Annotated in this window: 94 protein-coding genes, 2 tRNA genes and 2 pseudogenes (2 of these 98 running past the window's edge); 28 read left to right on the top strand and 70 right to left on the bottom strand. The window is 64.4% G+C overall.

Translation table 11 applies throughout. The features are described from left to right. Positions 1-456, top strand: partial view of a peptidylprolyl isomerase gene (locus BDD21_RS12615; RefSeq protein WP_120799903.1) — the 3' portion only. The gene continues 426 nt to the left of window position 1, outside the view; only the last 456 of its 882 coding nucleotides appear in the window; its start codon lies beyond the left edge, outside the window; it ends in the stop codon at positions 454-456. A 260-nt stretch (positions 457-716) separates the two neighbouring features. Further along, positions 717-938 carry a hypothetical protein gene (locus BDD21_RS12610; RefSeq protein ID WP_120797463.1) on the top strand — a complete coding sequence of 74 codons (222 nt, stop codon included), beginning with the start codon at positions 717-719 and terminating at the stop codon, positions 936-938. Between the two features lie 253 nt (positions 939-1,191). Here BDD21_RS12610 and BDD21_RS12605 read toward each other — a convergent pair whose 3' ends face one another. After that, the gene (locus BDD21_RS12605; RefSeq protein ID WP_120797462.1) at positions 1,192-1,821 is read right to left on the bottom strand and encodes a cytochrome c3 family protein; all 630 of its coding nucleotides are present in this window, start codon (positions 1,819-1,821) and stop codon (positions 1,192-1,194) included. Next, positions 1,821-3,242 (bottom strand): multiheme c-type cytochrome, encoded by a 1,422-nt coding sequence (locus tag BDD21_RS12600; RefSeq protein WP_245969571.1) that lies wholly within the window; start codon positions 3,240-3,242, stop codon positions 1,821-1,823. The genes BDD21_RS12605 and BDD21_RS12600 overlap by 1 nt, the downstream gene beginning before the upstream one ends. Positions 3,243-3,778: 536 nt before the next feature. On the opposite strand from BDD21_RS12600, the gene BDD21_RS12595 reads away from it, so the two are divergent. Continuing rightward, positions 3,779-5,089, top strand: coding sequence for a cytochrome c family protein (locus BDD21_RS12595; protein WP_120797460.1), 1,311 nt, complete (start codon positions 3,779-3,781; stop codon positions 5,087-5,089). Between the two features lie 187 nt (positions 5,090-5,276). Here BDD21_RS12595 and BDD21_RS12590 read toward each other — a convergent pair whose 3' ends face one another. From BDD21_RS12590 to smc, 5 genes are all read right to left on the bottom strand, one after another. Beyond that, on the bottom strand, positions 5,277-6,107 hold the full coding sequence (locus tag BDD21_RS12590; RefSeq protein ID WP_120797459.1) for a carbonic anhydrase: 831 nt from the start codon (positions 6,105-6,107) through the stop codon (positions 5,277-5,279). Positions 6,108-6,111: 4 nt separating this feature from the next. Next, positions 6,112-6,384, bottom strand: a complete 273-nt coding sequence (locus BDD21_RS12585; protein ID WP_120797458.1) for a segregation and condensation protein A — start codon at positions 6,382-6,384, stop codon at positions 6,112-6,114. A 183-nt stretch (positions 6,385-6,567) separates the two neighbouring features. Beyond that, on the bottom strand, positions 6,568-8,838 hold the full coding sequence (gene ligA / locus BDD21_RS12580) for an NAD-dependent DNA ligase LigA (RefSeq protein ID WP_120797457.1): 2,271 nt from the start codon (positions 8,836-8,838) through the stop codon (positions 6,568-6,570). After that, positions 8,814-9,584, bottom strand: coding sequence for a cell division protein ZipA (locus BDD21_RS12575; RefSeq protein ID WP_120797456.1), 771 nt, complete (start codon positions 9,582-9,584; stop codon positions 8,814-8,816). Before BDD21_RS12575 ends, ligA begins: the two co-directional genes overlap by 25 nt. A 146-nt stretch (positions 9,585-9,730) precedes the next feature. Beyond that, positions 9,731-13,264, bottom strand: a complete 3,534-nt coding sequence (gene smc, locus BDD21_RS12570) for a chromosome segregation protein SMC (protein ID WP_120797455.1) — start codon at positions 13,262-13,264, stop codon at positions 9,731-9,733. 204 nt (positions 13,265-13,468) lie between these two features. Between smc and BDD21_RS12565 the strand changes: the two genes are divergently transcribed. The 3 genes from BDD21_RS12565 to ubiD all read left to right on the top strand — a co-directional run bounded on the left by BDD21_RS12565 (position 13,469) and on the right by ubiD (position 18,086). After that, positions 13,469-14,083, top strand: coding sequence for a CNP1-like family protein (locus BDD21_RS12565; RefSeq protein ID WP_245969570.1), 615 nt, complete (start codon positions 13,469-13,471; stop codon positions 14,081-14,083). A gap of 205 nt (positions 14,084-14,288) precedes the next feature. Continuing rightward, positions 14,289-16,322 (top strand): oligopeptidase A, encoded by a 2,034-nt coding sequence (prlC, locus tag BDD21_RS12560; protein WP_120797454.1) that lies wholly within the window; start codon positions 14,289-14,291, stop codon positions 16,320-16,322. A gap of 252 nt (positions 16,323-16,574) precedes the next feature. Beyond that, complete coding sequence (ubiD, locus tag BDD21_RS12555; RefSeq protein ID WP_120797453.1) at positions 16,575-18,086, top strand: 4-hydroxy-3-polyprenylbenzoate decarboxylase; 1,512 nt, start codon at positions 16,575-16,577, stop codon at positions 18,084-18,086. A 69-nt stretch (positions 18,087-18,155) separates the two neighbouring features. Here ubiD and BDD21_RS12550 read toward each other — a convergent pair whose 3' ends face one another. The 4 genes from BDD21_RS12550 to BDD21_RS12535 all read right to left on the bottom strand — a co-directional run bounded on the left by BDD21_RS12550 (position 18,156) and on the right by BDD21_RS12535 (position 20,619). Next, positions 18,156-18,437 carry an RNA recognition motif domain-containing protein gene (locus BDD21_RS12550; RefSeq protein WP_120797452.1) on the bottom strand — a complete coding sequence of 94 codons (282 nt, stop codon included), beginning with the start codon at positions 18,435-18,437 and terminating at the stop codon, positions 18,156-18,158. Between the two features lie 415 nt (positions 18,438-18,852). Then, on the bottom strand, positions 18,853-19,086 hold the full coding sequence (locus BDD21_RS12545; RefSeq protein WP_120797451.1) for a glycine zipper family protein: 234 nt from the start codon (positions 19,084-19,086) through the stop codon (positions 18,853-18,855). Positions 19,087-19,148: 62 nt separating this feature from the next. Then, entirely contained in the window at positions 19,149-19,559 is a 411-nt protein-coding gene (locus BDD21_RS12540) for a Rap1a/Tai family immunity protein (RefSeq protein WP_120797450.1), read from the bottom strand. Between the two features lie 196 nt (positions 19,560-19,755). Next, complete coding sequence (locus tag BDD21_RS12535) at positions 19,756-20,619, bottom strand: SDR family oxidoreductase (RefSeq protein WP_120797449.1); 864 nt, start codon at positions 20,617-20,619, stop codon at positions 19,756-19,758. Between the two features lie 250 nt (positions 20,620-20,869). Between BDD21_RS12535 and BDD21_RS12530 the strand changes: the two genes are divergently transcribed. The 6 genes from BDD21_RS12530 (at position 20,870) to BDD21_RS12505 (ending at position 32,143) form a co-directional block, all read left to right on the top strand. After that, positions 20,870-21,907 (top strand): CDP-6-deoxy-delta-3,4-glucoseen reductase, encoded by a 1,038-nt coding sequence (locus BDD21_RS12530; protein WP_120797448.1) that lies wholly within the window; start codon positions 20,870-20,872, stop codon positions 21,905-21,907. 74 nt (positions 21,908-21,981) lie between these two features. Further along, the gene (locus tag BDD21_RS12525; RefSeq protein ID WP_120799901.1) at positions 21,982-22,602 is read left to right on the top strand and encodes a hypothetical protein; all 621 of its coding nucleotides are present in this window, start codon (positions 21,982-21,984) and stop codon (positions 22,600-22,602) included. Positions 22,603-22,785: 183 nt separating this feature from the next. Beyond that, positions 22,786-24,828 carry a TonB-dependent receptor plug domain-containing protein gene (locus tag BDD21_RS12520; RefSeq protein WP_245969568.1) on the top strand — a complete coding sequence of 681 codons (2,043 nt, stop codon included), beginning with the start codon at positions 22,786-22,788 and terminating at the stop codon, positions 24,826-24,828. Between the two features lie 14 nt (positions 24,829-24,842). Beyond that, the gene (locus BDD21_RS12515) at positions 24,843-25,418 is read left to right on the top strand and encodes a hypothetical protein (RefSeq protein WP_120797446.1); all 576 of its coding nucleotides are present in this window, start codon (positions 24,843-24,845) and stop codon (positions 25,416-25,418) included. Between the two features lie 6 nt (positions 25,419-25,424). Further along, positions 25,425-26,981 (top strand): GGDEF domain-containing protein, encoded by a 1,557-nt coding sequence (locus BDD21_RS12510; RefSeq protein WP_245969567.1) that lies wholly within the window; start codon positions 25,425-25,427, stop codon positions 26,979-26,981. Next, a complete protein-coding gene (locus BDD21_RS12505) occupies positions 26,978-32,143 on the top strand; it encodes a response regulator (RefSeq protein WP_245969565.1) in 5,166 nt (1,721 codons plus the stop codon). The genes BDD21_RS12510 and BDD21_RS12505 overlap by 4 nt, the downstream gene beginning before the upstream one ends. Positions 32,144-32,335: 192 nt before the next feature. Here the strand turns inward: BDD21_RS12505 and BDD21_RS12500 are convergent, their stop codons facing one another. The 4 genes from BDD21_RS12500 to BDD21_RS12485 all read right to left on the bottom strand — a co-directional run bounded on the left by BDD21_RS12500 (position 32,336) and on the right by BDD21_RS12485 (position 35,599). Next, positions 32,336-33,127, bottom strand: coding sequence for a uroporphyrinogen-III synthase (locus BDD21_RS12500; RefSeq protein WP_120797444.1), 792 nt, complete (start codon positions 33,125-33,127; stop codon positions 32,336-32,338). Beyond that, a complete protein-coding gene (hemC, locus tag BDD21_RS12495) occupies positions 33,127-34,053 on the bottom strand; it encodes a hydroxymethylbilane synthase (RefSeq protein WP_120797443.1) in 927 nt (308 codons plus the stop codon). Before hemC ends, BDD21_RS12500 begins: the two co-directional genes overlap by 1 nt. Before the next feature lie 332 nt (positions 34,054-34,385). Next, a complete protein-coding gene (locus tag BDD21_RS12490; RefSeq protein ID WP_245969564.1) occupies positions 34,386-35,216 on the bottom strand; it encodes an NRDE family protein in 831 nt (276 codons plus the stop codon). Between the two features lie 164 nt (positions 35,217-35,380). After that, on the bottom strand, positions 35,381-35,599 hold the full coding sequence (locus tag BDD21_RS12485; RefSeq protein ID WP_120797442.1) for a hypothetical protein: 219 nt from the start codon (positions 35,597-35,599) through the stop codon (positions 35,381-35,383). Positions 35,600-35,783: 184 nt separating this feature from the next. Between BDD21_RS12485 and BDD21_RS12480 the strand changes: the two genes are divergently transcribed. The 3 genes from BDD21_RS12480 (at position 35,784) to BDD21_RS12470 (ending at position 40,572) form a co-directional block, all read left to right on the top strand. Next, positions 35,784-38,642 carry a 2-oxoglutarate dehydrogenase E1 component gene (locus BDD21_RS12480; RefSeq protein ID WP_120797441.1) on the top strand — a complete coding sequence of 953 codons (2,859 nt, stop codon included), beginning with the start codon at positions 35,784-35,786 and terminating at the stop codon, positions 38,640-38,642. Then, entirely contained in the window at positions 38,639-39,910 is a 1,272-nt protein-coding gene (odhB, locus tag BDD21_RS12475; protein ID WP_120797440.1) for a 2-oxoglutarate dehydrogenase complex dihydrolipoyllysine-residue succinyltransferase, read from the top strand. Before BDD21_RS12480 ends, odhB begins: the two co-directional genes overlap by 4 nt. Positions 39,911-40,098: 188 nt before the next feature. Further along, positions 40,099-40,572 carry a DUF29 domain-containing protein gene (locus BDD21_RS12470; RefSeq protein ID WP_120797439.1) on the top strand — a complete coding sequence of 158 codons (474 nt, stop codon included), beginning with the start codon at positions 40,099-40,101 and terminating at the stop codon, positions 40,570-40,572. Between the two features lie 54 nt (positions 40,573-40,626). Here the strand turns inward: BDD21_RS12470 and BDD21_RS12465 are convergent, their stop codons facing one another. The 7 genes and pseudogenes from BDD21_RS12465 to gloB all read right to left on the bottom strand — a co-directional run bounded on the left by BDD21_RS12465 (position 40,627) and on the right by gloB (position 49,219). After that, the gene (locus tag BDD21_RS12465; RefSeq protein ID WP_120797438.1) at positions 40,627-41,250 is read right to left on the bottom strand and encodes a flavin prenyltransferase UbiX; all 624 of its coding nucleotides are present in this window, start codon (positions 41,248-41,250) and stop codon (positions 40,627-40,629) included. A gap of 195 nt (positions 41,251-41,445) precedes the next feature. Further along, positions 41,446-42,804, bottom strand: coding sequence for a UDP-N-acetylmuramate:L-alanyl-gamma-D-glutamyl-meso-diaminopimelate ligase (mpl, locus tag BDD21_RS12460; RefSeq protein WP_120797437.1), 1,359 nt, complete (start codon positions 42,802-42,804; stop codon positions 41,446-41,448). Positions 42,805-42,964: 160 nt separating this feature from the next. After that, on the bottom strand, positions 42,965-43,486 hold the full coding sequence (locus tag BDD21_RS12455) for a hypothetical protein (protein WP_342769623.1): 522 nt from the start codon (positions 43,484-43,486) through the stop codon (positions 42,965-42,967). A 66-nt stretch (positions 43,487-43,552) separates the two neighbouring features. Then, on the bottom strand, positions 43,553-45,076 hold the full coding sequence (lnt, locus tag BDD21_RS12450; RefSeq protein ID WP_120797436.1) for an apolipoprotein N-acyltransferase: 1,524 nt from the start codon (positions 45,074-45,076) through the stop codon (positions 43,553-43,555). 36 nt (positions 45,077-45,112) lie between these two features. Next, a pseudogene (locus BDD21_RS28605) lies at positions 45,113-46,905 on the bottom strand (EAL domain-containing protein). Positions 46,906-47,448: 543 nt separating this feature from the next. Then, positions 47,449-48,309 carry a PstS family phosphate ABC transporter substrate-binding protein gene (locus tag BDD21_RS12435; protein ID WP_170164746.1) on the bottom strand — a complete coding sequence of 287 codons (861 nt, stop codon included), beginning with the start codon at positions 48,307-48,309 and terminating at the stop codon, positions 47,449-47,451. A 133-nt stretch (positions 48,310-48,442) separates the two neighbouring features. Next, positions 48,443-49,219: a hydroxyacylglutathione hydrolase gene (gene gloB / locus BDD21_RS12430; protein WP_120797432.1), complete on the bottom strand. Its 777-nt coding sequence runs from the start codon at positions 49,217-49,219 to the stop codon at positions 48,443-48,445. A gap of 337 nt (positions 49,220-49,556) precedes the next feature. On the opposite strand from gloB, the gene BDD21_RS12425 reads away from it, so the two are divergent. The 3 genes from BDD21_RS12425 (at position 49,557) to BDD21_RS12415 (ending at position 53,453) form a co-directional block, all read left to right on the top strand. Beyond that, positions 49,557-50,573, top strand: a complete 1,017-nt coding sequence (locus BDD21_RS12425) for a hypothetical protein (RefSeq protein ID WP_211335042.1) — start codon at positions 49,557-49,559, stop codon at positions 50,571-50,573. Positions 50,574-50,940: 367 nt separating this feature from the next. Continuing rightward, positions 50,941-52,041 (top strand): AAA family ATPase, encoded by a 1,101-nt coding sequence (locus BDD21_RS12420; protein ID WP_120797431.1) that lies wholly within the window; start codon positions 50,941-50,943, stop codon positions 52,039-52,041. A 53-nt stretch (positions 52,042-52,094) separates the two neighbouring features. Then, positions 52,095-53,453, top strand: coding sequence for a vWA domain-containing protein (locus tag BDD21_RS12415; RefSeq protein ID WP_120797430.1), 1,359 nt, complete (start codon positions 52,095-52,097; stop codon positions 53,451-53,453). Positions 53,454-53,616: 163 nt separating this feature from the next. On the opposite strand, the gene BDD21_RS12410 is transcribed toward BDD21_RS12415, so the two are convergent. The 11 genes from BDD21_RS12410 to BDD21_RS12360 all read right to left on the bottom strand — a co-directional run bounded on the left by BDD21_RS12410 (position 53,617) and on the right by BDD21_RS12360 (position 65,096). Beyond that, the gene (locus BDD21_RS12410; protein WP_120797429.1) at positions 53,617-53,976 is read right to left on the bottom strand and encodes a sulfur globule family protein; all 360 of its coding nucleotides are present in this window, start codon (positions 53,974-53,976) and stop codon (positions 53,617-53,619) included. A 141-nt stretch (positions 53,977-54,117) separates the two neighbouring features. Then, on the bottom strand, positions 54,118-54,684 hold the full coding sequence (locus tag BDD21_RS12405; RefSeq protein ID WP_120797428.1) for a protein disulfide oxidoreductase: 567 nt from the start codon (positions 54,682-54,684) through the stop codon (positions 54,118-54,120). Next, positions 54,674-56,905, bottom strand: coding sequence for a peptidoglycan-binding protein (locus BDD21_RS12400; protein WP_120797427.1), 2,232 nt, complete (start codon positions 56,903-56,905; stop codon positions 54,674-54,676). Before BDD21_RS12400 ends, BDD21_RS12405 begins: the two co-directional genes overlap by 11 nt. Before the next feature lie 213 nt (positions 56,906-57,118). After that, entirely contained in the window at positions 57,119-58,462 is a 1,344-nt protein-coding gene (locus tag BDD21_RS12395; RefSeq protein WP_245969563.1) for an MgtC/SapB family protein, read from the bottom strand. 43 nt (positions 58,463-58,505) lie between these two features. Next, entirely contained in the window at positions 58,506-59,555 is a 1,050-nt protein-coding gene (gene truD / locus BDD21_RS12390; RefSeq protein ID WP_120797426.1) for a tRNA pseudouridine(13) synthase TruD, read from the bottom strand. A gap of 1 nt (position 59,556) precedes the next feature. Next, entirely contained in the window at positions 59,557-60,030 is a 474-nt protein-coding gene (gene ispF / locus BDD21_RS12385) for a 2-C-methyl-D-erythritol 2,4-cyclodiphosphate synthase (protein WP_120797425.1), read from the bottom strand. A gap of 101 nt (positions 60,031-60,131) precedes the next feature. Beyond that, positions 60,132-60,842 (bottom strand): 2-C-methyl-D-erythritol 4-phosphate cytidylyltransferase, encoded by a 711-nt coding sequence (gene ispD, locus BDD21_RS12380; RefSeq protein WP_120797424.1) that lies wholly within the window; start codon positions 60,840-60,842, stop codon positions 60,132-60,134. After that, positions 60,839-61,147, bottom strand: coding sequence for a cell division protein FtsB (ftsB, locus tag BDD21_RS12375; protein ID WP_120799897.1), 309 nt, complete (start codon positions 61,145-61,147; stop codon positions 60,839-60,841). Before ftsB ends, ispD begins: the two co-directional genes overlap by 4 nt. Before the next feature lie 61 nt (positions 61,148-61,208). After that, on the bottom strand, positions 61,209-62,486 hold the full coding sequence (gene eno / locus BDD21_RS12370) for a phosphopyruvate hydratase (protein ID WP_120797423.1): 1,278 nt from the start codon (positions 62,484-62,486) through the stop codon (positions 61,209-61,211). 133 nt (positions 62,487-62,619) lie between these two features. After that, positions 62,620-63,456: a 3-deoxy-8-phosphooctulonate synthase gene (gene kdsA / locus BDD21_RS12365; RefSeq protein ID WP_211335041.1), complete on the bottom strand. Its 837-nt coding sequence runs from the start codon at positions 63,454-63,456 to the stop codon at positions 62,620-62,622. Continuing rightward, on the bottom strand, positions 63,453-65,096 hold the full coding sequence (locus BDD21_RS12360) for a CTP synthase (protein WP_211335040.1): 1,644 nt from the start codon (positions 65,094-65,096) through the stop codon (positions 63,453-63,455). The genes kdsA and BDD21_RS12360 overlap by 4 nt, the downstream gene beginning before the upstream one ends. A 325-nt stretch (positions 65,097-65,421) precedes the next feature. On the opposite strand from BDD21_RS12360, the gene BDD21_RS12355 reads away from it, so the two are divergent. Both BDD21_RS12355 and fnr read left to right on the top strand, forming a co-directional pair. Next, complete coding sequence (locus tag BDD21_RS12355; RefSeq protein ID WP_120797422.1) at positions 65,422-65,823, top strand: sulfur globule family protein; 402 nt, start codon at positions 65,422-65,424, stop codon at positions 65,821-65,823. Positions 65,824-65,983: 160 nt separating this feature from the next. Next, positions 65,984-66,742, top strand: a complete 759-nt coding sequence (gene fnr / locus BDD21_RS12350; RefSeq protein ID WP_120797421.1) for a fumarate/nitrate reduction transcriptional regulator Fnr — start codon at positions 65,984-65,986, stop codon at positions 66,740-66,742. Positions 66,743-66,828: 86 nt separating this feature from the next. Here the strand turns inward: fnr and dnaQ are convergent, their stop codons facing one another. From dnaQ to BDD21_RS12335, 3 genes are all read right to left on the bottom strand, one after another. Next, complete coding sequence (gene dnaQ / locus BDD21_RS12345) at positions 66,829-67,551, bottom strand: DNA polymerase III subunit epsilon (protein WP_120797420.1); 723 nt, start codon at positions 67,549-67,551, stop codon at positions 66,829-66,831. Positions 67,552-67,725: 174 nt separating this feature from the next. After that, positions 67,726-68,172 (bottom strand): ribonuclease HI, encoded by a 447-nt coding sequence (gene rnhA, locus BDD21_RS12340; RefSeq protein WP_120797419.1) that lies wholly within the window; start codon positions 68,170-68,172, stop codon positions 67,726-67,728. After that, positions 68,165-68,923 (bottom strand): class I SAM-dependent methyltransferase, encoded by a 759-nt coding sequence (locus BDD21_RS12335; protein WP_120797418.1) that lies wholly within the window; start codon positions 68,921-68,923, stop codon positions 68,165-68,167. The genes rnhA and BDD21_RS12335 overlap by 8 nt, the downstream gene beginning before the upstream one ends. A gap of 179 nt (positions 68,924-69,102) precedes the next feature. Between BDD21_RS12335 and BDD21_RS12330 the strand changes: the two genes are divergently transcribed. The 5 genes from BDD21_RS12330 to mobA all read left to right on the top strand — a co-directional run bounded on the left by BDD21_RS12330 (position 69,103) and on the right by mobA (position 72,641). Further along, the gene (locus BDD21_RS12330) at positions 69,103-70,524 is read left to right on the top strand and encodes a transglycosylase SLT domain-containing protein (RefSeq protein ID WP_120797417.1); all 1,422 of its coding nucleotides are present in this window, start codon (positions 69,103-69,105) and stop codon (positions 70,522-70,524) included. A 78-nt stretch (positions 70,525-70,602) separates the two neighbouring features. After that, the gene (locus BDD21_RS12325; protein ID WP_120797416.1) at positions 70,603-70,974 is read left to right on the top strand and encodes a DUF2237 family protein; all 372 of its coding nucleotides are present in this window, start codon (positions 70,603-70,605) and stop codon (positions 70,972-70,974) included. 85 nt (positions 70,975-71,059) lie between these two features. Next, on the top strand, positions 71,060-71,548 hold the full coding sequence (locus tag BDD21_RS12320) for a L,D-transpeptidase family protein (protein WP_120799894.1): 489 nt from the start codon (positions 71,060-71,062) through the stop codon (positions 71,546-71,548). After that, a complete protein-coding gene (locus tag BDD21_RS12315; protein WP_120797415.1) occupies positions 71,545-71,973 on the top strand; it encodes a phosphate-starvation-inducible protein PsiE in 429 nt (142 codons plus the stop codon). The genes BDD21_RS12320 and BDD21_RS12315 overlap by 4 nt, the downstream gene beginning before the upstream one ends. A gap of 53 nt (positions 71,974-72,026) precedes the next feature. Continuing rightward, entirely contained in the window at positions 72,027-72,641 is a 615-nt protein-coding gene (gene mobA, locus BDD21_RS12310; protein ID WP_120797414.1) for a molybdenum cofactor guanylyltransferase MobA, read from the top strand. A gap of 195 nt (positions 72,642-72,836) precedes the next feature. On the opposite strand, the gene BDD21_RS12305 is transcribed toward mobA, so the two are convergent. From BDD21_RS12305 to BDD21_RS12280, 6 genes are all read right to left on the bottom strand, one after another. Then, the gene (locus BDD21_RS12305) at positions 72,837-73,049 is read right to left on the bottom strand and encodes a cold-shock protein (RefSeq protein WP_007193172.1); all 213 of its coding nucleotides are present in this window, start codon (positions 73,047-73,049) and stop codon (positions 72,837-72,839) included. A 600-nt stretch (positions 73,050-73,649) separates the two neighbouring features. After that, on the bottom strand, positions 73,650-74,993 hold the full coding sequence (locus BDD21_RS12300) for an EAL domain-containing protein (RefSeq protein WP_120797413.1): 1,344 nt from the start codon (positions 74,991-74,993) through the stop codon (positions 73,650-73,652). Positions 74,994-75,083: 90 nt separating this feature from the next. Then, positions 75,084-77,114: an ABC transporter ATP-binding protein gene (locus tag BDD21_RS12295; protein WP_120799893.1), complete on the bottom strand. Its 2,031-nt coding sequence runs from the start codon at positions 77,112-77,114 to the stop codon at positions 75,084-75,086. A 90-nt stretch (positions 77,115-77,204) separates the two neighbouring features. Next, a complete protein-coding gene (locus BDD21_RS12290; RefSeq protein WP_120797412.1) occupies positions 77,205-78,623 on the bottom strand; it encodes an ABC transporter permease in 1,419 nt (472 codons plus the stop codon). Further along, positions 78,620-79,600: an ABC transporter permease gene (locus BDD21_RS12285; protein ID WP_120797411.1), complete on the bottom strand. Its 981-nt coding sequence runs from the start codon at positions 79,598-79,600 to the stop codon at positions 78,620-78,622. The genes BDD21_RS12290 and BDD21_RS12285 overlap by 4 nt, the downstream gene beginning before the upstream one ends. After that, complete coding sequence (locus BDD21_RS12280) at positions 79,597-81,771, bottom strand: ABC transporter substrate-binding protein (RefSeq protein ID WP_120797410.1); 2,175 nt, start codon at positions 81,769-81,771, stop codon at positions 79,597-79,599. Before BDD21_RS12280 ends, BDD21_RS12285 begins: the two co-directional genes overlap by 4 nt. 269 nt (positions 81,772-82,040) lie before the next feature. On the opposite strand from BDD21_RS12280, the gene BDD21_RS12275 reads away from it, so the two are divergent. Beyond that, positions 82,041-82,817: an enoyl-ACP reductase FabI gene (locus tag BDD21_RS12275; RefSeq protein WP_120797409.1), complete on the top strand. Its 777-nt coding sequence runs from the start codon at positions 82,041-82,043 to the stop codon at positions 82,815-82,817. A 94-nt stretch (positions 82,818-82,911) separates the two neighbouring features. Here BDD21_RS12275 and BDD21_RS12270 read toward each other — a convergent pair whose 3' ends face one another. The 16 genes from BDD21_RS12270 to htpG form a co-directional block, all read right to left on the bottom strand. Further along, entirely contained in the window at positions 82,912-84,834 is a 1,923-nt protein-coding gene (locus BDD21_RS12270; protein ID WP_120797408.1) for a SurA N-terminal domain-containing protein, read from the bottom strand. A gap of 89 nt (positions 84,835-84,923) precedes the next feature. After that, positions 84,924-85,000 (bottom strand) — tRNA-Asp (locus tag BDD21_RS12265). A 40-nt stretch (positions 85,001-85,040) separates the two neighbouring features. Beyond that, positions 85,041-85,116, bottom strand: a tRNA-Val gene (locus BDD21_RS12260). Between the two features lie 13 nt (positions 85,117-85,129). Further along, positions 85,130-85,402, bottom strand: coding sequence for an HU family DNA-binding protein (locus BDD21_RS12255; protein WP_093027006.1), 273 nt, complete (start codon positions 85,400-85,402; stop codon positions 85,130-85,132). Positions 85,403-85,637: 235 nt separating this feature from the next. Next, complete coding sequence (gene lon / locus BDD21_RS12250; RefSeq protein WP_120797407.1) at positions 85,638-88,097, bottom strand: endopeptidase La; 2,460 nt, start codon at positions 88,095-88,097, stop codon at positions 85,638-85,640. 194 nt (positions 88,098-88,291) lie between these two features. Next, complete coding sequence (gene clpX, locus BDD21_RS12245) at positions 88,292-89,566, bottom strand: ATP-dependent Clp protease ATP-binding subunit ClpX (RefSeq protein WP_120797406.1); 1,275 nt, start codon at positions 89,564-89,566, stop codon at positions 88,292-88,294. A gap of 202 nt (positions 89,567-89,768) precedes the next feature. After that, entirely contained in the window at positions 89,769-90,413 is a 645-nt protein-coding gene (gene clpP / locus BDD21_RS12240) for an ATP-dependent Clp endopeptidase proteolytic subunit ClpP (protein ID WP_120797405.1), read from the bottom strand. A 124-nt stretch (positions 90,414-90,537) separates the two neighbouring features. Further along, positions 90,538-91,842: a trigger factor gene (tig, locus tag BDD21_RS12235; RefSeq protein ID WP_425470242.1), complete on the bottom strand. Its 1,305-nt coding sequence runs from the start codon at positions 91,840-91,842 to the stop codon at positions 90,538-90,540. A gap of 170 nt (positions 91,843-92,012) precedes the next feature. After that, a complete protein-coding gene (locus BDD21_RS12230) occupies positions 92,013-93,587 on the bottom strand; it encodes an AMP-binding protein (RefSeq protein ID WP_170164745.1) in 1,575 nt (524 codons plus the stop codon). 11 nt (positions 93,588-93,598) lie between these two features. Then, positions 93,599-94,984 (bottom strand): oxygen-independent coproporphyrinogen III oxidase, encoded by a 1,386-nt coding sequence (hemN, locus tag BDD21_RS12225; RefSeq protein WP_120797404.1) that lies wholly within the window; start codon positions 94,982-94,984, stop codon positions 93,599-93,601. 202 nt (positions 94,985-95,186) lie between these two features. Beyond that, positions 95,187-96,113, bottom strand: coding sequence for a 50S ribosomal protein L3 N(5)-glutamine methyltransferase (gene prmB, locus BDD21_RS12215; protein ID WP_120797403.1), 927 nt, complete (start codon positions 96,111-96,113; stop codon positions 95,187-95,189). 139 nt (positions 96,114-96,252) lie between these two features. Continuing rightward, positions 96,253-96,723, bottom strand: a complete 471-nt coding sequence (locus BDD21_RS12210; RefSeq protein WP_120797402.1) for an Rrf2 family transcriptional regulator — start codon at positions 96,721-96,723, stop codon at positions 96,253-96,255. A gap of 195 nt (positions 96,724-96,918) precedes the next feature. After that, positions 96,919-97,422: a DUF1249 domain-containing protein gene (locus BDD21_RS12205; protein WP_120799890.1), complete on the bottom strand. Its 504-nt coding sequence runs from the start codon at positions 97,420-97,422 to the stop codon at positions 96,919-96,921. A 38-nt stretch (positions 97,423-97,460) separates the two neighbouring features. Beyond that, on the bottom strand, positions 97,461-97,844 hold the full coding sequence (gene trxA / locus BDD21_RS12200; protein WP_120797401.1) for a thioredoxin: 384 nt from the start codon (positions 97,842-97,844) through the stop codon (positions 97,461-97,463). Positions 97,845-98,036: 192 nt separating this feature from the next. Further along, entirely contained in the window at positions 98,037-98,696 is a 660-nt protein-coding gene (gene adk, locus BDD21_RS12195) for an adenylate kinase (RefSeq protein ID WP_120797400.1), read from the bottom strand. Positions 98,697-98,895: 199 nt separating this feature from the next. Beyond that, positions 98,896-100,815 (bottom strand): molecular chaperone HtpG, encoded by a 1,920-nt coding sequence (gene htpG / locus BDD21_RS12190; RefSeq protein ID WP_120797399.1) that lies wholly within the window; start codon positions 100,813-100,815, stop codon positions 98,896-98,898. Between the two features lie 302 nt (positions 100,816-101,117). Here htpG and BDD21_RS12185 point away from each other — a divergent pair, with 302 nt between their 5' ends. Both BDD21_RS12185 and BDD21_RS12180 read left to right on the top strand, forming a co-directional pair. Further along, positions 101,118-102,752 carry an alpha-D-glucose phosphate-specific phosphoglucomutase gene (locus BDD21_RS12185; RefSeq protein WP_120797398.1) on the top strand — a complete coding sequence of 545 codons (1,635 nt, stop codon included), beginning with the start codon at positions 101,118-101,120 and terminating at the stop codon, positions 102,750-102,752. A 112-nt stretch (positions 102,753-102,864) separates the two neighbouring features. Beyond that, positions 102,865-103,426 (top strand): annotated as a pseudogene (locus BDD21_RS12180) (gamma carbonic anhydrase family protein). Between the two features lie 182 nt (positions 103,427-103,608). Here BDD21_RS12180 and ccoS read toward each other — a convergent pair. From ccoS to BDD21_RS12125, 12 genes are all read right to left on the bottom strand, one after another. Further along, entirely contained in the window at positions 103,609-103,842 is a 234-nt protein-coding gene (ccoS, locus tag BDD21_RS12175) for a cbb3-type cytochrome oxidase assembly protein CcoS (RefSeq protein ID WP_120797397.1), read from the bottom strand. A gap of 127 nt (positions 103,843-103,969) precedes the next feature. Further along, positions 103,970-106,492, bottom strand: coding sequence for a heavy metal translocating P-type ATPase (locus tag BDD21_RS12170; RefSeq protein WP_245969561.1), 2,523 nt, complete (start codon positions 106,490-106,492; stop codon positions 103,970-103,972). 37 nt (positions 106,493-106,529) lie between these two features. Next, the gene (locus BDD21_RS12165) at positions 106,530-107,054 is read right to left on the bottom strand and encodes a FixH family protein (protein ID WP_120797396.1); all 525 of its coding nucleotides are present in this window, start codon (positions 107,052-107,054) and stop codon (positions 106,530-106,532) included. A 59-nt stretch (positions 107,055-107,113) separates the two neighbouring features. Further along, positions 107,114-108,544 carry a cytochrome c oxidase accessory protein CcoG gene (gene ccoG, locus BDD21_RS12160; protein WP_120797395.1) on the bottom strand — a complete coding sequence of 477 codons (1,431 nt, stop codon included), beginning with the start codon at positions 108,542-108,544 and terminating at the stop codon, positions 107,114-107,116. A gap of 402 nt (positions 108,545-108,946) precedes the next feature. Beyond that, positions 108,947-109,093, bottom strand: a complete 147-nt coding sequence (locus BDD21_RS27810; protein ID WP_170164744.1) for a hypothetical protein — start codon at positions 109,091-109,093, stop codon at positions 108,947-108,949. Between the two features lie 71 nt (positions 109,094-109,164). Further along, on the bottom strand, positions 109,165-110,079 hold the full coding sequence (gene ccoP, locus BDD21_RS12155; protein ID WP_120797394.1) for a cytochrome-c oxidase, cbb3-type subunit III: 915 nt from the start codon (positions 110,077-110,079) through the stop codon (positions 109,165-109,167). Then, the gene (locus BDD21_RS12150) at positions 110,066-110,281 is read right to left on the bottom strand and encodes a cbb3-type cytochrome c oxidase subunit 3 (protein ID WP_120797393.1); all 216 of its coding nucleotides are present in this window, start codon (positions 110,279-110,281) and stop codon (positions 110,066-110,068) included. Before BDD21_RS12150 ends, ccoP begins: the two co-directional genes overlap by 14 nt. Beyond that, the gene (gene ccoO / locus BDD21_RS12145) at positions 110,274-111,020 is read right to left on the bottom strand and encodes a cytochrome-c oxidase, cbb3-type subunit II (protein WP_120797392.1); all 747 of its coding nucleotides are present in this window, start codon (positions 111,018-111,020) and stop codon (positions 110,274-110,276) included. Before ccoO ends, BDD21_RS12150 begins: the two co-directional genes overlap by 8 nt. A gap of 17 nt (positions 111,021-111,037) precedes the next feature. Next, positions 111,038-112,471, bottom strand: coding sequence for a cytochrome-c oxidase, cbb3-type subunit I (gene ccoN, locus BDD21_RS12140; RefSeq protein ID WP_093026963.1), 1,434 nt, complete (start codon positions 112,469-112,471; stop codon positions 111,038-111,040). A gap of 227 nt (positions 112,472-112,698) precedes the next feature. Beyond that, positions 112,699-113,733: an RNA polymerase sigma factor RpoS gene (gene rpoS, locus BDD21_RS12135; RefSeq protein WP_120797391.1), complete on the bottom strand. Its 1,035-nt coding sequence runs from the start codon at positions 113,731-113,733 to the stop codon at positions 112,699-112,701. 30 nt (positions 113,734-113,763) lie between these two features. After that, positions 113,764-114,537, bottom strand: a complete 774-nt coding sequence (locus BDD21_RS12130) for a peptidoglycan DD-metalloendopeptidase family protein (protein WP_120799888.1) — start codon at positions 114,535-114,537, stop codon at positions 113,764-113,766. Positions 114,538-114,765: 228 nt separating this feature from the next. Beyond that, positions 114,766-115,343: the 3' portion of a protein-L-isoaspartate(D-aspartate) O-methyltransferase gene (locus BDD21_RS12125; protein WP_245969912.1), read on the bottom strand. It continues 55 nt past the right edge of the window; the window shows 578 of its 633 coding nt (coding positions 56-633); the start codon falls outside the window, past its right edge; the stop codon is at positions 114,766-114,768.

Here is a 115,343-nt window from a genome sequence, read left to right as displayed (position 1 = left end):
CAGACCGAGTACAAGGCGCGCCACATCCTCGTCAAGGACGAGGAAGAGGCGAAGAAGATGATCGAGGAACTCGAAGGCGGTGCCGATTTCGGCGATCTCGCACGCGAGCACTCGCTTGGCCCGACCGGCAAGAACGGCGGCGAGCTCGAGTGGTTCGACGCCAATCAGATGGTGGCGCCCTTCTCCGAGGCGGTCGCTGCGATGGAGGTCGGTACCTACACAAAAACACCCGTGCAGACCCAGTTCGGATGGCACGTGATCGAGCTGCAGGACTCCCGCAAGGCCGAGCCCCCGAGCTTCGAGGATGCCAAGCAGCAGCTCACGGCCCTGCTCAAGCGCCAACAACTCTCGGCAAAGCTGGCCGAGATGCGTGACGGCGCCATGGTGGAACTCAACGAAGAAGTCGTGAAGCTCAAGCCGACCGACGAGAGCGCGGCTGAAGGGGCCGCCGAGTAACGCCTCAGGCGCTTTTCGGCCACAAGCATCCCGACTGCGCGTGGCAGCACGACCTGTAGGGGCGAGCGCATTCGCCCCTACAGCCATCACGGTTATCCCTCCGCCGGCTCGAACGTCGGCGCATACTCGACTATTTCACTGCAACGACACGGAAAATGACGCGGATGCGACCGGAATCACGGTTCGCTGTCACCCACGGCATTGCGTTCCTGCGCTTTTGTATTAGAATTTGCTTATGTAATGAATGACGGAGAGATCCTATGATCTCCTGCACCACGTTGCGCTCGACCGTTGTCTTGTCCGCCGGACTGCTCCTGTCCGGCATCCTGCTGCTCGGACTCGCGCAGAGCGCCGCTCTACCCGTGCCGACCGCCCATCTCGCCCTGCTCGCGGTTCTCGGCGGTGCCGTGACGTTGGGCTTCGCCTTCGCGCTCGCGGTCTCACCCTGGTCACGACACTATTTCGACAACTGCGAGCACTGAACCTAAACCGCGTCCTGAGCGAAATGCTCATTTTCGAGTGAGCTCGACGTTTGGTGCATCCACGGCCCTTCGCGGGGACGCGGTTTAAGGTGATTTCCGGAAAAGGATCTACCGGCAGAGGGGCAACCAGGAAACGTGGTTGAAGGCTCCAGTCGTTGTCGTTGTCGTGTTCGTCCGGAATCCGATTACGATTGCGACAACGACAACGATTACGACAAATTCTGCGAGTGTTTGCTCGAGACTTCTCGCGGACTCAGTGCGCACTCATCAGCTGCTCGGCCGTTCCCGGCTCCAGCCCGAACTCCTCTTCGACCATCCGGTTCCATGCGTCGCGTTTGAAGGTGCTCTCGTCGGGCACCTTGCGATGCACCAGGTTGTAGTGGCAGTCGATACAGGACTTGCCGTCCGTCTCCTCGCGATGGATCGCCGCCGTATCCGCACGCTTGCCCTGGATCGCATCCTGCGTATGACAGCGCTTGCAGGTCGCCGAGTCGCGGGCTTGAAACCATCTGCGCGCGGCGAAGGCGGCCTCGGGCAGGTGTAGGGCATTGATCACCGGGTCGTCGTAGTCCGGTCCGAAGAGCTGCTTGAAGAGGTCCTTCGATCCCACCGCATGGTCCCAGGTCGCCGCGAAGACGCCTTCTGAGACGTGGCAGTCACCGCAGGATGCGCGCACCCCGGATGCCGAGTCGTAATGGACGGTTTGCCGATAGCTCTCTTCGGCATAGGTCATCGAATGGCAGGTCGTGCAGAAGGCGTTGGTGCTGGTGTAGTGATCGAACTCAAGCAGGAAGGTCATGAAGAGCACCCCGCCGACACCGCCGACCACGAGCGCGATCAGCACATGGCGGGTGATGAACACAGGTGCGCGCAGCTTGCCCATTACTCGGCCTCCCGGGGTGCGAAGCCGAGGATGGCGCTCGCCTGATCGGGCTGATCCAGCCACTCGTGCTGCCCGTTTGCGCGCAGCACGGCGTCCACCAGCTCGTCTGCGTGCTCGCCTGCCACCGCCCGCGCCTCCGGGAGGAAGCGTGCATAGAAATTGCGGCCGACCAGATACATGCCCTCCCACCAGGCGTGGTTCGGACTCATCATGGAGGCGCCGTGTCGGGCGCGTGCGCCTTCGTCGTGCCACAGCTCCCAGTAAGTGAACTCGATCGGCTCGTCGAACGCGGTCGGAGTGAGGAGACCGCGCTCGTAGAGGCCGGCCATGATCGCCCGTGCCGGTTCGCCGAATTTCGTGTTGTAAAGCTCGACAACCGCGTCGAACTGACGCATGAAGCTCTCGGTGAAGCCCTTGCCGTGACATTCGACACAGACCAGGGACATGGCTTGACGGCGCCGCTCGGGTGTCGCCACCGCCTTGACGGTCCCGACCGTGCCGTCGGCACGCGTCAGCTCGGTGCCGCGCCGCGGCGCAGGCTCGTCCGCGGGCAGCTCCATCTTGTGCCCGTCTTCGAAGATGACCAGGAACTGGCGCTTGGAGACCGGCGTATTGAGGCTCCAGACGTTGCGCAGACCCACATCATGGGTCGAGGGCAGCTTACCGGCGGCACCCATATGACAGGTCACGCAGGTCGGCGCGGCCGTATAGTCGCGCCCGGCATTCCACTCGGCTGCATCAAGATTCATCTCGTCGCGATGCGCGGCATAGACCATCCCGTGTTTGGACGCCTCGAAGACCTCCTTGTCCGGCGAGTCCGGGCCGGAGTGACAGCGCACGCACGCCTCGGGCTCGCGCGCCTGGGCCTTCGAGAAGCGATGCCGGCCGTGGCAGGATGAGCATGACCCCTTGGATCCGTCCGGATTGATCCGCCCGATACCCGAGTTGGGCCAGGTCGCGGGATCCAAGGTGCCGTCACCGCGCACCTTCACCCGCGAGCCGTGACACTGATCGCAGGATGCGGCCTGCATGGCCGCGCCGCCGACGTTTTGCGCCAGTGCCGGAATGCGATCCTCGATGATGGAGTACGCCTCGGCGTGGACCGAGCCTTGCTGCTCTTCGAACTCTTTCGTGTGACAGCGCCCGCAGTCCTTCGGCGAAACGATGGTCGCGATGACCTGGCCCTCATGCTCGATGGCGTCCACATCGGAACGCTCGGCCCGATGGCAATCCATGCAGTTGACACCCGCGGCGGCATGGGCGCTGTCCTGCCACTGCTGCGCCAGCCCGCTCGATGCCTTGGTGTGGCAACTGACGCAGGCGCTGCCGGCTTCGTGGCCCCAGTTGCTCGGGTCGAGTTTGACCTTGTCGGCCGCTGCGGGCACCGCGATCGACAGGGTTAGAGCACAAAGAAGAAGCAATCGTATCGGTATCGAGACTGGAATAGCGCACATCTGAACAACCTCTGAAGACTGCCGGAAAGAACGACGCGTCCGATTATAGGGCGGCCGGACCGAGCAATCTAATTCAGAACCTATCGATATTCTGTTGTTGACCCATCGGATGACCGACGGAGAAAAAAGGGCTAAAGCAACGAACAAAAAGGCTCTTTTTTTTCTTTTCATTATGCGGCTATTTCGAATAGACAGGGTGTGGCCCGACCGAAAGATCCAGAAGGCCCCGGCCTGAACCCATTCAATTTAAACCGCGCCTCACCGAGATGGAATATATCTCTGAAGCCAAACGCAACATGAAAATGACGCATGTCGCTCTGCCGCGGTTTAACGCATTAGAATTTAATTAAATGCTATGGGTTTGGACCGGAGCGAGACAGGAACCGAATTTCATTGACTGCAGGCACTTTTCCCGACGGCATCAATAGTGAACAATTCACGACGGTCGGACAGGCGTCCGTGTCACACCGTCCACATCACAAGAAGATAAGGAGCGACACCCCATGCAACCTATACTCGCGGGACTCTCGATCGCATTCGGCCTTGCACTCGGTCTCGGAGGTCTCGCCGCTCCGGCGGCGGCCGAAGACACCTCCGAGCCGATCCACCTGATCTCGTCGGAGGTTTGCCAGACCTGTCACGAGGAGATCTACCGGCAGTGGAAAGGCTCCATGCACGCCAACAGCACTGCGTTGAAGGATCCGATCCACGGCACCTTCTACGAGATGGAGGTCGGAGATCCGAGGGCCGAAGGACAGGTGCACAAGAAGTCCGGCACCTTCCCGATCTGTCTGCAATGTCACGCACCGAACGCGGCCCGCGACCAGACCACCAAGCTCGATGCCCATGTCGCCTACAGCGAAGGGGTCAATTGCGTCGCCTGTCATACCCTTCAGAGCTACAAGGGCATCCAGGGCGAGGACGGCAAGATGCGCCTAGGTCTGAAAGCCTACGAGCTGTCGGACAAGCTTCAAGGTCCCGCTGCCTTCCCGCGCGGCGTCCAGCAGCTGGCAGCGGCCGGTGACGACCTGTTCGGCGGTGCGGTCGACGACGCGGCGGGCTCGCAGAAGCCGAACCCGCATTTGGGCGAGCCGGTGGAGATGGACGGGATCGAGATCCCCGCACTGACCATGGAGGCCAGCCCCTTCCTGATGAAGACCTCGGATGCCTGCATGGGCTGCCACGATCAGCGCAACAATCCGCAGGACGTCCCCTTGTGCGCGACCGGCAACGAGTTCATCGCCAGCGGCAGCAAGGTTGCCTGCCAATCCTGTCACATGCCGGTCTCCAACGGCCTGGTGGATCACTCCATGGGCGGCGGACACGACCACGGCATGCTCAAGCGGGCCGTCGTGTTCGACGTGCGCACCGAGATCGACGGCGATGTGCTGAAGACGACCGTCCTCATGCAGAACTCGCAACCCCATTCGGTACCGACCGGAGCGCCCTTCCGCAACATGTATCTGAAGCTCACCGCCTATGACGATCAAGGCGAAGTGGTCTGGCAAAACTCGGAGAGTCATCCCTCCAAGGACGATCCCAAAGGCTACTTCTTTTACGGCCTTGCGGACGCTCAGGGGATGCCCGCACCGCCACCCACCGCAACTCAGCTCGGCGATGACACCCGGCTCAAGCCCCATGAGACCCGCGAAATCCTCTACGACATCCCTGCGGAAGGGGTCGTCTTGGTGCGCGGCGAGCTGTACTACAACCTCTTGTGGCCGTCGCTGGTGGAGAAGTTCACGCAGCTGCCGAGCGAGCTGACCGATCCGGTGCTGATGGCTGCCGTGGAGCAGAACATCTCCGCACCCTAAACCGCGCCCGGTGCGGTATGCGTCATGTGTTGGCATGGCGTGGCCGCGCCAGCTCCGACGACTGTCGGAGCTGGCGCGGTTTAAAGAATTGAAAAATTTTAAATTTTAAACCGCGTCTCACCGAGATCGAGAAGATCTCCGAAGCCAAACGCAACATGAAAACAACCCATGTCGCTCTGGACGCGGTTTAATAGCGGAAAAGCGAGAAGACCGGACGGCCGTTCAAGGGCTGGATGGGACGCGCGTTCATCCCCGTGGCCCGCGCAATGCGCTGAATCTGATCGGCGCTCACCTCGAGCGGTTCGCGAAAGACGAACCAAAGCACCGGCTCGGTGCAGGGCGGCGTAACCAACGAGCCCGTATATCTGTAATAGCTGCGATCCACCGGCAGCAGGAAGAGAGGGTTGATCCCCACCTGACGTTGCCGCACCCGCTCTCCGGGCTGGGTCGGCAGATACTCCAGGATCCGATCGAGGATCCGATTCTCGCGCTCGCCGGCCCGCAGCGGCACGGCGACGACGGCATAACCGCCCTTCCCGTCGCGATGCAGCATATGGATCTCGGCCTCCGCCGCAACACCCTGGAAACCATGCAGACCGGGGACGTGGAAGCTGAACTCGGCGAGGTCGTAGGCCTGTCCGCGGATCACGAGCGCACTGCCGGGCGGGGAGATCAGGCGGACTCCGCGGCCGGTATTCTCGGCCTCGAGGAGCTGCGATCGATAGCGGAAGAGCAACGGCGTGTAGCTCACGCGCTGGGTTTCGACGATATCGATCGGCGATTGCAGCTCGCCCCGCGCGCAGGTCTCGTACTCACCCCCGAGATCGCCCCACTGGTCCGGACCCGCGACCCCCGAGTAGGACCAATCGGGTGTCCCGGTCGTCGCCGCTTCGCGTGCGACGCCATCTCGGCAAAAACCGGCCGCGACCAGGCACAGAGTCAACTGCACAAGACGCCGCCGTCGGGCAGCATCCGGGCGCTCCGGGCGTCCAGGGTTCTCCGGGCGGACGCGTGTCATGGCATCACTCCTTGCGCTTTTTGATGCCGGCAATCGGCACGACCCGAGAATCCGGGGGCTCGTCGACATAGTAGGGGCGCTCGCCGCCGCGGCCTTGCGCGTCCGCAAGCTCCTTCTCGCGGGCGGCGATCAGCCCGAGGCACTGACGCACGTCCTCGATGGTCGGCTCCGACAGCGGATGACGCATCCCTGGCGGCGGGGTGACGTCTCGGATGATCGCCGACAATGTCTTGCGCATCGCGATCAGGATCTGTTGCTCTTTGCTTAAATCATGCATTGGGGAACCCGTAGAGTCTGGAGAGACGCGGTTCGATCGCGGGAAGCAGGCGATCGCTGTCGATGCGGTTCTGACGACCGCTCTTAAACCGCGCTCAGCGCGGTATCAGCAACATTGGGGCGATGCCGGAAGAATCCGGAAGCGCGCAGACATCGTTCGGACGTCGCTCGCAAGTCGTTTGGATCAAGGGCGATCGAGCAACGCGCTCAGCATGGCCTCGTCGAGAATCGCAACACCGAGTGATTGTGCCTTCTCGAGCTTGGAGCCCGCCGCCTCGCCCGCAATCAGATAATCCGTCTTCTTCGAGACGCTGTTTGTCACCTTCGCACCGGCGTCCTGCAACCGGGCGGCGATCTCCTCGCGCGGCCGGCTGAGTGTGCCGGTGATCACGATCGTCTTGCCCTCGAGGGGCAGCGCTTCCGAGGTCTGCGCAGGAGCTGGCGCGTCGGGCCAGTGGATCCCGGACTCGAGCAACCGCTCGATCGCCTCCCGATTGTGCCCTTGCGCGAAGAAGCCCGCAATCTCCGCCGCCACCACGGGGCCGACTCCTTCGACGAGCCGCGCGCTGTTGAGGTAGAGCTCTTCGAGTTCGGCCGCGCGAAGTGCAGCGAGATCCTCGAAGCGCCCCGCCAACGCCTGCGCACGCGCGGGGGTCAGACCGGGGAGCTTCAGTCCCGCCAGCCAGTGTGCAAGGTCGCCTTGCGCCTCGATCTGCGGATGCTCGATCAGGAAGCGATGCAGCGCGTTCGCGGTGTCCCGACCGACACCCTTCACGCCCCGATCGCGGACGAAATCCGCTTCTCGCGTCCGCACCAGCTCGGCCATCCCGCTGAACCGGGCGGCCAACGCCTGCGCGGTCGTCTCGCCGACATCCGGAATGCCGAGTGCGAAGATAAAGCGCGCGAAGGTCGTGGACTTGCTGCGCTCCAGGGCGTCGATCAGGTTGGCCGCGGACTTCTCGCCCATGCGTTCGAGGCCGACGAGCTGCTCCGCGGTCAGCCGATACAGATCGGCAGGCTCGCGAACCAACCCCAGATCGACGAGCTGCTCGATCAGCCTCTCGCCGAGACCCTCGATATCCATGGCGCGACGCGAGGCGAAATGCCGGATCGCTTGCTTGCGCTGCGCGGGGCAATAGAGACCGCCGGTACAGCGTGCCACCACCTCGCCCGGCGGGCGCAGCACATCGGACCCGCACACGGGACACTGGGCAGGCATCTCGACCGGCACAGCACCCGGCGGCCGGCGATCGACCAGGACGCTCACGACCTCCGGAATCACGTCGCCCGCGCGTCGGATGACGACGGTATCGCCGGCACGGACATCCTTACGGACGACCTCGTCCATGTTGTGCAAGGTCGCGTTGGCGACGGTAACACCGCCGACCTGCACAGGCCGCAGCCGCGCGACAGGCGTCACGGCGCCGGTACGTCCAACCTGGAACTCGACCGCCTCGACGAGCGTCAGCTCCTCCTGCGCAGGAAACTTGCGTGCAATGGCCCAACGCGGATGATGGCTGGTCGCGCCCAGGCCGATCTGATCGGCGATCCGGTCGACCTTGAAAACCACGCCGTCGATCTCGTAGGGCAGCGCATCGCGGCGCCGTCCCAAGTCCTCGAAATAGGCGCGACATCCGTCCGCTCCCGCGACCTGCCGCAGCTCTTTGGAAATGGGGATGCCCCAACCGGCGAGCCGTTGAAGCATCGCGATCTGGCTCTCCTCGGGGTCGATCGAGAGCTCGCCCCATCCGTAGCAGCAAAAGCGCAAGGGGCGCGTGGCGGTGATACGGGGATCGAGCTGGCGTAGGCTCCCCGCGGCCGCATTACGTGGATTGGCAAAGACGCGTTCGCCCCGTTGCGCGGCGTCCCGGTTGAGCCGCTCGAACCCCTCGCGGGTCATATAGACCTCGCCGCGCACCTCGAGCACGTCAGGCCAAGCCTCGCCGACGAGGCGCAGGGGCACGCTCTTGACGGTACGCACGTTCGCGGTGACATCCTCGCCGGTGGAGCCGTCGCCGCGGGTCGCAGCCTGAACCAACAGACCCGCCTCGTAGCGGATGCTCATGGCAAGGCCGTCGAGTTTGGGCTCGGCGGTGTAGAGGATCGGATCGGTACCCGGCAAAGCGGCGGCATTCCGACGATCGAAATCCGCCAGCTCGCCGTCGCTCATGGCGTTGGCGAGCGAGATCATGGGCAGACGGTGACGGACCGCAGCAAAAGCGGAGAGCGGCGCGGCGCCGACCCGCTGGGTCGGCGAATCCGGCGTTATCAGATCCGGATTGGCAGCCTCGAGGGCTTGAAGCTCGGCGAAGAGACGATCGTATTCGGCGTCCGGGATCTCCGGATCGTCGAGAACGTAATAGCGGACATTGTGGCGGGCGATCTCCGCGCGCAGCCATGCGGCGCGCTCGGCGGCGGCATCCGCACCGATCAACGCTCCGCCGTGCGTGCCCATCGGCGCTCGTTGTCGAGCACGGCTTGGCGCAGGTCCTCTTCCTTCCTCACCGTGAGCGGACGGCGTGTCTCGTCGAGCACCTCGCCGTCGAGTTCGCTGGCGAGCTTGCGGGCCGTGGCAATCATCTCTTCGAGGATGGTGATGTCCTCAGGGCGTCCGTCGAGCTGGGCGAAGAGCATGAGACCCGGAGTCGAGAATTCTTCCATGCCCTCGAAGGGGAAGGTCCCCGGCTTGACCATGTTGGCCATGCTGAAATAGATCCGCGTGTCGTGGTCGAACTCGTCCAGACAGTGGAAGATGTCCATCCGGCCGGGACGCAGACCGCAGATATCGGCGGCATCCATCAACTCCGGACCGGCGAAGGGCTCACGGCGCGCGCTGACGCTGAGCTGAATCAACAGCGGCTCCATGTCCGCCGGCATGTCCGTATCCGGCTCGTCGTCCGAATACAAGGCGTCGTCCGGGTCGGATTCGGCCTCCGACTCCGGATCGAGGCGGCGCGAACGCGCGGCGGGGGATCGGCCGGGCCGAGCCTGATCGGGCTCGCTCCCGCGCTCGTCGTCGGCGCCGCGCCCGAGCCGCGGCTCGCGCTTGCCGGTCGAAAGACCATAGGGTGCGTCGGCCTCTTCGTAGTCGTCGTCATCGTCCTCGTCACCGCCACGACGGCTGCGCTCCCACAGAAAGAGGGCGAGGACGAGCAGGGCTCCCACGACGATCAGGATGAGACGGATAGTATTGGCGTCCATTCAAGCGTTGCTGTCGGTCTGACGTTCAGGACTAGGGGGAGTATATCAACGCGCGGGCCACCTGTATCCCCGCTCGAACGGGTTTGACACGCGGCGTCGGCGACCCGAGCCCGCATCCGTACCCGGGGCAACACCCGTTGGCGCGCTCAGGAAACGGCCGCAAGCCGAACCGCCTCGTCGACATCCACCGAAACGAGCCGCGACACGCCGGGCTCATGCATGGTCACGCCGAGCAGATGATCGGCGATCTCCATCGTAACCTTGTTGTGGCTGATGAAGACGAACTGGACGCGGTCGGACATGGAGCGCACCAGCTCGCAGAAACGCCCGACGTTGGCGTCGTCGAGCGGCGCGTCGACCTCGTCGAGCATGCAGAAGGGTGCCGGGTTGAGCTCGAAGATGGCAAAGACCAGGGCCACCGCGGTGAGCGCCTTCTCCCCGCCCGAAAGCAGATGGATGCTCGAATTGCGCTTGCCGGGCGGTCGCGCCATCACGGTGACGCCGGTTTCCAGCAGGTCCTCGTCGGTGAGATCCAGGCTCGCGTGACCGCCGCCGAAGAGGCGCGGGAACAGGAGCTGAAACCCCTGATTGACCTGATCGTAGGTCTCGCGGAAACGGTTGCGGGTCTCGCGATCGATCTTGCGGATCGCCTGCTCCAGGGTCTCGAGCGAGCGGCTGATGTCCTCGTGCTGGGCGTCCAGATAGACCTTGCGCTCGGCCTGTTGTCTGAATTCGTCCACGGCGGCCAGATTGACCGGACCGAGCCGCTGCAGACGTGCCCCGGTCTTGGCGAGCGCCTCTTGCCACTGTGATTCGTTCGCCGCGGGATCGGTCTCGGCCAAGACGTCGAGCGGCGTCTGCCCGGTCTCGGCGATCTGCTCGGCAAAGGTCTGACGACGGACCAGGCGCTCCTGGTGCTCCAAACGCTGCCGATCGAGCTCGCCGCGACCGAGCCGACCCTCCTGCTCCAAACGCTGACGCGCCTGATCCAGCGCGCGCACCTCGCCGTCCAGGACTTCGAGCCGATTGCGTGCCGCGGCCAACGCCTGCTCGACCTCCACCCGCAGCACCAGCTGCTCGTCGAGCCGCGCCCGTTGCTCGGCCAAGGGCTCGACACTCTCCTCGAGCGCATCCAACAGCTCGGCGCGGCGCTCGTGCAGCATCGATCGGCGCTCCTGAATGCGCGCGAGGCTCTGTTGTGTGGCCGCCCGCGCGGCGCGGTTCGACTCGACGCTGACGCGCAAGCCTTGGCTCCGCTCCCGGCAACCTCGCTCCTCGTCACGAGCCGCAGCGAGCGCGGTGCGCAGCACCTCGCGCTCGGCCTGCATCGTTTCGCGTCGTTCCGCCAGGGTCTCGACCAAGGACAGATGCTCGTGCAGACGCTCGCGGGCCTCTTCCATCTCCTCCAGTGCCTCGGCCATCTGCTCCTGCAGCTCGTCGCGCTCGGCGCCCAGCGCCTGGAGCCGATCCTGTCGGTGCTCGCGCTTGGCGCGAAGACTCGCGAGTTCGGCCTTGAGCTGCGCGAGCTCGCGACCCAGGGCCGTCAATTGTCGTCCGGCGTCGGCCCGCTCCTCTTGAGCCAGTGTTCGGGCCGTGCGCAAACGTTCCTGCTCAGCGCAGAGCCCAACCTCTCGGCCCTGGTGATCGGCGATCTCCGCGCCGAGCACCTTGATCGCCTCCGCACGCGCGATGACACCCCCCTGCGCCCGCACCGGCGGCGTGCTCAACCAGTCGCGTCCGACCCGCGCACCCTCGGGCGTGACCCATTGCTCGGCCGAGCCCAGGGTGTCGCGCATCGCCACGGCGTCGGCGAGCCGATCGACGGTACGGACCCGACCGAGCAGGCCGTCGAGCGCCCAAGGTGCGCGAACATGCGCGAGGATCGCCCGAGCCGCGGTTGCGCTGTCCAGGTCGGGTGTCCCCTCGACTTGACTCTCGGCATTGCCGCGCGTCTCCAAGAGCACCAGACCCGGAGGCGGATCGCCGCCCGCGAGCGCACCATCGAGATTCGGGATGCCGACCGCGCGAACCGCGTCCCCGAGCAAGACCTCGACCGCTCGCTGCCAATCCGGATCGACCTCGATCCGATCGATCAGACGCGCGGCATCGGCGAGTCCCGCGTCGGCCAGCCAGTCGGCACGGCCGTCGTCGGCATCCGTGTCGGCGAGGGCCTCGTCCTGCAGGGCAGCGAGCGAGGCCAGCCGACCCCGGGCTTGCTGCAACAGGGTGCGGACCCGATCGATCTGCGAGGCGAGCGTCGCGATCGCCCCGTCACGCTCGGACAAGTCCGCGCCGTAGGTCTCGTGACGCGCTTCCATATCCGCGAGTGCGGCCTCCAATCGGCTCTCGCGCTCGACGAGCTGCAGAAACCGATCCTCGAGCTCCAGCCCCTGCAGACGTGCGAGATCCTCGTCCAAGCGCCGCAGTCGGTCCCGATCGCGGTCGCTGCGTTGCTCCAGTGCGTTGATCCGGGCACGCTCCGCCTGGGCCTGCTCAGACGGCCCGGCGGCCTCCCGACTGAAGTCGTCCCAGAGACGCTCCCACTGCTTGAGCCGATCCTCGGCGCCCGCCACGCTCAGCACAGCTGCAGCCAATGCCTGATCCGCGCCCGTCAGCTCGGGATCGTCGCGGGCGAGGTTGCGATCGATCTCGGCAAGACGACCCCGGTCGCGTTCCAAGTGGTCCTCGGCCTCGCCGATCTCCTGATCGAGCCGCACCAGCTCGCCTTCGCGCCGCCCGCGCGCCTCGTTGGCGAACTGGATCGCCTGCTCGGCCCGCGCAATCTCCGAGCCCACGGCGTAAAAACGGCCCTGTACCCCGTTGAAGGTCTCCGAGGCGCTCTGATAGTCGGCACGCCGCGCCTCGATATCGGCCTCGATCCGGCGCTGCTGCGCGAGCCCCGCCTCGGTCCGGGTCTCGGTCTCGGCCAGGCGCTGCTCGCGGGCGCGGATCTCCTCGTCGAGTGCCTGCCAGCGCAACGCCTTGAGCTCCAGGTCCAGACGCCGCTCCTCGGCCTTGAGCTGGGTGTAGCGCTCGGCGGAGGCGGCTTGGCGCTCCAGGTGCTGGATCTGTTTGTTGACCTCGTCGCGCAGATCGTCGAGCCGATCCAGGTTCTCGCGGGTTTGGCGCATGCGGCTCTCGGTCTCGCGGCGGCGCTCCTTGTACTTGGAGATCCCCGCGGCCTCCTCCAGAAAGATCCGCAGATCCTCGGGCCGCGCCTCGATGATGCGCGAGATCATGCCCTGCTCGATGATGGCGTAGGAGCGCGGACCGAGACCCGTGCCGAGAAAGAGGTCTTGGATATCGCGCCGACGGCAGCGCGTCCCGTTCAGGAAATAGGCCGACTGACCGTCGCGCGAGACCTGACGCTTGACCGAGATCTGATTGAAGGCGGCATAGGCGCCGCCCACCCCGCCGTCGGCATTGTCGAACACCAGCTCGATGCTGGCCGTCCCCACCGGCTTGCGACCGGTGCTGCCGTTGAAGATGACGTCGGCCATCGACTCGCCGCGCAGCATCTTCGCGGAGCTCTCGCCCATGACCCAACGCACCGCATCGATGACGTTGGATTTGCCGCAGCCATTGGGACCGACGACACCGACCAGATTGCCGGGAAAGAGCACCGTCGTGGGATCCACGAAGGATTTGAAGCCGGCCAGTCGGATCTTTTCAAGACGCATCCAAGAACCATACCGGAAGGAGAATCGGCGGCACAAGCGGGCCGATCGTGTCGCATGGCAGATGCCTTGCGGGCTGGTAGACTTGAGGATCGCCATCTCTCAAATCGCGCAGGCTCCAGCGGCCGTCACGTCTGCCGGGGCCGATTCCATCCCAAAGCATCGCATACCGCGCTGGGCGCGGTTTAATCCCCGGTGATCGACATCATGACACCTCCCCGCCAGCTTCCATCGGTCCTCCCGCCCCGGCATCGTTTTTTCTGGGACACCCTTCTTTTGCTGCATCTTCTTCTGCTCGCAATGCCCGTATCGGCCGCGGAGAACGCCTTCGTGAACAACGCCGAGCCGCCCGTGCCTTCGAGCGTTCGACCGGGCACACCTTGGCAGGAATCGAACACCGCGCTCCCGCCTTGGCCGCAGGACGCGGATCTGGTCGAGCTGGTCCCGGATGGACCCGATGCAGGCTTGCGGTATTTCATCGACACCCGCAACCTGCAGATCGGCTCCGACGATGTCGTGCGCTTTACGCTCGTCGCGGAGGGCAGCAACGGGAACCGCAACCTCTCGGTGGAGGGCATCCGCTGCACGCCGCGGGGCGCCTACAAGATCTATGCCTACGGTGCCGGCAACGGGTTCGTTCCGATTGCCTCGGACGAATGGCTGCCGATCCCCGCCCACGGCGGGGAGCGCTGGCGCCACGACCTGTGGCGGTTTCACTTCTGCATCCCGCAGGCCTTCGCGCCGCGCCCGAAGATCGACATGGTCCGCTCGCTCAAGGGCCGCATCTCGCCGCGCCAGAACATGGGTTTTCTGCCGGACTGACGACGCCGAGTGCATCGACACCACCGAGCGCCCGCCCCGACCCGGGCCATCGACTGGAAACTCCGGCCTGCAGCCCGCATGATCCGGCGCTTGGCGAGGCTCCGCCTGCTGCGAACCGCCGGTGGTCCCGGCGGCTCCCTGCGAGCGGTTGCCGAGCGCCACCCGACTGACCACATTGACCCGCGAACCCGATCAGGCCACACCCATGACGAACCCATTGCTCGAGACCACCGGCCTCCCGGCCTTTTCCCGGATCCGTCCCGAACACGTCGAGCCCGCCATCGACGTCTGTCTCGCCGACTGTCGTGCCGAGATCGAGCGTCTGACCCACGCGGTCCCGGTGCCGACCTGGGAGAACTTCGTCGAGCCGCTGGACGAGATCGACGACCGCCTGAGTCGCGCCTGGTCGCCGGTCGGGCACCTCAACGGCGTGCTCAACAGCGACGAGCTGCGCGCGGCCTACAACGCCTGCCTGCCGAAGCTCAGCGATTACGGCACCGAGGTCGGGCAGAACGAGGATCTCTTCCGCGGCTACCAGGCGGTCGCCGCGCAAGAGCATCTGAACCCGGCACAGCGCAAGCTGTTGGAGAACGCGCTGCGCGACTTTCATCTCTCGGGTGTCGACCTGCCCGCCGAGAAGAAGGCCCGCTACAAAGCCATCAGTCAGGAGCTCTCCCAGCTCACGACCAAGTATTCCGAGAACGTGCTCGACGCCACCAACGCCTGGAGCAAGCTGATCGAGGACGAGGCACAGCTCGCGGGCCTGCCCGAATCCGCGCTTGGGCTGGCCCGGCAGAACGCCGAACAACGGGGCCAGACCGGCTGGCTCTTCACGCTCGACCTGCCCTCCTACATGCCGGTCATGACCTATGCGGACAATCGCGAGCTGCGCTTCGAGCTGTATCAGGCTTACGGCACACGCGCCTCCGAACAGGGGCCGCATGCCGGACAGTGGGACAACAGCGAGATCATGGAGCGCATCCTGGCGCTGCGTCACGAGCTGGCCGGGCTGCTGGGATTTGCAAACTATGCCGAGCGTTCGCTCGCGACCAAGATGGCCCGCTCGCCGGACGACGTGCTCGCCTTCCTGAACGACCTGGCCGACCGCTCGGTCGACCAGGCCCGCAAGGAGCTCGCGGAGCTTACGGCGTTCGCGCGCGAGCAGCACAACGTCGAGACGCTGGAGCCGTGGGACGTCGGCTATTACGCCGAGAAGCTGCGCCTGCACCGCTATCAAATCAGCCAGGAAGAGCTGCGCCCCTACTTCCCGATTTCGCGGGTGCTGTCTGGTCTCTTCGGCGTCGTCGAGCGCCTGTTCGGGGTCAAGATCCAGGAGGCGGAGGCGTTCGACACCTACCACCCGGACGTGCGCTTCTTCGAGATCCGCGACGGCGCATCCGGGGCGCTGCGCGGCCAATTCTATCTCGATCCCTTCGCACGGCAGAACAAGCGCGGCGGGGCCTGGATGGACGTCTGCACCAACCGGATGCACACCAGTCGCTGCGACCAGCTCCCGGTCGCCTACCTGGTGTGCAACTTCACCCCGCCGGTCGGCGGCAAGCCCTCGCTGCTGACCCACAACGAGGTCGAGACACTCTTCCACGAGTTCGGCCACGGCCTGCACCACATGCTGACCAAGGTCGACTATCCCGGTGTCGCCGGGATCAACGGGGTACCGTGGGACGCGGTCGAGCTGCCCAGTCAGTTCATGGAGAACTGGTGCTGGGAGCGCGAATCGCTCGACCTCTTCGCCGCCCATTGGGAGACCGGCGCATCCATCCCGCAGGATCTCTACGAGCGCATGACCGCGGCGAAGAACTTCCAGTCGGCCATGCAGATGGTGCGGCAACTGGAATTCGCGCTGTTTGATTTCCGCCTGCATCTGGAATACGACCCGGCCAAGGGCGGGCGTGTCTACGAGATCATCGAGGAGGTCCGCGACCGGGTCGCCGTCATCCGCCCGCCCGCCTTCAACCGCTTCGCCCACGCCTTCTCGCACATCTTCGCGGGCGGCTACGCGGCGGGCTATTACAGCTACAAATGGGCCGAGGTCCTGTCGGCGGACGCCTTCTCGCTGTTCGAGGAAACCGGTGTTTTCGATGCAGATACCGGCCGATCCTTCCGCGAAAATATCCTTGAGAAGGGCGGATCCGAAGACGCCATGGTGCTCTATGTGCGGTTTCGGGGGCGCGAGCCGAATACGGATGCCTTGCTGCGCCATTCCGGCATCGCGGCTTAAACCGCGTTCGGAGTACGAACACTGGTGTCGGGGCCTGTGGTGATGGCGAGGCCACCATTGCCGATCGGCGCGACGCGGTTTAAGGGATTTAAGAAACGATTCAGTCACCACCTACCGTGGTTGTCCACCGGATCCGATCAGCGATATGGCCGGGTCCGTGAAGCCCCGGGGCACGGGGCACAACGGCCCAAATTCGCAGAACGAGGTTAACCCTATGAAGACCTGTTTTTTTATCCCGGCACGGGATAAAAAATGAAGTACCACGACCTGCGTGATTTTATCGATCAGCTCGAGCAGCGCGGCGAGCTGAAACGCATCCGGGTCGAGGTCGACCCCTATCTCGAGGTGACCGAAATCTGCGACCGGACGCTGCGGGCCGGTGGGCCGGCACTGTTGTTCGAGCGACCGAAGGGGTCGAAGATCCCCTTGCTGGGCAACCTATTCGGGACGACGCGCCGCGTGGCACTCGGCATGGGGGAGGAATCGGTCGAGGCGTTGCGCGAGGTCGGCAAGCTGCTGGCCTTTCTAAAAGAGCCGGATCCGCCGAAGGGGATGAAGGAGGCGTGGCAGTCGCTGCCGATCTTCAAGAAGGTGTTGGACATGGCCCCGAAGGTTCGGCGCAACGCGCCCTGCCAGGAGGTCGAATTCAGCGGGGATCAAGTCGATCTGGGGCGCCTGCCCATTCAACATTGCTGGCCGGGGGACGCCGCGCGGCTGATCACCTGGGGCCTAGTCATCACCAAGGGGCCGGAGAAGGCGCGCCACAACCTCGGCATCTATCGCATGCAGGTGCTCGGGCGCAACCGGGTCATCATGCGCTGGCTCGCCCACCGCGGCGGGGCACTGGACTTTCGCGACTGGCAACGCGCCCATCCCGGCAAGCCATTCCCGGTGACCGTCGCACTCGGGGCCGATCCTGCGACGATTCTCGGCGCGGTCACACCGGTGCCGGACACCTTGTCCGAATACGCCTTCGCCGGCCTGCTGCGCGGCAGCCGCACCGAGTTGGCGGCCTGCAAGGAGTCCGATCTTCAGGTCCCGGCCAGCGCCGAGATCGTGCTCGAAGGCCATATCGACCCGGACGACAGGGCACCGGAAGGGCCTTTCGGCGACCACACGGGGTACTACAACGAGGTCGGCGAGTTTCCGGTCTTCACCATCGAGCGCATCACTCAACGCCGCGAGCCCATCTATCACAGCACCTACACCGGACGCCCCCCCGACGAGCCGGCCATTCTGGGCGTGGCCTTGAACGAGGTCTTCGTGCCCATCCTCCAGAAACAGTTTCCCGAGATCCAGGACTTCTATCTGCCGCCGGAGGGTTGTTCGTATCGCCTGGCGGTCGTCAGCATCAAGAAGCAATATCCGGGGCATGCCAAACGGGTGATGATGGGGGTCTGGTCGTTCTTGCGTCAGTTCATGTATACCAAGTTCGTCATCATCGTGGACGACGACGTCTGTACGCGCGACTGGCAGGATGTGATCTGGGCGATGACGACCCGCATGGATCCGGCGCGCGACACGGTGATGATCGAGAATACGCCGATTGACTATCTGGATTTTGCCTCTCCGGTCTCGGGGCTGGGATCGAAGATCGGCTTCGATGCCACGAACAAGTGGCCGGGGGAGACGACGCGCGAGTGGGGAAGCCCGATCAGGATGGACGAGGCGGTACGCGAACGGGTCGACGTGATCTGGGACAGCCTCGGCATCGGCCCTCGGGTCGGAACGACGGAGGGCGAGGCGGGTAAACGACATCGGTAGGACTCGACGCCGGCGGCGCAACGCGCCCCGACGACGATCCTGTGTCGATCGTAAGGTCGAGCGACGGGGTCAGTAGCGCCCCCCACCCCCACCGCCGCGTGGACGTTCGGCACGCGGACGTGCCTCGTTGACGGTGAGTTTGCGTCCCTTGAAGTCGGTTTCGTTCAGCGCCTTGATGGCCGCATCCGCCTCCGAGTTGTTGGGCATATCGACGAACCCGAAGCCTTTGGACTGACCGGAAAACTTATCCTTGATCACCTCCGCCGCCGCAAGATCACCGAACGCCCCGAAGACTTCCCGCAGGTCGTCGTCGGTCACGCTATAGGTCAGGTTTCCTACGTAGATCCTCATCGCTGTCTCTCATGCTGGTGTGCGTTGGTCGAGCCAAGACTGCCGAGCTGCCAACACACAAGCCGACTCGACAGCGGAAGGGACCCCGAGAAGCGCCGCAACTGATTCCTGATAAAAGCTAGTGGATCGTATGCGAAGCGTCAACTCCATTTCATTGAAAAAAATGTGACGATTCATCGGGCGGAAACCCGGTTCCCGGGGAGGAGCAATCTGAAAGCCAGCCGTTCCGATCGCTGCGGATACGCGCCGAGCCCGCCGCAGAATCCCGCATCGCCCGGGCACCGCCTCCTCGATGGCTTCGGGAGCCCGCTCGAGGCCGCACGCATCCGGTCGGCATCACCCGCTGCACGCGCAGGGGGAGATCGAGAGGACGCCGACCGAGCCGATGAACGGCTCGGTCGATCCAGCGTCCGGATCAGTTGTTGCTGAAGCTGCCGCGCTGATGCTCGTCAACGAGCACCCCGCCCAAGGCACCCACGCCGGCACCGATGAGCGCGCCGCGACCGGCATTGCCGCTGAAGGATCCTATGACGGCGCCGCTGGCTGCGCCCATGCCGGTGCCTGTCGCGACACGGGAGGTGGTCGTGCTCCCGCATCCGCCGAGCAGGACGATGCAGGCGAACGCAGCCGTAACTGTGGTGACTTTCATCGTTGAATCTCCGGGACTTCAATGGCGTCGCGCCGACGGCCGACGCCCGGTCGTTTGAGAATCTATTTCTTGCCTTTGCAAGGATACTTGGCTGCAAGCGCACGCACCACGCCCTTCACGGGTTGCTCGCCCATCAACTCCTTGTTCTCTGCATTCGCCTGCGCCCAAGCAACGAACGCATCGCGGGCATCCTCGATCGTCGCGCCTTGGGGATAACAGATGAGACGTTTCAACCCGTTGCGTGCCGTGACACCGTCGTGATACTGCACGGTCGCCTCGAGAAAGGCACGGCAGGCAAAAGAGGCGATCAGATGCCCGTCCGCATCGGGTGCAAGCGAGCAGATCCGATACAGGTTCTCGGTCGAGTCGTAGTGGAAGTCCGCGTCCTGCGCCGCGCTGGCGGGGGATGCAATCACCGCGGTTGCAAGCAGTGCCGCGAGCATTGCGGGCGCTTGTCGGTAAGAACTCGTCATCGATGGCTCCTTATAGATTGTCGGTTCCGATCATGCCCGGGCTCGAGGTCGAACCGAGCACCGTGCAGTCGAGCGGACCACACGGACGAAGATGTCCGAGCGTCCGCGCGACCGGAATGCACCGCCGCCGTGGCGTGCGCTGCACGGCCGAATCATATCCGCCAACAGCCTTCGAGGATACGCACACGCCGATCGCCTAGAAAAGCCCGCGCAGACCCTCGGCCAGCGACGGGTAACGGAACACGACGCCCAGATCTTCACGCAGTCGATCGTTGCGCAGACGACGCGACTCGCTCAGGTAGGAGAGCATACCCTCGGAGAGGCGATCGGCGGCTTCTTCGAGGCTGATCAAGGGCGGGCTCGGCAACCCGGCCGCGGCGGCCACGTCGAGAAAATAGTCCGTCATGGTGCTCGGATGACCGTCGCAGGCGTTGTAGATCGCACCCGACGGCGCCCGCGCCATCGCCGCGATACAGGCCGTGACCAGGTCATCGACGTGGATCCGGTTGGTGTAGGGCGCATCCTGCGGTCTGACCATGGGTGTACCCGCCCGAATGCGCTCCAAGGGCAATCGGTCGGGACCATAGATCCCTGCCACGCGCAGGATCACCAGATCACGGCCGCTCGCCGAACTCCACCGGCGCAGCGTCTCCTCGGCATCCAGGCGCCGTTGCGAGCGCGCAGCGACGGGGGCGACCGGATGTGTCTCGTCGATCCAGGCACCCGCGCAATCGCCGTAGACGCCCGTCGTGCTGATATAAACAAGGCGCCGCGGATGGCCATAGCGCTCGAAGCCCTCCACGAGATGTCGGGTATGGGGATCTTGAACCCCGTTCCCCGGCGGCGGCGCGAAGTGAAAGACCCGCGCATCGGCAAATCCGAGATCACCGAGATCCTCGGCCGCAAGATCGCAGCGCAAGCCCTTGATGCCGAGCTGCTCCAGCCGAGCCATTCCGGCTTCGGATCGCACGATGCCAGTGACGGCCTCGCCCTGCTCCCGATATTTAAAGGCAAGGCGCGTGCCCACATATCCGCACCCAACGATCATCTGCTCGTTCATTAACCAACCTGCCCCCGATTTGCGAAAGCGACATGAGATGCCTCAGGATTGTTGAATCGCGTCCGCGGTGCAAACCCGCGTTGCACCGGGCCCGCCGACATCGAGAACACCCGAAACGCCGGCGTAGACGCGATTCAAATCATTGAAAAATAATCATTAAACCGCGTCTCCACTGCGGTCGCGGATACAGATAAGGCCCAACGAACCCAAAACCATCGCCTAATCACTCCGGACGCGGTTTAATGATGAGATGAGCTTCAAGATTCGAACCCTCCCCGCGGAACATCGCTTCGATGTCGAGTCGGGCGAAACCATTCTCGCTGCCGCGCTGCGCCAAGGCGTCGGCCTGCCTTACGGGTGTCGCGACGGCAAGTGCGGATCCTGCGCGGTCCATCTGCTCGAAGGCCGGGTCGACTACCCGAGCGGTCAGACCGAAGCGCTCGAAGGCCAGCCCGAAGACACCTGCCTCGCCTGTCAGGCCGTGCCGGCTTCCGACCTGCTGTTGCGCGTGCGCGAGGTCCCGTCGGTCGCACACATCGAGGTCCGCACGCTGCCCTGTCGGGTCTCGCGCAAGGAGCGGCTCAATCACGACGTCATGCGCCTCTTCCTGAGGCTGCCGGAGAACCAACGGCTGCAATTCCTCGCCGGCCAGTATCTGGATTTCATCCTCCGCGACGGTCGTCGGCGCGCCTTCTCGATCGCCAATGCGCCCCACGACGACGCGGAGATCGAGCTGCATGTCCGCCATGTCCCGGGCGGCGAGTTCACCGCCTACGTGTTCGAGCGCATGCCCGAGAAGAGCATCCTTCGCATCCAGGGACCGATGGGGACCTTCGTGCTTCGCGAGGACTCGGATCGCCCGATCATCTTGATGGGCGGAGGCACCGGTTTCGCGCCGCTGAAAGGGATGATCGAGCATGCGATCCATATCGGGCTCGACCGCCCGATCGCGCTCTACTGGGGCGTGCGTGCGCAGCGCGACCTCTACCTGACCGACCTGCCGGCAACCTGGGCGCAACAACTGCCGTCCTTCCGCTTCGTCCCCGTGCTCTCGGAGCCGGATCCGCACTGGCAGGGACGCACCGGATTCGTTCACATGGCCGTCCTCGAGGATCACCCGGACCCGAGCGGATTCGACCTCTACATGAGCGGACCGCCGGTCATGGTCGAGGCCGGGCGTGTCGCTTTCGAGGCCGCCGGGCTCGACCGAGATCGCATGTTTTCGGACGCCTTCGAGTACGCCTCCGACACCAAGTCGGTCAAGGCGCAGAACGGCGGAACGACCTGAGCTTGTCCTGCCGCCCCAAGCGGGGCACACTCCCGCGCCCGACGGACTTTTTCGCGATCTCGGAGCGACCGCTTATGCGCCCAATTCGGCTTGCCGTGGCGTTCGGCCTTGCCGTCCTGACAACGCTCGGCTGTGCGCCGGGTCCCTTGAGCACGACCTGGATCGCGCCCGGGGCACCCCCGACCCCCTATCGCGACCTGATCGTCTTCGGCGTTTCCACCAACCCGATCGTGCGCCGCGCCTACGAGGACAATTTCGTCGAAGCGTTGAAAGGCGTCGGCGTCCAAGCGCGTGCCGCACATACCCTGCTCTCCGACCGCGATGTCGGCCGGGCTCGGGCGGTGCAGGAGGCGGTCGGACGCTCCGGGGCCGACGGGGTCATCGTCACCTACCTCGCGGGCGAGAACCCGGATGCTCCCCCGAGCGGTGGACGCACCCATGTGGTTCCAAGCCTTTACGGGCGACTCTACCCGTATTATGGTCACATACTGAGCGAGGTCACCGCACCCGGATATTACGCCGGTTATCGCGCGCTTCGGCTCGAAACCAATCTCTACGACGCCGGACGCGCAACGCTGGTCTGGTCGGGCCGCTCAGACACCCTGGATCCGAGCTCCGAGCAGACCATGATCAGCGAGGTCATCGCCGCCGTGATCGGTAAGCTCAAGGCGGACGGTTTTCTGCCGACATCCTAGGGACGGTTATTCGCGGACATCCCGGGTCTCTGAAACCGCCCCGGTCGAGCTGCTCTCCCACGGTCGCGCAAGACCTGAAGCCGGAGCAGGGATGCCTGCACCTTGAGTCATCTCTCGATGTCGAACGGGGCGATTGCATCATCGGGATGCCGCTAGCAACAGGGGCTCGGAGGCCTGGCTGTGTTGCCGTCAAGTACACTGAAAAGCCCCCTCGTGCTGCGCGGACTCGCCGTGTGGACGCTGATCTCGATCCTGGCCGCGGGCGAAGCGGTCGGCACGCAGCCCTCGTCGGACTCCGACGATGCGCCGCTCGGCGACCTGCTGAGTCTCCTCGACCAAGAGACCGAACTGGCGACCCGCAGCGGGATGAACGCAGACTTCGTCCCCGGCATGGCCACGATCCTGTCCGGCACCGACATGCTCGCCCGCGGAGCGCGCACGGTCTGGGAGGCGCTCTCGCTGGTCCCCGGCATCAGCCAAGGGCTCGAGATGACGGGCGAGCGCCAGGTCCTCAGCCGCGGTGTCGGTTTCGGCTATGCCTCGGGGAACATCAAGTTCCTGCTCGACGGCGTGTCGATGAACTCGACACTGTTCGCCACCGCAAACCCGGTCCTGAATATCCCCATCGAGCAGATCGAGCGCATCGAGGTCATCCGCGGACCCGGCTCCTCGGTGCACGGAGAGTATGCCTTCGCCGGCGTGGTGAACGTCATCACCCGGCAAGGCGACCGCACCCTCTACGCCAGGGCCGACGAGCGCGCTGCTGCCGGCGGAGGCGGCATCTGGCACTGGAGCGACCCGCAGCGCGATCTGACCGCCTCGATCAATCTGACCGGACTTGCGGGCAACGGCGGCGTACCCGTCTCAGAGGATGCGCTCTTCGCGATCGGCGGGGCCGAGATCTCCAACGCTCCCGGCCCGTCGAACGAAGCGAGCCGCTATCTCGGGGCCTTCGCCGATCTGCGCTGGCGCAACACCTTCGTCGCGATCAAGATCCTGGACGACGACTACGGCGATCATTTCGGGATCAATCACTTCCTTCCGCCATCCGACGACCGGCTCGTCTCCGAGCAGCGCTATGTCTCGGCTCAAATCGGCCAAGACCTGGTGCTGTCGGATGCGTTGGATGCGCGCATTCGGTTCGAGTCGCTCCAATACGAGCGCAAGCGCGAGCATCTCTATGTCTTCCCGCCGAGTTACTTCGACACGCAACCCGTCTACCTGGATCAGGACTACCGCGAGACACGCTACCTCGGGGCCGCGGATCTGCACTGGCGCGGTTGGGATCGGCATCTCGTCCTGCTGGGATTGGAGGCGAGTCAGGTGCAGGTCGATCGCGCGAGCTGGAGCTGGAAGAACCTGCCGTTCGAGGTCCCGGAGAGCTGGCTGGATACAGGACTCGACCGACGGATCCTCAGCCTGATCGCCCAAGACGAGATCCGCGCGAGCGAGCGCGTCACGGTCACGGCCGCCCTGCGCCTGGACGACTACAGCGACCTCGGCGCCTTCCTGACCCCGCGCCTGGCCGCGGTCTGGCGCATCGACGCGGCCAATATCCTCAAGCTCCAATACGCCCAAGCGTTTCGACCGCCGACCTTCTACGAGCGAGAGTATCCGGGCCGGGAATCCATCGGCGCAGGGGAGATCGCCACCTACGAGCTGGGCTACATCCTCAAACAACCCCGCTGGGAAGGACGCCTGATCCTGTTTCAATCCGACCTCGCCGATCCAATCGTCTTCGGGGATGACGACGACGGGTTCATCAACAACGCCGATGCACGTCTGCGCGGTGTCGAGCTGGAATACGAGGTCCGCCTCGGACCCCGCGTGAAGATCGATGCAAATCTCTCCTACGTGGATACGGTCTCGCGCGACACCGACCGGCCGCTGCCCGGCGGCACCGATACGTTGGCCAATCTAGCCGTCCTTTGGCGCCCGCTCGATCCCTGGACCGCCGCATTGCAGCTGCGCTACGTCGGCGATCGAAGCCGACCCGAATCCGATCCGCGCGCTTCGGTCTCGGGCTACGCCATGGCGGATCTGACCTTGAGCTATCAGCGCACCGGACCGGGCGTCTTCGCCTATCTCGGGGTCAAGAATCTGACCGACGAAGATGTACGTTATCCCGACCTGCCGACCGGCTTCGGCGGGGTGGATCTGACCTATCCAGACGGCTATCCACGTCCGGGGCGACGCTGGTGGTTGTCCGTCGGATACCGTTTTTGACAGGGGCCGACACCATGCAGCCAAGTGCAGGAGTCAGCCGCCGGTGTCTTGTCGTTGCGCTCCTGCTGTGTGTCGGGCTCGTGGCGACACGCGCATGGACCCAATCGCTGTGGCAGGAAGAGGAGCAGCGGTTTCGCGTCGGGCTCAAGCTCTTCCCCGCCGTTCTCGGCGCCGTCGAGGACCTCGAGGACAAACGCGCGACGAGCGGGAAGCTCGAGATCCGCGTCGTCTACGAGGGGTCCGACGCCGCCGCCCGAGAGGCCGCTTCGGCGCTCAGCGGCATGGGCCGGATCCGCGAGCTCCCCTTGAATGTGCAGACCGTGAGCGCAAAGGAGCTGGACGCGGAGGATTCACTGATCGCCGGAATCTTCGTGGCCGGCGTGAACGTCGGGGGCAAGCGGCTGAGCCTCTGGTCGGAGCGTCATCGCGCCCTGGTCTTCTCGCCCTTCGCGGGCGACGTGGAGGCCGGCGCCGTGGCGGGAATCCATGTCGCAGACCGCATCCTGCCCTTCGTCAACCTGCCCCGGGCGCAGCGCGCCGAGGTCCGATTCAAGCCGTTTTTTCTCAAGGTCGCACGCCGCTATGAGTGAACCGGCATGAACGACAGGGCCTTGGCCATGAGTCGTCGGTTCTCCCTGACGCTCGAGCGCAACCTCGCCGTGATCTTTGCGCTGCTCGGGATCCTGCTCACGGCGCTGATCGCGCTGCACTGGGTCATCGTCATCGAGCCGACCCTACGCGCCGACGCCGAGAGTCGCTCGCGCGCGTTCGCCCAGGCTCAGAGCAGCGGGATCGAGTCGGTGCTGCGCAACACCGACCGGCCGGACCAACTCGCCAACGAGATCCGCACCGAGCTCGACGCCGTGCTGCTGCTCAAGGACGAGTCGACCGAAACGCCTTTTGTCCGACGGATCACCCTGGTCCTCGACGAGGATCTGCTCGCGCTTGCAGCCGAGAGCCTCGACCTGGCGCGGGGAGTCGAGCAGTGTTCGGATTGCTTCGTCACACAGGTGCCGCTTTACGATCCGGACGGTCACCTGCTGGTCGGCATCGCCACCTTCTACTCCAGTCCGCAGTTCCTGAACGATCTGGTGCGCAGCGTGCGCGGCAAGCTCCTGTGGGTCGGCGGCGCCATGCTCCTCGTCATCGCTCTTGCCTGGTTCGGGGCCAGCCGGGTCTTGCGCAGGCTCGGCGAGAGCGAATCCAACCTGCGCACCCTGTTCGAGGCCGCGCCCTTCCCGATGATCTTGGCCGAGCGTGGTCTCGCGGGGGTCGTTCAAGCCAATCAGGCGGCCAAGACCTATCTCGCGCTGGAGCCCGACACCACCGGGCGGTTGAACAGCGCAGCCTGGGAGGCACTGGCCGCCGACGGGCTCCCCGCCGGGATCGGCGAGCAGCGCGAAACCCAGATCTTGACCCGTGCCCGAAATCGACGCTGGGCCGTGGTCTCGGCCATGCCGATTCGATTCTCGGGTGTTTCGAGCCGACTCATCTCCTTGGTCGACATCTCGGAGCTCAAGGCGACCCAGGACAATCTGCGTCAGGCATCCTTGACGGATGGACTGACCGGTGCCTACAACCGACGCCACCTTATGCAAAGGCTCGCGGAGGAGATCGAGCGCGCCAAACGTTACCTCGATGATCTCTCGGTCATCCTGCTCGACCTGGACAGCTTCAAGATGATCAACGACACCTTCGGGCATCGGGCCGGCGACGAGGTCTTGGTCAAGGTCGCCGCGACCTTGCGCGCCTGCACGCGCGATGTCGACGTGAGCGGCCGTTACGGAGGTGAGGAGTTCCTCGTGATCCTGCCGCATACGTCCGCCGCCGCGGCGATGGAGATCGCCGAGCGCATTCGCATCGCCGTGAAGACACTGACCTGGAGCCATCCCGGACTTCGGGTCACCGTCAGCGGCGGCGTATGCGAATATGCAGGGCTGGATGTCGACAGCCTTGTCGAGATTGCCGATCAACGGCTTTATCGGGCCAAAGAGGGGGTAGGGATCGTGTGGTGGGTGCATCCTGACCGGCAAGGCATGACGCAGTGGACACTGGAGTGCACGCCGGATCCTCGCGCGTGCGCTCGGCGCTCGGCGATCGACGTAGCGACACCGCACCGGTCCATGACCCGCATCGGAACGAGACCCTCTTGACCCGCACAGCGCTCCGCCAAGTGATCGCCGCCCCGGACTCGGGCGCGTGGCGCCCGTTCGTGCGCGCGGCCATCGCGCTGGCCGTGCTGGTGCTGATCGGCGGATCGCTGGGGGCCTGGTGGTCGGTCGAGCTGGCGGATCGCGAGATGAAGGACAGGCTGCTGTTGGAGACGCGGCTCTTGGCGCAATCGCTGAACGTCGAGCGCATCGGCGTTCTTGTGGGCGACCTCTCGGACCTGGAAAAACCCGAATATCAGCGACTCAAGAGCCAGCTTGCCACCGTGGCGAAAACCGATCCGCGCTACCGGTTCGTCTATCTGATGGGGCGACGTGCGGATGGGCAGTTGTTCATCTTCGTCGACAACGAGCCACCCGATTCCGAGGATTTCTCGCCGCCCGGCGATCTCTACGACGAGGCATCGGCGGGCGAGCGGCGTATCTTCGCCACCGGCGACGAGCATGTCGAAGGACCGCTCGTCGACCGTTGGGGAACCTGGGTCTCGGCACAGGTCCCGATCTTCGAGCCGAGCAAGGCCGTCCAAGGCAACGCGCTCCCGGCCGAGGCCCGCGCGCTGGTGCAAAACGCTGCGGCTTATGCCGAGGTGCATGGCCGGGAGGCCCTACTCGAGGCATTGCGCGAGCCGAACGGCGCCTTCCATCGGGGCGATCTCTACGCCTTTGCCTACGACCTCGACATGACCTTCCTGGCCCACCCGGTCAGGCCCGAGCTGGTGGGACAAAATTGGATCGACAGACCGGACCGTGCCGGCGGCACGCTGTTCCGCCATGAGATTCAACGCATTGCCCTATCGAGCGGGAGTGGTTGGGTGGCCTACGAATACGAGAACCCGATCAACCAGCGCATCGAGCCCAAGATGACCTTCGTCCAGCGCGTCGGCGACATCATCGTCTGTGCCGGAGCCTATCGCGTCCAAGGTGACGTCGTCGCCGTGCTCGGTATCGACGTGGAGGCCCACACCTGGAGGATCGATCTCGCGAGGGCCGCCGCGCCGATACTCGTCCTGGCGCTCGTACTGCTCCTGATCATCCTCACGGGCACGGCGTTGCTGATCAGACGCGCCCGCCTCGAGGCAAATGCCGCGCAAGGGTTACGCCATCTGGAGGCGGCGCTGGTCTTGGCCTTGGGTCTTGCCTTGACCCTTTTTGCCGCATGGACAGGCCATCAGCGCGAGGGCCATGCCCGCGACTGGTCATTCGCCCAATTGGCGAGCGCGCGCACCGAGGCGATCGCCGGAACCTTGCGCAAACTGCGCGATACCGAGTTCGAAGGGCTGGCGAGCTTCGTCGAAATCTCGGCGGAGATGACCGCAGACGACTTCGATCGCTATACGCGCCATCTCACGCGCGATCCGGCCGTACGTGCATGGGCTTGGGCACCGAGGGTGCGCGCGACGGATCGGGACGACTTCGGCGCACGGGCCGAGGCCGCCGGAATCGAGAACGCGCGGATGTGGCAGGAGGACGCACAGGGAACGCGCGTCGCCGTGACGGAGCGTGCGCATCACTATCCGGTTCTCTTTGCGGCACCGTCCACGAGAGCCAACATACAGGCGTTGGGCTTCGACCTTGCCTCGGATCCACCGCGCCGTGGCGCCATCGAAGAGGCGACGCGCGCTCGCCTGCCCACCGCGACCGAGCCCATCACCTTCGTGCTCGAGCCGGGGAGTCCGAAGGGTATCCGTGTCTTTCAACCGGTCTTCGGCGACACGGGCGATGTACGGGGTATCGTCGCCGCCGCGCTGCGCATGGATACCCTCTTGCTGGGGGAAGGGCCGGACAAGGCCGCGCGCCTGCAGATCGCTTACCTGCACCGCTCCGGAGTCTTCGAGCCGCTCGCATCCAATTGGACTCCGAACGGCGAGCCGCCCGCTGGCCCGTCGCTGACCCGCCTCATTCCGATCTTCGGCGAGGTCTTCGCGGTGACGGCCTACGCAGGGCCGGAGTTCCTGAGCAGGCATCCCGTGCGGGCAGGATGGATCACGGCACTGACGGGGCTCGCCCTGACCGCCGCATTCGTGCTCGCGGCCACGCTGCTGGCGCGTCGCCATGCCGGTTTGGTCGGTCTGGTCAACACGCGCACAGAGGAGCTCAACCGGTTCTTCACGACGGGACTCGACATGTTCTGCATCGTGAACGCCGAGGGCGTCTTCTTGCGCGTGAACCCGGAATGGGAGCGGACCCTCGGCTACCCCCCCGAGGAATTGGAAGGGCAGCCTTTTCTCGATTTCGTGCATCCACAGGATCGCGACGCAACGCTCGCGGCGACCCGGCGCCTCGACGCACAGGGCGCGATCCTGGATTTCGAGAACCGCTACCGGCGCCGCGACGGCGTCTACCGCTGGATCGAGTGGCGCTCCTTCCCCAGCGGAGAGCTGATCTACGCCGCTGCACGCGACGTGACCGAGCGCAAGCAAGCGCAGGCCGAGTCCGCGCGACGATTGGCACTGGAAAGTGCCGCGGCGGCGATCTCCGCCCGTTTCGCGCGGACCCGCCCGGATAATTTCGACGCCATCCTCGATCGGACCCTCGAAAGGCTAGGCGAGCTCCTCGAGGTCGAGCGGGCCTACCTGTTCCGTCTGTCGCAGGACGGCTCTCGGATGACCAACACCCACGAGTGGTGTGCCCCGGGCATTGCCTCTCAGTCGGGGCGTGCGCCGGACCAACCGGTCGACGGGATGCCTTGGTTGAAGGCCCGGATGGCCACCGGCGAGCCGGTGCTGATCACCGAGGTGGAGGACCTTCCGGACGAGGCGGCCCCTGAAAAAGCGGAATTTCTGGCCCAAGGCATCCGGTCGCTGCTCTGCCTGCCGATGGTCGAGAACGGCGGGAGACTTAGCGGCTTCGTCGGCTTCGACGCCCTTCACCCCGGACATGCATGGGCGGACAGCGACCTCGGTCTGTTGCAGCTTCTCGTGCAGGTCATCGGCAGCACCGTCAAGCGCCTGGACACCTTCGCCCGCCTCCAGGACAGCGAAAAGGCGCTGCAGAGAGAGACCCGCTTACAGGATCTCTTGATGGAGATCTCGGCGACCTATATCAGCCTCCCGCTGGACCGAGTCGATTCGGTCATCAAGACCTCGCTGGGGCATCTGGGCGATTTTGTCGGTGCGGATCGGGCCTATCTCTTCGACTACGATGTCGAACGGCACATCGCCATCAACACCCACGAATGGTGCGCGCAAGGGATCGAGGCGCAGATCGACACACTGCAGGCCCTTCCGACCGGCATGATCGCCGATTGGGTTACGACCCATCGGGCGGGAGGCACCGTCTACGTCCCCGATGTGCGCGCGCTTGCGCCCGAGAGCAGTGTCAGACAGGTGCTTGAGCCCCAAGGGATCAAGAGCGCGATCGCGGTTCCGATGATGGACGGGCCGCGCTGTCGAGGGTTCGTCGGTTTCGACTCGGTGCGCAGACACCATCGCTATTCCGAGGCCGAGCAGCGCCTGCTGACGGTGTTCGCGCAGATGCTCGTGAACGTTCAGAAACGACGCGAAACGGAAGCCTCGCTGCGACTCAGCCGCGAGCAAGCGGAGGCCGCGAGCCGGTCCAAGAGCGAGTTCCTGGCGAACATGAGCCACGAGATCCGCACGCCCATGAACGCCGTGATCGGCCTGAGCCAGATCCTGTTGGGAACCGAGCTGAACGATGAGCAGCGCGACTATCTGGGCAAGATTTTCAGCTCCTCGCGCCTGCTGCTCGGGATCATCAACGACATCCTGGATTACTCCAAGATCGAAGCGGGCAAGCTGGAGCTGGAGTCCCGTCCGTTTCGATTGGACCAACTCCTCGAGCAGATGGCCACACTCTTCGGCTCGGCGGCCGGACAGAAGGGCCTTGAGCTTATCTTCCGCGTGTCGCCCGAAGCGCCTCGGACACTGCTCGGCGATACGCTGCGCCTGGGCCAGGTGTTGACCAACCTGCTCGCCAATGCGCTGAAGTTCACCGAGGAGGGGACGGTCGAGGTGCGGATCACCCGACTGGGCGGAGATACCGATCAGGTTCGGCTGCGCTTCGAGGTGTCGGACACCGGGATCGGAATGGACGCAGGACAGGTCGATCGCCTGTTCCAGGCTTTCTCCCAAGCTGATAGCTCCACGACACGCAAGTACGGCGGTACCGGCCTTGGACTGGTGATCAGCCGCAAACTGGTCGAACGCATGGGCGGCGACCTGGCGGTCGCCTCATCGCCCGGGGAGGGCAGTGTCTTTTCATTCGATCTGCTTCTGCCGGTTTCGCGCGAGGACACCGGACCCGGCAATACCCGAGCGATCAGCGGCGCCCGAGTCCTGGTCGTCGACGACCACAGCGTCGCCAGAACCGTGCTCCGTGAGATCCTGGAAAGTTGGCGATGCCGCGTCGAGGAGGCCGCGAGCGGTGCCGCGGCGGTGCGGGCCGTCATCGAGGCCGAACGGGCCGGCATGGCCTTCGATTTCATCCTCATGGACTGGAAGATGCCTGGTGAGATCGACGGGCTGGAGGCCGTCCGTCAGCTCTTCCGATTACGCAAGGAGGGCGTCCTGACCGGTGCCGAGGCGCCGGCAATCATCGTCAGCGGCTACAACCGCGACGACCTGCCGAAAGACCGCCCGGGGCTCAACGGTTTCCTGGGCAAACCGGTCACCGCCTCGACCCTGCTCGACACCCTGCTCGAAGCGCGTGGCGGAGAGCCGCACCCCGGCAAGCCTGCGCGACCGGCCCGGCCTGCGACGCCCTCGTTTGCCGGTGCAGCGATCCTGCTGGTGGAAGACAATGCGTTGAACCAGGAGGTCGCAAAACGGATGCTTCAGCGCACCGGCGCCGTCGTGACCCTGGCCGAAAACGGTGTCGAGGCCGTCGAGCTGGCGACATCGCAGGACTTCGACCTCGTCCTTATGGATCTGCAGATGCCGATCATGGACGGCTTCGAGGCCACCCGGCGGATTCGTCTCGAACGCCCGGATCTGCCGATCATTGCACTTTCGGCGGCCGTCATGGAGATCGATCGCAACGACGCCAGAGAGGCCGGCATGAACGGACACCTCGCCAAGCCGATCGACACCGTCGAGCTCTACCGGACCCTCGCACTCTGGCTGACCTGCCATGACGACGCCGAGCCGAAGGGGAGCGCTGCGGGGACGACCGACACGCCATCCGACTGACCGCAGGCGGGGGCTGTCGGCCGGCGGGGGCCGGTTCCGGGGAAGGGTTCAACACGAAAACACGCAGAGGTCGCGAATACCTTTGCGGTTATCGTTCTCGATGACGATTACGACAACGAGAATTCTGCGAGGGGCTTGCTCAAGACCGACGGCATCAGGGATTCGATGCCTTCCAGACACTCGCTGTCGGGATCACGATTCCCGGAAATGAACTGATGTCCCCGACGTGACCAGCGCGCATAGGGTCCGCACGATCGCCGCATCCTCGGCACGCTCGGCCACCTCGACCCGGACAAACCCCAACCCCCGAGCCTTCTCCGCCGTTCGTTCCGCCACGACCACCAAGGGCGTGGCAAGCAATGGAGCACGGCCCTCGGGGCCGAGCATCTCCATCAGGTTCAGCATGATCTCGTCGCTGGTCGCGGTGACCATCGCCACGGTGCCGGTCCAGCGCGACAGCAGCGGTGCTGGATCGAACGCCGGTCGCAGACGACGGTAGACCTCGGCAAAGTGCACCTCGGCCCCGCGGTCACGCAGCGTATCGGCGAACAGTGCACGCCCTCCTTCGCCGCGCACGATCAGCACGCGACGGCCGCGCATGTCGGCCAGCTCGGGCATCGCCAGCAGCGTCTCGCTGTCGAAGCGCTGCTCCGGGACCAGATCCGGCGCACGCCCGGCGTCGGTCAACGCCTGAGCGGTCGCCCGCCCGACGGCCGCGACCTTCTCGACCCCCGACCAGGACCCGTCCGGCACCAAGGCAAGCGCCTGCTCGACCGCATTGGGGCTGACGAAATAGAGCATGTCCCAGGACTGCGACAGCAACGCGACCGCCTCGCGCGAATCGGCGGCCGGCGCAATCTCGATGCTCGGTACGCGGATCGCGCGGCCATTGGCCGCCTCGACCAAACGGCAAAGCCCGTCGGCTTGCGCCGCGGGCCGGGTCACCAAGACGCCGCGCCCGCCGAGATCACAGGGCGCAGGCATCACGGCTCCTGCAGTGCGCTCAGGATCTCGCCGGCACCTTGGGCGAGCAGAGCGTCGGCGACCCGCGTCCCGATCGCCTCCCAATCCTCGCGCGGGCCATCGGACTCGGCGCGCAGGATCCGGGATCCGTCCGGCGTCCCGACCAATCCCTTCAGCACAAGCCGATCGCCCTCGATCAGGGCATGTCCGGCGATCGGCACCTGACAGCCGCCGTGCAAACGCGCGTTCATGGCCCGCTCGGCGAGCACCCGGTCCGCGGTGTCGCGGTGATGCAGGGGCGCGATCAGATCATTGGTGCGCGGGTCCGCTCTGCGGCACTCGATGCCGATCGCGCCTTGGCCGATCGCCGGCAGGCTGTCCTCGGGAGAGATCCGGCCGCGGATGCGCGACTCGAACCCCAGACGCATCAGCCCGGCGGCAGCCAGGATAATCGCGTCGTACTCCCCGGCATCGAGCTTCGCAAGACGGGTGTTGACGTTGCCGCGCAACGGCTCGATGCGCAGGTCGGGACGCCGGTCGGCGAGCTGGCACTGACGGCGCAGGCTCGAGGTGCCGACACAGGCGCCCCGGGGAAGACTGTCGAGATCATCAAAGCGGTTCGAGACGAAGGCATCGCGCGGGTCCTCGCGATCCATGATCACCGCCAGATGGAGACCCTCGGGAAAGTCCACCGGCACATCCTTCATCGAATGCACGGCGATGTCCGCCACGTCCTCCAACATCCCCTGCTCGAGTTCCTTCACGAAGAGGCCCTTTCCGCCGACCTTCGCCAGCGGCGCATCGAGGATCTTGTCGCCCTTGGTGGTCATGCCGACGATCTGGATCTCGAGTCCGGGGTGGAGATCGGTCAGCAGCGCGGACACGTGCTCGGCCTGCCACATGGCCAAGGGGGATTTACGGGTGGCGATACGGATGATGTTCGACATGGCGGATCCTAAAGGGGGTCTCGATCGGAGACTGATTCGGAAACAGGGACGTACGATCACACCCGCGCGGACGAGACCACTGAACCACGAAGGCGGCGAAGGGATGCGATTGTGTCACAGCCGACGCAGGGATTCGAACCGCCTAAACTGCGTCTCGGAGCCACATGGCTGCTCAAACCCTTTCTCGACGCTGCAGACGCCGACGAACGACGGAGCGGACGCAGTTTAAATAATTGTTTTTAATATCCTAAATTGCGTCCAGCGCGGAGCCCGAGGTATCCACCCCGGGCCGCCGCAAACTGCAAGCATCCCGCCTCGTTCGGGGACGCAATTTAGCTGGGGACTCGGAGGAATGGGGCTTCATCCGGCCTCCCCTCCGCATGCAGCCAGATCGGACCGCTGCCGTAACCGGGATACAGGGGGATGGCGATCAGCGCCGAGGATCGCGTGCCGAACCCGTCGGGCCGCTCGAACGTCATGGCGCACTCGGATCCCGCATCCGGATGGCCCTGATTCGATGCCAGCCCCTGATTCGATGCAAGTAGGTTCCGCCAGGCCGTCCACTCGTCGGCATCGGGATCCGGGATCTGGGCCGCGACGAACCGCGGCAGATGCTCGGCGATGCGCGGCTCATCGAGATCGTCGAGCTCGCTCGCGCTCAACATGTGCAGACCGGCGGAGATCGGGTGGACGCGGATATCGCCGTCGCCTCCGTGGCGCAGCCAGTAGGCCGAGCGCGGATCGGCCAGCACCAGATTGAAGGGCCGATAGGCAGCAGGATCCAGATCCGCCAGTGCCCCGGCCGCCTCGGAGGCTTCGGCATGGTCGAGCGCATCCAAGACCAGCTCGCCGCGGCTGCGTTTGCCGGGCAGGGATCCGAGCGTCCCCCGACGGTTCATGACCGCGGCGACGAGGCCATGGTCGTTCACCCCGAGCCAGCTCCCGCCGGACGCCAGGTCGAGCCCCGCGCGCACCTCCGAGCGGTCCGACCAATGTCGGCCCGGCGGGCGACTCGGCCGCGTGCGCATCTCGTCGCGATTGGCCGCGATCAACACCGGCCAGGGATGCCCCGGACGCCTCAGAATGACGAAGGTACACATGAATTGAAACCCCTCGGGCAGGAGAGTGCCTTCCCGTGCGCATTCATGATGCGAGATCGGCATCGCATCGAACAAGGCTCAAGGCGGCGTGCGATTCGGATCGAATAAAACATCATTAAATTCTTACATTCGGATTCGGTCATTCGGAGTCGGCTCGATCGTCGATCCTGTTCAATAAAACCCGCCGGCTGGGTGGACGCGCGAGACCGAGGTTCACCGAGCGCCGATCAAACCGGTCGCTCGCGCTGGACCTTCGCGACCTTGGTCGAGACCGTCTTGAGCAAAAGCTCGAACGCCTTGCGCTGGGTCCGTTGATTCGCACTCGTCGGCTCGCCGATCATCTCCAGGCGCGCCTGGAAGTAGGCGATATCGGCCTCGAGCCGCGCCAAGCGGATGCGACGACGCTTGCGCTCGGTCAGATCCGCCGCGAAGGATTGCGTTTCCATGCGACCGTCGGCCCCGTCGATCACGGCGGTGGAGACGGCCGACCCGAAGATCGGCGATGATGTTCGCTCGGTCCTTGCCGCGCGACGCCGATTGGCCTGAACACGTTTGCCAAGCGCTTCGGGACTTGTGTTATAAACATCGATAATCCATCTATAAAATCAACTCAGAGAAACAACACCGAGCATGAGCGCAATCCTCGAGCTGTTTCGCAGTTCCGGCGCCCTTTACGGCGGCAATGCAGCCTTTATTGAAGATCTCTATGAACGTTATTTGAAGGATCCGGAGAGCGTCGATTTAGCCTGGCGCGAGCGCTTCCATGTCATGCACCAGGAGGCGGCCAACGAGGTCGCACACGGACCGGTGCGCGAGAACTTTCTGCGGCTCGCCCAAGAGAGCCGTACCCGCGCACGCACACGCTCCACCGAGCGGCTCGAGCCCGCCGCGGCGGAAAAACAGGCCGCCGTCCTCTCCCTGATCAACGGCTACCGCTACCGCGGCCATCAGGTCGCCAACCTCGACCCGATCAAGCTGCGCGACATCCCCAAGATCGCGGACTTGGATCCGGCCTTCCACAACCTGGAGCCGGACGACATGGACCAGGTGTTCCACACGGGCTCCTTGTACGCCCCGGACCGCATGCCGCTGCGCGACATTATCGTAATGGTCGAGCAGATCTACTGCGGCACGGTCGGCTCGGAGTACATGCACATTACCGATACCCAGGAGAAACGCTGGATCCAAAAGCGGCTCGAGGGATATCGCGCAATACCCGAACTCGACACCGCCGATCGGCGTTGGCTCTTGACCCTGCTGACCGCCGCCGAAGGCTTCGAGAAGTATCTCCACCAGCGCTATGTCGGCCAAAAGCGCTTTTCGCTCGAAGGCAGCGACGCCCTCATCCCTCTGCTGGACGAGTTGATCCAGCGCGCCGGACGCAAGGGCCAGAAGGAGCTGGTCATCGGCATGGCCCATCGCGGGCGGCTCAGCGTGCTGACCAACATCTTCGGCAAGCCGCCGCAGGACATCTTCGACGAGTTCGAGGGCCGGGTCCAGATGGATTGGCGTCAGATGGCCGGCGACGTGAAATATCACATGGGCTTCGCAACCGACATCGATACGCCCGGCGGGATCGTGCATCTGGTGCTGGGCTTCAACCCCTCGCATCTCGAGATCATCAACCCGGTCATCGAGGGCTCGGTGCGCGCACGCCAGCGGCGGCGCCACGACCGCAGCGGCGATCAAGTCCTGCCCGTGCTCATCCACGGCGATGCAGCCTTCGCCGGCCAAGGCGTGGTCATGGAGACGCTTCAGCTCTCCCAGACGCGCAGCTATTCCACCGGCGGCACCGTCCATATCGTCATCAACAACCAGATCGGCTTCACGACCAGCAACCCGCTCGACACCCGCTCGACTCTCTATTGCACCGATGTCGCCAAGATGGTGCAGGCGCCGGTCTTTCATGTGAACGGCGACGATCCGGAGTCGGTCATCTTCGTGACCCGGATGGCGCTGGACTTCCGCAACCAGTTCCACAAGGACGTCATCATCGACCTGGTCTGTTACCGACGTCTCGGCCACAACGAGGCCGACGAGCCCGCGGTCACCCAGCCGATGATGTACAAGAAGATTCGCCGGCATCCGACCCCGCGCGCCGTCTATGCCGACCGCCTCGTCGCCGACGGCATCCTCTCCAAGGACGAAACCGACGCCATGGTCGCCGATTATCGCGACTCCATCGAACAGGGCGTGGTGGTCGCGCGCCCGGTGCTGTGCGGGCTCGACCATGCCTACCGCGTCGATTGGGGCTTCTGCCGCAACACGGACTGGGATCAGAACGTCGACACGGGTGTCCCGGTTGAGAAGCTCCGCGAGCTCAGCGAGGCCATGCTGCGCGTCCCCGATGGCTTCGAGCTCCACCCCCGGGTCGAGAAGCTGTGGGAGGAGCGACGCAAGATGGCGCAGGGCGACCAGCTGCTCAACTGGGGCTTCGCGGAGAATCTGGCCTACGCCACCCTCCTCGACGCAGGCACACCGGTGCGCCTGTCCGGACAGGATGCCGGTCGCGGGACCTTCTTCCATCGTCACGCCAAGATCCACGATCAAGTCACCGGCAACGCCTATACCCCGCTGCAGCACATCGGCGAACATCAGGGCGCTTATATTGCGATCGATTCGCTCTTGTCCGAAGAGGCGGTGCTGGCCTACGAGTACGGATTCGCGACCGCGGAGCCGAGTTCATTGACACTCTGGGAGGCCCAGTTCGGGGACTTCGCCAACGGCGCCCAAGTGGTGATCGATCAGTTCATCACCTCCGCCGGAACCAAGTGGGGGCTGTGCTGCGGACTTGTGATGCTGCTCCCGCACGGACTCGAGGGCCAGGGCGCCGAGCACTCCTCCGCCCGTCTGGAGCGCTTCCTGCAGCTCTGCGCCGAGCACAACATCCAGGTCTGCGTGCCGACCACGCCGGCTCAGATGTATCACCTGCTGCGCCGCCAGATCGTCCGCGACTACCGCAAACCGCTCATCGTCATGACCCCGAAGAGCCTGCTGCGCCATCGTCTCGCGGTCTCCGCGCTCGACGAGCTGACCAGCGGTCATTTCCAGACGGTCATCCCGGAGATCGACCCGATCGACCCCGCGCAGACCGAGCGCGTGGTCTTCTGCTGCGGTAAAGTCTATTTCGATTTGCTCGAAGCGCGGCGTGCGCGCGGCCTGACGAATGTCGCCATCATCCGCATCGAGCAGCTTTATCCCTTCCCCAAGGAGCATTTCGACCGCGCGCTCGAGACCTACGCCACCACCGAAGAGATCATCTGGTGCCAAGAGGAGCCGCAGAACCAAGGCGCTTGGGATCAGATCAAACACCGCTTCCACAACCTGATGCAGGACGGGAAGCGGCCCTATTATGTCGGCCGCCCATCCTCCGCCGCACCGGCCGTCGGCCACCGCGCCGCGCACGTCGAGCAGCAGGATCGGTTGATCGACGAGGCCCTGACCGGGCACTTGAACCCCAGCATGAATAAAAGGATCCCGCCACAATGAGCAGTGAAGTCCGTGTCCCCGCCCTCCCCGAGTCGGTTGCCGACGCCACGGTCGCGACCTGGCACAAACGCCCGGGCGATTCGGTCAAGCGCGAGGAGAACCTGGTCGATCTGGAGACCGACAAGGTCGTGCTCGAGGTCCCCTCGCCGATCGACGGTATCCTCGGCGAGATCATGGCCAAAGAGGGCGATGTCGTTCAGTCCGATGCCGTGCTGGCACTGATCGAGGCGAGCGAGGCCGGGGCAGCGCCGTCGGCGCGCGAGTCATCTCCGCCGTCAGCCAAGGCCGCGCCTGCCACCGCCACGCCTGCCAAACCCATGCCGCCGAGCCCTGCGGCGAAGAGCGCACCGGCCGGCACCGAGCCCCAGGTCGCCCCCGCCGCACGCCGCCTGGTGAAGGAGCTGAATCTCGACCCGCACGCGATCCCGGGCACGGGCCGCGACGGGCGCATCCACAAGGCCGACGTCATCGCCTATCTCGACGAGCGCGAGCAGGCCGCTCCGGCAAAGGATCCGGAGCTGACCCCCGCGGCGCCCGCGCCCAGCCCCAGCCTCACCGGCGAGGCCGGCCGCCCCGAGCAGCGGGTGGCCATGACCCGCCTGCGTGCACGCGTCGCCGAGCGCCTGGTGCAGGCCCAGCAAAACGCGGCCATGTTGACCACCTTCAACGAGGTCGATCTCAAGGCCGTTCTCGCACTACGTAGTCGCTACAAAGACCAGTTCGAGAAGACCCACGGGGTTCGGCTCGGCTTCATGTCCTTCTTCGTCAAGGCCGCCGTGGAGGCCCTGCAACGCTTCCCGGTGATCAACGCCTCGGTCGACGGGGACGACATCATCTATCACGGTTATTACGACATCGGCATCGCGGTGAGCTCCCCGCGCGGTCTGGTCGTGCCGATCCTGCGCAACTGCGACCAGCTCAGCATGGCCGACGTCGAGCAGGGCATCGTCGCCTTCGGAGAAAAAGCGCAGAACGGAAACCTCAGCTACGAAGAGCTCACCGGCGGCACCTTCTCGATCACCAACGGCGGGGTCTTCGGCTCGCTGCTCTCCACGCCCATCCTCAACCCGCCGCAGAGCGCGATCCTGGGAATGCACAAGATCCAGGAGCGCCCGATCGCAGACAAGGGCGAGATCAAGATCGCACCCATGATGTATCTAGCCCTGACCTACGACCACCGGATCATCGACGGACGCGAGGCGGTGCAGTTCCTGGTCAGCATCAAGGAGACGTTGGAGGATCCGGCGCGGTTGCTGTTGAGGATCTAAACCGCGCCCAGCGCGATATGCGATGTTTTGGATGGGATCGGCCCCGGCAGACTTCACAACCGTTGGAGTCTGCGCGGTTTAAGGAGCCTGGAAACGGCTCAAAGATAACCTGCCCATCAGTAGAGTGAAGAAGCGCGCGGGTGTCTGAACGACGCCCGCCGATTGATCAATTAGAGGACGGTGTTCCGATGACCGACCTAGACCGACTGTACGAGCAGGACTATCCAGCCTGGGCAGCCCAGACGGCCGCTCTGCTGCGGCAGCGGCGATTCGCCGAGCTGGATCTTGACCATTTGATCGAGGACTTGGACGACATGGGCAGGAGTCAGCGGCATGAGCTGGTCAACCGTCTGCGCGTGCTGCTCGCGCATCTGCTCAAGTGGCAATTCCAATACAGCCGACTGTCCGAGCGCTGGGCGGACTTCGAAGGCAGAAGCTGGCGCAACACCATCATCGAGCAACGCGCTGCCCTGTCATATCTGATGGAAAAAAACCCGGGGCTGAAACGCGTGCTCGAGGATGCCATCGGGGAATCCTATGTCCAAGCAGTCAACCTCGCCGCCGACGAGACAGGACTTCCGGCCACGACCTTTCCGGCCGAATGTCCTTATCAAAGTGGGCAGATCTTCAGTCGCGACTTCTATCCCGAAACGACCGGCTGACCGAGCCATAACACCCGGCCCGATGCTCGGCACGCTCATACCGCCGACCCGGCACTACTCCCCCCAACGCGCCATCAGCCGATGCGGCACGTCCAAATGGTCCAGGATTCGGGCCACCATGAAATCGACGATCTGCTCGACACGCGTAGGCTTGAAGTAAAACCCCGGATTGGCCGGCATGATGACCGCACCGGCGCGCGCGAGACGCAGCATGTTTTCGAGATGGATGGCGGTAAAGGGTGTCTCGCGGATCACCAGGATCAGCTTGCGCGACTCCTTCATGGTGACGTCTGCTGCGCGATCGATGAGCGAGGTCGAAACACCCGCAGCGATGCTCGCAAGCGTGCCTGTCGTGCAGGGGCAGATGACCATGGCGTCGGGTGGATTGGAGCCGCTCGCGACCGGAGCGGTCCACTGCTGGCGACCGAAGACTCGCAACTGTCCCGGTTGCGCATCGAAGTAATCCAGGAAGAATGCCTCTGCCTCGGCGGGCCGGGCCGGCACCTCCAGATCGGCCTCCATCTTGAGCACGACCTGGCCGGCTTGGGAGATCAACAGATAGACCCGCATCCCGGCGGCGAGCAGACACTCGACCAGACGCAGCCCGTACTGGGATCCGGAGGCCCCGGTCAAGGCGACCGTGATGGTCTTGGGCCAGTCATGAAGCGGCTCGGACATGCGCGTTCCCTCTGTGCCTAAACCGCGCCAGGTGCGGTATGCGTCATTTGCTGGAATGGCTTGGCCGCGCCAGCTCCGACGACTGTCGGAGCTGGCGCGGTTTAAATTAAATTTTAAACCGCGTCTCGCCGAGATCGAGGAAACCTCCGACGCCGAACACAAAGTGAAAATCACCCATTTCGCTCTGGACGCGGTTTAGCGCTCCCGCGCCAGTCCGTCCAGGAGCTTTTGGTGGATTCCGCCGAAACCGCCGTTGCTCATGACCAACACCTGATCGCCCGCACGACACTCGGCAACCACCGCAGCGGCGAGAGCGTCGAGATCGGCATGCACCGCCGCACGCTGCGCAAGCCCCGCGAAGACGGCCGCGGCATCCCAACCCAGATCAGCAGGTGCGAAGACAAATACCCGATCGGCCGCATCGAGCGAGGTGGCCAGCTCGCGATTGTGGACACCCAGACGCATGGTGTTGGAGCGCGGCTCGAGCACGGCCAGGATGCGCTGCTCGCCGACCCGACGGCGCAAGCCTTCCAGAGTGGTCCGGATCGCCGTCGGGTGATGGGCGAAGTCGTCGTAGACGCACACACCCGCGACCTCGCCGCGCAGCTCCATGCGACGCTTCACCCCGTTGAACCGACCCAGGGCGGCGATCCCGGCACCGACCGGGACACCCGCGTGTCTGGCCGCGGCCAAGACAGCGAGCGCGTTGTGCACGTTGTGCAGACCCGTCTGACCCCAGTCGACCTCGCCCAGCGGGCGATCATCGAGCAGCACTTCAAAGCGCGAGCCGTCGGGCAAAAGCAGCCGCGCGGTCCATTGTCCCGCCTCGCCGAAGGACTCGCGCGGTGTCCAACAGCCCATCGCCAGCACCTGATCGATCGCCGGTTCGGCACCCGGATGGACGATCAGGCCGCGACCCGGGACGGTACGTACCAGATGATGGAACTGGCGCTGGATCTGGCCGAGATCGTCGAAGATATCGGCGTGGTCGAACTCCAGATTGTTGAGAATCAGGGTGATGGGTCGATAGTGGACGAATTTGGACCGCTTATCGAAGAAGGCGGTGTCGTACTCGTCCGCCTCGACCACGAAAAAGGGTGTGGAGCCCAGGCGCGCGGACAGCCCGAAATCCAGCGGCACGCCGCCGATCAGGAAGCCGGGCGCGAGACCGGCGTCCTCCAAGACCCAGGCGAGCATGCTCGCGGTCGTCGTTTTGCCGTGCGTGCCCGCAACGGCCAGCACCCAGCGATCGGCCAACAGATTCTCGCGCAGCCATTCCGGACCCGAGCAATAGCGCAGGCCGCGATCCAGCATCGCCTCGACGGCCGGAATGCCCCGTTTCATGGCGTTGCCGACCACCACCACATCGGGCGCAGGTTGGAGGTGGCTCGGATCATAGCCCTCCATCAACCCGATGCCCGCTGCCTCGAGCTGGGTGCTCATCGGGGGATAGACGTTGGCATCCGAGCCCGTGACCCGGTGACCGAGCGCACGCGCCAGAAGGGCAATGCCGCCCATGAAGGTGCCGCAGATGCCCAGGATATGCAGATGCATGGGTGTTCAGGCTCCTCGGAACTGTTCAAAAACAATCAACACAACTCAAGCGAATACCCTTCGAGCCGTTGTCGTTGTCGTTGTCGTTGTCGTTGTCGATTACGACAACGACAACGACAACGATCAGGTCCGGTGCTCAGTTTCTTTCTGACAGGTCGCCTCAGGTGCCCGCGAAGGCGATGCCCATCAATAGAACGACGCCGACCTTGAAGGCCACGGCAATCGCCGCACCCTGACCGAGCGTAATCTGAAAGGTGTGACGCAGGATGTGACCGGTCACCACCACGCTCCACACAAAGACCACCAGAAGCAGGAGCGCGCCGAGTGCGGCCAGATCGGTCTCTTGCGAACCGGTCGGATTGAAGCTGAGCGGAATCAGCGCGATCACGCCGATCACCACCCCGCTGCCCAGAAGCGCCGTTGCGGACTGGATGAAGCGCGCATCCAGACGCATGAGGCGCAAGGCGAAAAAGAGTGCTCCGAGCGTCGCCGCAAGCTCGAACAGGGTCTGCGCGACGCTCGCGCCGATAGACAAATCGGCGACGAGGCCGATCATCACCCCGACGACGAGGCTCGCGAACGCCACGACGGCGAGCAGGACCTCCGAGGCCGGAAGATCCTGCGGGGTTCTGCGCAACGCACACAGCTCAACGAAAAATAAGATCAAGGCCTGCACGGTCATATCCTTCGGCGATACCTGACTCAATCATAACCGCCCATGTCGCTGCTGCGGCAACCTTCATCGCAATCACCTGCCGATCGAGCGCGAGGACACACGGCGTACGACGCCCGCACCGAGCAGCACCATGACCGCTGCGAGCCCGATCGCCGGCCCATTGCCGAACCGCACATAGGGCGTTGCGCCGGCATAGGGCCGAACATCTGTCGCAAAGTCCCCGCGCACGAACGCGGGGACCGTTCCGAGCACCCGTCCGCGCTGGTCGATGATCGCCGAGATCCCGGTGTTCGTGGCACGCAACAGGTAGCGCCCGTTCTCAAGCGCCCGCATCCGCGCCATTTCGAGATGCTGATGCGGCGCCAGCGAATCGCCGAACCAGGCATCGTTGCTCACGTTGATCAGAAACTCGGCCTCGGGCAGGGCCTGCGAGACCTCCGCCGGGAAGGCGTCTTCGTAACAGATAGAGACACCCGCCAGGCGATCGCCCACCGCAAGCAAGGGACGCTCGGCACTGCCGCGACTGAAGTCGGACATGGGGACCTCGAACAGATCCACCAATGGCCCGAGCCACGCCTTAAACGGCATGAACTCGCCGAAGGGCACCAGATGCCGCTTGGCATAGAGGTCCTCCCGGCTGCCGAGACTCAGCAAGGCGTTGAAGTGGCGCCCGGTGTCCGACTCCATGACCGGGATGCCGAGCACGATCTCGGTCCCCTCCTCCCGTGCGCGGGCGGCCATGGGCTCGATCAGGACGTCGCGCACATGATGCAGAAAATCCGGGATGGCAGTCTCGGGCCAGACCACCAACTCGGCGTCGAGATTTCGCTCGGTCAGCTCCCAGTAGATCTCCATGGTCGAGACGAGCAGATCCGGATCCCACTTCATCGCCTGCGGGATACTCGCCTGCACGACCACGGCGCGAAAGCCCGGCCCCGACGGCGCGGTCCAGGAGACCTGTTTCAGGAGCAGCCCCCCGCCCCAGATCAGGACCAGCGCCGCAGCCGCCGCGACGCGACCCCGACCGGACCGGAGCAGGAGCCCCCAAAGCAACCCGGCTGACAGCAGAATCAGCAGACCGACGCCGTACACACCGAGGATCGGGGCAAAACCGCCGAGCGGTCCGTCGATCTGGGTGTAGCCCAAGCTCAGCCAGGGAAAACCGGTAAACAACCAGCCGCGCAGCCACTCGACCAAGAGATAAAGACCCGGGAACAGAAGGAGCGGAACCCGCCAGGCCGGTCCACGATCCAGGCGCCGAACCAGCCAACCCACGAGCCCGAAAAAGAGCGCGATCGTCGCCACGAAGACCCCGGTCAACAGATGCGCGACCCAGGCATCCATGTTGCCGAACTCGTTCAAGCTGATCCGGATCCAGAAGACCCCGAAGCCCATCAGTCCGACGCCGAAGAGCCAACCCACGAGAAAACCGAGCCGAGTCGAGGCGCCGTTCAGGGCGACCAAGAACCCTAAGAGTCCGATCAGGACGAACGGATACCAACCGAAGGGCGCAAATCCGAGCACCAGGAGGGCGCCGCTTGCGCAAGCAAGCAAGGACCGCAGAGGGGGGGCAAGACGTGGCGAGGGCAAGACCATCTAGGGACCAGTGGATGAGGGAACCGCGCGGCGGTTCTAACAGTCGCGGCTGTCGGGGTCAACAGGCCGCGGCGCTGGCCGCACACCCTGCACGCGTGAGTGAGGTCCCGCGGGAGTTGTCCCCCTCGGCGTCGGCTGACCCGCCGCGGGAAGCGGCAGCGGCATCGCAGCCCCGTAACCTTGCGCGAAGTCGACACCGATCGACTCGAGTTCGGCGATGATCTGTTCCGTCTCGGCAGACTCGCCAACCGTTTTCACACCCATGAGATGCCCGACTCTGTTGATCATCTCCACCATGGTGCGATTCAGCGAATCATTCTCGATCTCCTGCATGAAGCTGCCGTCGATCTTGATGTAGTCCACCGGCAGGTTCTTCAGGTATCCGAACGCGCTCGTGCCGCTGCCGAAATCATCGAGGGCGAAGTAGAACCCGAGCTCTTTTAGATGATCGACGAACTGTCGTGAACGCCGAAGGTTGTTGATGACGGATGTCTCGGTCATCTCGAAGCAGAGCGCCCCGGCGGGAGCCCATGGAGACGCGCCTGCTCGCGGATAAACCCGGGGAGCTCATCGGAATTGAGCGACGTGCTGGAGAGGTTGATGCCGCATGTCAGAGGAGCGCCCAGGAGCGCGACGAGGTCGGCGTAGCGCGAGCACGTCGTCGCAATGACCCAGTTGTCGATCGCGGAAATCAAAGAGTAGCGCTCTGCCGTCGGCAAGAAATTTGCCGGCAGCACCAGACTGCCGTCCTCGTCGATCAACCGCAACAGGATCTCGATATGCTTGACATCGGCGCGCGCATCTGCGGTCGCCAATGCACGGTAGGACTGATAGAAGAGCACGAAACGGTCCTCTTCGAGCGCGCGACACAGTTTGACTGCCCAATCCATCTCCCGGCGGCGCTCGGCTACCGCCGCGTCGGTCCGGCGAAAGACATGGATTCGGTTCCGTCCCTGCTCCTTCGCGGCATAACAGGCGGCGTCGGCTGCGCTGAACACCTCCGTCTGGGTATCTTGTCCCCCGCTGATGCCGACCAAGCCGATGCTGATGCCGACGGAAAAGACCTGCCCTTCCCAGTTCAGCCGAAAGCCCTTTACGGCGGCCAGCAGGTCGGCGGCGATCAACTCGGCGCGATCGAGGGGGCAGCTCTCGAGCAGGACACCGAACTCGTCGCCCCCCAGCCGCGCCAGCGTATCGGACTCGCGCAGCTTCTCCTGCAACAGCGCTGAGATCTCCTTCAGCAGGGCATCACCGGCGGCGTGCCCAGCCGTGTCGTTGACGATCTTGAAGCGATCCAGGTCAAGGTAGCAGAGCGTATGGTGCTTGTCGGAGTTGCGGGCGGTCGCGAGCGCCTCCTCCACGCGGCTTTCAAACTCTCGGCGATTCACCAGCCCCGTCAGCGCATCGTGGGTCGCTGCCCAGCGAATACGTTGTGCAATGCTGCGCGCAACCGTCACATCGTGGAACACGAGCACGCCCCCGACCACCTGGCCCCGCCGATCCCGAATGGGTGCAGCGCTGTCGTCGATCGAGATCGTCGAGCCATCGGGTCGCCTGAGCGCGACCGGCTTGGAACGCGACCAACGGTCGTTTTCGCACAACGCCTGCCCCAACGCGTCGGGGGCAGGCTCCAGCGTATGCTCGTCGATCAACGGCATCACATGAGACAACCGTTGTCCGCGCGCCTGCGCCAGTCTCCAACCCACCAGCGATTCGGCCACCGGGTTGAGGTAATCGATCCGCTCGTTGCCGTCGGTCGTGATGACCGCATCGCCGATCGATTGCAGCGTGACATGCGCGCGCTCCTGCTCCTCGTAACGGGCTTCCATAATGCTGTGCTCGCGAATGCGCAGCGTTCGAATGATGCCGAAAACCGACCCGGCGAGCAGCAGCCCCAGAAGGCCGGTCAAGGCGGTCTTGATCGCCACCGGCTGCAGCGAGCGCTGCAGCTCGATGCGACCGGCAAGGACCCCGGAGTCGAACACCGGAGCCTCGCGCAGCACCACGGGCACCGGAAGCGGCGCCTTCGTATCGACCAGGACGACACCCGTCACGTCGCGGATCAGGGCGCGCTCGGTCTCGAGCGTTGTCGGAAAGCGGACCATAATCTCATTCAGGCGATGAACCTGGAACTGCCAGAGCGAGGGCTCCACACTAATCAAACGATCGATCAACTCGGCCTTGATCATGGTCTCGGCCTCCAGGGTGGAGACCAGCGCGGTATAGCTGACGGTGAAGTAGCCCAGGGGGAGAAGCAGCGCAATAGCCCCCGACAGCACCAGACCGAGCACGTCGATCAGGCGCAGGAAACCCTGACCCGCCGCCACAGGTGCCGCCGCCACCGGTGCATTCGGATTCCCGAATCTGACCACCTACTGCACCCTGTGCCCGGTTCGCGTCAAGATTTCGACCCCGGCGGCGGACCTCACGAACGCCATAAACTGCCGCAGCGCGGGGGAGATGTCGGACCTGGTCACCATGAACAGCGTCTTGAAATACGGATAGCTGCCGTCGGCGATGGTCGTCGGGCTGGGCTCGACATCGTCCAGCTCCAGCGCCTTCAGCGCGCGTTTTTCAGAGAGAATCTGAGCCAACGTGGAGGGTCCAAGGGCACCGGGGATCCTCTCGAGGTTGTCGGCGGCATCTTGGTCGGTGACGGCGAACGCCATCCCCTTACGGGTTTCCGCGCCCGAGAGCGCCAGGTCCATGGCGGGCGACATGCTTTTGATCATGTCGCTGTCGGAGTCGCCGGTCGGACGCATCACCAGTCGAATGCGCGTGCCGTCGGGCCAATGGACGGACCTGCCGGCATAGATCTCGACCAGCTCCTGCAACGACAGGCCCGTCGTCGTGTTCGTAGAGGCGGTGGCGAAGACGAACGGCGTCCGAGCGTAGGCAATTTGCACCGCGCCCGCATTGATCTCAGTGTCGGTCAGCGCCCGGCTTGTGACGGCAATCTGGATGACGCCCGACAGCATGGCCTTGATGCCGCCGCTGCTGCCCAGGCTCGGCAGCACGGTGATCTCGGTGCCGGGATGCGCCGCTGAATAAGCCTCGCCCAGGATTCGCATTGTTGCCAACGCGCCCCCCGTACCGCCGATCTTGATCTCCTCGGCATGCGCCATGCCCGGGCCGCAGGACAGCGCCGTGACTCCGGCCAACAACACAGCGGCCGCAGCGGACTCCCGAATGCGCCGTACAATTGCATCGACGACGAGCGTGAACCGAATCACAACCGATCGCCGACGCGTCACGGCCGACGGATGATCGAGCGACGCCCGAGCCAAACCGGGCCGACTCCAGCGGTCGTCGAGTCTGCCGGGGCCGATCCCATCCAGAAGCATCTCGTACCGCACTTGGCGCGGTTTAGTCGTAGTCATCGTCTTTCCACTGGCGCAGCGCCCTGAAGACCTCTCGGGCCGAGCCGAGCGGGCGCCCCGCGGCACGCTCGGCGGCTTGGACAACCTCCGGCACCCGGGTGCGCAGGAAGGGGTTGGTCGCGAGTTCCAGCTCCAGACGCGACGGGACCGTGGGCCGATCCGTCGCCCGTCGTTTGCGGTCGGATTCCATCCGCACGCTCAGGGCCGGGCTGCCGGGCTCGACCCAGTCGGCAAACCCGAGATTCGCGAGGGTGTACTCGTGTGCGCAGTGCACCAGCGTCTCGGGTGGCAGCGCGGCGATTCGGTCCAAGGAATCCGAGAGCTGCTCGAAGGTGCCGTCGAAGACCCGTCCGCAGCCCCCCGCAAACAGCGTATCGCCGCAGAACAGGCAGCCGGCACCCAGGTAGGCGATGTGCGTCGAGGTATGACCCGGCACCTCCATGACACGGAAATCAACGCTCAGGCCCGTCGGGCGCACGACCGTCCCCTCGCCCAGCGGATCGGTCAGATCGCGGATCCTCCGGTCGACAGGGCCATAGATGCGCGCATCGGGAAAGACCGCGCGCAGCACGCTCAATCCGCCGATGTGATCACCGTGGTGGTGAGTGACCAGGATGGCGGAGAGGATGCGATTCTCGGCATGGAGGCGATCCAGAACCGGATCGGCATCCCCCGGGTCCACGACCACTGCCGTTCCCGGCTCCTCGGTCAGCAGCCAGATGTAGTTGTCCTCGAAGGCAGGGATGGGACGAATCTCGAGCATGGGCGGCTCCGGGGCGTCAATCGTCGAAAGGGCTGAGCCGAAAGACCTCCGGTGTGTCGGACATCGCGGCGCGAGACACGCGCGATCGGCGATGGTCGCGAATCGACGATCCCGGCGGTCTCGGCAACCCGGCTATGATCGCACGAACCGGGGCGGGGCGGCGTGTTGCCCCCTTCGGGCTCAGCCAAGCACCGAACAGGTGTCCGGACCGATAACCGGATATTTGTTGATGTTGTGCACGGGTGTTCGGGCGTTACAGTTGCGGTTCGGACGCGCGGCTCGATACGGATGCGGCGACGTCCCGGTCTCCCCAATCCGTTTCCGGCGAGGACTGGTTATGAGCACGCATCCTTTGACACATCACGAGATCTTCACCCTGGTCGAACCCTTTACGCGGCGCGGTCGGCATGTCGACCTCGCCGCAAGCGACCGTCTCGAGCGACGCCTTCTCTTCAAGCCGTTCGATCACGGCGAGGACACGACAGAACTCAGCGGCGTGCACGAGATCCTGCTGCTCGAAAACCCCAAACCGGACCGATTCCGGCTCACACGCACCCTACGCCATCCCGACGGCTTGGAGGCGGATCTCGTGGTCGAAGGCCCGGATCCAGGCGACCTTCTCGATCGCGTCGAGTCGATGGATCCAAGGCGTCATTTTCGCGAGAAAAGCGGATACAGAATCGCCCGAAGCTACCGTTTGGAATCCGCCGCGGGAGATGCCGTCGACGCCGCCTCTTCGACGCGCCTGCTCTTGACGCGCGGCGTGGCCCACGTCGCGGGTCTGACCCTGATGATGAAGGCGCAAACCGGGCGCGGCATGCCGGCCGAGCTGGAGCTGCACCCCGAGGACGGCGATACCATCGTCTTGCCCGAGGACATGCTGGCGGTGATCGGATGGGATTGGCGTCGTCTCAATCGCGTGAAAGCCTGTTGGAAAAGTACCCTGCGGTTACGCGGCAAGGAGCCCGACCGCAGCCGCGACGCCGAGGTGAAGCTGACCCGAACCGTCGAGCATCTGGCCGAGACGCTCCGCGAAACACCGGCACGCTATCATGAGCGACTGGTCGCGGCACGTTGGAACGTCGCCTTTCGGCGCGCGCTTCCGCTGCTGATCGGTTTGGGTCTGATCTTCGGCGCACCCGCGATCCAGTTCCTCGAGCTTTCGGATGAATCGCTGATCCGCATGCTGATCTTCCACTCCCCTCCCCTGCTCATGGTGCTCTTCTTCTCGATGAAGGAGATGCCGCGCATCGAGATCCCGCCCTTCCCGAAACCCTTGACCGCATCCGCTTGGCGAGAAGCATCGACGAACCCGACCGACGAGATGCCGACGACCTCGACGCAGGAGGCGTGAAAGGACATGAGGTTGCTCAAAGCGCAGCGTACCCAACACACCGCCGGTTTCGTGGACAGGTAGAATTCACGAAAACGACGTCCGCTTTGACGCGTCTTGAGATCACGAAAAGCCGAGCCACATGGTGTGGGTGCATGTCGTACCGGGACGCGGTTTAATCTGCGTTGAGAGCGACATGCGTCGATTTCAGCGTGCGGCCGGCTTCGGAGAAGTTCTCGACCTCGCGAAACGCGGATTAAAATTTAATATTTTTTCATACTTTAAACCGCGCCGGCCCCGACAGTTATCGGCGCCGGCGCGGTCGAGCCAATCCAACAAACTACGCATATCCTACCGGGCGCGGTTTAACCGGAGATCAGCAGTCAAGATGCTCGGCAATCCGATGAACATCCCCCCCGTCTCGATCGCCGCGGCCAAGGCCGCGCTGGTCGAGCAGTATTCCGATCCGACCTTGCGCCGACGTGCATCCATGCTGTGGGGCACGCGCGGCGTGGGCAAGTCCTCGATCGTACGCCAGGTGGCCGATCACTTCGGGGTGCCCTTGGTGGATCTGCGCCTGACCACGATCGAGCCGGTCGACATCCGCGGCGCCATCTATGCCGACGACACCCTGGCCAAGACGGTCTGGTTCCCGCCCGAGTTCCTGCCCTCGCCAGACCAACCGAACGGCATCCTCTTTCTCGACGAACTCACGGCAGCGGATCAGCGCCTGCAGATCTCGGCCTACTCGCTGATCCTCGACCGTCGGGTCGGTCACTATCGGTTGCCGGACGGTTGGCAGGTGGTCGCCGCGGGCAACGCCAGCTTCCACGGCGCGGTCTGTCACGACATGGGCACGGCCTTGGCCGATCGCATGTTCCATTTCAACGTACAGACGGTTATCGATTCCTTTCTGGCGCATGCGATGGCCATGGACTTCGCACCCGAGGTGATGGCCTATCTGAAGGTCCGCCCGGACAAGCTCGACGACACCCAGTCGCAACTGGCCAACGACCATCTGATCGGCGCCAGCCCGCGCGGTTGGGAGGACATCTCCAACGTCCTGAAATCCAAGCTCTCCGAGAACGCCAAACGGGTCTTCGTGCAGGGGCGCATCGGGGCCGCCAACGCGGCGGAGTTCTTCGGGGTGCTGCGCGAGATCCAGGCCGGCACCGACGTGGTACGCCTGCTGGCGAGCCGCCCGGGGCCGGAGACCGCCGCCCTGCTGCCCCGCACGCTCGACGGACTCTACGGCATGATCTACGGTCTGCTCGCCGCCAGTACCGACGCAGACACCATGGCGCGAGCACTCGAGATCGTCGAGCAGTTTCCGGACATCCGAAGCGAAGTCCCGCTGCCGATTCGCGAATCACAAACGCTCGCGATGGAGCTTCTCATGCAGAAGGCGTTGGAGGTCGGGTTGGAGGCGACGGTTTTGGACAGCGCGAGCTACCGGCATTACCTGGAGGAGCGGCGGAGCGAGGGATGAGGGATCAGTGGTGAGTGGTGAGTGGTGAGTGGTGAGTGGTGAGTTGAATCCTGATGAATGATCTTTATCGGCACCGCGGGACCCGGGCGATTCAGCAGATGGTGGAGTTCGCGCCGTCCACGGGCGGGTTGGCGCTGTGGGTCAAGCATAGGGACTTGCCACCCGAGATCGAGCCCGGCCCGGTCGCGACCGACGGGGATACCGTCTTTTACGGCGCCTCCTTCGAGCGGCTGTCGCTTCATGCCCAGGTCGGGCTCGTCGCGCACGAGGTGCTGCATATCGCCTTGCGACATCCTCAACGCTATCTCGACCTGCAGCATCTCTTGGGCGATGTGGATCTCGAACTCTTCAACATCTGTGCGGACGCCATCGTCAACAGCGCCTTGAGCCACCTGAGCTGGCTCGAGCTGCCGGTCTCCTCGGTGTTTCTCGACAAGCTGCTGCTTGCGACGCTCGGCATCGATGTGGGTGTCGACAAAGCCCTGCTCGAATGGGATGTCGAGCGCCTCTATCGCGCGATCGACGACCGCCGAGCATCAAACAAGGGCCGTGCCCGCAAGACCCGCAGTCGTCGCCGCGGCGGCATCGGCGACAGCCAACCCGGTGAGGAGGGTCGTGCATCGCGCAACCCGGTCGAGGACTCGACGCGCTCGGAGGCGCGCGAGGACGGCCCGATGTCCGCGCGGGTCAGGTCACTCGGTGCCGAGACCCACGCCGATCTCTTCCCGCAACCCGACGCGCAGAAGCAACCCGAGCTGGAGGCCGAGCAGGCGCGCGAGTGGAGCGAGCGCATCCTGCGTGCGCATGCCGGAGACGGTGCGCATTCCATGCTCCGCGCCCTGATCGCGGATCTGCCCAAAATACGGACGCCATGGGAGCACATCCTGCGCACCCAGCTGGCACGCGGTCTCTCGATTCAGCCCAATCTCTCCTGGTCCAGACCGGCTCGATCCTACATCGCGAATCAGGGCCGGATTGGCCCGGGGCGACGCCTGCCCTGGGAGCCCGGCATCAGCTCGGCGAAGTCAGTGCCGCGACTGGTGGTCATCGTCGACGTGTCGGGCTCGATCGAGGAGAACCTGATGGAGCGCTTCGCCGGCGAGATCGAGGCGATCACACGACGCTTGGAGGCCGCACTGGTGCTGGTGATCGGAGACTGCCGGGTGCAGCGGGTCGCGCATTTCAAGCCCGGACGATCGGATCTGCGAGACATCGAATTCAACGGCGGCGGCGGGACCGATTTCACGCCACTGCTCGAAGAGGCCGACAAGCACGGACCGGATATCGGCGTGGTCCTGACCGACCTGGATGGTCCCGCGAGATTTCGCCCGAGCTGGCCGGTGATCTGGGCCGTACCCGAATCCTACGCAACGCCGGATCAACCATTCGGCCGCAAGCTGCTCTTGAGCTGAGCCGCATCGAGCGCGAGGATTCGAGGCTCGGCTTATTTCTGACACCTTGCCGAATCGGGGTTTGCGCCGTGCATATCGCACCCGCAAAACAAAAAAGGCCAGGCTGACGCCTGGCCTTTTTCGTTCCGGCGCACCCGAGGCGCGCCGGCGATTCAAGCGGGTCTTACTTGACTTGGGGCTGAGCCGGAGCAACGGGCGCCATCGGGGCTACCGGCGCTGCGTAGGGGTAGGCATACGGGTAGCCGCCACCGTAGTAAGGGGCGCCATAGCCGTAGTAGGGGTTGTTGTAGCCGTAGCCATAGCCGCGGCCCTGACCGCGGCCATATCCACGACCACTTCCGCCGCCGCTCATGCCGAAATTGAAGTTGCCGTAGCCGTCGCCGAACATGTCGCCGAAGGTATCGCCGAGGCCGGAGCCGTAGCCCGGGCCGTACCCGCCGGCACCCGGACCCCACCAAGCGGACGCGGAAGCGGAGGCACCGAGGAGGGCGGCGATGGCAGCAGCAGTAGCAAGCTTGTTCATTCTATTCTCCGAATCGATTTATGTTGTTGGCAGCAAGCGTGAAGTCCGTATCGGCCTCCACTGGCGAGCAGTATATTAGAATAAACTAATTTAGCAAGCGCTAATTTACGATTGGATTGCGGTTTGCTGTTGATCACACGGCTAACCGGATGCGGCAGGCTCCCGTGTCATGTCGGGCAATGCCGAACCGGCGCGCCATAAACGCCAACGCAGGCCGGGCTGGGTGGCGATCCCGACGACGGCATCGCTGATCCGGCCGTAGGAATCGACCACGAAGGTGGCCGGCACACCGACCACACCCCACCGATGCGCAATCTGCCCGGTCGAGTCGGCGATGACCGGGAAGGCGTGCCCCGTCTCCGCCATGTAGCGGCGCAGCTCGTGCGGACCGCCCGATTGCATCGCGACGGTTACCACGGCGTGGTCCTCGGCGATCGCGGCGACGGCACCATCCATCAGACCGCAGACAGGGCACCAGCTGGCCCAGAAGTGCACCAGCACCGGCCGTCCGGTAAGGGCTGCGAGGTCGAACACCTGTCCATCCAGGGTGACGCCTACGAGCGGCGGCGCAGCGCCCGAGGCCAAGGGTCGCGCCTTCCACCATTGGACTGCGCCGAAGATCACCAGGATCAGCACGATGTTGATGATCCAATCGCGCACGTGTTTCGCTCGCCGAGCGGAGACGCTCGGGGTCTGATCACCGGACATGCGGCAGACCCTCGAAGAGGCCCTCGAACCGAGACTCCGAGTCGAGGTCCGCGACCCCGGCGATACGCAGGCGGTCGGCCGGACCCTGCGTTTCTCGGCGAATCCCGCAGATCGGCGGTCTGCCCGCCCAGATCTGAACCGAGCACATGGGTCCGGACAAGGGCCGGAAGATCTCGGCACCCATCGGCGGCAATCCCAGCAGACCCAGGGTCGCGGCATCCAAAGCGCCGCCGGTCTTGCGCAGACCGCTGCGCCACTGGAAGGCGTCGAGCGCGGCGACTGTTGCCGCGTCGACCTTGCCCGCGAACGGGATGGTCTTGTAGGACACATGCTTCTTCTTTTTCTTGTCGCGCCAAACGGACTTTTGGGTCGGCTGTTTCAGGAGCTCGCGCTCGGCCAGGGCCGTTTGAAGCTGCACCAGATGCGGCGCGGCCAATCGCTGCAATCCGCTCGGCAGTGTCTTGATTCGACTTAAATCTGGCGCGTCGACCAAGGACACCTGCTGGCCGCCCTGCAGCGCGGCATAGCGCGCGATGCGGCGATCGTAGATCGCGAGCGCGACACGCTCGGCCGGCATGAGGCGATCTCGATGCTCCGGATCTTCCGGCTCGGCCTTACCGACCGCTTCTCTGAAATCGCGCAACGCCTTCTGTACCGCGGGATCGCGCGTTTCTGTTCCCGACGCCGTCGCGGGCAAGAATCCGAGGTGACGCATTGCCGCGGCCGCACTCGGCGGCAGCGTCTCCATCGGCATGTCCTCGCCTCGGCCCACCAGCTCAGCCAGGAGCGCCTTGTAGTGACGGGTTTCGTCGCGATCGAGCGGCCCGGTCACCAGCGCCGCAGGCACCGTCACGCGTCGGTCCGGGCCATGGATGAAGGTCGCCGGCTCGACCGGCGACGCCGGGTCGAAGGCCCGCTCCGGCATATCGCCGCCGGCCAAATCAAAGCCGACACCGTACTTGGCCCGCACCATCGACGGCTGGCTCTCGGCCCGCACCCGCCGAGCCAGATGATCCAGGAACTCGCCCCAGGTGTAGGGCTGCGTCTGCCCTCGGCCGTCGCGGTAGAACATCCCGAGGTTGCCCGTGACCGTCGGCGAGTCGGCGGGCAGACCCCACTGCGACGACACGGCGGGCGGGGCATCGAAGGCAGAAGGCACGCCGAGCGCAGGCGCATAGGCCGCGTCCATGAGCGCCGGCCTGGACACGACGACATCGTCCGAGGGTCGGCGTGCGCGAATCATCACATCCGCACGCTGCTGCAGCGACCCGGACAACCGATCCGGCCGGCGCAGACCGAGCGGCTCGGAGCCATCACGAACCGAGCCGAGGCGCCGATCCGCGGCGGCCCACGCCGCGGGATCACGCCCGATATCCGTCTGCAGGCTCGCGATGTCGGTACCCGATGCCGCGCCGCCCGGCCAATCCTGCAGGGGCGCCGTCGGCTCTTCGACAGGCTTCACGCAGAGTGTATCGCGCGCCTCGCCACGCGCCAGCGCGAGGACCCGTCGACCCTCCCCGGCACCGAGAAAGTGAAAGAGATAATCCTCCACAGGCGTCGTCGCCCCCGAGTCGAGGCTCAGGTAGTGCTTGGCAAAGGCAAGCACCGCGAAGTTGTGACGCAGCAGCTGCAACTCCTCGTCCTTGGCATCGCGCTCTCCCTCGATAGTGTCTCGGATCAGGCGACGGACCTGCGCGTCGGAGAACGGGCCTTCCCCCAGGTCCATGGACTCGCGATCCGCCGCGGCCTCGGTCGCGTTCAGCAGCTCGGCGCCGTACTTTTTGATGATGCCATGGAAGGTTGCGGGCAGGAACTGCCACACACCGGTCGCCGAGCCCAGCCGGCCCTCGGCGATGGTGGGCCGCACGTGGTCGTTCCAGGTGTAGGCGCTTTCCATCTCTCCGGTGGCGAGCGCCTGTCCGAGATTCGCCCCGGTGCGCTCGGCGACCTCAAGCAGAACGAGCATCTGTCGCGGGGAGATATCCTGTCTTCGGTCGTAGTCGCGCCACCGGGTCTCCGACCAAGCGCGATAGGCCGCGAGCGTGAACTCATGCGCACTGCCGTCCGTGGTGTAGACGGCATCGGTCACCGAAACCGCGCTCGTCGCCTCCTCCTCGCTGAACTCAGCCGTGACCGTCCCGGCGGCTGCCGACATCGAGGTCAGCGCCCAAGCCGCGACCCCGACGAGATCGCGCATGAAGCCGAACTGACTCATCCTCATTTACGCTCGCCTCCTTTAAACCGCGTCTAGAGCAACATGCGTCATTTTCCTGTTGCGTTTGGCTTCGGAGATGTCCTCGATCTCGGTGAGACGCGGTTTAAAATTTAAAATTTTTTTCAATCACTTAAACCACGCCAACTCCAGCGCTCGTCAAGCCTGCCGGGGCCGATCCCATCCAAGAACATCGCATACCCCGCCGGGCGCGGTTTAGGTTCAAAAAAGCGTCCACCAGGCGACGGCAAGGCCGGCCAGGCCCGCAGAGACCAAGGGTAGGGTGACGCGCAGACCCAGCGCACGGCCACCGACCGAAGCCGCGATGATACCTTTGACCAGGCTGTTGACCGCCGCAGCGATGACGATGCTGGAGACCGCAATGCCCGTGGGGAGTTCATCCCGGCTCATGCGCGCGATCGCGAGCGTAATGGCATCCACATCCGCGATACCCGAGGCGGCGGCCAGCATCATGATGCCGCTCGCACCGACCCAGCTCTCGATCCCTTTCGCCGACACCATGACCAACGCCAGCAGAAGCCCGAAGCCGACCGCGGATTTCAGCTCCAGCGGGTTGTCGAGAAGCGCGTCCGCGTCCCCGCCGTCGTGCGACTGGGTGATCCAGTAGAAGGCCGCGAATCCGTAGGCGATCAGGGCCATCGTCGCGGCAGGCCAGAGCAAGAACGGCAGCAATGGCGGATGAATCAGCGTCGACACCAAAAGCATCCGGGGGAACATGGTCGCGCAGGCCACCAGGATGGCGGTGGCCAGAACGGGGGCCATCTCCACACGGGCGCGCGCCAGGCGCGAGAAATGCAGAGTCAGCGCGGTCGACGACGCAAGCCCGCCGAAGAGCCCGGTGAACAGGATCCCGCGCCGAGTCCCCACCAGCTTCATCGCGTAATAACCGACGAAGGAGATGCTTGCGATCAGCACCACCATCCACCAGGTTTCACGTGGGTTGACGGCATTCCAGGGGCCGTACCCCTGATCCGGCAACAGCGGCAACGCCACCACCGAGATGAGCAGCAGGGTAAGACCGGCCTTGAGATCCTTCTGCTCGATGGCGTGGATCCAGCGATGGATCAGCGGCTTTGACCCGAGCAGCAGGGCCGTGACCACGGCCGCCGCTGCGGCGGCGGCCGGATCGCCGAGCACCGCAAGCGCCCCGAGCAAGAAGGTCATCAGGCCGGCGACGAGGCTGGTAATGCCGATATCCTCGTCGTGCCTGTAGTCCAGGACGTGCGCAACCGTCAGGGTGCCGGCAAGCCCCAGGAAGATGAGTCCCAGCGTCAATCCGCCCGAGGGTCCGGCCACGAGGCCGGAAATCCCGCCGAGAAACCCGAGCAAGGTGTAGGTGCGAACACCCGCGACGCGTCGCCCTTCCTCGGCGCTGCGTTCCTTCCAACCGCGCTCCACACCGATCAGCAGACCGATGGCCAAAGCGACAGCCAGCCCGACGAAGACTCCGGTGTCCTCGAGCATCACGCGAGCGCGTCGGCGCGGCTCGGTTTGCTCTTCAGGGCGGCTGTCGGCCCCGAGCCGCAAGAGATCCCGCGGATGCACCCGAAATCCCGCCCCCATCGGCGCCGGGACGCCCGGATCACGATCATACCGAGCCTCCGATCTCGACGAGCTCGCGCAGAACCGTCGTCGCATAGGCGCCGGCAGGCAGGGAGAAGGCCAGCCGCAGTCCGTCCTCGACCCGTTGCGCGCTCAAATCGGCCACCGGCAGACGGAGAGAGCGGCGCTCCTGCGCCAGACCGAAGGCGGCAAGCCCGTCGCACCAGGTCGGGAAGCGCATGCCGGTTGCATCTTCGAGCTGTCGGACCGATCCACGCGAAGGCAGCTCGCCCTTGCCCCACAGGGGACCCGTCGGGTGTAGGTCCATCTCGTCGCAGCGCGCACGCGTCTGGGCATCGAGCGTCTCGGCGAGAAAATAGGAGTGGGATCCGGCGAGCTGGAGACAGTCCCCGTCGAGCGGACTGTCCCAGTCGCCGCGCCCGACCCGTTCGGCCAAGACCTCGTTGAAGATCTGCGAGCGTGCGGCGGAGAGCCAGAGGCCGGACTGATGGCGCGGGACTCGGCCGGCCGTCCCGGCGAAGAGGGCATGGGCACGCACCAGATTGGAGTGGTCATGCCCGAAGCGCTGCTCGCCGAAGTAGTTCGGGATCCCGCGCGCGCGGATCGTCGCAAGCCGTTCGTCGAGCCCGGGCACGGTCTCGCGGTTGAGCTCGCGCACCAGGATCTCAAAGCGGTTTCCGGCCAGGGCGCCCCGCTTGAGCTTGCGTCGATGCGGATGCGCTTCCAGGACCTCGATGCCCTCCTCGGCGAGGTCCGACCAATCCGGTATGCCCTCACGCGGACGCGGGATCGAGAACCACTGGAGCGTTACGGCGTGCCGGTCCTTCAGGCCGGCATAGCCCACCGTGGAGACCGACACACCGCCGATGCGCGCCAGACGACGTGCCGCCCACTCGGTATTGGCGCCGGTTTTGCGGACCCGCAGCAGGAGATGGTCGCCCTCGCCGTCCGGGGCGAACCCGAGCTGTTCCTCGACCCGGAAGTCCTCGGGTCGAGCACGCAACCGCCCGATGGCAAGTGGAGCGCCGTGCGCTCGGGGTAGCGAGTCAACCGGGATCCAGCTCGGCAGCGACACCTTAGGCGTCCGCCAACAGCACCACGGCGCTCGCCGCGATGCCCTCGCCTCGGCCCGTGAATCCCATCTGCTCGGTCGTGGTCGCCTTCACGTTCACGCGCGCGGGGTCGCAGCCCATGTCGGCGGCAAGACGGGCGCACATCTCCGGGATATGGGCCGCCAACTTGGGGCGCTGGGCGATGATGGTGAGATCGGCGTTGTGCACGCGCAGCCCGCGCTCGGCGAGGCTCTCGATCACGCGCCGCAGCAGGATGCGGCTGTCGATGCCGGCGAAGGCGGCGTCCGTGTCGGGAAAGTGCCGGCCGATGTCACCGAGTCCGGCCGCGCCGAGCAAGGCGTCGCAGAGTGCGTGGATGGCCACGTCGCCGTCGGAATGCGCGAGCAGGCCCTGATCGTGCGGGATCTCCAGACCGCCGATCACCAGCGGGCGTCCGGGGCCGAAACGATGGGCGTCGAAGCCCTGACCGATGAGCATGTTGGAAAGCCTCCAGCCTTCAGCCCCCGGCCTCCAGCCACCATCGCGCGAGCATACAGGGGGAAGGAGGCAGGAGGCAGGAGGCTCCTAAGAGTTTGGAGTTAGCCCAGCCGCCCCTGCTGTTGCAGGTAGAAGCGGGCGAGCGGGAGATCCTCGGCGCGCGTGATCTTGATGTTGTCGGCATGTCCTTCGATCAGGCGCGGGGCTTGACCGATACGCTCCATGGCCGAGGCGTCGTCGGTCACCAGATCGTTGGCGGCCAGCGCGTCGGTCAGTGCGGCCCGCAACCGGCCGAGACGAAACATCTGGGGTGTAAAGGCGTGCCAGAGCGAGGCGCGATCCACCGTGGCGCCGATGCGATCGTCCGTCTCGGCCCGTTTCATGGTGTCGCGCACCGGGATGCCGAGCAGGCCGCCGACCTCGTCCTCGATCAGGGCCTCGATCAGTCGATCGAGATCGGCCGGGCGCAGACAGGGACGCGCGGCATCATGCACCAACACCCAATCCTCGGCATGGGCCCGAGCATCGAGTGCATCGAGCGCATTCAGGACCGAATGACAGCGCTCGGCCCCGCCGTGGGCGCGGGTCACCTTCGGGTGGCCGGCATAGACGGTCGCCTCCCAGTAACGGTCGGTCGGATCCAGTGCCACGACAACGCCTTCGATCCTGACATCCGCCACGAAGAGATCCAACGCATGATCGATCACCGCTCGACCGGCGAGATCCAGATATTGCTTCGGCGTTGCACTGCCCATGCGGCGCCCGACCCCGGCTGCCGGAAGCACGGCCCACAAGGCGGGGGTGAGGCTCATCGCTTGGTCTCCGCCGGTGTGCTCTCCGGGCGTTTGCGCTCGATCACCTGAATGAAGATCTCCCCCGGTTTGATCATCCCCAGATCGCGGCGCGCACGCTCCTCCAGTGCCTCGACCCCTTCGCGCAGGTCCATCACCTCGGCCTGAAGCTCCTGATTGCGCGCGCGTAGACGGACCAGCTCCTCCTCCTGGGCCGCGATCTCGTTCTTGAGCCCGTGGACCTCGGCCAAGCTCCCCTCGCCGACCCACAGCCGAAATTGCAAGCCGGCGAGCAAGAGGATCAGCACGAGGATCAAGAGGCGCATCGCGGGTGCCTTCAGTGTCGGAAGCAGCGGACGGAGACGCCCGACCTCCGCCCGCCAAACATCAAAGCCACTTAAAGGCAGAGCGACCCGCATAGGTGGCCTCGTCGCCCAACTGGTCTTCGATCCGCATCAGCTGGTTGTATTTGGCGACCCGGTCGGAGCGCGACAGCGAGCCGGTCTTGATCTGGCCCGTGCCGGTCGCGACGACTAGATCGGCGATGGTGGTGTCCTCGGTCTCGCCCGAGCGGTGCGAGACCACGGCGGTGTAGCCGGCGGCGTGGGCCATGGCGATCGCCTCGAGGGTCTCGGTCAAGGTGCCGATCTGATTGACCTTGATCAGGATGGAGTTGGCAACGCCCTTGTCGATGCCTTCCTGCAGGATCTTGGTGTTGGTGACGAAGAGATCGTCGCCGACGATCTGGACCTTGTCCCCGAGACGCTCGGTCTGGCGCTTCCAGCCGTCCCAGTCGCCCTCGGCCAAGCCGTCCTCGATAGTGATGATGGGGTACTTATCGACCCACTCGAGCAGAAGATCGGTCATGCCGTCGGAGTCGAGCGTGCGGCCTTCGCCCTTCAGATGATACTTGCCGTCCGCGTAGAACTCGGACGCGGCCACGTCCATCCCGAGATAGATGTCCGAGCCGGCCTTGAACCCCGCCTTGTGGATCGCCTCCAGGATCGCCTCGATCGCCGCCTCGTTGGAGGGCAGGTCGGGGGCGAAACCGCCTTCGTCGCCGACACCGGTGGCTAAGCCGCGCCCGTGCAGCACGGACTTGAGCGCATGGAACACCTCGGCACCGTAGCGCACCGCCTCGCGGATACTGGGCGCGCCGACCGGCAGGATCATGAACTCCTGAAAGTCCACGCTGTTGTCCGCGTGCCCGCCACCGTTGATGATGTTCATCATGGGCACGGGCAGGCGATAGGGTCCGGCCGACAGAGACATGAAGAGCGGCAGCGCCTTCTCTTGCGCGGCGGCATGCGCGGCGGCGATCGAGACACCGAGCAGTGCGTTGGCGCCGAGGCGGGCTTTGTTGTCGGTCCCGTCGAGCGCGATCATGGCGCGATCGAGCGCCGCCTGGTCGCCGACCTCCATGCCGACGACCGCCTCGCGCAGCTCGCCTTGGATGTTGGCGACGGCGGTCAGGACGCCCTTGCCGCCGAACCGGGAGCGGTCGCCGTCGCGCAGCTCCAATGCCTCGCGCGATCCGGTCGAGGCGCCGGACGGCACGATGAAGCGGCCGATCGCGCCGTCGGCCGTGATGACATCGGCCTCGACTGTGGGGTTACCGCGGGAGTCCAGAACCTCGCGGGCGCGAACATCGACGATTTCGGACATGGCATGTCTCTCCAAAAACAAAAGCAAGAACGGCGCGGTTCTTCAGAAGAATCGCAGGAGTGTATAGGGCCTCAACGGGGAGTCTCGCGACGATCGGTCCGACGCCGACGCGTGTCCGATCGCGTTGTTCGATTCAAGGCGCCTGCTCTGCAAAACCGGCCGACTTGACCAGTCGGTCGATCTGAACCAGGGTTTCGAGCAGACCACGCATCTTGTCCAAAGGCCAGGCATTGGGGCCGTCGCTCAACGCCTGATCGGGATTCGGATGGGTTTCCATAAAGAGCCCGGCGATGCCGACGGCCACCGCGGCGCGGGCCAAGACCGGAACAAACTCGCGTTGACCGCCGGAACGATCGCCCTGCCCGCCCGGCAGTTGCACCGAGTGTGTGGCATCGAAGACGACCGGACAGCCCGTCTCGCGCATCACCGAGAGCGCGCGCATGTCCGAGACCAGGTTGTTGTAGCCGAAGGAGACGCCGCGCTCGCAGACCATGATCTGCTCGTTGCCGGTCGCGCGCGCCTTCTCGACCACGTGGCGCATGTCCCACGGGGCGAGGAACTGACCCTTCTTGATGTTGACCGGCTTGCCCTGGCTCGCAACCGCTTGGATAAAGTTGGTCTGGCGACACAAAAAGGCCGGCGTTTGGAGGACATCCACCACATCCGCGACCTCACATAGCGGGGTGTCTTCATGCACGTCGGTCAAGATCGGAACGCGGATCCGCTCACGCACGCCATCCAGGATCGCCAGACCCTGCTCCATCCCGAGACCGCGAAAGCTGCCCGAGGAGGATCGGTTGGCCTTGTCGAAGGACGACTTGTAAATGAAGGGGATCCCCAGATCGTCGGTCAACTCCTTGAGCGCGCCGGCCGTGTCCTCGGCAAGCCCCGCGCTTTCGATCACACAGGGACCGGCGATCAGGAAGAGCGGACGATCCAGGCCGACCTCGAAACCGGGGAGCAGCATCATGCCGCGGCACCCTGAACGAGGGTGCGCCTCGCAAGCGCGGCACGGACGAAGCCGCAAAAGAGCGGATGCCCGTCGCGCGGGGTCGAGGTGAACTCCGGATGGAACTGGCAGGCGATGAACCAGGGGTGATCCGGGATCTCGATGATCTCCACCAGCCGGTTGTCGAGCGACCAGCCGGAGAAGCGCATCCCGGCGTCCTTCATCACGTTCAGGTAACAGATGTTGAACTCGTAGCGATGCCGATGGCGCTCGCGGATCTGCGGTTTGCCATAAACGTTTCGTGCAAGACTACCCGGCTCAAGGCGACAATTCTGTCCGCCCAAACGCATCGAGCCGCCGAGATCCACGCCCTCGTCACGGGTCTCGATCCGACCGCGCTCGTCGCGCCACTCGGTGATGAGCGCGATCACGGGATGTGGAGTCTGGCGATCGAACTCCGTGCTGTGGGCGCCCTCCAATCCGGCAACATGCCGCGCGTACTCGATGACCGCGATCTGCATCCCGAGACAGATCCCGAGATAGGGGATGCGGTGCTCGCGCGCGTAGCGGGCCGCCTGAATCTTGCCTTCGATCCCGCGCTCGCCGAACCCGCCCGGCACCAGGATGGCATCGAGTCCGTCGAGGCTGTCGGCCCCCTCCTGCTCGATCACCTCCGAGTCCAGATAGACGATCTCGACCTTGGTCTTGGTGTGCACGCCGGCGTGGGCCAGTGCCTCGGAGAGCGACTTGTATGCCTCGGTCAGGTGCATGTACTTGCCGACCATGCCGACGCGCACGACCTGCTCGGGGTGATCGAAGCCCTCCAGGACGCGGTCCCATTCGCGCAGATCGGCCTCGGGGGCCTCGATCCGGAACTGGCGCACCACCAGCTCGTCGAGCTTCTGGTCGTGCAGCAGGCGCGGGATGCGGTAGATGTTGTCCGCGTCCACGGCCGAGATGACGGCGTCCTCGGTGACGTTCGTGAAGAGCGCGATCTTGCGCCGCTCCTCGTCCGGCAGGTGCTTCTCGGCCCGACACAAGAGGATATCCGGCTGGATCCCGATGGAACGCAGCTCCTTGACCGAGTGCTGCGTGGGCTTGGTCTTGATCTCGCCGGCGGTGCGGATATAGGGCACCAAGGTGAGGTGCATGAAGAGCGCGTTCTCGCGCCCCTCCTCCACCCGCATCTGGCGGATCGCCTCCAGAAAAGGCAAGGACTCGATGTCGCCGACCGTTCCGCCGATCTCGACCATGGCCACGTCCGCACCTTCGGCACCTAGACGGATCGCCTGCTTGATCTCGTCGGTGATGTGCGGGATGACCTGAACGGTGCGCCCGAGATAATCGCCGCGGCGCTCCTTGCGGATGACGCTCTCGTAGATCTGGCCGGTCGTGAAGTTGTTGTTGCGACCCATCGGGGTGCGTAGGAAGCGCTCGTAGTGGCCCAGATCGAGGTCGGTCTCGGCCCCGTCGTCGGTCACATAGACCTCGCCGTGCTGGAACGGACTCATGGTGCCCGGATCCACATTGATGTAGGGATCGAGCTTGATCATGGTGATCCGCAGGCCGCGAGCCTCCAACAGCGCCCCGAGAGACGCCGAAGCGATGCCTTTACCGAGCGACGAGACGACACCGCCGGTGATGAAAATAAACTTGGTCATGGGGGTAGAGGAGGCAGTCGAGGGCAGTGGCCCGGATCCGCCGACAAGCTACCAAAAACCCCGCAACTGCTCAATGCGAATGCCGCCGATCGGCCACTCGGAAGGGCTCGACGCGACCAGGTCCGGCGGTTCCGCGGAGGCCGACTCCGTGTACGCGCGCGACCTTCACAAAACCCGAGGAGGTGTTTTATAGTCGGGTTGGTTTCGCAAAGGACGAAACACACCTTCTCGGCTTTGCAGGCGCTCGATAAGATCGGGCGCCGACGCAGCGGCCTTGATCGATGTTTGACCTAAGAAGATGAGCAGAAACACAGGAGCGTCAACAATGCGTCAGTCAGCAAAATTGATGAGTGCAGCCGCCATCGCAGCGGCCGCCGCCTTCGCCGTGAGCCCGGCGCAAGCCTGGTGGGGTGGACCGGGTTGGGGTGGCCCTGGCTACGGTGGTTACGGACCCGGCTACGGCTCCGGCCTCGGCGACATGTTCGGCGATATGCTCGGCGACGGATGGGGTGACTTCAACATGAACATGAGCGGCGGCGGCCGCGGTTACGGCCGCGGTCGTGGCTACGGAAGCGGTTACGGACGCGGTTACGGCTATCCGGGGTACGGCTACGGTTACCCCGGGTACGGTTATGGCTATCCCGGTTACGGCGCACCCTTCTACGGCGTGCCTTATGCCGCTCCATACGCCGCGCCCGCTGCCCCCGCGACCGGCGAAGCGAAGTAAGCCATACGCAGATTCGGTAGGCTCGCGTCAAGGCCGCGCCCGCGAGGGCGCGGCCTTTTTTACGCGTCGAGGTCGACCGGATGACAAGAAGATAATCTTCGCTTGATCCAGATCAAGCGACGGTTCAAAATCTGTCGACCGAAGATCGAGGGGCGATGCCGTGAGCCACCATAAAGTCATCTCGCTGGAGACTATTCGCATCGCCTGCAGGAACTGTTCCCTGTCGTCGCTTTGCTTGCCCATGGGCCTTGCACCGGATGATGTCGAGCGACTCGACGAGATCGTCAAACGCACGCGTCCGCTCCACCGGGGTGATTTCCTGTTTCGCGACGGAGACCGATTTCGCTCGCTCTACGTCGTGAAGACCGGCTCGGTGAAGACCTTCGCACCCAGCCCCGAGGGCGGCGAGCAGGTGCTGGGCTTTCATCTCCCCGGCGAGGTCATCGGACTGGATGCCATCGACAAGGACATCCACGCCTGCTCGGCAAAGGTGCTTGAGACATCCGCCATCTGCGAGCTCCCGTTTACGCGGCTCGAAGAGCTGACCGCAACCATCCCCAGCCTGCAGCATCAGATGTTCCGACTGCTCAGCAAAGAGATCGGACACGACACGGATATGCTCTTGCTGCTCGGCAAGAAGAATGCCGAAGAGCGGCTCGCCGCCTTCCTGCTCAGCTTGTCGAAGCGTCTGCACAAACGCGGGCTGTCCGCGACGGACTTCTATCTGAGCATGTCCCGGCATGAGATCGGCAATTATCTGGGGCTCGCCGTCGAGACCGTCAGCCGACTCTTCACGCGCTTCCAAGACGACGGCCTGATGAATGTCGACCGCAAGCACATCCAATTGCTCGACGTGGGCATGCTGGAGTCGCTGGTGGGCGGCGCCGGGCAGAATCGGCGCCAACAGCAGCAGAGCTAAACTGCGCCCGGTGAGATGTGAGATATCGGTCGTATTGGATCGGCCCCGGAGCGACCAAGCACCCCGGAGTCGGCGCAGTTTAGGCGTCATCCTTCCACGCGAAGCCAAAGACAACCCTCGGCACTCGCGGCCTGGATGGCCATGAGGCGCTCGGCGTGTGCGTCGAGCGCTGCTTGGTCGGCTCGAATCACGCGAAGTCTGGGCCGACTCGGATCCAGTCGGCCGCGCTGCCGAGCGTCCGGCCCTGCATGAGACGGCGTCGCGACCTCCTCCCCGAGACTCAAGGCCACCTGCCCGCCGGTCATGGCGAGATAGACATCCGCCAGGATCTCGGCATCGAGCAGAGCGCCGTGCAGGTCGCGATGGCGATGATCCACGCCGTAGCGCTTGCACAAGGCATCGAGGCTGTTGCGCTGCCCCGGATGGATGCGCCGAGCCATGAGCAGCGTGTCCGTCACCTCGCACAGGTCCGGGATCCGCGGTGCTTCGGCGTTCCAGCCGGCAATCTCGCGATCGAGAAACCCGAGATCGAAGGCCGCGTTGTGGATGATCAGCTCGGCCCCTTCCACGTAGTCCAGAAAGCCCTCGGCAATCTCGGCGAAGCGCGGCTTATCGGCGAGAAAGGCGTTGGTGATCCCGTGCACGTCGGAAGCGCCCGCATCGATCTGCCGATCCGGCTGAAGATAGCGATGGAAGTTGTTTCCGGTCAGGCGCCGGTCGATCAGCTCGACACAGCCGATCTCGATGATGCGATGGCCAGCCTGTGGATCGAGACCCGTGGTCTCGGTATCGAGCACGATCTGTCTCATTATAAACCGCGTCCAGAATGAAACCCGCCGGGTTGCAGGCAAGCGAGTCCCCGCGGACTCCAAATGCCTCGGACCTGACGCGGTTTAAAAAAGGAAAATTTGAACATCTGAATCGCGTCTGCGCCGACGCAATCCGAATCACGCGACGCTGAGTCGACGCGAAAACCGCGCATGTCATGCCGGACGCGATTCAGCCCCGATCCCGCGATTCGCCAGCTTATCCGCACGCTCGTTCTCGGCATGACCGGCGTGGCCCTTGACCCACTTCCAACGCACCTGATGAGCGCCGATGGCGCAATCCAGACGTTCCCAGAGGTCGCGATTCTTGACCGGCTTACGATCGGCCGTCTGCCAGCCGTTGCGTTTCCAACGCGGCATCCATTCCTCGACACCGCGCTTGACGTATTGAGAGTCGGTGACGATCTCTAGACAGGTCGGACGCTTCATGGCCTCCAGCGCCATGATGACCGCCATCAGCTCCATGCGGTTGTTGGTGGTCGCGCGCTCGCCGCCGCAGAGTTCCTTTTCGACCTCCCCCCATCGCAGCAGGACACCCCACCCCCCGGGTCCCGGATTGCCCTTGCAGGCACCGTCGGTATAGGCGCGCACGCAATCAGGCATGACCGGCCCTGCGTGTCGTCGGCTCAGCAGCACCGCCGCGCAACAGCGACCGCCCCCAAGCCGGGCGCAGCGGCGTCAAGGTCGCCACGCGTTTGACGGCCCGGATCAAATAGACACCACCCAGGATCGGCCAGAGGCGCCGACCCAAGGTGTCGAATGCCGCACAGCTCGGCCCCAAGGCGCGCCGGAACGGCGGCCGAAACATGATGTGCTCGCGAAGCTCGATATCGAAACCCAACACGGACAACCAATCCTCGATTTGATAAGCAGTGCGGAAACGCCCGCACCAAGGGACCTGCGTACCGGAGCCGTGCAGCAGCGACCAGAGGCCCCAGGCACTGAGTGCGTTGAAGCCCAGCACGATCACCCGCCCCTCCGGGATCAGAACGCGCTCGACCTCGCGCAGCACCGCTTGGGGATCGGGCGAGAAATCCAGGGTATGCGGCAGCAGGAGTGCGTCGATCGAATCGCTCGCTAGCGGCAGGCGGCTCGGCAATCCGACGATCTCGCGCCCAGCGTGACCGGAGGGCTGCTCGCAGGGCATCAGGATACGATGGCGGATCCGGCTCGAGGCCATCGCGTCTCGAAAGCTCTCGGTCACGCCGATCTGGACCAGGTAATAGCCAAAGGTGTCGCTCAGCAGCCGCTGAACGCACGCGCTCTCGAGCGCCGCCACCTCGGCTCCGAGCGGCGACCGGTACCAGTCTTGTAGTTCTGCCAGGGGTGAACCCGGGTCCTTGCGCACAGTCATGCCGATGCCTCTTCAAGAGCCGCATGTTAACCGTGATTGAGCGCACTGTCGTGCGGACGTCGAGCGGAATTTCCTGCGACCGGATCTGGAATTAACGGCCGGCTTTGGGTATGATGCTTTCCTAATTCCTGGAAAACTCAATTAAACAATCACTTACCGGGAATTCCTAGGGGGGAAACATGCCTGATGCCGCACGTTTTGCGCGCTCGCTCGGCGCGCTCGGCGTTCTATCGCTGCTCTTGAACGGATGCGCGACGGAGACCCGCATGGTCGATAACGACTTCGGAGACTCCGGCTACTCAGGCATGGTGTCCGCTCGCGAATACGGCTTCGTCCGACCGGCCACGGATGTCGTGGTCATGGAAAGATACACCGCCGGGCGTGCGGATCCGCGCGGTGACCTTTGGAACCGTGTCCGTACCGGGATGAGCCTGGATCTCCACGCAGACGCACGCATCGACAGCACGGTGGAGCGCTTCCGCCGAGACCCCCAGTATCTCTCCAGGATGTCCCAGCAAGGGATGCCCTATCTGCATATGATCGTCACCGAGATCGAGCGGCGCGGACTGCCGATGGAGCTCGCCTTCCTGCCTCATGTCGAAAGTCGCTTCAATCCGGTGGCCACGTCGCCGAAGGCGGCCGCCGGGATCTGGCAGTTCATGCCTTACACCGGGCTCGAGATGGGCTTGAGACAAGATGCCTGGTACGACGGCCGACGCGACCCGCTGGCCTCCACCGGCGCGGCACTCGACTATCTCGAGCAGCTCAACCGACGCTTCGACGGCGACTGGGCGCTCGCCATGGCTGCGTACAACTGCGGTCCGGGTCGCGTGGCCGCCGCACAGGCCGCCAATCGCCGCAGCGGCAAGCCGACCGACTACTGGTCGCTCAACAACCTTCCGAACGAAACCAAACAGTATGTGCCGCAGATCCTCGCCACCGCGCGCCTGGTCGCCGCACCCACCCGCTACGGCCTCAACCTTCCGCCGGTGCCGGATCGTCCCCAGCTCGAGGTGGTTCGCACGCAGCAGCCGGTCGATCTGAACCGGGTTGCCTCGGCGACCGGCGTGCAGCTCTACGAGCTGCAGCGTCTCAACCCCGCACTCAAGCTCGGACGGACGGCTCCCGACGGCCCCGGCCATATTCTGGTGCCGGCCGGGACCGGGCAGCGGATCGGCAAGAAGATGGGCCAGGTCCAGATCATGCCGGCCAGGGCCTCTGCGGCCCAGTCCCGATCCAGTGCCGCAACCCGCTCGACGCTCGCGCGTGCCGAGCGCCATAAGATCCATGTGGTGAAGGGTGGCGAGACCATCGCCTCGATCGCGCGCGCGAACGGTATCGAGCCGCGCGCACTCGCGGAGCTGAACGGCATCTCCGTTCGCGAGCCGCTGCTCTCGGGTCAAACACTCAAGGTCCAGGCGACCGATGACTCCGCCTTGATCACGCACTTGGTCACCAAAGGCGATTCGATCAAGACACTGGCCAAGCGCTACGGGGTCAGCGTCAAGGATCTCCAGCGTTGGAATCGGCTCGCCGAGACGCGGCTGAATCCGGGCGACCTGATCCTCATCTATCCGCCGGGGCGGGCTCCGACCTCCTGACAGCTGACTCATTCGGCTGGTACACTTCGGCGAAGCGCGTCAGCGCTTTTAAAGGCACTTCCGAAGGGGGCAGTTTCGATGTCGAATCACAAGAATGTCTTGGGTGAGCCCCTCGAGCCCTGCTCGACCGATCCCTTGACCGGCTTCACGCGCAGCGGCGACTGCGAGACCGGCCCGCAGGACCTGGGATCCCATACGGTCTGCGCGCGCATGACCCGCGAATTCCTCGCCCTGAGCCTCGCCCGCGGCAACGACCTCGTGACCCCTCAACCCGAATACGGCTTCCCCGGCCTCAAACCGGGTGATCGCTGGTGCCTCTGTGCCGCGCGGTGGCAAGAGGCCCTCGAAGCCGGCGCAGCCCCGCGCGTCGTCCTGAGGGCGACCCACGAGCGCGCACTTGAGGTCGTCAGTCTCGCCGACCTCAAATCGCATGCCTTCGACCTGTCGTGAGGCAAGGGCGAGATCTGGTCGCGCACCAGGCCATGCCTTGATCATCGCCGCAGTGCTGTCGATGGGTTCGGCGCCCGCACCGGCGATGTCGTACCTCCCGATCGCGGATCCGAGCGCGCCCCCAACCCACGCACCGTCCCATCGTGCCCCCCCGGGCAAGGCAGACCGGTTGGTCGTCAAGAAGGCCGAGCGTCGCCTCTACCTGATGCAGGGCGACCGAACCTTGCGGAGCTATGAGATCGCGCTCGGGTTTCAGCCGATCGGGCACAAGACACGCGAGGGCGACGGCCGCACCCCCGAAGGACGCTACCTGCTCGACCGGCGGAACGACCGCAGCCGGTTTTATAAGGCGCTGCACATCTCCTATCCAAGCCCCGGCGACCGATGGCGAGCCGAGCGTCGCGGAGAACCGCCCGGAGGGATGATCTTGATCCACGGCCAACCGAACGGAAAAAACCGCTCGACGCGGATCGAGGATGATTGGACGCTTGGCTGCATCGCCGTCTCCAACCGTGAGATCGACGAGATCTGGTCACTCACCGTCGACGGGACGTCGATCGAGATCTTGCCATGAACCCAGAGCCATCGAAATCGCGCATCGTGTCGGTCGGCGGGCGGCTCCTCTCCTGGGTCGAGATGGTCGGTCTCGTGGTGATCGCCGTCGCGACGCTCATCGCCGGTATCCAGGAGATCACGGAGATGGTCGGCCGCCGCGCGGTCAGCCTCGGCGATCTTCTCCTGCTCTTCATCTATCTCGAGGTGCTGACGATGGTCGGCATCTACCTGCAATCCGGCGCCTTGCCGATCCGCATGCCGCTCTATATCGCAATGGTTGCACTCGCCCGCCACCTGATCATCGACATGAAGGAGATGACCGAGACCGCGATCATCGCCACCTCGGTCGCCATCCTGATTCTGGCCGTCGCCGTACTCCTCATCCGTTTCGGGCATGTCCGCTTCCCCTACAGCGCCTCGAGCCGGGACGAGGATGCGGGTTGATCGGGACGCAAGTCGGGGCGAAACGTTCAGGCGAACCCGCATTCGGACTCGGAATGAAGCGCACTGCGCCGACACCACGCGAGATCACCGGGGTCATCCTGGCCGGTGGCCGCGGACGTCGCATGGGGTGCGTCGACAAAGGGCTGGTGGAGTTCGCCGGTCGCCCGCTGATCGAATGGATCCTTGATGCACTCGCACCACAGGTCGGCACGCTGCTCATCAACGCAAACCGTCATCGCGAGATCTATGCAGGATACGGCGTGCCCGTGATCGCCGACTCCGAACCCGGATTCAACGGACCTTTAGCCGGGATGCTGTGCGCCATGCGCGCCGCTCGAACCGATTGGATCTTGACCGTTCCGTGCGACGGGCCTTTGTTGCCGCCCGATCTCGCGCGCGGACTCATCGCCGCGTTGGCATCGGACGATGCCTCTCTGGCAACAGTCACCGAAGGGGTCCGCATTCACCCGGTCTATGCCCTGATGCCGGTCTCGCTCGAACCGGAACTCTCGGCCGATCTCGCGGCGGGCACTCGAAAGGTTGCGGATTGGATCGTTCGACATCGCCCTGCGCTAGCCGACTTCAGCGATCGGCCACAAGCGTTTTCAAACATCAATTCAGCGGAGGACGTCGCGCGACTCGAAGCACAGCTGAAGACATCGACGTGACAGGGCGGGGACAGCAGAGTCGGTGCCCCGGATAGGGCCGAGCGGGACAGAGCACAACGAAACATAATGCTCTCAAGGGCCGTAGCCCATTGAGAGCAGTGCGACGGGGGCCGGGTGCCTCAGACTGCATCCAACGAAGACCTTTGCCTGCGTTGGATCGTGCCTATCAGCTCAGCTCCGGGTGGTGTCGCAACCTCAGTCGGGGGTCACGTTCTCCGCCTGCGGCCCCTTGGGGCCTTGCGTGACTTCCATGGTCACGCGTTGACCCTCGAGCAACGTCTTACGACCCGATCCATTGATGGCACTATGATGGACAAAGACGTCTTTGCCGCCCTCGCGCTCAATGAAGCCATATCCCTTCTCGTCATTGAACCACTTGACCGTCCCGGAAACCAATTCACCTGGCATATCAACCTCATCACTTAACGGACCAACCTGAGTTGGCTTTACTTAAACCCAGCCTTGCAATAAGGCTAGTGTGTCCTCCACTCGATCTTGAGTGGAATCTGAATCAAGACCATCTGACTCAGTCTTTATCATGCGTCGGATCCCGGTCACCGAAGGGCGTTCCATGGTTCGCGTGCAGCATGCCTTAACCGGATTTTTCTTGTCGTGCCGTACCCCGAATCACCGTGCAGCTCCCGCAACGCACCATACCGAACGGCATCCCTGTTCCGATCGCCCTTCGCTCGAGGCGCAGCCACGACTCGCGCCTTGCCCGATGCGCTGAACCGGACGCGACAACCTCTACTGGAAGGCGGATGCTCATCGGCACGGAATTGGAGAGGAGGCAGGAATAAAAAGCAGATGTCGGAATGGGGTCGATCGTCTGATCTCGAGATTTGATCTCGCACAGGGGTGGCCTCAAACGGTGCCGAGCGATTCGAAGCACCAGGCCCGAATTCCATGCGCGGGGCTTTCACTTGCGCCTAGTGTACCGCGAAATTCGGAAAATGCGCGCCCGTTGCAGCCATCGGAGCAAAAAAATTTGCGCACGCACGGAACCTCTCAACCGACCCGCTCGGGACCCTGCCAGGCCGGACCGGAGCTGGACTCGACACGCTGAATGCTGGGGTACATGAGATTCTGATAAGGCATGCTGACGAAATGCCCCTGAATCGCATCCACACCCGCGGCAGCCAGCATCGGCAGAAGCTCGGCGTTGTCGACCGCCAACGCGATGACCCGCATGCCCTCCTTCTTCGCGCACTGCACCAGCGCGTTCACCGCATCCTGCGGAACACGCCGCTCGACCAGCCCCTGTGTGAGGCTACGCTCGAGCTTGACATGCGTGATGAGGTCGCGGTGCTCCGCGAGAAAGGCGCAGTCATCCACTCCGGCATCCTCGATCAACAGGCCATGATTCTTGGCTTGCAGCGACCGGGCAAAACGCTCCAAGGCCAATCGCGCATCGGTAAAGGCGGACTTGCGCACCTCGATGACGATCGAGCCGCGCGCAAGGCGGGCGGCCGAGATAAAGGCTGCCAGCGCCTTCGCCGTCTCCTCGGAGCTCAGGGTCTCGGTCGCGACATTGATGAACAGCACCGCGTCTTGCGCTCCGCCCTCCTGCATCTCCTGAAGCGTCGCCAAGGCGCGGCGCAGGATCCACAGGTCGATCTTGGTCATCCATCCGGCAGATGCCAGGACGGGCAGAAATTCAGCGGGCATCAGCAGTTTGCCGGTGTCGTCCTTGAGACGCACCAAGGTCTCGAACATGCTTCGATGCTCTTCGTGCGTGCTCAGCGAGATGATCGGTTGAAATTCGAGCGTGAGCCCGCCTGCATCGATCAGCGCACGGATACGGGTCTGATCGTCAGCCGGGCTTGCGCCGAGCGCCGCGCCGTTGCGCTGCACACCCTCCTTGTCCGGGCGCGCACTGCGACTCAAGTCATGGATCGTCGCCAGCACGACCGACCGCGGGGCAGCCTGATCGAGGAGCCCCGCCGTGCGGCGTAGAGCACGTAACTCCTTGCGAAGGGCGCAGCTCTGCAGCTCGCGCTCGCACACCACCAGAAGGTGCTCGATCTCGTCGCGCACGACCAAGTCTGCGGCGCCGAGACGATGACCCTGTTGCACACTCAACGGACTTTCGACCGCCTTCACAAGGACCAAAGAGGCATCCAGCTCGTCCCGAAAAGGCAGGATAGCGGCCTCCACACCGAGACCCTCGACGCTCTCGCCGTCGCACAAGATCAGATCCCACCAATTCGGCCGCTCCAGGGCGCTGCGCAGGCTTTCGCGCGTGGAGACCTCGGTCAGATCGACCGCGATGCCCTTACGGTTGAGGAGTGCTGCGATGCGAAGATCCGAGGGTTCGGGGTCGATGCAGAGGATTTGCTTCGCTTTGCTCATTGCGAACGGACTCGCCGCGCACGGATCCAACTGGAGTAACAAAACCATACGGCGCGCGGGCCTTCAACACAAGAGGTGGCGCTGTTCGCATCAGACCCGCAGACAATGGACAAGACGGGTCTCGCTCAGACGCGTCTCCTGCGGATACGACTGCGCACAGGCCGCAACCGCCTCCGGGCAGCGCGGGTGAAAGTAGCAGCCCGAAGGCGGGTTGCTCGGCGAGGGCATGTCGCCTTCAAGACGAATCACCGTGCGCCGCTTCTCCGGATCGATGACGGGCACCGCCGAGAGCAGCGCGCGCGTATAGGGATGGCGCGGGTCATCGAGGACCTCATCGACCCGCCCCCGCTCGACGACACGCCCGAGATACATGACCGCCACCTCATGCGCCAGATAGGCCACCACCGAGATGTCGTGGGTGATGAAGAGATAGGCGAGCCCGAGACGATCCTGAAGATCCTTCAGCAGGTTGAGGATCTGAGCCTGGACCGAGACGTCCAGCGCACTGGTCGGCTCGTCGCAGACGATGAGCTTGGGCTCGACCGCGAGCGCGCGGGCGATACAGATGCGCTGACGCTGCCCGCCGGAGAACTCGTGCGGGTAGCGCTCGACGGCATCGGCGTCCATGCCGACCAGATCGAGCAGCTCGACCACGCGCCGCATCCGCCCCGCCCGACTGCGCTCGATTCCGAGCGCCTGGAGGCCCTCGCCGATCAGATCGCCGACCAACATGCGCGGATTCATCGCCGCGTAGGGGTCCTGGAAGATGATCTGAAGATCCTTGCGGAAGGGACGCATCCGGCGATGCCCTAGCCCCGTCAGCTCCTCTCCCCGATAACGGATCGAGCCGCCGGTTGGCGTCGTCAGCTGCAGGATGCCCTTGCCGGCGGTCGTCTTGCCGCAGCCGGACTCCCCGACCAAGGCCAAGGTGCGGCCCGGGGTCAGGTCGAAGGTCAGGCCGTCGACGGCGCGCACCTGCCCGACGACACGCCGGAAGACGCCGTCGTGGATCGGGAAGTGGACCTCGAGATCCCGGACCTGCAGCATGGGGGAAAGGGCTGCGCCGGGATCCGTCGGGGCCTCCGGGACCGATGGCGGAACAACAACCGGATCCCGGATCCCGTGCGTCAAGCCCTCGGGCTGCCCGTCGTCCTCGTCCCACAGGTGACAGCGCACGCCCTGCCCGGTCTCCAGGTCGCGCCAGACGGGCGCTTGATCACGACACCGCGGCATGACCGCATCACAGCGCTCGGCGAACCGACATCCGACGAACGCCTGATCCAGATGCGGAACGCGCCCCGGAATCACGGCCAGACGCGCACTGCGTTTGGCCGCGCCGGGCAGGCTCTCCATCAAGCGGCGGCTATAGGGATGCGCCGGCGCGGCGAAGAACGCCTCGGTCGTCGCGGTCTCCAGGATCTGGCCCGCATACATCACGGCCAAACGGTCCGCCGTCTCGGCGACCACGCCGAGATCGTGGGTGATGAGGAGCACGGCCATGCCGGTCTTCGCCTGAAGATCCTTCAGCAACCGCAGGACTTGGGCCTGAATGGTGACATCCAGCGCGGTGGTCGGCTCGTCGGCGATCAGGAGCTGCGGATCGCCTGCCAAGGCCATGGCGATCATGATGCGCTGCTTCATGCCGCCCGAGAGCTGATGCGGGTATTCCTCGACCCGTCGGGCCGGATCCGGGATACCGACCGCGCGCATCAGCTCCACGACACGCGCCGGAGTGCGATCGCGCGAGCCGCCCTCGTGAACCCGGACCGCCTCGGCGATCTGGTCGCCGACGCTCATCACGGGGTTGAGCGAGGTTTGCGGCTCCTGGAAGATCATCGCCATACGCCCGCCGCGGACCCCGCGCATCTCGGCCTCGGTCAGGCGCAGCAGGTCGGTTCCGGCCAAGTGCACCGCGCCCGCCGTGACCCGTCCGGACGGCGGCAGGAGCCGCATCAGCGAGAGCGCCGTCATGGACTTGCCGCAGCCGGATTCACCGAGCAGCACGAAGGTCTCGCCACGGCGAATGGTCAGGTCGATCCCGTCGACGACCCGCACCGGGCGCGCGGCATCCCCGAGCAGCGTCGTCAGCCCCGAGACCTCGAGCAGCACATCGGACGACATCAGACGCTCACCCTCTTCGTTCCAAAACGAGCGATTGAACCGCACGGACGCACCGCACGCACGGCAAACACAGTGTGCTCGCAGACGTGATCAGCGTGCACCCTTGAGCCTCGGGTCGAAGGCATCGCGCACCACGTCGGCAAAAAGGTTCGCCGCGAGCACCAAGGCGAACATGAAGACAAAGGCCGCGGTCAGGGACCACCAGACGACCGGATCCCGCGCCAGCTCGAGCCGTGCACTGTTGATCATGTTCCCCCACGAATTCATGGTCGGGTCCACCCCGATGTTGATGTAGGAGAGTACGGCCTCGGCAAGCACCAGCCCACTGAAGTCCAACACCAGAGTGATCAGCACGATGTGCATGACATTGGGCAGGATGTGACGGCCGATCAGGGTGAAGTGACCGACACCCAAGGCGGTGGAGGCCTGGACATAGTCGACCTCACGCAGCTTCAGGGCCTCTCCGCGCAACAGTCGGCACAGACCGGTCCAACTGGTCACGCCCAGGATCAGTACCAGGAACAGCAGACGCAGATCGGCGCGCTCGACCAGGCTCGCGAAGTCGTCGGCATTGTTGCTCATGTAGACCTGCAGCAAGAGGATGGCCGCGGCGATCAGGAGGACGCCCGGGATGGAGTTCAGCGTGGTGTAGAGATACTGGATGACATCGTCGACCCAGCCCCTGAAATAGCCGGCCATGATGCCGAGCAAGACCGCGGCGGGCAGCATCACCAGGGTGGTGAGCGTGCCGATCAGCAGCCCGGTGCGGATGCTCTTGAGCGTCTGATAGAAGACATCCTCGCCGACCTTGTCGGTTCCCAGGACGTGGTACTTGAGCGCCAGCTCGCCCGCTACAGCGCTGAGCACCAGCATGATGCCGAGCATCACGAGGGCGGTCCGCCAGGGGGTCGGCGTGCGTCCCGCAAGAATGGCCGCGCGGGTCGCCGCCGGCGTCTCCCCGCGCGCGCGGGCGATCAGCCAAAGGATACCTGTGATCAGGACGACCCAGATGACCAAGCCCTGCAGCGCACCCCACGCGGCGCGCCAGGCGATGTCGAAGCCGCGCTGACGCGCCGGATCCTCCAGATGCGCACCACCGTATTCGAGCCGCGGAAAATCGCGCACCAGGGTCCCGTCCGGCTGCTCGATCGCCTCCTTCACGAAGAGATGGGTGGCAAAGGGCGCCGAATAGGTCTTCTCTTGACGCTCGCGTAGCCCGCTCAACGCCAGGTCGAGCAGACTCAAGACCTCGGGCGAATAGCGGATCTCCGCGCTGTCGTCGCCTTGCCGGTCGAGCGCGAGCCGAAAATGCACCGTGTCGAGCAGCCCGACGACCACATAGAACCCGAGCACGACGATGGTCGCCACGCCCACCCGGGAGCGCACCACCCGCCGCCAGGGTGCGCGCATATGCTCGTGCCGCGAGGCATAGAGCACGAAGGCACCAATCAGCACCAACAACAAAAACACCAGACCGTCGGTCCAGAGCACGACCGGCATCACGCTCATGGCTGTAACCTGACCCGCGGATCCACCAACGTGTACGAGATATCCGTCAGGATCAGCCCGACGATATAGAGCACGGCCCCGAGGAACACCATCGAGCGCACGATCGCGAAATCCTGGCTGTTGATGGCGTCGATCGTGTAGCTGCCGAGCCCCGGAATCCCGAAGAAGGATTCGGTGATGAGACTCCCCATAAAGAGCAGCGGCAGCACCACCACGACACCGGTCAGGATGGGGATCAAGGCATTTTGCAGGACATGGCGGAAGAGGACGCGCCGCTCGCTTAAGCCCTTGGCCCTTGCGGTGCGAACATAGTCCTTGGAGATTTCCTCCAGAAAGAGGGTGCGATACCAGCGGGTGCCGGCCCCGATCCCGCCGATCACGCCCACGATCACAGGGAGGATCAGGAATTTCCATGCCTCCACGCCCGTGTCGTAACCCGAGATGGGTACCAAGTGAAAGAGCTTCCCGAGCAGAAACTGTCCGCCGATGATGTAGAAAAGGCCCGAGATCGACATCATGGCCACCAGCAGGACGACGCTGCCGATGTCCACATAGGTCGCGCGAAAAAAGACGATGAAGAGCGCGTAGGAGATGTTGAAGGCGAGTCCGACCAGCAGCACGGGGATGGCGATGGCCAGACTCGGCCACATGCGCTGGGAGATGTCGTAGCCGATATCCCGACCGTTGTCGGACGAGCCGAAGTCGAAGACGAACAAGCGGATCGACTTCTCGAAAAAGATGGTGTCGGTGAAGCGCGCGAGGCCGGGGGCCTCCGGATTGTAGAGCAGCGGTCGATCGTAACCGTGCTCCTGCTTCCAGGTCTGGATCGCCTCCTCGGTGACCCGTTTTTCGCCCAGATGCATCCGCGCCATGTCGTCGGGCGCATTGACCACGAAGAAGAGCACGAAGGTGATGAGGTTGACCCCGATCAGGATCGGGATGGCGTAAAGCAGCCGGCGGACGATGTAGGCGGTCACAGCGCGGTGCTCCGCTCCCGCCGCCACACCAGCCAGAGTGCCGGCAGGACGATCACCAGGACGAGCACGCCGATCGCCCAGAGCGGCCAGAGGATCGGCGGGTTCCAGTCATGGCGCAGCCGCTCGCGCAGCTCGGGGTCGACCCGGCGATACTTGAGCGTATTGTTCGCCATCTGGTTCGGGCTGGCGTTGTACATCCATTGATGGTGCAGGCTGAACGCCTTGGGGTTGAAGCCCCAGAGCCAGGGCGCGTCGATGCGCGCGATCTCGACCATGCGGTCGATTGCCGCTTGGCGCTCGGGGCCGTCGTCCATGAAGCGCATCGCATTGAAGAGACGATCGAATTCCGGGTTGGCATAGTTCGACGCGTTCTCGCCTTGATGCTCGACCTTGCCGTTCGGCCCGTAGAGCAGGAAGAGGAAGTTCTCCGGGTCCGGGTAGTCCGCGTTCCAGCCCCACATGAAGACCTGACCGGTCCCGTTGCGGATCTTCTCCTGAAAGCGGTTGTAGTCGGTCGAGCGGATCACGAGCTCGATGCCGAGCTTCGCGAACTGCTTGCGGATCCAGTTCAGACGGGCGCGGTCGTCGGGGCCGGTCGCGATCGCCTCGTAGTTGATCGTAAGCGCTCGCCCGGTCTCCCGGTCGCGACCGCCCGGATACCCGGCCTGCTCCATCAGGACGCGGGCCTCGTCGAGACTCCGACGCACGGCCCGGTCACCGATCCATTCGTAAACGAACGGGTTGATCCCCGCCTCACCCTCGCGGTAGCCGAAGATGCCGGGCGGGATGGGGCCCTGCGCGGCCAGACCGCGTCCGTTGGTGAAGATGGAGATGAACTCCTCGAAGTCCACCGCGATCGCGATGGCTCGGCGCAGGAGGCGCGCCCGCTCGGAGTCCCCGCCGATCACGGGATCAAGCATATTGAATCCCATGTACATGACGGACGGCTCGACCGATGTCAGCAGGGTGATCCCGCGCTCGCGCATCGCATCGGTGAGGACAGGCTCGCCCCCGGTGTCGATCTGAACGGCTTGGTCGAAGGCATCGGAAGAGATCCCGGAGCTGTCGTAGAAGCCCTGCAGGAACTTGTTCCAGCGCGGAATGCTTTCCTTCTCGAGGCTGTAGACGGCCTCTTCGATGAAGGGCATCGGCCGGCCGGCGTCGACGAGGATCCCGGATGCCGCGTCGTCCGGCATGCCCTCGCTCGGATAAGGCTCGCCGCGGAAATTCGGGTTGCGCGCAAGCACCATCCGAAGATTCGGGTTGTTCTCGCCGAGCATGAAGGGCCCCGTGCCGACCGGGTACCAATCCAGCATGATGTTGCGCTCGCGCAATCCCGGCTGGGCGTAGAAGACCTCCGCCTCCCAAGGCATGGGGGCAAAGAAGGGCATAGCGAGCCAGTAGGCGAACTGCGGATACTTGCCCTTGACACTGATGCGATAGCTGTAAGGATCGACGCGCTCGACACCGGCGATCTCGGACGCTTTGAGTCTGGCTACGCGCTGCAACGGATCGGTTTCGACGCTCCCGACAAGGCTCTCCGCGTAGTCTTCGAACCCGAGGATGTGCTTCTGCATCACACCCGCAATGGGTGAATGGACCCAGGGTGCAGCCAGCCGCTTGATCTGGTGGATATAGTCCTCCGCCGTCAGCTCGCGGGTGCCGGTCTGCTCGAAGTCCCCGAGTTGGTTGACTCCGCGCAGATCACGGGCGTTCAGCGTGTGATAGCGATAGTGGCCGGCATCATCCGAGGCGAACGCCGGGTGGGGCTGATAGCGAATCCCGGGCTGGATGCGGATCAAATAATCGCTGCGATGGATCGACTCGACGGGTGCATCCTGCGGGAGCGGGTTGCCGTCGATGTCGAAATAAGCAGGCTCGGGAACCTCAAGCGCCGTGAGCGGCACCAAGCGATAGGGACGCAGCAGAAAATGGTACTGAAGCGGCGGCTCGTAGATCTGTGCGAGGAAGGCATACTCGTCGGCGCTGTAGGAGCGCGCCGGGTCCAGATGCTTGGGCCGCTCGGCGAACGAGCTGTAGACCCGATTGCTCGTCGCCTCGCCGGCCGGGTAGGGGTCGTTCCACGGCGCCTCGCCGCATCCCGCCAACAGAACGGCGGCCAGGCCAAACAGAAAACGTCCCCGGATGTCGAACCGCTCGATTGACCGCACGCCTGACCCTTTCACCGATAACCGAGTTTCTGTAATGTTAGCCCCGCAAATGGGGGTGAGACGAGGGATTGCATCGGCCTCGAGGTGTTCGCGCCGAGGCGCAGACGTCGCACGTCGCAGCTGCGACGGCGCGGACCTCGATCTTCGGACGATCGCACCGACGATTTCAAGGGGCGATTGCTCCGGTGCAGCCGCTCCCGCCCCGACCCACCTGCACGCCTCACGGCGCGGCCCACTGAACGCCCACTGAACGCAAGAGATATCGAAATATGGGATTCCTAAGCGGAAAGAAGATCCTCGTTACCGGGGTCGCCAGCAACCGATCCATCGCCTGGGGTTGTGCCGAGGCCATGCACCGCGAGGGTGCCGAGATCGCCTTGACCTACCAGAACGACAAGCTCAAGTCCCGCGTCGAAGACATGGCGGCCAAGTGCGACTCGGATCTGACCTTTCCGCTCGACGTCGGCAGCGACGGCGACATCGAGGCCCTGTTCGCCGCGCTTGCCGAGCGCTGGGACGGCCTGGACGGCATCGTCCACTCGCTGGCCTTCGCCCCGCGCGAGCAGCTCGAGGGCGACTATGTCGATGCGGTCACCCGCGAAGGCTTCGCGACCGCTCACGACATCAGCTCCTACAGCTTCGCGGCACTGGCCAAGGCTGGCCGCGGGATGATGCAGGGACGCAACGGGGCGCTCGTCACCATGACCTATCTCGGCGCCGTGCGGGCCGTTCCCAACTACAACGTCATGGGTGTCGCGAAGGCAAGTCTCGAGGCGAACATGCGTTATCTCGCGGCTTCGCTCGGACCGCACGGGACCCGCGTGAACGCCGTCTCCGCCGGCCCCATCCGCACGCTTGCCGCCGCCGGGATCTCGGATTTTCGCGATATGCTCAAGAAGGTCGAGGAGCGCACGCCGTTGCGGCGCAACGTCAGTATCGAGGAGGTGGGAAATGCCGCCGCCTTCCTGTGCTCGGATCTGGCGAGCGGCATCACGGGAGACGTGCTGTACGTCGATACCGGCTACCACATCCTGGGATTGGGCTAAGGTCGCGGCGGGGCGCCCGGAGAGTTGTGCCGGTCGCCCCGCCGAGCAGTTACCCCGTTCGGGCCGACCGGCGACGCCTGGATCGAAGGTCAGGTCAGAGGTCGGACGTCAACTTGATCGGCTTGCGTTCCACCTTGGCCCGCAACTGCATGTCGCCGAGCATGCCGTCGTAGAGGTGACGTCCGAGCAGTTGGGCAAGCATCTCGGCCTCGGATGCGGGTGAAGGGCCTTCCGCCGGCGTCGTGTCGCCATCCTTGACTGCGGTCACTTGAATGACCGCCACGTCACCGTTCTCCAGCACCGTCGTGCCGACGCTTGCCGTACCCTCGACGGGTGCAGGCAGGGTAAAGGCCAACTGCCGAACCGGCGCCGGAACGCTCTGAAGATCTCGAGCCACTGCGCCCGGGGACTCGACGACCGCAGAGGGCATCGCCTCGGACCAGTTCACGCCTTGCCGTAGCTGCTCCACAGCCGTGCCGGCGGCCTGCAGAGCCGACTCGCGTGCACGCTCCGAACGCAACTCCTCGGCGATCTCGTCCCGCACCTCGTCGAGCGGCCGCACCGCCGCCACACGGTGATCCGCAACGCGCAGGACGACGGCGCGCAGGACATCGCGTTCGGGCTCGATCAGATCGCTGTTGGTGCGGCCCACGAGAACCTCGTCGCTGAACGCGGCGCCCGTCACGCGCGGATGCGCGAGCACGCCTTCCCCGCCCGCGCGGCCGATCCAATCGCTTTGCTGGAGCGTCAGGCCAAGCTCGTCCGCCGCAGGCTCGAGGCTATCCGGGGTTTCGTAGGCAACATTGGCGAGGCGCTCGCCGAGATCGTAGAAGAGCGATTCGGCACGCTGGCGCGAGACCTCGGCACGAAGCTCTTCCTTGACCTCTTCAAACGACTTCACGGCCGGCGGAATAATCTCGGTGACCTCGATGAGGTGGTAGCCAAAGCGCGTACGGACAGGCTGGCTGAGCTCGCCCTCCGGCAGCGCGAAGGCAACCATATCGAACACCGGATCCATAATGCCTTGCTCGATGGTCCCGAGCGATCCGCCCTCGCTCGCACTTCCGGGATCCTGAGACTCGGCACGCGCGACCTCGTCGAACGCCTCGCCCGCGAGGATCCGCTCTCGAATGGCCTGCACCTGCGCCTCGACGGCCTGCGCCGACGCCTCGTCCGCATCTTGAGGAACGGTGACGAGAAGATGACGCACGCTGCGCAGCTCGGGCTGACCAAAGCGTGACTGATCCTGCTCGTAGACGCGCAGAAGCTCGTCGTCGCGAATCTCGGCACCCTTCGCAAGCTCGGCGACATCAAGCACCAGATAATCCAACTTGACCATTTCCGGACTTTGGAAACGCGCCGCGTTGGCCTCGTAGAAGGCTTGGATCTCGTCCTCGCCGATCGGCGCGTCGCTTTGGAAATCCGCCGCGGGCATGAGGGCATACGAGAGTTCTCGGGTCTGACCGGAGAGCCGCCGATAATCGTCGAGCTCCCGGCTCGTGATGAGCTCGCTACCCACGACGGCGCGCAACAACTGATTTCCGATCAACTGCTGACGCAACTGCTCTTCGAACTGCGCGGGAGAAAGCCCCTGTAGACGGAGCAATCGCTCGTAGGATTCGCGGTCGAACCGGCCGTCGCGCTGAAAGGCAGGCTCGGCGAGGATCTGTATGCGCACCTCTTCGTCCGACACCCGCATACCGATACGGTTGGACACATCCAGCAGCAGCGTTTGCCGAATCATGTCGTCGAGGACCTCGGCACGCAGGCGCCCCTCCTCGAAGAGCGCCGGATCGTAGGCGGCGCCGAGACGCTCGCGCAGCTCGATTCGCGCCTGCTGAGCGCGCCGACTCAGATCGCGGTCGGTGATTTCGACCCCGTTGACCGTTGCGACGACGGGCTCGCCCCCGACACCCAGGTAAGACTGGATACCCCAAAGGGCGAATGGAATACTGATGAACCCGACGATAACCCAGGCGAGCCAGCCTTGGGCACGTTCCCGAATGGCTTGAAGCATGAGGCGTTCAACTGCTGATTGGGGCGGTGGAGGATGGATCCGGGAGAGAAGTCCGGGATACCGAAGGCGGTATCCCGGACTGGCAGTGATGGCGGAGCGGACGGGGCTCGAACCCGCGACCCCCGGCGTGACAGGCCGGTATTCTAACCAACTGAACTACCGCTCCGAAAAACTTTGGCCCGGAAACGCGTTGGTTCCTAAGGGCTTGGTGGGTGCTGCAGGGATCGAACCTGCGACCCTCGCCTTGTAAGGGCGATGCTCTCCCAGCTGAGCTAAGCACCCTTCAGACGAACGACTATTGTACTGCGTCCTTCAGGGCTTTGCCAGCCTTAAATGAAGGTGTCTTCGACGCCTTGATCTCGATGGCCGCACCCGTCTGAGGGTTGCGACCGGTGCGCGCGGCGCGCTCCTTCACTGCGAAGGTCCCGAAGCCGATCAGGGAGACCGTATCGCCCGCCTTGAGCGCACCGGCGACGCCATCGGTGAAGGCATCCAAGGCCTTCCCCGCCGCAGCCTTCGAGATATCCGCAGCGTCCGCCATTTTTTCGATGAGTTCCGACTTATTCATTGCTCCCCCTGTTGATTCGTTCACTGTGCGCCAAAACGCGCCCCGACGCTGAGGAAGCCGAAACCGGCTTCCGGGCCGATGAGCGGGACAGTAACACCGTCTCAGCGGCACAACCGACCTGCGCTGCATGCTAAATCGGAGTCCGGACGAGGGCAACCGGCTTTTTGATGTTCGGGCCGATAAAACGGCTATCTGTAGACGAAACGAGAACAGCCCGCACCCGGCCCGGTCGACATCAATGATGGAGCCGAGCCGTCTGATCGCGCACAGGGTCGGCGGGAGCTTCGCGCTTGTCCTCTTCAACCGTGATCGGGTCGCTTCCGTCAGCCTCGGCCGCGATGCGCTCCGGGCGTTGCGTCAGCGCAATATCGAGAACCTCATCGATCCAGCGCACCGGATGGATCTGCAAATGCTGCTTGATGTTCTTCGGGATCTCGGTGAGATCCCGCTCGTTCTCGAGCGGAATGATCACCGTCTCGATGCCGCCCCGATGCGCCGCGAGGAGCTTCTCCTTCAGCCCGCCGATCGGCAACACCTCCCCGCGCAGGGTGATCTCGCCGGTCATGGCGACGCTTGCCTTCACCGGGATCTTCGTCAAGGCGGACACCAGTGCGGTGCACATCGCCACGCCGGCACTCGGACCGTCCTTCGGGGTCGCCCCCTCGGGCACGTGGATATGCACGTCGAGCGTGTTGTGGAAGTCCGGAGGAACCCCGAGTGCGTCGGCGCGCGATCGCACCACGGTCATCGCGGCCTGGATGGACTCCTGCATCACGTCGCCCAGCTGCCCCGTGTAGGTGAACTTTCCCTTGCCGGGGACCAAGGCCGACTCGATCCGAAGCAGCTCGCCGCCGACCTCCGTCCAGGCCAGACCGGTGACCTGGCCGACTTGGTCGTGCTCGTCGGCGCGGCCGTATCGGAAACGCTGCACGCCCAGGTACTTTTCAAGGTTCTTAGCGCTGACCGTCGTGGCCGTGTCGCGTTTCTTGAGCAGCACCTCTTTGACGACCTTGCGGCAGATCTTGGAGATCTCGCGCTCGAGACTGCGCACACCGGCCTCGCGCGTGTAATGACGAATAATGTCGCGCAACGCGCTCTCGCGAATCAACACCTCGCCGTCCTTCAGACCGTTGTTCTTCATCTGCTTGGGGAGCAGATAGCGCTCGGCGATCGCGACCTTCTCGTCCTCGGTATAGCCCGAGAGACGGATCACCTCCATGCGGTCGAGGAGCGCCGGCGGGATGTTCAACGTGTTCGCGGTCCCGACGAACATCACCTCGGACAGGTCGAAGTCGACCTCCAGGTAATGATCGTTGAAGGTGTGATTCTGCTCCGGATCCAAGACCTCGAGGAGCGCCGAGGCGGGGTCGCCACGGAAGTCCATCGCCATCTTGTCGATCTCGTCGAGCAGGAAGAAGGCGTTGCGCGAGCCGGCCTTGGAGAGATTTTGGATGATCTTGCCGGGCAGCGCACCGATGTAAGTCCGACGATGGCCGCGAATCTCGGCCTCGTCGCGAACACCGCCGAGCGACATGCGCACGAACTGACGGTTGGTCGCCCGCGCGATGGATTGGCCGAGCGAGGTCTTGCCCACGCCGGGCGGGCCGACCAAACAGAGGATGGGGCCTTTGAGCTTACGCACCCGCTGCTGGACGGCGAGATACTCGAGGATGCGTTCCTTGACGCGCTCCAGACCGTAGTGGTCCTTGTCCAGGACCGCCTCGGCGACCTTGATGTCGTTGCGGATGCGCGTACGTTTTTTCCAAGGCACCGCGACCAGGGTATCGATATAGTTGCGAACGACTGTCGCCTCTGCCGACATCGGCGACATCAGCTTGAGCTTGTTCAGCTCGCCTTGCGCCTTGTTCTTGGCCTCGCGCGGCATCCCGGCCGCCTCGATCCGCTTGGCCAGATCTTCGATCTCGTTGGGCGCATCCTCGAGTTCGCCGAGCTCCTTTTGGATCGCCTTCATCTGCTCGTTGAGATAATACTCGCGCTGATTCTTCTCCATCTGGCGCTTCACACGCCCGCGGATGCGCTTCTCCATCTGAAGGATGTCGTTTTCGGACTCCATCAGACCCATCAGGTGCTCGAGGCGTGCCTGGATATCGATCATCTCCAGAACACGCTGCTTTTCATCGAGCTTCAACGACATGTGCGCGGCCATGGTGTCCGCGAGGCGACCGGCTTCGTCGATGCTCGACAGCGAGGTCAGCACCTCCGGCGGCACCTTCTTGTTGAGCTTCACGTACTGATCGAACAGCGTGACCGCCGAGCGCATGAGCACTTCCTGCTCACGCTCGTCGACCTCCAGGGTCTCGTCCATCGGCTCGATGTTGGCCGAAAAGGAGCTTTCCGTGGTGAGGAAACGGTCGATACGTGCCCGCTGATTGCCCTCGACCAAGACCTTCACGGTCCCGTCGGGGAGCTTGAGCAGCTGCAGGATGTTGGCCAGGGTGCCGATCTCGTGAAGATCCTTCACGCCCGGATCGTCGACATCGGCACTCTTCTGGGCGATCAGCAGGATCTGCTTGTCGCTCGCCATCGCGGCGTCGAGCGCACGAATCGATTTATCCCGGCCGACAAACAGCGGAATCACCATATGCGGATAAACGACGACGTCCCGCAAAGGAAGAACCGGAACCTCCTGAAAGGTGCCGGATGCCGAGTTGGATACTGAATCGTGGTGCGCCATGTGGATCCGTTCTCGTGAAGTGGACGACCCGAGCCGGCGAGGTTTGCCGCCGGCTCGCGAGCGCGCGTCGGCTCGGTGCGTCGGTGAAGTAAGGGTCTGCGGTAAGGATCAGGGCGCGCCGAGCCGACTTCAACAGAAACCCGGTGCAGTCGGTGCCCGCAACGACTGCGGGACACGAGGGAGACGAGCGTGGTTCAGTCGGCCGCGACAGCCTGCTTTTCCAGACCTTCGTAGATCAGAAACGGCTTGTTCTCGCCCGAGATCACCGATGCATCGATCACGACCTTGCCGACATGATCCATGGACGGAAGATCGTACATGGTGTCCAGGAGCACCTGCTCCATGATGGTTCGCAGTCCGCGGGCCCCGGTCTTTCGCTCCATGGCCTTGCGCGAGATCCCGTGCAGGGCGTCCTCGCGAAGCTCGAGCTCCACGCCCTCCATCTCGAAGAGACGCTGATACTGCTTGACCAAGGCATGTTTGGGCTCGGTGAGGATGCGCATCAGCGCCGGCTCGTCGAGCTCCTCCAAGGTTGCCATCACCGGGAGTCGGCCGACGAACTCGGGGATCAGTCCGTACCGGATGAGATCCTCGGGCTCGACCGCGCTGAAGAGCTCGCCGATCTGACGTCGGTCGTCTTGGCTGTGGACCTCGGCCGCGAAGCCGATCCCGGTCTTACGCGAGCGGTTTTGAATCACCTTGTCCAGGCCCGCGAAGGCGCCGCCGACGATGAAAAGAATGTTGGAGGTATCGACCTGCAGGAACTCTTGCTGAGGATGCTTGCGCCCGCCCTGCGGCGGAACCGAGGCGACGGTGCCTTCGATCAGCTTGAGCAAGGCTTGCTGGACGCCCTCGCCGGAGACATCACGGGTAATCGATGGATTGTCCGATTTCCGCGAGATCTTATCGATCTCGTCGATATAGACGATGCCGGTCTGTGCCTTCTCGACGTCGTAATCGCATTTCTGAAGCAGCTTCTGGATGATGTTCTCGACGTCCTCGCCGACATAGCCGGCCTCGGTCAGGGTCGTCGCATCGGCGATCGTGAAGGGCACGTTCAGTAGGCGTGCAAGGGTCTCCGCCAGCAGCGTCTTGCCCGACCCGGTGGGGCCGATCAGGAGGATGTTGCTCTTGGCGATCTCGATGTCTTCCTTGGCCTCGGCGACCTCGAGACGCTTGTAATGGTTGTAGACCGCGACCGAGAGGACCTTCTTGGCCTGCTCTTGGCCGATCACGAACTCGTCGAGCCGCGCATTGATCTCGCGCGGCTTGGGAAGGTTGTTGGTTGCCTCGCCGACGCCGTCCTGCATCTCCTCGCGAATGATGTCGTTGCAGAGCTCGACGCACTCGTCGCAGATGAAAACGGACGGGCCGGCAATCAGCTTGCGGACCTCGTGTTGACTCTTGCCGCAGAACGAGCAGTAGAGTAGTTTCCCGTCGTCGCTCTTGCCGTGGCTATTTCCACTCATCGCGGTCGAGTCTCCGTGCGGTCGGTTGGTTTCAGGATAAATGGCTCCCTGAAGGCGCAAACTGAATCATAACGGTTTGCTGTTGGATGGCAAGATGGTGACGATTCCCGCCCGTCACCACGGGATCGCATGCGATCGGCGGTATCCGGCGCAGAGCGGCGATCCGAAGACGGATATGCGCGACCTGCGCGGGACGTCGCAATCAGGCCTTCGTCGGCGCAGGACCGCGCTCGTCGATGACCTTGTCGATCAATCCGTATGCCACGGCTTCCTCGCCGCTCATGAAGCGGTCACGCTCGGTATCGTCCGCGATCTTCTCGATCGGCTGGCCCGTGTGATGGGCGAGGATTTGATTGAGTCGATCGCGAATATACAGAATCTCGCGCGCATGGATATCGATATCCGTCGCCTGGCCCTGGAACCCGCCCAGGGGCTGATGGATCATCATGCGCGAATGAGGCAAGCAGACGCGCTTGCCCGCTGCACCGCCCGCCAGCAGCAAGGCGCCCATGCTGGCCGCCTGACCGATGCACATGGTGCTGACGTCGGGCCTGACGAACCGCATGGTGTCGTAGATCGCCAGGCCCGCCGTCACGGAGCCGCCCGGCGAGTTGATGTAGAGGTGGATGTCCTTGTCGGGGTTCTCCGACTCCAGGAACAGCAGTTGCGCCACCACCAGGTTTGCCATGTGGTCCTCGACCGGACCCACCAGGAAGATGACGCGCTCCTTGAGGAGCCGGGAGTAGATGTCGAAGGAGCGCTCGCCGCGCGCCGTCTGCTCCACGACGATGGGCACCAGCCCCAGGCCGGAGGGCTGCCAATCCGAACGGCTCGAAGAATAGCTCATAGGATGTTTCATCGCCTTGATTCGCGTTCAGAATGAAGAAATCCGCCATCCGCCCGCGGACGCTTGCCGCGCGCGGATGTGCGCCTGACCGGCGCACGGATACCGGACGTCATATCCGCTGCCGTCAAACGCCCGGACGCGGGCCAGACTCGGACAAGGTGGCGAAGGTCTGCGGATCTTCCTCGACCTCGACCTGTTCCAACACCCAATCGACGACGTGCCCCTCAAGCACGAGGCTCTCGACCGAGGCAAGGTGCTTGGGATCGGAGTAGAAATAATCGACAACCGCCTGCGGATGCTCGTAGGTCGAGGCGTTCTCCTCGACCGCCGCGCGTACTCGCTGCGCATCGGGGCGAAGCCCTTGCTGCTTCACGATCTCGCCGATGATGAGTCCGAGCGCGACACGTCGCTTCGCGGCTTCGTCGAACAGCCCATCCGGAAGCGCCACGTCCGCGGAGCCGAGTGTCTCGAGCATCTGCGCCTTCATCGCGCGGATCTCCTCCTGAATCAAGACGCCGGGAAGTACGATCTCGTGGGCCTCGAGGAGCAGGTCCATCACTGCATCCTTTGTGCGGGCGTCGAGCCGCTGTTTCATCTCCCGCTGCATGTTTTGACGCACGTCAGCGCGAAAACGCGCGATATCTCCGTCGGCGACGCCGAACGCCTCGATGAAGGTCGCATCGACCTCGGGCAGAACGGACTCCTCCACCGCGTCGACGGTCACCTCGAAACGGACCGGCTTGCCGGCAAGATGCTCGGCCTGATAGGGATCGGGAAACACGAGATCGAGCGTGCGCTGCTCGCCGGCCGAGGCGCCGATCAAGCCGTCCTCGAACCCCGGAATCATGCGACCCGTGCCCAGCTCGAGCTTGACCCCGGAGGCGGAGCCGCCTTCGAAAGGCTCGCCGTCGAGGGTTCCGACGAAGGAGATGGTCAGAAGATCGCCCGTCGCGGCTGCTCGCTCCACCGGTTGCCGGGTCGCGTGCTGCCGACGCAGCCGCTCGACCATCGCATCGATGTCTTCTTCGGTGATCTCGGCGACCGGGGCCTTCACGACGCGCCCGGCCAGGGATACAACCTCCACCTGCGGCAAGACCTCGAAGATCGCCGTGTAGCCGAAACGCTGCTCGACCGGATCGATCTCCGGCTCGATGCGCGGCATCCCCGCCGGACGCAGCGATTCCTGCAGGAGCGCCTCGGAGAAGCTGGACTCGACGAGTTCGCCGAAGACCTCTTGGTGCACGGCATCGCCATAGCGTTGACGCAGCACCTTCATGGGGACCTTGCCCGGCCGGAATCCGGGCAAGCGTGCGTTGCGACCGAGCTTCTGCAAACGCTTCTCCACCTCGGCCGCGATCTGCTCGAAAGGCAGATCGATCTTCATCCGTCGCTCCAGCCCCTCGCCCGTCTCCACCGAAACCTGCATCATGTCTCTCCGCTCGGCCCCCTCGCCGAGAGGGTCCGTAGGTTGTTGAATCTTGGATCGGGCAGAGACGCCCAAACCGCATAAAAGCTGTCCAGTATAGCGCACGAGCCGGCCGTGGCGAACGCTATCGGATGCCCCGATGCCCCTCGGATGCCCCCGGATGCCCCGGGCGCTCACGCCGGGCCGACACCCCGCTCCTGCTCGCCGGAGCGGCGCAGCTCGCGCTTGAGGATCTTACCCGCCGCGTTCTTGGGCAAGGCATCGCGGATGATCAGACGGCGCGGCACCTCGTGCCGCCCCAAGTGTTCCCGGCACCAGGCACGCAGGCTCGCCTCGGTTGCCGACGAGCCGGTGCGCAGAACCACATGGGCGACCGGGATCTCGCCGTGCCGTGCATCCGGATCGCCCACGACCGCCGCCTCCGCGACCTCCGGGTGCGCATACAGCGCCTCCTCGATCACCCGCGGATAGACGTTCATGCCGTTGGTGATGATGAGGTCCTTGATGCGGTCGACCAGGTAGAGATAGCCGTCCGCATCGCGATAGCCGAGGTCCCCGGTGCGAAACCAATCGCCGAAGAAACTCTCGCGGGTCGCCTCGGGCTGGTTGTGATACCCCTGCATCACGCTCGGGCCGCGGACACAGACCTCGCCGTAGATCCCGTCCGCCACCTCGCGGCCCTCGGAGTCGAGGATTCGGGTCTCGACCGTGGGGATCGGCAACCCGATCGAGCCGGGCTTGCGCACGCCTGCGATCGGATTCACGCAGGTCACGGGGCCGCATTCGGTCGGCCCGTCGCCTTCGAGGATCGGGATCCCGAAACGCTCCTGAAACGCCGTCATGAGCGCAGCGGGCATGGCCGCGCCTCCGCTCACGCAGACCCGCACGCCGCGCCAGTGCGCGAGCACCTCGGCATCGAGCCGAAGCAGCACGCCGTAAAGGCTCGGCACCCCGAGAAAGACGCTGGCACCATGACGACCGATCGCCGTGGAGATCGCCCCCGGATCGAACTTGGGCACAGGCACGATCCCGAGCCCATGCAGCAACGGCGTCAGCACACCGACGGTCGCGGCGAAGGCGTGAAACATCGGCAGCACGACCAGGATGCGGTCGGCCGGTGAGAGTCCGAGCGCCTGTGCGACGCCGTCGGCGTTCGCGATCAGATTGGCGTGGGACAGCATGGCGCCCTTGGGGCGGCCGGTCGTGCCGGAGGTGTAGAGGATCGCGGCGGTCGCATGCTGCGGATCGCGCGCTCGGACCGGTGCGGGCTCCACGCTGCGCATCATGGCGGCGAAATCCAGCATCGCCGGATCGGCCGACGGAGTCGCCCCGATCCGCACCCGCACCCGCACCCGCACGCCGACGTCGGTCGGGCCGTCGAGCGCGGCGGCTGCGGCGGCATCGAACCCCTCGTGATGGATGAGCCCGACCGCCCCGCTATCGGCGAGGATGTAGGCCATCTCCTTGGGGTTGAGCAGGAGATTGAGCGGCACGAGCGTGCCGCCGGCCTTGAGCGCACCGAGATAGGCGATGACGAAGTCGGCACCGTTGCCGCAGAGCAAGCCCAGCCGGTCGCCCTCCCGGATACCGGCTGCGGCCAGCGCACCGGCCACCCCGTCGGAGGCCCGATCGAGCGCGGCGTAGCTCCAATCACCCTGATCGGAGCAGACGCCGATCGACTCGCCGAATCGTGCCGCCGTCGCCCGAAACCGCGCAGGGATGTCGGGCGAGACGATCCTACTCACCATAGAGGTTGCCGTCAGATCACCTTCGAGAAACCGATCGGCCCCGTCTTGGTGGCCAGATAGGCGTCGAAGGCCATGCAGATGTTGCGCACCAAGAGTCGCCCGCGCGGGAGGATGCGGATCTTCTGCGCATCGACCTCCAGCAGCCCGTCTCCGGCCATGTCGCGCAGCTTCATGAGCGCATCGGCGAAATAGTCGTCGAAGCGGATATCCCAAGCGGCCTCGGCGGACGGGATGTCCAGCTCGAAATGACAGATCAGACGGGTGATCATGTCGCGCCGGATCAGATCGTCGCGGGTCAGCTCGATGCCGCGGAACACCGGCAGGCGTCCGGCATCGAGATCCGCGTAATACTCTTCCAGCCCTCGCCGATTCTGGCCGTAGGTGTTGTCGATCTTGCCGATGGAGGTCACCCCGATCCCGATCAGATCACAGTCTGCGTGGGTGGAGTAGCCCTGGAAGTTGCGATAGAGGGTGCCGGCCTGCTGCGCACGGGCCAGCTCGTCGTCGGGGCGCGCGAAATGATCCATGCCGATATAGACATAACCGGCCTCGGTCAGGCGCTCGATCGTCGACTGGAGGATGTCCAGCTTCGCCTCGGGTGCGGGCAGATCGGCCTCGTTGATCCGCCGTTGCGGCTTGAAGCGCTCGGGCAGATGCGCGTAGTTGAAGACCGACAAGCGTTCCGGATCGACCGCGATGATGCGCTCGAGGGTGCGGGCGAAGCTCTCGGGTGTCTGAAACGGCAGGCCGTAGATGAGATCGATGCTGATCGAGCGGAAACCCTCCGAGCGGGCCGCCTCGAGCACCGCCATGGTCTCGGCCTCGGTCTGGATGCGGTTCACCGCCTGCTGGACGCGCGGGTCGAAGTCCTGCACGCCCAGACTCATCCGGTTGAATCCCAGACGGCGCAGCAGCGCAACACCGGCGGCATCGGCCTCGCGCGGATCGATCTCGATCGAGTACTCGCCGACGTCGTCCCCGGCCAGGTTGAAGTGCCGACGCGTCGTGTCCATCAGCTCGGTCATCTGAGCGTGACTGAGGAAGGTCGGCGTGCCGCCGCCCCAATGCAGCTGCTCCACGACGCGAGACTTGTCGAAGAGCTCGGACTGCAGGGCGAGCTCCTTGTAGACGCGCTCCAGGTAGGGCGGGGCCAAGGAGCGGTCTTTGGTCGCGATCTTATTGCAGGCGCAATAGAAGCAGACGGTATCGCAGAAGGGGATGTGGAAATAGAGCGAGAGCGGACGACCGCTGTGATTGCTGCGCTCGCAGGCCGCGCGATAGGCCGCGGCGTCGAAGGATTCGTCGAACTCCACCGCGGTCGGATACGAGGTATACCGAGGGCCGCTTTGATCGTAGCGACGGATCAGATCCAGATCGAATGAAATACCTTGTTCCACCGTTCAACCCTCCGGCCGCGGGGTCGGCAGCGACGCCCGCTCGGCCATGTTCGTAGCGCCTGTCTCAGGCATCATCCCCGCCGACACCGAGGCCGCGACGGTGCGTCTCGTTGATCTGTTTGAGCAGGGTAGGGAATGGAATCGCTTCCGCATACTTGCCGGCCGGATCCATGAACGGCAGATCTTCCCGCCCGAGGCAAGCTCATCGGGCCGTGGCCTCTTCGAGCAGCTCGAGCTGATGGCGATCGAGCTGCTCGCGCGTCAGCAGGAAGACACCCTCGCCGCCGCGCTCGAACTCGATCCAGGTGAAGGGCACGCTCGGCAAGCGGCGCTCGAGCTCCGGCGCGGCGCTCCCGACCTCGACGAGCAGGATGCCCTCTTCGGTCAGGTGGCTCGCGGCATCCGCCAGGAGCCGCACGACGATATCCAGACCGTCTTCGCCGCCGAAAAGACCCAGCTCGGGCTCGTTGCGGTATTCGAGCGGCAGTGAATCCAGCTCGGAGCGGGAGATGTACGGAGGGTTGGAGACGATGACGTCGTAGCGGTCGTTCGGAAGGGACCCGAACAAATCCGAGGCAAAGACGCGAACCCGATCCTCCACCCCGTGACGGGTCACGTTGCGTCTCGCCACGTCCAAGGCGTCGGGCGAGATGTCGACCAGATCGACGTCCACATCCGGCAGATGCACGGCCGCGGCCACGCCGATACAGCCGCTCCCGCAACAGAGATCCAGCACGCGACCGACGATTTCGCCGTCGATCCAGGGTTCGAAGCCGGCCTCGACCAGCTCGGCGATCGGCGAGCGCGGCACCAGGACATCCGGTGTCACGATCATTTCCAATCCGGCGAACCAGGTCCGTCCGGTTAAGTAGGCCGCCGGAAGACGCTCCACGACGCGGCGCTCGAGCATGTTGCACACCAGCACGCGTTCGGCCGGCGTCAACCGACACTCGCGGTAGGCGGCGGGCAGTCCCGGATCCAAGGTCAACGCACCAAGGACCAGGTGAGCGGCCTCGTCGAGAGCGTTGTCGGTCCCGTGACCGAAGAAAAGTCCGGCGGCGTTGAAGCGGCTTGCGCCCCACCGCACGAAGTCTTGTATCGTGATCAAACCATCCGGCTGCTCGGCCATACGAAGTATCGAAGAGAACGCGTCAGTGAATCCAGCGCTGCAGGATACCACTACCGCGAGCCCCTGTTCAGCTCCGTTGCCGGTCGGCGTCGAGACGGGGCGGATGCGGATCCCGCCCCGGGGTGCCGAGGCGGGTCGGCTATGCCGCGCGGCGTTTCGCGTCGTCTTCGAGCTCCTCGACGCCGATCTTGGGCGCTCCGGGTCGAGCGCGGCCGCGATCGACCAAGTCCTGCAGCGAGATATCGCTGAGAAACCGGAAGATTTCGTCGCTGAGCTGATCCCATAGATGATGCGTCAGGCAACGCTGCCCGTCTCGACAGTTCTCGCGACCACCGCAGCGGGTGAACTCCACCCACTCGTCGACGGCGCAGATGATATTGGCGATGGAGATCTCCTCGGCCGGCCGGCCGAGATAGTAGCCTCCACCCGGTCCGCGTACGCCCCGCACGAGCTTCTTGCTGCGCAGCGCGGCAAACAGTTGTTCGAGATACGACAGCGAGATCCCTTGATTCACCGAGACGTCCGCCAGCGTCACCGGACCGTTGCCGGAATGCAGAGCAAGATCAAGCATAGCGGTTACCGCGTATCTGCCTTTCGTCGATAGTCTCATCGTAGGATGCCTGGAGTGAGTGAGCCGACGGGCGCGCGGATCGTCGCGAGGTCGCCCGGTATCCTCCAGTTAAGTAGTCAACAATTTCGACATTTCAATGCGCAACCGCGCGATCGGTCGCCGGGGAACGGGTCTCGAAGAGAAGGGGGCGGAGGACACGAACTCGCGGGCTAGGCCCGCAGCAGAGACTGCCCGCTACGGGCAGAGTGTGACGCGTGCGCCGGAGGCGAAGGTCGGGGGAGTGACCGGCGCATCCGCAAAGACGCGCCCCTGCCGCAGGCAATACGTCAGCCATTTTCCGATAAATACATTCGCTTGCCACTTCTCGGCGAGCGCCGGCGCACGATACTCGGCCCGCAGCGGCAGAACCGTCTGACGCAGATCGATCACCTCGACCTGACGGGCGTCGTGATAGACCCTGAGGCGGGCATCCGGATCCGCAAGCACAGCCCCTTGAATAGGGAAGAGATAGGTCAACCGAAGAAGGGTCGTGAAGCGCGCCTGCTCTTCGACCTCGAGATAGAGATCGACCCCTTCGCTGCAGCACGAACCGTAGACACCCGGGGGACGCGCGACCAGATCCGGGACCAAACGAGAGAGGCGTGTGAAGTTCTCTTCGCAGAGACTCATCAGCGCGCCGACGTTGGGGCGACCCGACAGGACGCAGGCGGTGGCCCAAGGGTGGCAAGCGCGCTGCATCGAGACCGCAACCGAGAACGTGGTGCGCAACTGTCGAGCTAAGCGTTGCCGGATGCCTGGGTCTTAGCCTGCTCTGCGATCTGACGCTTGACCTCGACCATGTCGAGCTCCCCGGCCTTGGTCAGCAGATCTCGAAACTGACTCTCCGGGAGCGCACCGGGCTGCGAGAAGATGATGATCTGCTCGCGGAAGATCATGAGGGTCGGGATCGAGCGGATATGGAAGTGAGCCGCGATCTCTTGTTGCTCTTCGGTATTGATCTTGGCGAAGACGACATCGGCAACGTCTTCGGATACCTTCTCGTAGACGGGCGCGAAGGATCGGCACGGACCGCACCAGGGTGCCCAGAAGTCCACGACGACGAATGCGTTGTCTTGGATTGTTTGTTCGAAATTGGTCCCGTCGAGCTCGATTACGGCCATGAGGTTATCCTGCGATCAATTCGGCGATGTAGCGTTGCCTCGGATGGTATCAGAATCCCGGCCCTTCGGCAGTTTCACCGACTCGAAACAGGGGTATTGCGCCGAGCGCGCACCCCGTTCGGGTCGGTCGGGCCGGCACGGCCGGACCCGACACCGGGTGCTGCGCGTCGGCGACACGCGCTCGGAATCTCGTCAGCCTGCGGAGAGTTTCGCGATGATCTCGTCGCGAATCCCGTCGACAGAGCCGATCCCGGTCACCTTGACGTAGCGAGGCGCGTCATCGCCGCCCTGCTCGGCCCAGGTCGAGTAATAGTCGATCAGCGGCTCGGTTTGGTCGTGATACACCCGCAACCGCTCCTTCACCGTATCCTCGCGGTCGTCGTCGCGCTGGATCAACGGCTCGCCGGTCTCGTCGTCCTTGTCGGCCTCTTTGGGCGGATTGAAGACCACATGGTAAGTCCGACCCGAGGCCGGGTGGACGCGACGACCCGACATGCGGCGAATGATCTCCTCGTCCGGCACGTCGATCTCGACCACCACGTCGATCCCCACACCCGCCTCCTTCAAGGCATCCGCCTGGCCGAGGGTGCGCGGGAAACCGTCGAAGAGATAGCCGCTCTTGCAGTCGTCGTCGAGGATGCGGGCCTTCACCATGCCCATGATGATGTCGTCGGAGACCAGGCCGCCTTCGTCCATGATCTTCTTGGCCGCCTTCCCCAGATCGGTCCCCTGCTTCACGTGCGCCCGCAGCATGTCGCCGGTCGAGATCTGCGGAATCTTGAAGTGCTCCTTGATGAAGCCGGCCTGCGTGCCTTTTCCCGCGCCCGGGCCGCCCAATAGGATGACGCGCATTTCGCTTTCCCCCAGTGATGTTTTTAAAAGGTGCGCCCGAGTGTGCCACAGTCCGATTCGACAGGACTACAGAACACATCCATTGCGTGATCGGGCGGGCTCCTGGACGGATGCCACTCCGAAGGGCGCCCGGCACCGTCGCGCCCGCCGATCTCGGCGGACGCGCGCAATCGACGCGGCGTTGCCGCGGGATTCACCCTCAGCGGCCGGACATCAGCATGCCGAGCATCAATTTGTTCAGACGCCCGACGAAGGCCGCAGGATCGTCGAGATGGCCGCCTTCGGCGAGCTGCGCCTGATCGAGCAGAATCAGCGCGAGGTCGGCAAAGCGGTCGTCCTGCGTCTCGGACTCCAGGCGTTTGACCAAGGGATGCTCGAGGTTGACCTCAAGGATCGGCTTGCTCTCGGGCGCACTCTGACCGACCGCCTTGAGCACGCGCGCCAGATGGGCGCTCATATCGTGCTCGCCGACGACCAGACAGGCCGGGGAGTCGACCAGACGGGTGCTCGGCCTGACCGACTCGACCCGCTCGCCCAGGGTGGACTTGAGCCGATCAAGCAGACCGCCGTGCTCGGCAACGGCCTTCTCCTTCGCCTCCTTCTCCTCCGCATCGGCCAGGTCGCCGAGATCCAGGTCGCCCTTGGCCACCGAATGCAAGGTCTTACCCTTGTATTCATTCAGATGGCTGACCAACCACTCGTCGACGCGGTCGGACATCAGCAGCACCTCGATGCCCTTCTTGCGGAAGACCTCCAGATGCGGGCTGTGACGCGCCGCAGCGGCGCTCTCGGCGGTGATGTAGTAGATCTTTTCCTGGCCTTCCTTCATCCGCTCCAGATAGCCGTCGAGCGACTCGCGCTGGGCGTCGCTCTCGCTCCGGGTGCTGGCGAAGCGCAGCAGACCGGCGATGCGCTCCTTGTTCGCAAAGTCCTCGGCCGGGCCTTCCTTGAGCACGCGGCCGAACTCGTCCCAGAACTCACCGTACTTCTCCGGCTCGTCCTTCGCCAGGGTGTCCAGAAGTCCGAGGATCCGCTTGGTGTTGGCCTGACGGATGGTGTCGATCTTGCGATTGTGCTGCAGGATCTCGCGCGAGACGTTCAAGGGCATGTCGTCGGAGTCGACCACGCCCTTCACGAACCGCAGATAGTGCGGCATCAGCTTGTCGGCCTCGTCCATGATGAAGACGCGTCGCACATAGAGCTTCACGCCGTGCTTGGCGTCGCGCTCCCATAGATCCCAGGGCGCACGCTTGGGCACGAAGAGCAGGGTGGTGTACTCGTTGGTCCCCTCGACCCGATTATGGGCATAGGCAAGCGGGACGTCGAAGTCGTGCGACACATGCTTGTAGAAGTCGTGATATTCCTCCTCCGTGATCTCCGACTTGTTGCGCATCCACAGCGCGGTGCCGCGGTTGACCTGCTCGTACTCGGGCGGGGCATCCTTGGCCTTCTCGGCCTCCTCACCGTAGAGCTCCTTGCGCATCTCCACCGGCAGGGCGAGATGGTCGGAGAACTTGCCGATGATGCTGCGCAGACGCCAGGCATCCAAGAACTCCTTCTCGTCCCCCTTCAGATGCAGGATGACGTCGGTGCCGCGTCCGGTTTTTTCGAGCGTCTCCAGGGTAAAGCTGCCGCGGCCGTCGGACTCCCAACGCACCCCGTGCTCGGCACCGAGACCGGCGCGACGCGAGATCAGGGTCACCTTGTCCGCGACGATGAAGGCGGAGTAGAAGCCAACACCGAACTGGCCGATCAGCTTGCTGTCTTTCGCCTGATCGCCCGAGAGCGCCTCGACGAAACGCCGCGTGCCGGAGCTGGCGATACTGCCGATGGTATCGATGACCTCTTGGCGGCTGAGCCCGATCCCGTTGTCCGACACGGTCAGCGTACCGGCCTCCTTGTCGATCTCGACCCGGATGCGCAGATCACTCTCGCCTTCGTAGAGCCCGTCGTCGCTGAGCGCCTCGAAGCGCAGCTTCTCGGCCGCGTCGGAGGCGTTGGAGACCAGCTCGCGCAGAAAGATCTCCTTGTTCGAATACAGCGACCGGATGACGAGATCCAGCACCTGGCTGACCTCTGCCTTGAACTCCAGTGTTTCTTTGTGCGCTTCGACTGTCATCGTCTTTAGTACCTCGATCGTTCTTCGATCCAACTGAATTGATGGGAGTATCCCGAGGACGCGCCCTGCCCCCGACACGCGTCGCCGGGACTCGGCGGCACGCACCCGAGCCGATCCGGTATTGTCGCACGGGCTTGCGGGGATACAATGCCGCGCGAGCATGCCTTTCGGGACGAGGCGTGCGCCGCCGACGGGCCGGCCGACGCCTCGTCTCCGACCCGACTCGAGAAACGCTTTCGCGCCCGCAACCGGCCATTTAATGACCGGAGCCGGCCATGTCAATACACGCCAAGGGGTTGAAGATGCAACCGCAAGTGATCGCCACAACGCCATTCGAGGGTCAGCGCCCCGGCACCTCCGGCCTGCGCAAGAAGGTCGGGGCGTTCCGGCAGCCGCACTATCTGGAGAACTTCGTTCAGGCGATCTTCGACACCCAGACCGATGTCGCGGGCGGAACCCTGGTCGTCGGCGGTGACGGACGTTACTACAATCGCGAGGCGATCCAAACCATTCTGCGCATGGCGGCCGCCAACGGGGTCAAACGGGCGCTGGTCGGGCGCGGCGGCATCCTCTCCACACCGGCCGCATCCTGCGTCATCCGCAAGTACCGGACCCGCGGCGGCATCATCCTCTCGGCGAGCCACAACCCGGGCGGCCCGGACGGCGACTTCGGCATCAAGTTCAACATCGCCGCGGGCGGACCTGCGCCCGAGTCGGTGACCGACGCCATCTTCGCGCGGACCCAAACGATTCGCGAATACCGCACCCTCGATTGCCCGGCGACCGATCTGGACACGCTCGGCACGGTGCGCATCGGCGACATGGAGGTCGAGATCATCGACCCGGTGAGCGATTACGCCGAGCTGATGGAGTCGCTCTTCGACTTCAACGCCATCCATCAGTTGTTCAATTCCGGCATCTTCCGCATGCGCTTCGATGCCATGCATGCCGTGACCGGACCCTATGCCAAAGAGATCATCGAGACGCGCTTGGGCGCGGCACCGGGCACCGTCCTGAACGGCGAAGCGCTGGAAGATTTCGGCGGCGGGCATCCGGATCCGAATCTCGCGCATGCCAAAGAGCTGGTGGCCATGACCGAAGGTCCGGACGCGCTTGACTTCGGTGCAGCCTCCGACGGCGACGGCGACCGCAACATGATCCTCGGCAAGAAGTGCTTCGTCACCCCGAGCGACAGTCTTGCCGTACTTGCGGCAAATGCGCACCTGGTCCCCGGCTATCGCGCCGGCATCCGCGGCGTCGCGCGCTCCATGCCGACCAGCCAGGCCGCGGATCGTGTCGCCGAGCAGTTGGGCGTGGAATGCTTCGAGACCCCGACCGGCTGGAAATTCTTCGGCAATCTGCTCGACGCCGGGCGCATCACGCTCTGCGGCGAAGAGAGCTTCGGCACCGGATCGGATCATGTCCGCGAGAAGGACGGGCTCTGGGCCGTGCTCTTCTGGTTGAACCTGCTGGCCGTGCGCCAGCAATCCGTCGCCGAGATCCTGGCCGAGCACTGGCGCCGTTTCGGCCGAAACTTCTACACCCGACACGATTACGAAGAGGTCGATGCGAGCGCGGCGGAGGGCCTGATGGACCACCTGCGTATCCTGCTGCCCGACCTGCCCGGTCGGCGGCTCGGAGATCAGACGGTCAGCTACGCGGATGATTTTGCCTACACCGACCCGATCGACGGCAGCCGCTCGGAGCGTCAGGGGATTCGCATCGGCTTCGAGAGCGGCGCACGCATCGTTTTCCGTCTCTCGGGCACCGGCACCGAGGGGGCCACGCTGCGGATCTATCTCGAATTCTTCGAGCCGGACCCCGAGCGTCATCAACGCGACACTCAAGAGGCCATGCAGCCGCTGATCCTGATCGCGCGCGAACTCGGGCAGATCGAGGCACGGACCGGGCGCAGCGAGCCCGACGTCGTCACCTGATCCGCGTCCGGCACGACGCACATCGTGCGCGCGGACTCTCGACCGGGCGCCTATCGATGCTGCTCGGCAGACCTCGCGCATCGCTGCCTATCCAGACAGGCATACATTTCGAATGATCCGCAAGAACCCCTCCGGCGATCTGCCGGTGATCGATGAATCGGCTTACATCGACAAGACCGCGATCATCTGCGGCAAGGTCTTCATCCACGGGAACGTCTTCGTCGGCCCCTACGCCGTCATCCGCGCCGACGAGGTCAATGCGCAGGGCGAAATGGACCCGGTGGGTGATCGGCGCCAACTCGAACATCCAGGACGGCGTCGTCATCCATTCCAAATCCGGCGCGGCGGTCACGATCGGGAGCAACACCTCGATCGCGCATCGATCGATCGTCCACGGCCCCTGCCATGTCGGGAACCGGGTTTTCATCGGCTTCAATAGCGTGCTCTACAACTGTCGCGTCGGAGACGGCTGCGTAGTCCGCCACAATGCCGTCGTGGACGGCTGCGACCTCCCGCCCGAATTCTACGTCCCCTCCACGACACGCATCGGCCCTTCGACCAACCTGGACTCCATCAAGCGGGTCACGCCCCAAGCGAGCGAGTTCTCGGAGGACGTGATCCGCGCCAATGTCGATTTGGTGCGGGGATACAAACGCCTCCAAAACGAGTTCTGAATTAAACTGCGGCGCTTTGGTGTGCGAGAGGTCCGTGCACTGCGGCGATATCCGAGCCACTTGAATCGCCGGCGGACGCCGCAGTTTAAGTAATTAATTTTTAATGCTTTTATCTCCTGAATCCCGGCGTCTACCGGGATCTTTAATGGGTGCGGCGTCGATGGCGCATCTCACCTGGCGGATCACTCGCGACGGGATTCAGTTGGATCACTCGCGACGGGATTCAGATCGGGCTCGGCGTCCATCGGGGGCGCCCGCCGCGGGTCGCCGTCCTCGGTGTCCTCGTCCATCAGGATGCGGCGACCGTCGCCGTCCAGGTCGTCGTATTGACCGGTTCGGGTCGCCCAGAAGAGCACGGCGACCGCAGCGAGTCCAAGGACCAGCATTCCGGGGATCAGGCCGTAGATGACGTCCATCTTCGCTCGAACCTCCACTTCATGCCATTAAACCGCGCCGGCTCCAGCGGTCGTCAAATCTGCCGGGGTCGGTCCCATCCAAAGACATCGCATACCGCGTGGGGCGCGGTTTTAGCGCCCGCTCGGGTCACGGCTCGCGCGGTGCGCCGCTCCCCCCGGCCTTGAAGACCGCACGGATCCGCGCCGAGTTGCCGATGACCGCCAGAGAGCTGAGCGGCATCGAGATGGCGGCGATCAGTGGCGTGATGACTGCGGCCATCGCAAGCGGCACCATGATGAGATTGTAAACCACCGATATGCCGATGTTCTGGCGGATGGTCCGAAGGGTGCGTCGCGACAGTCGGGCGGCTTCTTCGACACGCCCGAGCTCGCTGGACATGAGGACGATGTCCGCGCTGGCGATGGAGACATCCGTACCGCTTCCCATGGCGATGCCGACATCGGCCCGCACCAAAGCAGGCGCGTCGTTCACCCCGTCGCCGACCATGGCGACCCGGCGGCCGCCACGCTGAAGCTCGGCGATGACACGATCCTTGTCCTCGGGCATCACCTCGGCGATGACCTCGATCCCGCCGCCGAGCTGGGCCGCGATCGCCTCGGCCGTCTCGCGTCGATCGCCGGTCAGAAGCGTTACCCGGATCCCGCGCTCGCGCATTCGCGCGATGACGCGCGCGGCATCGGGTCGGAGCGGATCGGCGACGCCGAGCCGCAACACCTCATGACCGGCCCGCGCGCAATGGACAAGACCCGAGGTCTGAGCGGACTGCTCGTCACCGTCGGACCAAGGCTGCACGCCGTTGCGGACCAGCCACGCCTGCGAGCCCGCGAGGATCTCCACACCGCCGACCTGCCCCTTGATCCCGAGACCCGGCGCGACCTCGACCGCCTCCACCGGCGCGGCGATACGGTCGATCCCGGCACGCTCGCAGAGGTCCAGGACGGCTGCGGCGATCGGATGCTCGGAGAGCCGTTCGAGGGCTTGGAGCCCGGCAAGAACATCGCGCTCCTCGGGCGTCAGATCGTGCGGCCCCTCGAGTTGGCGCCAACGGCCGGGCGCGCTCGCGAGCCCGGTCACGGCCGGTCGTCCGACGGTCAGCGTCCCGGTCTTGTCGAAGACGAAGTGATCGATCGAGGAGAGGCGTTCGAGCACGGCGCCGTTCTTCACCAGGATGCCGCGCGAGGCGGCAAGCCCCGTCGCCACGGCCACAGCCATCGGCGTGGCCATGCCGAAGGCGCAGGGACAGGTGATGATGAGCACGGCCGTCGCCGCCATGACCGCGACCTCGACATCCATCCGCATCCAGATCAGGAAGGTCAGGGTCGCCAGACCGAGCGTTGCCGCGACGAACCAAGGCACGATCCGGTCGGCAAGCCGCTGAATCGGCGCCTTGCTGGCTTGAGCGTCCTCCACCAGTCGGATGATGCGACCCAGCGCGGTCTCGCGCAGCAGCGCACCGATGCGCACGGTCAGGACACCGGCGCCGTTGATGGTGCCCGCAACGACCTGATCGCCGAGCGTCTTGGCGACCGGTCGCGACTCGCCGGTCAGCATGGATTCGTCCACCCCGCTGCCGCCCGAGATCACCTCGCCGTCGACGGGGATGCGCTCGCCCGGACGCACCAGCACGCGCTCGCCGAGCTTGAGTGCGCGCACCGGAACGACCGACTCGGTCTCCCCGTCCTCCCCGTCCAACCGGGTCGCGACCTTCGGTTGCAGATCGAGCAGCCGTTGCGTCGAGGCCACGGCCTTGCGGCGCGAGATCGCCTCCAGATAGCGCCCCACCAGGATAACGAAGAGAAAATTGACGACCGTATCCCAGTAGACGTCGCCGATGCTGGAGACGCCGAGCGTGACATAGAGCGAGTAGACGTAGGTGGTCGTCACGCCGATCGCGATCGGCAGGTCCATGCTCAGATGGCCCGAGCGCAAACCGGACACCGCCCCGCGGAAAAAGGGCGCGCCCGAGTACAGGAGCGTGGGCGTGGCGATCAAGAAGCCGAGCCACTGAAAGAGACCGCGGAACTCGCCTTGGTCGGCGCCGGCATAGAGCGCGATCGAGATCCACATGAGGTTCATCATCGCGAACCCCGCCCAGGCCATGCGGTAGAGCATGGCGCGGTTCTCGCGTCCGATCGCACCCTCGGCCGATTCGGGATCGAAGGGTGCGGCGGCATAGCCGAGATCGGCGAGTCGGCCCAGGATCCGGGAGAGCTTTAGGCGGCCGTTGTCCCAGCGCACGCGTAACCGCCGTCCGGTGAGGTTGACGCGAGCCTCTTCGACCCCCGGCATGGCGCAGAGGCCCTTCTCGATCAGCCAGACACAGGCGGCGCAGTGGATGCCTTCGACCAGGAGATTGATCTCGCGGGACTCGCCGGCGGTGTCGGTAAACTCCTCCTGCACGGCATCGAGGTCGAAGACGGCCAGGTCTTTCGGCGGCTCGGGCGGCGGACCGAAGATCTCGCCCTCGGGGGTGCGTTTGTAGAAACCCTCGAGTCCTGCGGCGAAGATCGCCTCGCAGACCGACTTGCAGCCGGTGCAGCAGAAGGACCGCTCGCGCCCGGCAATGAAGGCCGTCTCGCGCGCGGATTCGGCGACCGGAAGACCGCAATGAAAGCAGCGTATTCGGGTGGAGGACGCATCCGGGTGCACCTCCGCCTCCGGGCTTGAGCCCGGAGTCGCCCGGACCTCAGGGGCGAGCGACGTTGACACGCTCGCCGACGCTGTACTCGTCCTCGCCGGTCTTCACCGCGATCAGGGTGTCCCATACACCGATCAAGGGGAAGGATGTTTCCACCCGATAGCGCCCTTTGCCCTCTCGAGTCATCGGCAGCGCGAAGTCGCGCGAGACATCGGACGGACGGTAAGCGTAAAAGGTCGCCTCGTCGACATCCACGGGTTGTCCGGCCTGATCGACCAGCACCAGACCAATCGACTCCTCTACGCCGGCCGTCAGGGGCTTTGGGATGTCCGCACGCATCAGCCAACCGGGATCCCGGGCAAGGCGCGTGATCATGGTCCGCTCGTATTCCTGTCCGCGCTCGTAATAGTTGGCGTTGACCAACCCGGGGTTGGTCCGGATCGCGAGAATCACGAAGGTCAGATTCACGGCCAGCACCGTGACGAGCAGGCCGATCCAGGCCAGGACCCAGGGACTGCGCAGCGCAGGGGTCGGTTTGGAGGGTGTTTCCGTGGTGTGGGTCGTCGAGCTCATCGCTTTTTGTTGCCTCAATCTCTTTACAGGAAAATGACGCATGTCGCTCTGGACGCGGTTTATTGACGCGGCGCAATGAAGACGCTGTCGCGGTCGGCCTCGACCACGGCACCGGACGGCCTCGCCGCTTCGACGTGAAACTGCACGGGCTGTTGCTCGCTCGCGAGCGAGCGCTTCGGCACCTTCACGAAGACGACGGCGGGGGTCACCCCGCCCGGCGGTGCCACGATCGGCTCGTCCGCACCCATGAGCACCAAGCCGTCTGGGCCGGTCACGCTGATCCGCACGGCGAGTTCCTCGGGCATCTTGTTGAGGATCTTCAACGTGTATTTGTTCTGGATGGATCCGTCGCTGAGCCGCACGTAAAGCGGCGCACGCTCGTGCAGAACCTTCAGGTCGATCGCCGCCAAGGTCGAGAAGCCGTAGAGGATGCCGGCCAACGCGACGCTCATGATCGCCGTGTACACCCAGACACGCGGACGCAGCAAGAGTTTCTTGGTGGGCAATCCTTCGAGCTCGTCGAGAGAGGCATAGCGGATCAGGCCGCGCGGACGCCCGACCTTATCCATCACCTGATCGCAGGCATCGAGGCAGAGCGCACAGGTGATGCAGCCTTCCTGCTGCCCGTTACGGATATCGACACCGGTCGGACAGACGGCGACGCACTGGTTGCAGTCCACACAGTCGCCGCCCGAGCGCGTTTGGCCGGTTTCGCCGCGCTTGACGCGTCCGCGCGGCTCGCCGCGCACCAGATCGTACGTCGGCACGATGGTCGTTTTGTCGAGCATGACGCCTTGGATGCGCGCGTAGGGACAGAGCCAGAAGCAGACCTGCTCGCGCATGAACCCGGCGAGGCCGTAGGTCCCGACCGTGAAGAGCGCCACCGTGATGTAGGCCACGGGACCCGACTCGCCGGCGAAGAAGCTCCCCCACAGTGCGGGTGCGTCCGTAAACCAGGCGACGAAGCTGATACCCGTGATGAAACCGATCAGCAGCCAGAGGGCATGTTTGGTGGCCTTGATCCGAAACTTGCTCGGAGACATCGGCTCCTTGTCGAGCTTCCGGCGTTGCGGCGGACTGCCCTCGAGCTTCTCCTCGATCCAGGTGTAGACGTCGGTCCAAACCGTCTGGAAGCAAAAATAGCCGCACCAGACACGGCCGACCAACGCGGTTGCCACGGCGAGCAGGATGGCGAAGAACAGCAACAACAGCGAGAGCATCCAGAAGTCCTGCGGAAGGACCGTCGCGCCGAAGATGTGATACTGCCGGTTCGGGATGTCGAACAAGACCGCCTGTCGGCCGTCCCAGCGCAGGTAAGGACCCAGAAAATAGATCAACCAGACCGACGCGGCCGCCCATTTGATGGTGCGCCAACGCCCTGCAAGACGTTTGGCGTGGATCGTCTCCCCGCCGGTATTGACATGCCAATGCTCGGCCTCGGCATAGAGGTCATCGACAGCGGTTTGGGTTGCCACAGGATTCGTGCTCACTGACCATCTCCACGACGGGGTCAAGGTTACGACAGGCGCGCTTAGGCATTGCGATTCAGGCGCATCGTGATGGCGCGCAAGAGGGAAGCGAGGCAGGCATGGCGCTGATGGCCTTGACGATCGCGGCCATCCGAGGGCTCAACCGCCGGGTGATGGGCGCTACGCCCACCGGGGATCGAATCCGGTCGGACTGATCTGCGCGAAAACGACGTCGGCCCGCCGAGGTTACCCGGCCCAGGTCACCTGATCACCACTTCCTTGAACGCATCAGCTTACGCCTCCCGCGATGTTTTAGCCATGCGTTTTCGCAAGCACAAACAATTGATTCAAAAGCCATTTTCGGTACAAAAAAAGGGGGATCTCAGATCCCCCCTCGATGACATGACACGACGTCAGACGCCTTCAATGCTCGTTGTTCTTATGCGCCTCTGCATCCCGATTCATCAGGGCGATGACCTTGTAGACCAGGAATACGATGATGAAGATCGCAATGGCAACCATCGCGAGCGACATCCAAGTCACGAAGTCCCACGTCAAACCTCCGGTCATGTCGATCTCCTCCCGTGCACCCCTCGTTTCACGCGGACCGGCGAACCAGTCCGCACGTCATTGCGGTCGACTCATCCGCCCCCGCCGAGCTGGTGGACATAGATGGCGAGCTTCTTGATATCCTGATCGTTGAGCTTGCGAACCTCGACATCGTCCACTTTCGCGACCGATCCAAAAGCCGGCATCACGGCGTCACGGGTCTCGGGCACGCCCGGCTGGTTCACGCCGTACATGATCGTGTGACGCGCGCTCTCGAAACCACCGGGCTCGAAGCGCCAGATGCTGTCGGTGAGATTCGAGGCACCGACGCTGACGATCTCTCCGCCGGGCAGCTCGGCCAGCACGCCGTTGGCTTTCTCGCCGTGACAGGCGTTGCAGCCCTTGGCGCGATACAGCTCCCAACCCTCCGCGCTGCCTTCGCCACCCTCATTCATCTCGACGACCCAGCGGGCAAGTGCATCGATCTCCTCTTGGGCGAGGATGCTCGCGTGGGCGGTCATGGCCCCCTTGCGCCCGTTCGTAATCGACTCTTTGATCTTCGCGATCGAGCCTCCGTAGAGCCAGTCGTCGTCCGCCAAGACGGGATAGCCGGGATTGCCTTGGCCGCCGCTGCCGTGACAGGCCGAGCAGTAATCACCGAACACGACCTTGGCCGATGCCAGCGTGTACTGCAGCAGGCCCGGATCGGCAATGATCTCCTCGGCGGTCATCTGGCTGATCTGTTCTTCGAACGGACCGCGCTTCGCGTCGACCTGAGCGACGCCCCTCTCGTACTCCTGAATCTGCGTCCACCCTAAAAGTCCGGGTGTCGCCTGCTGACCGACGGGCCAGCTCGGGTAAAGGATCGTATAGACGATGACGAAGAGGATGGACGCCCAAAATCCGAGCATCCACCATCGCGGCGGCGGATTCGCCAGTTCCCGAAGGTTGTCGTCCCAGACATGCCCGGTATTGTTCTCACCGGGAAAGGGGTTATTTTCGGCCATGTGGGTCTCCGGTGTTCTCGTTGTCCTCTTCGAACGGGATATGTTTCATGGCTTCGAGCTTTTCCCGGTTCTTAGGACGGAAGACGTAGAAGTAGGCACCGACCATCAGCAGGAAGATGACGACGGTGAGGATCGTGCCGATCCAATCATTCGTCGTCATCGCCTGCCAATCGGTCTGAAAATAGTCGCTGAGACTACTCACGGTAGGTCTTGGACTCGTCGAGGGCGACCATGGTGCCGAGGACCTGCATGTAGGTGACCAACGCATCCATCTCGGTCTTGCCTTCCACCAGAGCCGGAGCAGCCGCGATATCGGCATCCGAATAGGGCACGCCGATGGTCCGCATGCCGCGCATGTGACGCTGCATCTTCTTGCCGCTCAGATAGTTCTCGTCCAACCAGGGGTAGCCCGGCATCACGGACTCGGGGACCAAGGAGCGCGGCGCACGCATGTGCTGACGCTGCCATTCGTCCGAGTACTTGCCGCCCACCCGCGCGAGATCCGGTCCGGTGCGCTTGGAGCCCCACTGGAAGGGATGGTCGAACATGGACTCGGAGGCCAGCGAGTAGTGCCCGTAACGCTCGCGCTCGTCGCGGAAGGGACGAATCATCTGCGAGTGGCAGAGATAACACCCTTCGCGCTGATAGATGTCGCGCCCGGCCAGCTCGAGCGCCGTGTAGGGACGCATCCCCTCGCCCGGCTTCCAGTTCCATTGCTGCCGGCCGGCCTCGTCGACCGTCACGATCGGCTCCTGACCGGCCTTGTCCCACACGATCTCCGGATAGGTGTTGTGCTCCATGGTGTTCTTCATATAGAAGAGCGGGACGATCTCGACCAACCCGCCCACGGACAGCACCAGGGCCGTCACGATGAGCAGGCCCCAGATGTTGACCTCCATCCATTCCTGAAAGGACTTCGGCTTCGTCTTTTTATCGGCCATTAGATGCTACTCCGGGATCATGCCGCTGCCGGCAAGGCGCGCGCCTTGCTCAGGCTGCCTTCGGACAACGACTTACGCACGGTCATCAAGATGTTGAAGAGCATGACGACGGCGCCGAGCAGGAAGATCGCGCCACCGACCGTTCGCATGGCGTAGTAGGGGTGCATCGCGTCTACGGATTCAACGAAGGTGTAGGCTAAGGTGCCGTACTCGTCGTAGGCCCGCCACATCAGACCCTGCATGATCCCCGAGACCCACATGGCCACGATATAGATCACGGTCCCGATCGTCGCCGTCCAGAAATGGAAGTTGATCAGGCGCACCGAGAACATCTCGGTGTGATAAAGCCGTGTCATGAGGTGGTAGATCGCACCGATCGAGATCCCCGCAACCCAGCCCAGCGCACCGGAATGCACATGACCGATGGTCCAGTCGGTGTAATGGGAAAGGGCGTTGACCGTCTTCAGCGACATGACCGGGCCTTCGAAGGTCGACATGGCGTAGAAGGCGAGTGCGATGATCAGGAAGCGCAGAACATAGTCGGTCCGCAACCGATCCCATGCACCGGATAGGGTCATCATGCCGTTCACGGCACCACCCCAGGAGGGGATGATCATCGCGATGGAGACCGCGGCTCCGAGCGATCCCGTCCAGTCGGGCAGCGCGGTGTATTGCAGATGATGCGCACCGAGCCAGACGTAACCGAACATCAAGGCCCAGAAATGGATGACCGAAAGACGGTAGGAGTAGATCGGGCGTCCCGCCTGCTTCGGCACGAAGTAATACATGATCCCGAGGAAGCCTGCCGTCAGGTAGAACCCGACCGCGTTATGTCCCCACCACCACTGGATCATGGCGTCCTGTACACCCGAGAAGACCGAGTACGACTTGAAGAGTCCGACCGGGATCGCCAGGCTGTTCACCACGTGCAGATAGACGATCATGATCATCATGCCGAGGAAGAACCAGTTCGACACGTAAATGTGCGAGGACTTCCGGTTGGCGATGGTCATCACGAAATTGATGGTGAACGAGAGCCAAACCACGGCGATCAGGATGTCGACCGGCCATTCGAGCTCGGCGTATTCCTTGGATTGCGTCAGACCCAGCGGAAGGGTGATCACGGCCAAAACGATGACGAGATTCCAACCCCAAAAGGTAAACCACGCCATCTTATCGCTCCAGAGGCGTGCGCCGCAGGTGCGTTGGACGGTATAGAAGGCGGTTGCCATCAGGGTACAGCCGCCGAAGGCGAAGATGACGGCATTGGTGTGGAGCGGGCGCAGACGCCCGAACGATAAATAGGGGCTATCCAGATTCAGTGCCGGCCAAGCCAGCTCCGCTGCGATATAAACCCCGACAGACGCGCCCACCACCAGGTAGACGACGGCCATGATCGTGAACCAGCGTACAACGTCGAAGTTGTACTTCCGTTCCAGACTGGCTTCCATTAGACCCTCCCAGAAAACGTCGGGAAAACAACAAGGATTATAAGGCGATCCAGCCGTCTCGTGATGTCGCTCCATCGGGCGACGATGCGCCGTTCATATCACTGGATCAGAGTCGGAAAGTCAACATAGGAGCAGGGCATCCGACCCGATCCATATGGGATATACCACAACAAGCATTGATCTGGATCAGGTTCGGATCGGGGATTTCGACATCCGGACGAACGGTATTACTTGAAAAAAGCGTCGATCGAAAACCCTTCCTTTTCCAGGATATCGCGCAGGCGCCGCAGCGCGTCCATCTGGATCTGACGCACGCGCTCTCGGGTTACGCCCAGCTCCTGCGCGACGTTCTCGAGGGTCGAGTTCTCGTAACCATGCAGACCGAAGCGACGCTCCACCACCTCGCGCTGCTTGGCGTTGAGCTTTCCCAGCCAGTGCTCGAGATTGGCTTGAATATCGGTGTCCTGGATGCGGTCGGCCGGGTCATCGGCAGCCTCGTCCTGGAGCATGTCGACGAGCGGCTTGTCGGCGTCCTTGCTGTAGGGCGTATCCACCGAGGCAATGCGCTCGTTCAGCCCGAGCATTCGCTTGACCTCGCAGATCGGCTTGTCGAGCAGGACGGCGATGTCCTCGGTGGTGGGCTCGTGATCGAGACTCTGCGAGAGTTTGCGCGCCGCCTTGAGATAGATATTGATTTCCTTCACGACATGAATCGGCAAACGCACGGTCCGCGTCTGGTTCATGATCGCCCGCTCGATCGTCTGGCGGATCCACCAGGTGGCGTAGGTGGAGAACCGAAATCCCCGCTCCGGATCGAATTTCTCCACGGCCCGGATCAAACCGAGATTGCCCTCTTCGATCAGATCCAGCAGAGGGAGGCCGCGATTGAGATAGCGCCGGGCGATCTTCACCACCAAGCGGAGGTTGCAGACGATCATGCGATGGCGCGCGGCGTTGTCGCCGCTCTGAGCGGCGCGCGCGAGCGTCACCTCTTCCTCCGCCGTGAGAAGCTTCGACTCGCCGATCTCGTTCAGATAGAGACGGGTCGCATCGAAATCGCCTTCTCCCGAGCTGAAGCGCTGGGCCGCGGGCTCGACGGCCGCCGGCTCGACCGTCTCGGACTCGACCGGCTCGGACTCGTCGGAGTCGATCTCCTCGTCGGTCGGCTCGGAGTCCTCGCCGTCGAGCAGGATCTCGCCGTCAAGGTCCGCAGCGAGATCGGAAACATCGACCTTGGGCTCACGAGCATCGGCGCTTGACATCCACATCTTCCTCCGTCGGGTCGGACGCGGTTACGATCGCGGAGGCAGATAGAGTAGCGGGTCGACGGCCGTGCCGTCTCGGCGAATCTCGAAGTGCAGAAGGTAGCCGCCCCCATCGACCGCTTGACCCACCTCGGCGACCGCCTGTCCGCGCGTGACCCGATCCCCCTCGGCAACGAGCAGCCTGCGATTAAACCCGTAAGCGCTCAGATATTTGTCGTTATGTTTGATGATGATAAGGTTGCCGTACCCTTCGAGTCCACTGCCGCTGTAGACCACTTGGCCATCGGCTGCGGCCTTCACCTGCGTGCCTGCACGTGCGCGAATCCGGATGCCCTGGCGCGTGCGGTCGCCGGCGCTGAACCTCTGCGCGAGCGAGCCCTGGAGCGGCCAGGCCCAGGACACGCCCGAGGCTGCGGCGGGGCCGGCCTGCGGTGCCTTTGGCGTGCCGGTCGCTTGCGCAGCGCGCTCCGGGGTCGCGGGGGCGGCGACGACCGCAGGCGTCCTCCGGGGTGCGGAGGGTTGCGGCGCGGGCGATCCGTCCGGAGGGGCCACCCGCAGGAGTCGACCGGCATAGATCGAGTACGGTGACTCCAGGCCATTCCAACCCGCAAGCGTTCGAAGACCCACGCCGTGCCGAGTCGCGACCTCGCTGAGCGTGTCGCCCCGGCGAATCAGGTAGTAGCCGTCCGGAACCGGACCGACCCAATCCCATCCGCCGACCGGTGCCGGCGCTTTCGAGGCGCACCCCCCGAGCAGCAGGATCACGCACAGACCAAGTCCGTAGACACCGACCGACAGCATGGCACGAGGCCGCGCAGGGCGTGCACGGGGACCGTAGCGACCATCGTCCGACGGGGTGGCGAGCAGACCGCTCGAGATTTCGATGTGATCCATTCGGTACATACGGCAATCAGTCACATGTCGGAAACAAGTAAACCGCGTCCCCGCTAAGGGTCGTGGTTGCACCAAACGTCGAACTCGCTCGAAAGTGAGCATCTCGCTCTGGACGCGGTTTAGCCGGATCCAGGTTCAAGACACGCCCGAAACCAGGGGCACGAAACTGACCGGCTCGAGCACTTCCTGCTCGAAGCCTTGCGCGGTGCGCGTGACACGCAGAAGCACTTGGGCATCCCCTTCCCAAATCGGCAGAATCATGACGCCCCCGGGCGCCAACTGCTCGGCCAGGACGCGCGGGACACCTCGCGGCGCCGCCGTCACCAGGATACCGTCGAAGGGGGCATATTCGGGCCAGCCCAGCGCACCGTCGTCATGACGAAACCGGATGTTTCGATATTCGAGCAGCCGAAGTCGATCCCGGGCGCGCTCGAGCAAGGCACCGATCCGCTCGACGCTGTAGACCCGGCGCACCAGCGATGCGAGCACAGCCGTCTGAAACCCGGAGCCGGTGCCGATCTCGAGCACGGTATCGGGCTTGGATGGCTCCATCAACGCCTGCGTCATGCGCGCGACCGTGTAGGGTTGAGAGATGGTTTGGCCATGGCCGATCGGCAGCGCCGAGTCCTCGTAGGCCCGGCTCGCCAACGCCTCGTCGACGAACAGATGCCGCGGTAATCGGCGGATCACCTCGAGGAGCTCCGGCATTCGGA

This window comes from Thiocapsa rosea (genome assembly GCF_003634315.1).
Lineage (GTDB): Bacteria > Pseudomonadota > Gammaproteobacteria > Chromatiales > Chromatiaceae > Thiocapsa > Thiocapsa rosea.
Note: the sequence above shows the minus strand (reverse complement) of the source record. Positions and strands in the feature narration are given on the sequence as shown.

What these genes read in the sequence shown, in the direction of transcription:
- adk (WP_120797400.1), bottom strand. Translation starts at nt 98,696, where the DNA reads ATGCGCGTCATCCTATTGGGCGGCCCGGGCGCGGGAAAAGGCACGCAG.
- ispF (WP_120797425.1), bottom strand. Translation starts at nt 60,030, where the DNA reads ATGCTCATCGGTCAGGGCTTCGACGCCCATCGTTTCGGCCCCGGACGC.
- BDD21_RS12510 (WP_245969567.1), top strand. Translation starts at nt 25,425, where the DNA reads ATGAACGACAGGGCCTTGGCCATGAGTCGTCGGTTCTCCCTGACGCTC.
- BDD21_RS12550 (WP_120797452.1), bottom strand. Translation starts at nt 18,437, where the DNA reads ATGAGGATCTACGTAGGAAACCTGACCTATAGCGTGACCGACGACGAC.
- BDD21_RS12210 (WP_120797402.1), bottom strand. Translation starts at nt 96,723, where the DNA reads ATGAGACTATCGACGAAAGGCAGATACGCGGTAACCGCTATGCTTGAT.
- BDD21_RS12470 (WP_120797439.1), top strand. Translation starts at nt 40,099, where the DNA reads ATGACCGACCTAGACCGACTGTACGAGCAGGACTATCCAGCCTGGGCA.
- ubiD (WP_120797453.1), top strand. Translation starts at nt 16,575, where the DNA reads ATGAAGTACCACGACCTGCGTGATTTTATCGATCAGCTCGAGCAGCGC.
- BDD21_RS12325 (WP_120797416.1), top strand. Translation starts at nt 70,603, where the DNA reads ATGTCGAATCACAAGAATGTCTTGGGTGAGCCCCTCGAGCCCTGCTCG.
- BDD21_RS12405 (WP_120797428.1), bottom strand. Translation starts at nt 54,684, where the DNA reads ATGTCCGGTGATCAGACCCCGAGCGTCTCCGCTCGGCGAGCGAAACAC.
- rnhA (WP_120797419.1), bottom strand. Translation starts at nt 68,172, where the DNA reads ATGCCTGATTGCGTGCGCGCCTATACCGACGGTGCCTGCAAGGGCAAT.
- BDD21_RS12400 (WP_120797427.1), bottom strand. Translation starts at nt 56,905, where the DNA reads ATGAGGATGAGTCAGTTCGGCTTCATGCGCGATCTCGTCGGGGTCGCG.
- BDD21_RS12425 (WP_211335042.1), top strand. Translation starts at nt 49,557, where the DNA reads ATGAGCACGCATCCTTTGACACATCACGAGATCTTCACCCTGGTCGAA.
- BDD21_RS12420 (WP_120797431.1), top strand. Translation starts at nt 50,941, where the DNA reads ATGCTCGGCAATCCGATGAACATCCCCCCCGTCTCGATCGCCGCGGCC.
- clpP (WP_120797405.1), bottom strand. Translation starts at nt 90,413, where the DNA reads ATGAGCTATTCTTCGAGCCGTTCGGATTGGCAGCCCTCCGGCCTGGGG.
- BDD21_RS12275 (WP_120797409.1), top strand. Translation starts at nt 82,041, where the DNA reads ATGGGATTCCTAAGCGGAAAGAAGATCCTCGTTACCGGGGTCGCCAGC.
- BDD21_RS12255 (WP_093027006.1), bottom strand. Translation starts at nt 85,402, where the DNA reads ATGAATAAGTCGGAACTCATCGAAAAAATGGCGGACGCTGCGGATATC.
- tig (WP_425470242.1), bottom strand. Translation starts at nt 91,842, where the DNA reads ATGATGCAGGTTTCGGTGGAGACGGGCGAGGGGCTGGAGCGACGGATG.
- BDD21_RS12545 (WP_120797451.1), bottom strand. Translation starts at nt 19,086, where the DNA reads ATGAAAGTCACCACAGTTACGGCTGCGTTCGCCTGCATCGTCCTGCTC.
- ccoP (WP_120797394.1), bottom strand. Translation starts at nt 110,079, where the DNA reads ATGGCCGAAAATAACCCCTTTCCCGGTGAGAACAATACCGGGCATGTC.
- gloB (WP_120797432.1), bottom strand. Translation starts at nt 49,219, where the DNA reads ATGCTCGAGATTCGTCCCATCCCTGCCTTCGAGGACAACTACATCTGG.
- eno (WP_120797423.1), bottom strand. Translation starts at nt 62,486, where the DNA reads ATGTCCGAAATCGTCGATGTTCGCGCCCGCGAGGTTCTGGACTCCCGC.
- BDD21_RS12165 (WP_120797396.1), bottom strand. Translation starts at nt 107,054, where the DNA reads ATGAGCTCGACGACCCACACCACGGAAACACCCTCCAAACCGACCCCT.
- BDD21_RS12295 (WP_120799893.1), bottom strand. Translation starts at nt 77,114, where the DNA reads ATGTCGTCCGATGTGCTGCTCGAGGTCTCGGGGCTGACGACGCTGCTC.
- lnt (WP_120797436.1), bottom strand. Translation starts at nt 45,076, where the DNA reads ATGGTCTTGCCCTCGCCACGTCTTGCCCCCCCTCTGCGGTCCTTGCTT.
- BDD21_RS12330 (WP_120797417.1), top strand. Translation starts at nt 69,103, where the DNA reads ATGCCTGATGCCGCACGTTTTGCGCGCTCGCTCGGCGCGCTCGGCGTT.
- BDD21_RS12485 (WP_120797442.1), bottom strand. Translation starts at nt 35,599, where the DNA reads ATGGAAACGCAATCCTTCGCGGCGGATCTGACCGAGCGCAAGCGTCGT.
- BDD21_RS12415 (WP_120797430.1), top strand. Translation starts at nt 52,095, where the DNA reads ATGAATGATCTTTATCGGCACCGCGGGACCCGGGCGATTCAGCAGATG.
- lon (WP_120797407.1), bottom strand. Translation starts at nt 88,097, where the DNA reads ATGGCGCACCACGATTCAGTATCCAACTCGGCATCCGGCACCTTTCAG.
- BDD21_RS12205 (WP_120799890.1), bottom strand. Translation starts at nt 97,422, where the DNA reads ATGCAGCGCGCTTGCCACCCTTGGGCCACCGCCTGCGTCCTGTCGGGT.
- BDD21_RS12300 (WP_120797413.1), bottom strand. Translation starts at nt 74,993, where the DNA reads ATGAGCAAAGCGAAGCAAATCCTCTGCATCGACCCCGAACCCTCGGAT.
- hemC (WP_120797443.1), bottom strand. Translation starts at nt 34,053, where the DNA reads ATGTCGAACATCATCCGTATCGCCACCCGTAAATCCCCCTTGGCCATG.
- ftsB (WP_120799897.1), bottom strand. Translation starts at nt 61,147, where the DNA reads ATGCGCCTCTTGATCCTCGTGCTGATCCTCTTGCTCGCCGGCTTGCAA.
- BDD21_RS12270 (WP_120797408.1), bottom strand. Translation starts at nt 84,834, where the DNA reads ATGCTTCAAGCCATTCGGGAACGTGCCCAAGGCTGGCTCGCCTGGGTT.
- htpG (WP_120797399.1), bottom strand. Translation starts at nt 100,815, where the DNA reads ATGACAGTCGAAGCGCACAAAGAAACACTGGAGTTCAAGGCAGAGGTC.
- BDD21_RS12315 (WP_120797415.1), top strand. Translation starts at nt 71,545, where the DNA reads ATGAACCCAGAGCCATCGAAATCGCGCATCGTGTCGGTCGGCGGGCGG.
- BDD21_RS12590 (WP_120797459.1), bottom strand. Translation starts at nt 6,107, where the DNA reads ATGACACGCGTCCGCCCGGAGAACCCTGGACGCCCGGAGCGCCCGGAT.
- ccoN (WP_093026963.1), bottom strand. Translation starts at nt 112,471, where the DNA reads ATGGAAGCCAGTCTGGAACGGAAGTACAACTTCGACGTTGTACGCTGG.
- smc (WP_120797455.1), bottom strand. Translation starts at nt 13,264, where the DNA reads ATGCGTCTTGAAAAGATCCGACTGGCCGGCTTCAAATCCTTCGTGGAT.
- BDD21_RS12540 (WP_120797450.1), bottom strand. Translation starts at nt 19,559, where the DNA reads ATGACGAGTTCTTACCGACAAGCGCCCGCAATGCTCGCGGCACTGCTT.
- ligA (WP_120797457.1), bottom strand. Translation starts at nt 8,838, where the DNA reads ATGGGCACGCACGGCGGAGCGTTGATCGGTGCGGATGCCGCCGCCGAG.
- BDD21_RS12515 (WP_120797446.1), top strand. Translation starts at nt 24,843, where the DNA reads ATGCAGCCAAGTGCAGGAGTCAGCCGCCGGTGTCTTGTCGTTGCGCTC.
- BDD21_RS12480 (WP_120797441.1), top strand. Translation starts at nt 35,784, where the DNA reads ATGAGCGCAATCCTCGAGCTGTTTCGCAGTTCCGGCGCCCTTTACGGC.
- BDD21_RS12355 (WP_120797422.1), top strand. Translation starts at nt 65,422, where the DNA reads ATGCGTCAGTCAGCAAAATTGATGAGTGCAGCCGCCATCGCAGCGGCC.
- rpoS (WP_120797391.1), bottom strand. Translation starts at nt 113,733, where the DNA reads ATGTCAAGCGCCGATGCTCGTGAGCCCAAGGTCGATGTTTCCGATCTC.
- BDD21_RS12335 (WP_120797418.1), bottom strand. Translation starts at nt 68,923, where the DNA reads ATGACTGTGCGCAAGGACCCGGGTTCACCCCTGGCAGAACTACAAGAC.
- BDD21_RS12605 (WP_120797462.1), bottom strand. Translation starts at nt 1,821, where the DNA reads ATGGGCAAGCTGCGCGCACCTGTGTTCATCACCCGCCATGTGCTGATC.
- BDD21_RS12530 (WP_120797448.1), top strand. Translation starts at nt 20,870, where the DNA reads ATGAGCTTCAAGATTCGAACCCTCCCCGCGGAACATCGCTTCGATGTC.
- BDD21_RS12290 (WP_120797412.1), bottom strand. Translation starts at nt 78,623, where the DNA reads ATGAGCGTGATGCCGGTCGTGCTCTGGACCGACGGTCTGGTGTTTTTG.
- BDD21_RS12585 (WP_120797458.1), bottom strand. Translation starts at nt 6,384, where the DNA reads ATGCATGATTTAAGCAAAGAGCAACAGATCCTGATCGCGATGCGCAAG.
- BDD21_RS12500 (WP_120797444.1), bottom strand. Translation starts at nt 33,127, where the DNA reads ATGCCTGCGCCCTGTGATCTCGGCGGGCGCGGCGTCTTGGTGACCCGG.
- BDD21_RS12565 (WP_245969570.1), top strand. Translation starts at nt 13,469, where the DNA reads ATGACACCTCCCCGCCAGCTTCCATCGGTCCTCCCGCCCCGGCATCGT.
- BDD21_RS12575 (WP_120797456.1), bottom strand. Translation starts at nt 9,584, where the DNA reads ATGGACGCCAATACTATCCGTCTCATCCTGATCGTCGTGGGAGCCCTG.
- BDD21_RS12410 (WP_120797429.1), bottom strand. Translation starts at nt 53,976, where the DNA reads ATGAACAAGCTTGCTACTGCTGCTGCCATCGCCGCCCTCCTCGGTGCC.
- odhB (WP_120797440.1), top strand. Translation starts at nt 38,639, where the DNA reads ATGAGCAGTGAAGTCCGTGTCCCCGCCCTCCCCGAGTCGGTTGCCGAC.
- mobA (WP_120797414.1), top strand. Translation starts at nt 72,027, where the DNA reads ATGAAGCGCACTGCGCCGACACCACGCGAGATCACCGGGGTCATCCTG.
- kdsA (WP_211335041.1), bottom strand. Translation starts at nt 63,456, where the DNA reads ATGATGCTGCTCCCCGGTTTCGAGGTCGGCCTGGATCGTCCGCTCTTC.
- BDD21_RS12305 (WP_007193172.1), bottom strand. Translation starts at nt 73,049, where the DNA reads ATGCCAGGTGAATTGGTTTCCGGGACGGTCAAGTGGTTCAATGACGAG.
- dnaQ (WP_120797420.1), bottom strand. Translation starts at nt 67,551, where the DNA reads ATGAGACAGATCGTGCTCGATACCGAGACCACGGGTCTCGATCCACAG.
- BDD21_RS12230 (WP_170164745.1), bottom strand. Translation starts at nt 93,587, where the DNA reads ATGGTGAGTAGGATCGTCTCGCCCGACATCCCTGCGCGGTTTCGGGCG.
- BDD21_RS12320 (WP_120799894.1), top strand. Translation starts at nt 71,060, where the DNA reads ATGTCGTACCTCCCGATCGCGGATCCGAGCGCGCCCCCAACCCACGCA.
- clpX (WP_120797406.1), bottom strand. Translation starts at nt 89,566, where the DNA reads ATGAGTGGAAATAGCCACGGCAAGAGCGACGACGGGAAACTACTCTAC.
- BDD21_RS12610 (WP_120797463.1), top strand. Translation starts at nt 717, where the DNA reads ATGATCTCCTGCACCACGTTGCGCTCGACCGTTGTCTTGTCCGCCGGA.
- BDD21_RS12360 (WP_211335040.1), bottom strand. Translation starts at nt 65,096, where the DNA reads ATGACCAAGTTTATTTTCATCACCGGCGGTGTCGTCTCGTCGCTCGGT.
- ccoS (WP_120797397.1), bottom strand. Translation starts at nt 103,842, where the DNA reads ATGGACGTCATCTACGGCCTGATCCCCGGAATGCTGGTCCTTGGACTC.
- prlC (WP_120797454.1), top strand. Translation starts at nt 14,289, where the DNA reads ATGACGAACCCATTGCTCGAGACCACCGGCCTCCCGGCCTTTTCCCGG.
- BDD21_RS12185 (WP_120797398.1), top strand. Translation starts at nt 101,118, where the DNA reads ATGCAACCGCAAGTGATCGCCACAACGCCATTCGAGGGTCAGCGCCCC.
- BDD21_RS12490 (WP_245969564.1), bottom strand. Translation starts at nt 35,216, where the DNA reads ATGCCGATCTCGCATCATGAATGCGCACGGGAAGGCACTCTCCTGCCC.
- trxA (WP_120797401.1), bottom strand. Translation starts at nt 97,844, where the DNA reads ATGGCCGTAATCGAGCTCGACGGGACCAATTTCGAACAAACAATCCAA.
- BDD21_RS12525 (WP_120799901.1), top strand. Translation starts at nt 21,982, where the DNA reads ATGCGCCCAATTCGGCTTGCCGTGGCGTTCGGCCTTGCCGTCCTGACA.
- ispD (WP_120797424.1), bottom strand. Translation starts at nt 60,842, where the DNA reads ATGAGCCTCACCCCCGCCTTGTGGGCCGTGCTTCCGGCAGCCGGGGTC.
- mpl (WP_120797437.1), bottom strand. Translation starts at nt 42,804, where the DNA reads ATGCATCTGCATATCCTGGGCATCTGCGGCACCTTCATGGGCGGCATT.
- ccoO (WP_120797392.1), bottom strand. Translation starts at nt 111,020, where the DNA reads ATGGCCGATAAAAAGACGAAGCCGAAGTCCTTTCAGGAATGGATGGAG.
- BDD21_RS12130 (WP_120799888.1), bottom strand. Translation starts at nt 114,537, where the DNA reads ATGCTGTCGGTCGGTGTCTACGGACTTGGTCTGTGCGTGATCCTGCTG.
- BDD21_RS12595 (WP_120797460.1), top strand. Translation starts at nt 3,779, where the DNA reads ATGCAACCTATACTCGCGGGACTCTCGATCGCATTCGGCCTTGCACTC.
- BDD21_RS27810 (WP_170164744.1), bottom strand. Translation starts at nt 109,093, where the DNA reads ATGACCGGAGGTTTGACGTGGGACTTCGTGACTTGGATGTCGCTCGCG.
- BDD21_RS12465 (WP_120797438.1), bottom strand. Translation starts at nt 41,250, where the DNA reads ATGTCCGAGCCGCTTCATGACTGGCCCAAGACCATCACGGTCGCCTTG.
- BDD21_RS12535 (WP_120797449.1), bottom strand. Translation starts at nt 20,619, where the DNA reads ATGAACGAGCAGATGATCGTTGGGTGCGGATATGTGGGCACGCGCCTT.
- BDD21_RS12455 (WP_342769623.1), bottom strand. Translation starts at nt 43,486, where the DNA reads ATGACCGTGCAGGCCTTGATCTTATTTTTCGTTGAGCTGTGTGCGTTG.
- prmB (WP_120797403.1), bottom strand. Translation starts at nt 96,113, where the DNA reads ATGGCCGAGCAGCCGGATGGTTTGATCACGATACAAGACTTCGTGCGG.